At 47.1% G+C, this 115,343-nt stretch carries 114 protein-coding genes, 3 tRNA genes and 1 pseudogene (2 of these 118 only partly in view); 24 read left to right on the top strand and 94 right to left on the bottom strand.

The features are described from left to right. Positions 1–1,014: the 3' portion of a tyrosine recombinase XerS gene (xerS, locus tag ACIFQN_RS10475; protein ID WP_429832964.1), read on the top strand. The gene continues 99 nt to the left of window position 1, outside the view; only the last 1,014 of its 1,113 coding nucleotides appear in the window; its start codon lies off the left edge, out of view; its stop codon occupies positions 1,012–1,014. 132 nt (positions 1,015–1,146) lie between these two features. Here the strand turns inward: xerS and ACIFQN_RS10470 are convergent, their stop codons facing one another. The 7 genes from ACIFQN_RS10470 to ACIFQN_RS10440 form a co-directional block, all read right to left on the bottom strand. After that, positions 1,147–1,965, bottom strand: a complete 819-nt coding sequence (locus ACIFQN_RS10470; protein WP_429832963.1) for a transglycosylase domain-containing protein — start codon at positions 1,963–1,965, stop codon at positions 1,147–1,149. Between the two features lie 110 nt (positions 1,966–2,075). Then, entirely contained in the window at positions 2,076–3,656 is a 1,581-nt protein-coding gene (locus ACIFQN_RS10465) for an acyl-CoA synthetase (protein WP_429832962.1), read from the bottom strand. A 224-nt stretch (positions 3,657–3,880) separates the two neighbouring features. Beyond that, entirely contained in the window at positions 3,881–4,786 is a 906-nt protein-coding gene (locus ACIFQN_RS10460; protein WP_429832961.1) for an NlpC/P60 family protein, read from the bottom strand. Between the two features lie 286 nt (positions 4,787–5,072). Continuing rightward, positions 5,073–5,699: a fumarylacetoacetate hydrolase family protein gene (locus ACIFQN_RS10455; RefSeq protein ID WP_429832960.1), complete on the bottom strand. Its 627-nt coding sequence runs from the start codon at positions 5,697–5,699 to the stop codon at positions 5,073–5,075. A gap of 156 nt (positions 5,700–5,855) precedes the next feature. Next, positions 5,856–6,377, bottom strand: a complete 522-nt coding sequence (locus ACIFQN_RS10450; protein WP_429832959.1) for a hypothetical protein — start codon at positions 6,375–6,377, stop codon at positions 5,856–5,858. A 135-nt stretch (positions 6,378–6,512) separates the two neighbouring features. Then, a complete protein-coding gene (locus ACIFQN_RS10445; RefSeq protein WP_429832958.1) occupies positions 6,513–7,127 on the bottom strand; it encodes a VanW family protein in 615 nt (204 codons plus the stop codon). Positions 7,128–7,305: 178 nt separating this feature from the next. Further along, entirely contained in the window at positions 7,306–8,349 is a 1,044-nt protein-coding gene (locus tag ACIFQN_RS10440) for an NAD(P)/FAD-dependent oxidoreductase (protein ID WP_429832957.1), read from the bottom strand. A 509-nt stretch (positions 8,350–8,858) separates the two neighbouring features. On the opposite strand from ACIFQN_RS10440, the gene ACIFQN_RS10435 reads away from it, so the two are divergent. After that, the gene (locus ACIFQN_RS10435; protein WP_429832956.1) at positions 8,859–9,848 is read left to right on the top strand and encodes an aldo/keto reductase family protein; all 990 of its coding nucleotides are present in this window, start codon (positions 8,859–8,861) and stop codon (positions 9,846–9,848) included. Between the two features lie 8 nt (positions 9,849–9,856). On the opposite strand, the gene ACIFQN_RS10430 is transcribed toward ACIFQN_RS10435, so the two are convergent. After that, positions 9,857–10,759, bottom strand: a complete 903-nt coding sequence (locus ACIFQN_RS10430) for a LysR substrate-binding domain-containing protein (protein WP_429833207.1) — start codon at positions 10,757–10,759, stop codon at positions 9,857–9,859. Between the two features lie 264 nt (positions 10,760–11,023). Between ACIFQN_RS10430 and ACIFQN_RS10425 the strand changes: the two genes are divergently transcribed. Beyond that, positions 11,024–11,920 carry a GNAT family N-acetyltransferase gene (locus tag ACIFQN_RS10425; RefSeq protein WP_429832955.1) on the top strand — a complete coding sequence of 299 codons (897 nt, stop codon included), beginning with the start codon at positions 11,024–11,026 and terminating at the stop codon, positions 11,918–11,920. A 366-nt stretch (positions 11,921–12,286) separates the two neighbouring features. Here the strand turns inward: ACIFQN_RS10425 and ACIFQN_RS10420 are convergent, their stop codons facing one another. Further along, entirely contained in the window at positions 12,287–13,291 is a 1,005-nt protein-coding gene (locus ACIFQN_RS10420; protein ID WP_429832954.1) for an iron-siderophore ABC transporter substrate-binding protein, read from the bottom strand. Positions 13,292–13,379: 88 nt separating this feature from the next. On the opposite strand from ACIFQN_RS10420, the gene ACIFQN_RS10415 reads away from it, so the two are divergent. Beyond that, positions 13,380–13,574 carry a hypothetical protein gene (locus ACIFQN_RS10415; RefSeq protein ID WP_429832953.1) on the top strand — a complete coding sequence of 65 codons (195 nt, stop codon included), beginning with the start codon at positions 13,380–13,382 and terminating at the stop codon, positions 13,572–13,574. 102 nt (positions 13,575–13,676) lie between these two features. On the opposite strand, the gene ACIFQN_RS10410 is transcribed toward ACIFQN_RS10415, so the two are convergent. Together ACIFQN_RS10410 and ACIFQN_RS10405 are read right to left on the bottom strand one after the other, a co-directional pair. Then, the gene (locus ACIFQN_RS10410) at positions 13,677–13,808 is read right to left on the bottom strand and encodes a hypothetical protein (protein WP_429832952.1); all 132 of its coding nucleotides are present in this window, start codon (positions 13,806–13,808) and stop codon (positions 13,677–13,679) included. 281 nt (positions 13,809–14,089) lie between these two features. Continuing rightward, positions 14,090–14,272, bottom strand: a complete 183-nt coding sequence (locus ACIFQN_RS10405) for a hypothetical protein (RefSeq protein WP_429832951.1) — start codon at positions 14,270–14,272, stop codon at positions 14,090–14,092. Between the two features lie 536 nt (positions 14,273–14,808). Between ACIFQN_RS10405 and ACIFQN_RS10400 the strand changes: the two are divergent. From ACIFQN_RS10400 to rplD, 4 genes and pseudogenes are all read left to right on the top strand, one after another. Further along, positions 14,809–15,036 (top strand): annotated as a pseudogene (locus ACIFQN_RS10400) (ATP-binding cassette domain-containing protein); the annotation flags it as partial. 261 nt (positions 15,037–15,297) lie between these two features. Then, positions 15,298–16,329, top strand: coding sequence for a Cfr family 23S rRNA (adenine(2503)-C(8))-methyltransferase (locus tag ACIFQN_RS10395; protein ID WP_429832950.1), 1,032 nt, complete (start codon positions 15,298–15,300; stop codon positions 16,327–16,329). Positions 16,330–16,659: 330 nt separating this feature from the next. Next, on the top strand, positions 16,660–16,923 hold the full coding sequence (locus ACIFQN_RS10390) for a CD3324 family protein (protein ID WP_429832949.1): 264 nt from the start codon (positions 16,660–16,662) through the stop codon (positions 16,921–16,923). A gap of 336 nt (positions 16,924–17,259) precedes the next feature. Continuing rightward, complete coding sequence (gene rplD, locus ACIFQN_RS10385) at positions 17,260–17,883, top strand: 50S ribosomal protein L4 (RefSeq protein ID WP_429832948.1); 624 nt, start codon at positions 17,260–17,262, stop codon at positions 17,881–17,883. A gap of 346 nt (positions 17,884–18,229) precedes the next feature. Here the strand turns inward: rplD and ACIFQN_RS10380 are convergent. The 3 genes from ACIFQN_RS10380 to ACIFQN_RS10370 form a co-directional block, all read right to left on the bottom strand. Then, a tRNA-Leu gene (locus ACIFQN_RS10380) sits at positions 18,230–18,316 on the bottom strand. 13 nt (positions 18,317–18,329) lie between these two features. Next, positions 18,330–18,405, bottom strand: a tRNA-Thr gene (locus ACIFQN_RS10375). A 41-nt stretch (positions 18,406–18,446) separates the two neighbouring features. Continuing rightward, positions 18,447–18,523, bottom strand: a tRNA-Asp gene (locus ACIFQN_RS10370). 190 nt (positions 18,524–18,713) lie between these two features. Here ACIFQN_RS10370 and ACIFQN_RS10365 point away from each other — a divergent pair. Then, positions 18,714–19,613 (top strand): NlpC/P60 family protein, encoded by a 900-nt coding sequence (locus ACIFQN_RS10365; RefSeq protein WP_429832947.1) that lies wholly within the window; start codon positions 18,714–18,716, stop codon positions 19,611–19,613. Between the two features lie 58 nt (positions 19,614–19,671). On the opposite strand, the gene ACIFQN_RS10360 is transcribed toward ACIFQN_RS10365, so the two are convergent. The 17 genes from ACIFQN_RS10360 to ACIFQN_RS10280 all read right to left on the bottom strand — a co-directional run bounded on the left by ACIFQN_RS10360 (position 19,672) and on the right by ACIFQN_RS10280 (position 36,243). After that, positions 19,672–19,917: a hypothetical protein gene (locus ACIFQN_RS10360; protein WP_429832946.1), complete on the bottom strand. Its 246-nt coding sequence runs from the start codon at positions 19,915–19,917 to the stop codon at positions 19,672–19,674. 168 nt (positions 19,918–20,085) lie between these two features. Next, positions 20,086–21,867, bottom strand: a complete 1,782-nt coding sequence (locus ACIFQN_RS10355; RefSeq protein WP_429832945.1) for a M3 family oligoendopeptidase — start codon at positions 21,865–21,867, stop codon at positions 20,086–20,088. A gap of 120 nt (positions 21,868–21,987) precedes the next feature. Continuing rightward, positions 21,988–23,205, bottom strand: coding sequence for a M20 family metallopeptidase (locus ACIFQN_RS10350; protein WP_429832944.1), 1,218 nt, complete (start codon positions 23,203–23,205; stop codon positions 21,988–21,990). Positions 23,206–23,256: 51 nt separating this feature from the next. Next, complete coding sequence (locus tag ACIFQN_RS10345; RefSeq protein WP_429832943.1) at positions 23,257–24,222, bottom strand: P1 family peptidase; 966 nt, start codon at positions 24,220–24,222, stop codon at positions 23,257–23,259. Positions 24,223–24,224: 2 nt separating this feature from the next. Then, complete coding sequence (locus ACIFQN_RS10340) at positions 24,225–24,782, bottom strand: ECF transporter S component (RefSeq protein ID WP_429832942.1); 558 nt, start codon at positions 24,780–24,782, stop codon at positions 24,225–24,227. A gap of 60 nt (positions 24,783–24,842) precedes the next feature. Then, entirely contained in the window at positions 24,843–25,679 is an 837-nt protein-coding gene (locus ACIFQN_RS10335) for an energy-coupling factor transporter transmembrane component T family protein (RefSeq protein WP_429832941.1), read from the bottom strand. A 13-nt stretch (positions 25,680–25,692) separates the two neighbouring features. Continuing rightward, entirely contained in the window at positions 25,693–26,553 is an 861-nt protein-coding gene (locus ACIFQN_RS10330) for an energy-coupling factor transporter ATPase (RefSeq protein WP_429832940.1), read from the bottom strand. Then, complete coding sequence (locus tag ACIFQN_RS10325; RefSeq protein ID WP_429832939.1) at positions 26,550–27,419, bottom strand: energy-coupling factor transporter ATPase; 870 nt, start codon at positions 27,417–27,419, stop codon at positions 26,550–26,552. Before ACIFQN_RS10325 ends, ACIFQN_RS10330 begins: the two co-directional genes overlap by 4 nt. A 183-nt stretch (positions 27,420–27,602) precedes the next feature. Further along, the gene (locus ACIFQN_RS10320) at positions 27,603–28,901 is read right to left on the bottom strand and encodes a sigma-54 interaction domain-containing protein (RefSeq protein WP_429832938.1); all 1,299 of its coding nucleotides are present in this window, start codon (positions 28,899–28,901) and stop codon (positions 27,603–27,605) included. Then, on the bottom strand, positions 28,898–29,146 hold the full coding sequence (locus tag ACIFQN_RS10315; RefSeq protein WP_429832937.1) for a hypothetical protein: 249 nt from the start codon (positions 29,144–29,146) through the stop codon (positions 28,898–28,900). The genes ACIFQN_RS10320 and ACIFQN_RS10315 overlap by 4 nt, the downstream gene beginning before the upstream one ends. A gap of 95 nt (positions 29,147–29,241) precedes the next feature. Beyond that, positions 29,242–29,913, bottom strand: a complete 672-nt coding sequence (locus tag ACIFQN_RS10310; protein ID WP_429832936.1) for a GNAT family N-acetyltransferase — start codon at positions 29,911–29,913, stop codon at positions 29,242–29,244. A 44-nt stretch (positions 29,914–29,957) separates the two neighbouring features. Continuing rightward, the gene (locus ACIFQN_RS10305; protein WP_429832935.1) at positions 29,958–30,629 is read right to left on the bottom strand and encodes a GNAT family N-acetyltransferase; all 672 of its coding nucleotides are present in this window, start codon (positions 30,627–30,629) and stop codon (positions 29,958–29,960) included. Between the two features lie 33 nt (positions 30,630–30,662). Beyond that, positions 30,663–31,520, bottom strand: coding sequence for a carbon-nitrogen hydrolase family protein (locus ACIFQN_RS10300; protein WP_429832934.1), 858 nt, complete (start codon positions 31,518–31,520; stop codon positions 30,663–30,665). A 111-nt stretch (positions 31,521–31,631) separates the two neighbouring features. After that, complete coding sequence (locus ACIFQN_RS10295; RefSeq protein WP_429832933.1) at positions 31,632–32,897, bottom strand: M20 family metallo-hydrolase; 1,266 nt, start codon at positions 32,895–32,897, stop codon at positions 31,632–31,634. After that, entirely contained in the window at positions 32,894–34,516 is a 1,623-nt protein-coding gene (locus ACIFQN_RS10290) for an amidohydrolase (RefSeq protein WP_429832932.1), read from the bottom strand. The genes ACIFQN_RS10295 and ACIFQN_RS10290 overlap by 4 nt, the downstream gene beginning before the upstream one ends. A 39-nt stretch (positions 34,517–34,555) precedes the next feature. Continuing rightward, complete coding sequence (locus ACIFQN_RS10285; protein ID WP_429832931.1) at positions 34,556–36,046, bottom strand: sodium:solute symporter family protein; 1,491 nt, start codon at positions 36,044–36,046, stop codon at positions 34,556–34,558. Continuing rightward, positions 36,043–36,243, bottom strand: a complete 201-nt coding sequence (locus tag ACIFQN_RS10280; RefSeq protein ID WP_429832930.1) for a DUF3311 domain-containing protein — start codon at positions 36,241–36,243, stop codon at positions 36,043–36,045. Before ACIFQN_RS10280 ends, ACIFQN_RS10285 begins: the two co-directional genes overlap by 4 nt. Positions 36,244–36,407: 164 nt before the next feature. Here ACIFQN_RS10280 and ACIFQN_RS10275 point away from each other — a divergent pair, with 164 nt between their 5' ends. After that, positions 36,408–38,042, top strand: a complete 1,635-nt coding sequence (locus ACIFQN_RS10275; protein ID WP_429832929.1) for a PucR family transcriptional regulator — start codon at positions 36,408–36,410, stop codon at positions 38,040–38,042. A 42-nt stretch (positions 38,043–38,084) separates the two neighbouring features. After that, positions 38,085–38,270 (top strand): hypothetical protein, encoded by a 186-nt coding sequence (locus ACIFQN_RS10270; protein WP_429832928.1) that lies wholly within the window; start codon positions 38,085–38,087, stop codon positions 38,268–38,270. Positions 38,271–38,345: 75 nt separating this feature from the next. On the opposite strand, the gene ACIFQN_RS10265 is transcribed toward ACIFQN_RS10270, so the two are convergent. The 10 genes from ACIFQN_RS10265 to ACIFQN_RS10220 form a co-directional block, all read right to left on the bottom strand. Then, positions 38,346–39,959 (bottom strand): ABC-F family ATP-binding cassette domain-containing protein, encoded by a 1,614-nt coding sequence (locus ACIFQN_RS10265; RefSeq protein WP_429832927.1) that lies wholly within the window; start codon positions 39,957–39,959, stop codon positions 38,346–38,348. Between the two features lie 338 nt (positions 39,960–40,297). Beyond that, a complete protein-coding gene (locus tag ACIFQN_RS10260; protein ID WP_429832926.1) occupies positions 40,298–41,419 on the bottom strand; it encodes a sulfate/molybdate ABC transporter ATP-binding protein in 1,122 nt (373 codons plus the stop codon). Continuing rightward, complete coding sequence (gene cysW, locus ACIFQN_RS10255; protein WP_429832925.1) at positions 41,416–42,282, bottom strand: sulfate ABC transporter permease subunit CysW; 867 nt, start codon at positions 42,280–42,282, stop codon at positions 41,416–41,418. The genes ACIFQN_RS10260 and cysW overlap by 4 nt, the downstream gene beginning before the upstream one ends. Before the next feature lie 12 nt (positions 42,283–42,294). Then, the gene (cysT, locus tag ACIFQN_RS10250; protein ID WP_429832924.1) at positions 42,295–43,131 is read right to left on the bottom strand and encodes a sulfate ABC transporter permease subunit CysT; all 837 of its coding nucleotides are present in this window, start codon (positions 43,129–43,131) and stop codon (positions 42,295–42,297) included. Positions 43,132–43,163: 32 nt separating this feature from the next. After that, positions 43,164–44,213, bottom strand: a complete 1,050-nt coding sequence (locus ACIFQN_RS10245; RefSeq protein WP_429833206.1) for a sulfate ABC transporter substrate-binding protein — start codon at positions 44,211–44,213, stop codon at positions 43,164–43,166. Between the two features lie 248 nt (positions 44,214–44,461). After that, positions 44,462–46,177: a bifunctional metallophosphatase/5'-nucleotidase gene (locus ACIFQN_RS10240; RefSeq protein ID WP_429832923.1), complete on the bottom strand. Its 1,716-nt coding sequence runs from the start codon at positions 46,175–46,177 to the stop codon at positions 44,462–44,464. Between the two features lie 20 nt (positions 46,178–46,197). After that, entirely contained in the window at positions 46,198–47,889 is a 1,692-nt protein-coding gene (locus ACIFQN_RS10235) for a methyl-accepting chemotaxis protein (protein ID WP_429832922.1), read from the bottom strand. 287 nt (positions 47,890–48,176) lie between these two features. Continuing rightward, the gene (locus tag ACIFQN_RS10230) at positions 48,177–48,545 is read right to left on the bottom strand and encodes a cytochrome-c oxidase (RefSeq protein WP_429832921.1); all 369 of its coding nucleotides are present in this window, start codon (positions 48,543–48,545) and stop codon (positions 48,177–48,179) included. Between the two features lie 187 nt (positions 48,546–48,732). Then, complete coding sequence (locus ACIFQN_RS10225) at positions 48,733–49,002, bottom strand: hypothetical protein (RefSeq protein ID WP_429832920.1); 270 nt, start codon at positions 49,000–49,002, stop codon at positions 48,733–48,735. A 102-nt stretch (positions 49,003–49,104) separates the two neighbouring features. Next, the gene (locus ACIFQN_RS10220; RefSeq protein ID WP_429832919.1) at positions 49,105–49,644 is read right to left on the bottom strand and encodes a hypothetical protein; all 540 of its coding nucleotides are present in this window, start codon (positions 49,642–49,644) and stop codon (positions 49,105–49,107) included. A 199-nt stretch (positions 49,645–49,843) separates the two neighbouring features. Here ACIFQN_RS10220 and ACIFQN_RS10215 point away from each other — a divergent pair, with 199 nt between their 5' ends. After that, entirely contained in the window at positions 49,844–50,053 is a 210-nt protein-coding gene (locus ACIFQN_RS10215) for a hypothetical protein (RefSeq protein WP_429832918.1), read from the top strand. 251 nt (positions 50,054–50,304) lie between these two features. Next, the gene (locus ACIFQN_RS10210; protein ID WP_429832917.1) at positions 50,305–50,607 is read left to right on the top strand and encodes a DUF3846 domain-containing protein; all 303 of its coding nucleotides are present in this window, start codon (positions 50,305–50,307) and stop codon (positions 50,605–50,607) included. A gap of 97 nt (positions 50,608–50,704) precedes the next feature. Here the strand turns inward: ACIFQN_RS10210 and dut are convergent, their stop codons facing one another. Continuing rightward, positions 50,705–51,241 carry a dUTP diphosphatase gene (gene dut / locus ACIFQN_RS10205; RefSeq protein WP_429832916.1) on the bottom strand — a complete coding sequence of 179 codons (537 nt, stop codon included), beginning with the start codon at positions 51,239–51,241 and terminating at the stop codon, positions 50,705–50,707. Between the two features lie 218 nt (positions 51,242–51,459). Between dut and ACIFQN_RS10200 the strand changes: the two genes are divergently transcribed. Together ACIFQN_RS10200 and ACIFQN_RS10195 are read left to right on the top strand one after the other, a co-directional pair. Further along, entirely contained in the window at positions 51,460–52,404 is a 945-nt protein-coding gene (locus ACIFQN_RS10200; RefSeq protein WP_429832915.1) for a rhodanese-related sulfurtransferase, read from the top strand. A gap of 143 nt (positions 52,405–52,547) precedes the next feature. Next, positions 52,548–53,996, top strand: coding sequence for an amidase family protein (locus tag ACIFQN_RS10195; RefSeq protein WP_429832914.1), 1,449 nt, complete (start codon positions 52,548–52,550; stop codon positions 53,994–53,996). A 62-nt stretch (positions 53,997–54,058) separates the two neighbouring features. On the opposite strand, the gene ACIFQN_RS10190 is transcribed toward ACIFQN_RS10195, so the two are convergent. Next, complete coding sequence (locus ACIFQN_RS10190) at positions 54,059–54,514, bottom strand: hypothetical protein (protein WP_429832913.1); 456 nt, start codon at positions 54,512–54,514, stop codon at positions 54,059–54,061. A gap of 192 nt (positions 54,515–54,706) precedes the next feature. Between ACIFQN_RS10190 and ACIFQN_RS10185 the strand changes: the two genes are divergently transcribed. Both ACIFQN_RS10185 and ACIFQN_RS10180 read left to right on the top strand, forming a co-directional pair. After that, complete coding sequence (locus ACIFQN_RS10185; protein ID WP_429832912.1) at positions 54,707–55,198, top strand: NUDIX hydrolase; 492 nt, start codon at positions 54,707–54,709, stop codon at positions 55,196–55,198. A 71-nt stretch (positions 55,199–55,269) separates the two neighbouring features. Next, the gene (locus tag ACIFQN_RS10180; protein WP_429832911.1) at positions 55,270–55,722 is read left to right on the top strand and encodes a GNAT family N-acetyltransferase; all 453 of its coding nucleotides are present in this window, start codon (positions 55,270–55,272) and stop codon (positions 55,720–55,722) included. A gap of 58 nt (positions 55,723–55,780) precedes the next feature. Here ACIFQN_RS10180 and apgM read toward each other — a convergent pair whose 3' ends face one another. Both apgM and ACIFQN_RS10170 read right to left on the bottom strand, forming a co-directional pair. After that, complete coding sequence (gene apgM / locus ACIFQN_RS10175; protein ID WP_429832910.1) at positions 55,781–57,022, bottom strand: 2,3-bisphosphoglycerate-independent phosphoglycerate mutase; 1,242 nt, start codon at positions 57,020–57,022, stop codon at positions 55,781–55,783. 21 nt (positions 57,023–57,043) lie between these two features. Beyond that, positions 57,044–58,531, bottom strand: coding sequence for an SLC13 family permease (locus ACIFQN_RS10170; RefSeq protein ID WP_429832909.1), 1,488 nt, complete (start codon positions 58,529–58,531; stop codon positions 57,044–57,046). Between the two features lie 221 nt (positions 58,532–58,752). On the opposite strand from ACIFQN_RS10170, the gene ACIFQN_RS10165 reads away from it, so the two are divergent. Further along, positions 58,753–59,637, top strand: a complete 885-nt coding sequence (locus ACIFQN_RS10165; RefSeq protein WP_429832908.1) for a LysR family transcriptional regulator — start codon at positions 58,753–58,755, stop codon at positions 59,635–59,637. Between the two features lie 189 nt (positions 59,638–59,826). On the opposite strand, the gene ACIFQN_RS10160 is transcribed toward ACIFQN_RS10165, so the two are convergent. From ACIFQN_RS10160 to ACIFQN_RS10150, 3 genes are read right to left on the bottom strand one after another with little or no spacing between them, the layout of a single operon-like run. Continuing rightward, a complete protein-coding gene (locus ACIFQN_RS10160; protein WP_429832907.1) occupies positions 59,827–60,945 on the bottom strand; it encodes a YheC/YheD family protein in 1,119 nt (372 codons plus the stop codon). Positions 60,946–61,004: 59 nt separating this feature from the next. Further along, positions 61,005–61,913 carry an RluA family pseudouridine synthase gene (locus ACIFQN_RS10155; RefSeq protein ID WP_429832906.1) on the bottom strand — a complete coding sequence of 303 codons (909 nt, stop codon included), beginning with the start codon at positions 61,911–61,913 and terminating at the stop codon, positions 61,005–61,007. Between the two features lie 34 nt (positions 61,914–61,947). Next, positions 61,948–62,295 (bottom strand): thioredoxin family protein, encoded by a 348-nt coding sequence (locus ACIFQN_RS10150; RefSeq protein WP_429832905.1) that lies wholly within the window; start codon positions 62,293–62,295, stop codon positions 61,948–61,950. 171 nt (positions 62,296–62,466) lie between these two features. Here ACIFQN_RS10150 and ACIFQN_RS10145 point away from each other — a divergent pair, with 171 nt between their 5' ends. Beyond that, positions 62,467–62,685: a hypothetical protein gene (locus ACIFQN_RS10145; protein WP_429832904.1), complete on the top strand. Its 219-nt coding sequence runs from the start codon at positions 62,467–62,469 to the stop codon at positions 62,683–62,685. A 158-nt stretch (positions 62,686–62,843) separates the two neighbouring features. Then, a complete protein-coding gene (locus tag ACIFQN_RS10140; protein ID WP_429832903.1) occupies positions 62,844–63,452 on the top strand; it encodes a class F sortase in 609 nt (202 codons plus the stop codon). 27 nt (positions 63,453–63,479) lie between these two features. Here ACIFQN_RS10140 and ACIFQN_RS10135 read toward each other — a convergent pair whose 3' ends face one another. Next, on the bottom strand, positions 63,480–64,367 hold the full coding sequence (locus ACIFQN_RS10135; RefSeq protein WP_429832902.1) for a LysR family transcriptional regulator: 888 nt from the start codon (positions 64,365–64,367) through the stop codon (positions 63,480–63,482). A gap of 116 nt (positions 64,368–64,483) precedes the next feature. Between ACIFQN_RS10135 and leuC the strand changes: the two genes are divergently transcribed. Both leuC and leuD read left to right on the top strand, forming a co-directional pair. After that, complete coding sequence (gene leuC / locus ACIFQN_RS10130) at positions 64,484–65,914, top strand: 3-isopropylmalate dehydratase large subunit (protein ID WP_429832901.1); 1,431 nt, start codon at positions 64,484–64,486, stop codon at positions 65,912–65,914. Next, a complete protein-coding gene (gene leuD / locus ACIFQN_RS10125) occupies positions 65,911–66,495 on the top strand; it encodes a 3-isopropylmalate dehydratase small subunit (protein ID WP_429832900.1) in 585 nt (194 codons plus the stop codon). The genes leuC and leuD overlap by 4 nt, the downstream gene beginning before the upstream one ends. Positions 66,496–66,579: 84 nt before the next feature. Here the strand turns inward: leuD and ACIFQN_RS10120 are convergent, their stop codons facing one another. The 22 genes from ACIFQN_RS10120 to ACIFQN_RS10015 form a co-directional block, all read right to left on the bottom strand. Next, on the bottom strand, positions 66,580–67,098 hold the full coding sequence (locus ACIFQN_RS10120) for an N-acetyltransferase family protein (protein WP_429832899.1): 519 nt from the start codon (positions 67,096–67,098) through the stop codon (positions 66,580–66,582). Between the two features lie 65 nt (positions 67,099–67,163). Next, a complete protein-coding gene (locus ACIFQN_RS10115) occupies positions 67,164–68,822 on the bottom strand; it encodes an AMP-binding protein (protein WP_429832898.1) in 1,659 nt (552 codons plus the stop codon). A gap of 121 nt (positions 68,823–68,943) precedes the next feature. Continuing rightward, positions 68,944–69,420: a hypothetical protein gene (locus ACIFQN_RS10110; protein ID WP_429832897.1), complete on the bottom strand. Its 477-nt coding sequence runs from the start codon at positions 69,418–69,420 to the stop codon at positions 68,944–68,946. Positions 69,421–69,511: 91 nt separating this feature from the next. Then, complete coding sequence (locus tag ACIFQN_RS10105; protein WP_429832896.1) at positions 69,512–70,003, bottom strand: YajQ family cyclic di-GMP-binding protein; 492 nt, start codon at positions 70,001–70,003, stop codon at positions 69,512–69,514. Between the two features lie 47 nt (positions 70,004–70,050). Beyond that, a complete protein-coding gene (locus ACIFQN_RS10100; protein WP_429832895.1) occupies positions 70,051–70,839 on the bottom strand; it encodes an SDR family oxidoreductase in 789 nt (262 codons plus the stop codon). Positions 70,840–70,960: 121 nt separating this feature from the next. Next, a complete protein-coding gene (locus ACIFQN_RS10095) occupies positions 70,961–74,044 on the bottom strand; it encodes an efflux RND transporter permease subunit (RefSeq protein WP_429832894.1) in 3,084 nt (1,027 codons plus the stop codon). Between the two features lie 3 nt (positions 74,045–74,047). Further along, entirely contained in the window at positions 74,048–75,271 is a 1,224-nt protein-coding gene (locus tag ACIFQN_RS10090; protein ID WP_429832893.1) for an efflux RND transporter periplasmic adaptor subunit, read from the bottom strand. A 246-nt stretch (positions 75,272–75,517) separates the two neighbouring features. Next, positions 75,518–77,374 (bottom strand): oligoendopeptidase F, encoded by a 1,857-nt coding sequence (pepF, locus tag ACIFQN_RS10085; RefSeq protein WP_429832892.1) that lies wholly within the window; start codon positions 77,372–77,374, stop codon positions 75,518–75,520. A 74-nt stretch (positions 77,375–77,448) separates the two neighbouring features. Next, positions 77,449–78,735 carry a UDP-glucose dehydrogenase family protein gene (locus ACIFQN_RS10080; RefSeq protein WP_429832891.1) on the bottom strand — a complete coding sequence of 429 codons (1,287 nt, stop codon included), beginning with the start codon at positions 78,733–78,735 and terminating at the stop codon, positions 77,449–77,451. 12 nt (positions 78,736–78,747) lie between these two features. Then, positions 78,748–79,821, bottom strand: coding sequence for a glycosyltransferase (locus ACIFQN_RS10075; RefSeq protein WP_429832890.1), 1,074 nt, complete (start codon positions 79,819–79,821; stop codon positions 78,748–78,750). A 25-nt stretch (positions 79,822–79,846) separates the two neighbouring features. Then, positions 79,847–80,797 (bottom strand): NAD-dependent epimerase/dehydratase family protein, encoded by a 951-nt coding sequence (locus ACIFQN_RS10070; protein ID WP_429832889.1) that lies wholly within the window; start codon positions 80,795–80,797, stop codon positions 79,847–79,849. Then, entirely contained in the window at positions 80,794–81,597 is an 804-nt protein-coding gene (locus tag ACIFQN_RS10065; protein WP_429832888.1) for a glycosyltransferase family 2 protein, read from the bottom strand. Before ACIFQN_RS10065 ends, ACIFQN_RS10070 begins: the two co-directional genes overlap by 4 nt. After that, positions 81,594–82,640: a glucose-1-phosphate thymidylyltransferase gene (locus ACIFQN_RS10060; protein ID WP_429832887.1), complete on the bottom strand. Its 1,047-nt coding sequence runs from the start codon at positions 82,638–82,640 to the stop codon at positions 81,594–81,596. Before ACIFQN_RS10060 ends, ACIFQN_RS10065 begins: the two co-directional genes overlap by 4 nt. A gap of 122 nt (positions 82,641–82,762) precedes the next feature. Next, on the bottom strand, positions 82,763–83,941 hold the full coding sequence (locus tag ACIFQN_RS10055; protein ID WP_429832886.1) for a glycosyltransferase family 4 protein: 1,179 nt from the start codon (positions 83,939–83,941) through the stop codon (positions 82,763–82,765). Next, positions 83,922–84,350 carry a hypothetical protein gene (locus ACIFQN_RS10050; RefSeq protein ID WP_429832885.1) on the bottom strand — a complete coding sequence of 143 codons (429 nt, stop codon included), beginning with the start codon at positions 84,348–84,350 and terminating at the stop codon, positions 83,922–83,924. Before ACIFQN_RS10050 ends, ACIFQN_RS10055 begins: the two co-directional genes overlap by 20 nt. Before the next feature lie 156 nt (positions 84,351–84,506). Then, positions 84,507–85,202 carry a DnaD domain-containing protein gene (locus tag ACIFQN_RS10045; protein ID WP_429832884.1) on the bottom strand — a complete coding sequence of 232 codons (696 nt, stop codon included), beginning with the start codon at positions 85,200–85,202 and terminating at the stop codon, positions 84,507–84,509. A 129-nt stretch (positions 85,203–85,331) separates the two neighbouring features. Then, positions 85,332–86,621, bottom strand: coding sequence for an asparagine--tRNA ligase (asnS, locus tag ACIFQN_RS10040; protein ID WP_429832883.1), 1,290 nt, complete (start codon positions 86,619–86,621; stop codon positions 85,332–85,334). A 231-nt stretch (positions 86,622–86,852) separates the two neighbouring features. Next, positions 86,853–89,273 carry a WIAG-tail domain gene (locus ACIFQN_RS10035; protein WP_429832882.1) on the bottom strand — a complete coding sequence of 807 codons (2,421 nt, stop codon included), beginning with the start codon at positions 89,271–89,273 and terminating at the stop codon, positions 86,853–86,855. A 182-nt stretch (positions 89,274–89,455) separates the two neighbouring features. Continuing rightward, positions 89,456–90,970 carry an AAA family ATPase gene (locus ACIFQN_RS10030; protein WP_429832881.1) on the bottom strand — a complete coding sequence of 505 codons (1,515 nt, stop codon included), beginning with the start codon at positions 90,968–90,970 and terminating at the stop codon, positions 89,456–89,458. Beyond that, complete coding sequence (locus ACIFQN_RS10025; RefSeq protein ID WP_429832880.1) at positions 90,963–91,490, bottom strand: hypothetical protein; 528 nt, start codon at positions 91,488–91,490, stop codon at positions 90,963–90,965. The genes ACIFQN_RS10030 and ACIFQN_RS10025 overlap by 8 nt, the downstream gene beginning before the upstream one ends. A gap of 157 nt (positions 91,491–91,647) precedes the next feature. Then, entirely contained in the window at positions 91,648–92,127 is a 480-nt protein-coding gene (locus tag ACIFQN_RS10020) for a DUF5590 domain-containing protein (protein WP_429832879.1), read from the bottom strand. A 29-nt stretch (positions 92,128–92,156) separates the two neighbouring features. Next, positions 92,157–92,852 carry a hypothetical protein gene (locus tag ACIFQN_RS10015; protein WP_429832878.1) on the bottom strand — a complete coding sequence of 232 codons (696 nt, stop codon included), beginning with the start codon at positions 92,850–92,852 and terminating at the stop codon, positions 92,157–92,159. A gap of 134 nt (positions 92,853–92,986) precedes the next feature. Between ACIFQN_RS10015 and ACIFQN_RS10010 the strand changes: the two genes are divergently transcribed. Continuing rightward, positions 92,987–93,148, top strand: a complete 162-nt coding sequence (locus tag ACIFQN_RS10010; RefSeq protein WP_429832877.1) for a hypothetical protein — start codon at positions 92,987–92,989, stop codon at positions 93,146–93,148. An 81-nt stretch (positions 93,149–93,229) separates the two neighbouring features. Here ACIFQN_RS10010 and ACIFQN_RS10005 read toward each other — a convergent pair whose 3' ends face one another. From ACIFQN_RS10005 to ACIFQN_RS09935, 15 genes are all read right to left on the bottom strand, one after another. Beyond that, positions 93,230–94,534: an amidohydrolase gene (locus ACIFQN_RS10005; RefSeq protein WP_429832876.1), complete on the bottom strand. Its 1,305-nt coding sequence runs from the start codon at positions 94,532–94,534 to the stop codon at positions 93,230–93,232. 16 nt (positions 94,535–94,550) lie between these two features. Beyond that, positions 94,551–95,174 carry a redox-sensing transcriptional repressor Rex gene (locus ACIFQN_RS10000; RefSeq protein ID WP_429832875.1) on the bottom strand — a complete coding sequence of 208 codons (624 nt, stop codon included), beginning with the start codon at positions 95,172–95,174 and terminating at the stop codon, positions 94,551–94,553. A 16-nt stretch (positions 95,175–95,190) separates the two neighbouring features. Continuing rightward, positions 95,191–96,087, bottom strand: coding sequence for a ComEC/Rec2 family competence protein (locus tag ACIFQN_RS09995; protein WP_429832874.1), 897 nt, complete (start codon positions 96,085–96,087; stop codon positions 95,191–95,193). A 42-nt stretch (positions 96,088–96,129) separates the two neighbouring features. After that, positions 96,130–99,036 (bottom strand): ATP-dependent DNA helicase DinG, encoded by a 2,907-nt coding sequence (dinG, locus tag ACIFQN_RS09990; RefSeq protein ID WP_429832873.1) that lies wholly within the window; start codon positions 99,034–99,036, stop codon positions 96,130–96,132. Positions 99,037–99,126: 90 nt separating this feature from the next. Next, positions 99,127–100,596 carry a tetratricopeptide repeat protein gene (locus tag ACIFQN_RS09985; protein WP_429832872.1) on the bottom strand — a complete coding sequence of 490 codons (1,470 nt, stop codon included), beginning with the start codon at positions 100,594–100,596 and terminating at the stop codon, positions 99,127–99,129. Positions 100,597–100,669: 73 nt separating this feature from the next. Next, complete coding sequence (gene panD / locus ACIFQN_RS09980; RefSeq protein WP_429832871.1) at positions 100,670–101,053, bottom strand: aspartate 1-decarboxylase; 384 nt, start codon at positions 101,051–101,053, stop codon at positions 100,670–100,672. A gap of 42 nt (positions 101,054–101,095) precedes the next feature. Beyond that, positions 101,096–101,959 carry a pantoate--beta-alanine ligase gene (gene panC / locus ACIFQN_RS09975; protein WP_429832870.1) on the bottom strand — a complete coding sequence of 288 codons (864 nt, stop codon included), beginning with the start codon at positions 101,957–101,959 and terminating at the stop codon, positions 101,096–101,098. Next, positions 101,956–102,819 carry a 3-methyl-2-oxobutanoate hydroxymethyltransferase gene (panB, locus tag ACIFQN_RS09970; protein ID WP_429832869.1) on the bottom strand — a complete coding sequence of 288 codons (864 nt, stop codon included), beginning with the start codon at positions 102,817–102,819 and terminating at the stop codon, positions 101,956–101,958. Before panB ends, panC begins: the two co-directional genes overlap by 4 nt. Positions 102,820–103,082: 263 nt before the next feature. After that, positions 103,083–104,066: a biotin--[acetyl-CoA-carboxylase] ligase gene (locus tag ACIFQN_RS09965; protein WP_429832868.1), complete on the bottom strand. Its 984-nt coding sequence runs from the start codon at positions 104,064–104,066 to the stop codon at positions 103,083–103,085. Next, positions 104,056–105,279, bottom strand: coding sequence for a CCA tRNA nucleotidyltransferase (locus ACIFQN_RS09960; protein WP_429832867.1), 1,224 nt, complete (start codon positions 105,277–105,279; stop codon positions 104,056–104,058). Before ACIFQN_RS09960 ends, ACIFQN_RS09965 begins: the two co-directional genes overlap by 11 nt. 136 nt (positions 105,280–105,415) lie before the next feature. Continuing rightward, a complete protein-coding gene (gene bshA, locus ACIFQN_RS09955; RefSeq protein ID WP_429832866.1) occupies positions 105,416–106,543 on the bottom strand; it encodes an N-acetyl-alpha-D-glucosaminyl L-malate synthase BshA in 1,128 nt (375 codons plus the stop codon). Between the two features lie 19 nt (positions 106,544–106,562). Then, positions 106,563–107,258 (bottom strand): bacillithiol biosynthesis deacetylase BshB1, encoded by a 696-nt coding sequence (gene bshB1 / locus ACIFQN_RS09950; RefSeq protein ID WP_429832865.1) that lies wholly within the window; start codon positions 107,256–107,258, stop codon positions 106,563–106,565. Then, complete coding sequence (locus tag ACIFQN_RS09945) at positions 107,255–107,665, bottom strand: methylglyoxal synthase (RefSeq protein WP_429832864.1); 411 nt, start codon at positions 107,663–107,665, stop codon at positions 107,255–107,257. The genes bshB1 and ACIFQN_RS09945 overlap by 4 nt, the downstream gene beginning before the upstream one ends. Positions 107,666–107,758: 93 nt before the next feature. Next, positions 107,759–108,511, bottom strand: a complete 753-nt coding sequence (gene dapB, locus ACIFQN_RS09940; protein ID WP_429832863.1) for a 4-hydroxy-tetrahydrodipicolinate reductase — start codon at positions 108,509–108,511, stop codon at positions 107,759–107,761. After that, positions 108,511–108,852 carry a nucleotide pyrophosphohydrolase gene (locus ACIFQN_RS09935; protein WP_429832862.1) on the bottom strand — a complete coding sequence of 114 codons (342 nt, stop codon included), beginning with the start codon at positions 108,850–108,852 and terminating at the stop codon, positions 108,511–108,513. The genes dapB and ACIFQN_RS09935 overlap by 1 nt, the downstream gene beginning before the upstream one ends. A gap of 221 nt (positions 108,853–109,073) precedes the next feature. On the opposite strand from ACIFQN_RS09935, the gene ACIFQN_RS09930 reads away from it, so the two are divergent. After that, positions 109,074–109,931, top strand: coding sequence for a YitT family protein (locus tag ACIFQN_RS09930; protein WP_429832861.1), 858 nt, complete (start codon positions 109,074–109,076; stop codon positions 109,929–109,931). Positions 109,932–109,997: 66 nt separating this feature from the next. On the opposite strand, the gene ACIFQN_RS09925 is transcribed toward ACIFQN_RS09930, so the two are convergent. The 8 genes from ACIFQN_RS09925 to ACIFQN_RS09890 all read right to left on the bottom strand — a co-directional run. Further along, positions 109,998–110,813: a sporulation protein YpjB gene (locus ACIFQN_RS09925; protein ID WP_429832860.1), complete on the bottom strand. Its 816-nt coding sequence runs from the start codon at positions 110,811–110,813 to the stop codon at positions 109,998–110,000. 48 nt (positions 110,814–110,861) lie between these two features. Then, the gene (locus ACIFQN_RS09920; protein WP_429832859.1) at positions 110,862–111,461 is read right to left on the bottom strand and encodes a DUF1405 domain-containing protein; all 600 of its coding nucleotides are present in this window, start codon (positions 111,459–111,461) and stop codon (positions 110,862–110,864) included. 70 nt (positions 111,462–111,531) lie between these two features. Further along, positions 111,532–112,326 carry a c-type cytochrome gene (locus ACIFQN_RS09915; protein ID WP_429832858.1) on the bottom strand — a complete coding sequence of 265 codons (795 nt, stop codon included), beginning with the start codon at positions 112,324–112,326 and terminating at the stop codon, positions 111,532–111,534. A gap of 30 nt (positions 112,327–112,356) precedes the next feature. Next, on the bottom strand, positions 112,357–113,028 hold the full coding sequence (gene qcrB, locus ACIFQN_RS09910) for a menaquinol-cytochrome c reductase cytochrome b subunit (protein WP_429832857.1): 672 nt from the start codon (positions 113,026–113,028) through the stop codon (positions 112,357–112,359). A 1-nt stretch (position 113,029) separates the two neighbouring features. After that, positions 113,030–113,548 carry a ubiquinol-cytochrome c reductase iron-sulfur subunit gene (locus ACIFQN_RS09905; RefSeq protein ID WP_429832856.1) on the bottom strand — a complete coding sequence of 173 codons (519 nt, stop codon included), beginning with the start codon at positions 113,546–113,548 and terminating at the stop codon, positions 113,030–113,032. 221 nt (positions 113,549–113,769) lie between these two features. Further along, positions 113,770–114,195 carry a DUF2487 family protein gene (locus tag ACIFQN_RS09900; protein WP_429832855.1) on the bottom strand — a complete coding sequence of 142 codons (426 nt, stop codon included), beginning with the start codon at positions 114,193–114,195 and terminating at the stop codon, positions 113,770–113,772. Between the two features lie 88 nt (positions 114,196–114,283). Continuing rightward, positions 114,284–114,499, bottom strand: coding sequence for an IDEAL domain-containing protein (locus ACIFQN_RS09895; RefSeq protein ID WP_429832854.1), 216 nt, complete (start codon positions 114,497–114,499; stop codon positions 114,284–114,286). A gap of 9 nt (positions 114,500–114,508) precedes the next feature. Then, on the bottom strand, positions 114,509–115,343 hold the 3' portion of the coding sequence (locus ACIFQN_RS09890; protein WP_429832853.1) for a hypothetical protein. The gene runs 284 nt beyond the window's last position; only the last 835 of its 1,119 coding nucleotides appear in the window; the start codon falls outside the window, past its right edge — the gene reads right to left on this strand; its stop codon occupies positions 114,509–114,511.

Here is a 115,343-nt window from a genome sequence, read left to right as displayed (position 1 = left end):
AAAAACTCTCCTTCCACGTTGCTCGGCTATCTGCGCGATATTACATTTTTCTTTCGCTGGATGATGACAGAAGGCTTGACCCCTGTCTCGGAAATGAAGGATATTCCCCTGAATGATCTCAATGATTTAAAGAAGGAAACGGTGGAGAGCTATATTCTGTACTTGCAGGAATCCCATTTATACGAGCGGTCTGCCCTTTTGACCAATCCGACGAGAAGTGCAAAAAAAGAGTACAGCGATCGTACGATTAGCAGGAAAATATCTAGTTTGAAATCGCTTTTTCATTATTTATCTGCTCTGGCTGAGGATGAGAATGGCGAATCGTATTTGACCCGCAATGTCCTCGCAAAAATTGAACTGGAAATAACAGAGCTGACCCCACTCGCTAGAGCGAATGCCATCCGTGCGAAAATCTTGATCGATGAGGAAATCTACCAATTTGTCGATTTTGTTTACGATGGGTATCTCGCTCATTGTGACACGGTGAAGAAACAGCAATTTCACATGCAAAACCGTGACCGTGATACCGCCATTATTGCGATGATCCTCTCAGGCGGCTTTCGTGTATCTGAAATTGTAAGCCTGGATCTCTCAGATATTGTCATGGAAAAAAACCAGTTGAAGATGGTCCGAAAAGGAAAGAAAGAAGACGCTCCCTTTTTCAGCGATTGGGCAAAGGAATACTTGGGGCGCTATTTGCAACAACGTGACAAGTACGCTCCGACCGGGCAGGAGGATGCTGTCTTTCTGGCCGTTTCTCCTACTAACCAAAATGGGCATCGGATTGAGGTTCGCTCCGTTCAAAAGCTGGTGAAAAAGTACGCCAAAGCTTTTGGCATCCCTGACTTGTCGGTACATAAGCTTCGGCACAGCTTTGCTACCCAGTTTTTGCGATTGAATCCTGATCCGCATCAACTACAGGCACAACTCGGACACTCCAAGATTGAAACAACGATGCAGTATGCTCACGTCCTGGAGGATGCCCTGAGCAAGGCCGTAAACCGGACGACCTAATACAGATTAGATTGAAACATAAAAGTGTCCATCCGGTGACTCTTTTTCGCATGTGGATGGTCGCTTTTTGTTGCGCACAAAAAATGCCCCTGCCAAAAGACAGGGGTTGATCATCCATTCTCTTCGTATCCATTAAGAAGCCGTTTTTACGGTTTTGTGGACGCTAATCTTTTCTCGGAGTGCCTTTTGCTTTTGCCCTTCGTCAATCACGTTCAACTCTGCCATTCGGCTTAATACCACATGCTGCCGTTGTTTCGCCTTTTGCCAATGCTTGACGGGTGAATAGTTCTCTGGTGCTTTTGGCAGAGAAGCAAGAATCGCTGCTTCCCCCAATGAAATCGTCTCACTACCGTTTCCATTGGCGGTCTTGCCAAAATAAAAGGCGCTTGCTTCACCAATACCGTATTTTCCATGTCCAAAATAGATGACATTCAAATACATTTCCAGAAGTTCTTTTTTACTGTATCTCTGCTCCAATTGCAATGCGATCGCCATTTCCTTGGCTTTTCGTAACATCGTTTTATCATGAGTCAAAAAGAGATTGCGGGCAAGCTGCATGGTAATCGTACTGCCGCCCTGTACGTACGCCCCTTGACTGACATCAATCCAGATCGCCCGGGCCAATGCCACAGGATCCACCCCATCATGCATCATAAAACGGTGATCCTCAATGGCAACAAATGCTTTCCACACATAATCAGGCATTTCGTCGAGCTTTACATACATTCCAGACTTTGGCTCATGCACAGCAGCCAACTTCTTTTCATCAATCCATATATTTCCTGCCACGCTCATTATAATGGGAGCCAGGACTGATACTATGACCAATCCAATTAGCCATACTCCGATTCGTCTTTTCCACATCGAGCCTGGTTGCTTTGCCCGCGTGTTTTCATTTGTCGGAACAAACGGCTTGGCTTTTCCAACTACGGGTACAGAAAGGTGGTTCATACGACATCCCCCTGATCTTGCTTGTACCATCATTGTAGGGGATGTGCATGTTTACTCCCATCGAATCCACTTACAGTAACCTTACAATTCCGTAATACTGTTGCTACTGATCAGTTGCGATACTGTCCGGCTTCCTGCTGGCGCAGCTCGATCCGTCTGATTTTGCCAGAGGTCGTCTTCGGCAGCTCTTGTACAAACTCGATCTTTCGCGGATATTTATAGGGCGCTGTCAGGCGTTTAACGTGATCTTGCAATTCTGCCACCAATTCATCAGATGGTGTGTTGCCTTTTTTCAGAATAACAAATGCTTTTACCACGTTACCCCGCTCCGGATCAGGACTTGCCACTGCAGCGCACTCAGCCACAGAGGGATGTTTTACCAACGCATCCTCTACCTCGAACGGACCGATCGTGTACCCACCGGAAATGATGATGTCATCGGAGCGTCCTTCGAACCAGATGTATCCGTCTTCATCCATGCGACCCTGATCGCCTGTCACAAACCAATCGCCGCGGAATGCTCTAGCGGTACGCTCGGGGTCATCCAGATAACCTTTGAACAAAGCGACGAGATTGCGGTCAATCGCGATATCCCCTACCTTGTCTACAGGCAGCTGCGCACCGTCTTCGTCAATAATTGCAATCCGTACAACAGGCGACGGTTTCCCCATCGACCCTGGTTTAGGCTCCATTCCGACAAAGGTACCGACCAAAAGTGTACTTTCGGTTTGTCCGTACCCATCACGTACAGTCAGGTCAAACTCACGGCGGAATGTATCAATCACTTCCCGATTGAGTGGTTCGCCGGCTGAACAGGCAGAGCGCAATGCTTGCAGCTTGTATTGATCCAGATCCGATACTTTTGCCATCAATCTGTATTCAGTAGGGGTCGCGCACAATACGGAGACCGGATAATCTTGCAAAATAGTCAAGTAATTCTCCGCACTAAAGCGTCCTTTGTAAACAAATGCCGTCGCCCCCATACCAAGGGTAGAGACAAACGGACTCCATATCCATTTTGCCCAGCCTGGACCTGCTGTCGCCCAAACCACATCTCCCTCGCGAACATCAAGCCACTGGGTCGCAGCGACAGCCAGATGCGCGAAAGGCCAGCCGTGCACATGCATGACGCCTTTGGGTCCACCTGTCGTTCCAGATGTATAGGAAAGAAAGGCTAGCTCGTCTGAATTCGTATTGACTGCGTCAAATTCCTCATCCTGGTCATCCAGCAGACTTTCCAGGGAAATCCATCCCTCTTTGCTGTCCCCCGTTGTAATGTAGTGTAGCAAGGAAGCACATTGTCCGCGCGTTGGCTCTACCTCGTTCAAAATGCCTTCAAAGCCGATGACTGCTTTCGCTTTTGCATGATTGACGCGGTATTCGATATCCTTGTGTCGCAGCATCTCCGAACCCGGCATGATGACAGCGCCTATTTTTAATAGAGCTAAATATAAACCGTACGCAAGAGCCCCTCGGGATACCAGAACCAGTATCCGGTCCCCCCGCTCTATTCCAATTGATGTTAGACCGTTTGCAATCCGGTTGGAGTAACGACGCAACTCTTCATAAGTAAGGATATTTTCCTGTCCTTGCTCGTCCAACTCCCAAACGGCCCGTCTCTCTGGATTCTTTTTGGCCCATTCATCTACCTGTGCGGCGAAGTTATAAATTGCTGGCATGTTCAATTGCAAATGACACACCTCCACTTTTTTCAGATATACAGAAAAATAATATTCGACGTTTTTTTAATTTTTCCTCTTTCCAGTCTATTTCATTGTGATCTATCTTAGCAAGGAATTGATAAAAATTGGAAATCAATATAGCGTAACTATTGAAGAAAGGTTTCGTCATACATTTAAAGGCTCTCATGCACATGCACGAGAGCCGATATGATCACGTTTCTTATGGAAGCAGGTTAGATAACTCGCTTGATTTTTACGACGCGTTTCTCCCAGTTCGTGCCATCGAACTTGGAATAGGTTACGCCGGGACTGCCGTAGGTATGTAGAATCTTGCCATTTCCCGCGTAGATCGCAACGTGAGTAATCCGATCAGAAGAGCTGCCCACGGACGCCTTCATGAAAATCAGATCACCTTTTTGCAGGTCCTTTTTGGAAACGGATTTGCCCACTGTCGATTGCTGACGGGAATCGCGTGGCAAGGTGATCCCTGCTTCCTTAAAGACACGTTGGGTAAAGGATGAGCAGTCAAACGTTTTGGTTGTGCTGCTGCTCGAACCGTATTTGTATTTGGTCCCCATGTATTTTTCACCATTTTTGATAACCTTGCTGGCAATGTCACTCACTGGCTTGTCCGGGGTGCTGGAAGAATTGTCGGAGCTGCTAGACGAGTCGATGATACGTCGTGCAGTGACAAATTTTTGGCTATACGCTGAATAAGATTTCAGTACGACTGCGTCTTCACTTTGGGAAGAATACACGAATTGATCATTGCCTATGTAGATGCCCATGAAGGATATACTACTGCTGCCATTGGAAGAGAAGAAGACCAAATCCCCTGGCTGTACACTATTTTGGGAGACTTTATTCCCTGCCTTGGACAGACTTGCGATGGTGCTTCCGATGGAAATACCCACTTGCTTGTAAGTAAAAGTTGCCAGTTCGGCAGAACCAAATTGCTTAGGTCCTTTTGCTTTGTACTCATAATCTTTGCCAATCAATGAAGTGGCAACATCTGCAATTTTTGATTGTTGCGAATCTTGTGTCTTAGCGGCCGCTTGTCCAACCTGACCACCCATTAACAGGGACGTACTCAGTATGACTGCTACTGTTGACTTCATTACCCAATCTCGTTTCGTCACTTTCTTTTCCTCCTTGTCATGTTGTGGAACCCGTCGTCGGGTACATGGACAGATTACCTCAAGAGGAAACGGGAGGATAAGACCGTAAAATTTACCAATTGCTTATTTAGTAGCATCGGACTAGACAGAAAACATGGTCTAAACTATGCCGTTCATACCTTTTAGTACCATAGAACCAGATGGGCCAAGAAACGCTTTTTATCCAGCTTTCTACCTATAAAAGAACCATCTTCTGCAAGATCATGTCAGAAGATGGTTCTTTTGTTCCATTCGGATGATTCTCTTTCTATTTCATTCTAGCAGTAAAGTGTCCCCATTTTTCCTCGCCCCAAACAAGCGTCATCACATCACCGTCCGCAATCGGTCCTACCCCTGCCGGCGTGCCTGTATAAATGATGTCGCCACGATCCAAGCCAAAGTTTTCGGCAATATAGGAAATAATCGTCATCATGTCAAAAATAACATCTCCAATATTCCCACACTGTACCTGCTCTCCATTCTTCAACAATGAAAAGTCAGTGCTACTTAATACATCCACTCCCGGAAAAGCACGAAACGGCGTCAAAATAGCGGAATTTTTAAATCCTTTTGCAAGCAGCCACGGGTGGCCCGATTTCTTCAATTCACTCTGTACATCCCTCAGCGTAAAATCAATGCCGAGAGCGATTTTGTCTACCATTTGTCCAAGCGTTGCTCCAGCCTCATACGGTCTAGCAATATGTAAGACGAGCTCTGCTTCATAATGTACCTCTCCACGAGTACCTGGCAGCTCAATTTCGTTGCCAACTGCTTCTGCCAATGCATGTGTTGGCTTATCAAAGATCATCGGTCTGGTCGGTACATCGTTTCCCAGTTCTGCGGCGTGGAGGCGATAGTTGCGTCCTACACAGTAAATGTTCTGAATCTGTTCCATAGTGTCCTCTCCTTTGGCAGCTATTCACACTTTTTACTATAGCATGACCATGCTTGTAGTTCTGCAAAATGTGAGGACAAGAGTCAAAATCGCACGTCATCAGGATCAAAAAAAGCTGCTTTTTCAGGCAGCCATTTCCACATTTCCCTATGTAAATTATCCGTTGCCATAGCCAGGCCATAGACGAGCGTTCCCTCTCGCCTCAACTTCAAAAACCGTATCGCAAACTGCTTCGAGCGCTTTCTCTAAATCTAGCTCCTCCTCGGTGCTCCAGGAAAACTCATAGCGGATTTTCATCAAATGCTCACTTGTTTCGCACACGACAAATTGAAACTTCTCGTGCTGTTCAAGTGTTTTTTTGCGTGCCAAAACCGTTGCTTCTAACGGGAACAAGCCATCCCATTCAGAGACGACGTAACAGGAGGTCACATCAATCCATAGCGTCGAGGTTTCATTGATCCTCCGAAAAATCACCGTGTCTTCACGATAAAAGCCGTAACCGGAGGGAAGTGCTCCAGCAAGTTTAAAACGAATACCTACAGGCAAATCGTCCGGCTTCAACGCCCGTACAAGTCTGCCTGGCAAAAGATAATAGTCATCCTGCTCCTGACGAGCGAGAGGTTCTCCCATTACCAGTACCCTCTGATTCTCGCTGTCCCCTGTCACCTTTACATACATCACGGCACCTCCCTCTCCAACAGTATGGTCAGGAAAGCTTGACTCAAAACCAAGAAAGCAGACTATGACATCCATTTTTAGGAAAGACAAAAAAACAGGGAAAGACCTTTTCGGTATCCCCTGTTATCCCTTCAATTATGCACGAACAATGGCAACGACTACATGTTTTTCATTGTATGTCTTCGCCTTGATTTTGACCGGAAAATCATAGGGGTTGGAAAACTGGAAGTCCAAAGCCCCGTAAGCAACAGTCGCATCTTGGCCGGCAGGCACGTATCCTACCGACTTGCTATGGTGATGGCGCTCGACGATCGTCATTTTCGCCTCTTCTGTCGCGTTGTAAAGCGTGCTGGAGACTTGGCAAATCCCGCCGCCATAATCGTCAGTGAGCTGACCATTCAAGATCACGCCGGCCTTCTTCCAGCCATCTTCTTCTAAATTGGCATTCCCTACTTCTTTATTATACGAGAAAACCTCGTGTGGCATTATTTTCTCATTATTGATTTTCTCCATAGCTTGTTTGATGTTGTGTTTGCGGGCTTCTGAACTCGTTTGCATTGTCGTATGATAAAAGCCGATGACATCCTCTTCAGTGATTTCCATCTTGTTTACATACTTTTCCCGAAGCTCGAGCGGCGTAAGATCTTCACTACTTTTGGCAGAAGCTTTGACAGGTAGAACTGCTGTCCCCAAGGAAAACATCAATGCTGTAGCAACTGTACACGCGGTCAATGACCGGAATTTCTTCATTCTTCCTCTCCCTCACTTTTTCACAAGCTGTTTTGCACAAAGTCTATTAGAAATAGCATGAATCTGAACTGATTGCTCTGTTCTTTTACCTTACTTCAATAATGTAACGTATGATTAAAAAACCGTTCAACCTGCAAATGTTGGTCTTTGTGCTCGTTTTAGCAGGCCATCAGTTCACCTAGTCCTCTTTGTCCATGACACCAAGAGCCCTGTTTTTTTCCTTAAAACGTTCGTTATGAGAAGAAACGTAGGCCATCCGATCTGCTGATGGATCCATATAAAGCTTGGCACTATTTACAGCCAACGCAGCATCTGTGAATGCTCCAGCGATCAGTGTGATCTTGCTGTCGTACTGTGCGAAATCTCCTGCGGCAAAAATGCCAGGCAGATTCGAAACGAGGCGTGCATTGACAAATACATTCCACTCATCCATGTTGAGGCCCCACTCATTAATCCCACTGAAATCAGCTTTCAAGCCATGATTGACGATGACAGCATCCACGTCTAGCCGTTCCGTATCACCCGATTCCACATGGCGAATCGTCACTGTTTCGATCGTTTCTTTATTCGTACTATGTAATTGGGTAACGGCAAAAGGTGTACGCACGTCGACTGAGGACTCTTTCATCCGCTGAACATTTCGTTCATGTCCACCAAACGAATCGCGTCGATGCACAACCGTGACAGATGCCGCAATCGATTCCAGTTCATTGGCCCAGTCTACTGCAGAATTTCCTCCGCCGGAAACAAGAACGCGCTTCCCGCGAAATGGCTCTAGCTCTTGCACCGTATAATGCAGATTCGTTACCTCGTAACGCTCCGCTCCCTCAATCTCCAGCTTGGCCATTTTCAGGATCCCCCGTCCAAGCGCCAGAATAATCGTTCGGGTCCAGTGTCTTTTCCCAGAGGCAGCCTCGAGAATATAGGTTCCATCTTCTTGTTTTTCCAGCCCTACCATTTGCTCTCCCAAGACGATAGTCGGATCGAACGTTTTCGCTTGCTCCACTAATTGGGCAATCAGCTTTTCACAAAGAATCGGCGTTACCCCGCCCACATCCCAAATCATTTTCTCCGGGTAGATTAACATGCGCCCACCCAGCTCTTCTTTTGCCTCAATCAGCTTGGTCTTCAGATCACGCATCCCGCTATAAAAAGCAGCATACATCCCCGCCGGACCACCGCCAATAATCGTTACATCATATAAATCCAGTTGTTTACTCACAACGTCCCCTCCAAATTAGTGCCATCATCTACGGTTGACGACTGATAGTTATTCTCATTTTCTGCCGTACTCATTTTAGCTGTTCGATCCATACACGAACAATGGACAAAAAAGACTTTTCTTTTGTACAAATTTAACACGAGCATGATAAAAGCTCTTCTTCGATGAAAATGAGATTCATTATCATACGTATAATTGTAATGGAAAAAGGAAAATTCTTCAACCCACCCGATATGATTGCTCCATAGTACAATCCCCCACTAAAAAATCGGCATAGCTGAGGCCATACCGATAAGTTACCCTGCTCGACGTGCTGCAGTTGCAAAAATATATTCCGAAGCCCGATGGAATGAGTCATGAAAGGAAGCACGAAGGAAGCTCTGAACGACTATTCGTTCTACTCGTCTCAATCATATAAATTAAGTATCAATTCATCTATATTTATATATTACACATATTAAATAAATGTATTTATACTGTAGCTAACTTTGAGAGAGGACGTGACTGGAATGGAATATAGGAAGCTTGGCAATAGTGGGCTGACGGTCAGTCGAATCGCATATGGCAATTGGATCAATCACGGCGGCAAAGTGGATGAAGAGATGGCGAACAATTGTATTAAAGCCGCGCTGGATGTTGGCATCACTACATTCGATACAGCAGACGTTTATTCGGATACGAAGGCGGAACAAATACTTGGAAAAGCGCTGCAAGGGATTCGCCGGGAAAGTATCGAGCTGTGTACAAAGGTCTGTCATCCAACCGGTAATGGAAAAAATGACAGTGGTTTGTCGCGTAAACATATTTTTGAGAATTGTCATGCCTCGTTGCGCAGATTACAGACAGATTATATTGATGTCTACTATGCGCATAGATTTGATCCGCATACACCGCTGGAAGAAACGATGCTTGCTTTCGCTGATTTGGTGAGACAAGGGAAAGTGCTTTATGTGGGTATCAGTGAATGGACAGCAGAACAAATTACGCGAGGCGCAGCATTGGCCAGGGAATTGAAAGTACCGATGATCGCCAGCCAGCCGCAGTACTCTATGTTATGGAGAATCATTGAGCGTGATGTGATACCTACTTGTCAACGCGAAGGACTTGGGCAGATCGTCTGGTCCCTCCTTGCACAGGGGATTTTATCTGGAAAATATTTGCCGGGACAAGCGGTACCAACGGATTCACGCGCTAACTCATCTGCCGGGAAACCTTTCTTTCAGAGGCTGGCACAGCAATGGATGGAAGATCATATTCTGGAGACCGTTCAAAAACTGCGGCCGATTGCAGAAGCGGCAGAGCTTACAATGGCCCAGCTTGCTATAGCTTGGGTACTGCAAAATCCGCACGTAACTTCCGCCATAATCGGTGCCTCCCGACCGGAACAAGTAAGAGAAAACGCTTTGGCTGCCGGCGTTAAGCTTGACGCTGCAATTATGGAGGAAATTGATCGCATTCTGACTGGCTTGGTGGAGTATGATCCGGGGAAAACAGGCTGAAATTGAAATTAGTCCAATATAAATTCCGTTATCGAATTGGAAGTAACTTCTCTGACCGTCGCCAGAAATAGATCTAGGATGCAGGAAGCTTCATCTGCTTTCCACACTGTAAAAAGCATTATTCGTGGTGTTGTCTCCTGAAGCTTCTTAAAGACAACACCCGATCGTTTCATTCCTTCCATAGAAGACGGTACAACCGATATCCCCATTCCTGCAGCAACCAAATTTACAATGGTATGCATCTGTACCGCTTCTTGCACGATCTTCATGCTTACTCCATTTCCCCAAAAATAGCTGACAATCAAGTCATATAAGTTGGTACCTAAATAACGCGGAAACATAATGAAAGACTCGTCTGCCAGTAACTGAAGTGGGATGTTTGGCATCGCGGCTAGCGGGTGATCCTCCGGTAGGACAACTCGTAACGATTCTTCCATACATGTTTCCGAAGAAAAGAGGACGCTACTCGAGACGGAGCGGGTAAACCCAACCTGGATTTCCTGTTTATCGAGTGCTTGCAACTGTTGGGCGGTTGTCATCTCATGAAGAATAAGCTGAACATTTGGGAAACGTTCCCTGAATTTTTTGATTATCGTCATGACAATTTCAGTAGAATCGACAAAGCCGATCGCAAACTCTCCAATCTTGCCTTCATTGGCAAGCCGGGCCGATTGAATCGTTGCTTCTGCTTGAGAGAGCGTGCGTCGAGCCCCTTCCAAAAAGACCTTCCCTGCATTAGAAAGCTTTACCTGTCTTTTCGTCCGATGAAAAAGGGTAACGCCCAATTCGTCTTCCAGCTTGCGAATTTCCTGGCTTAGCGGAGGCTGTGCCATTTGCAGCCGATCGGCTGCACGGCTGAAACTCAGTTCTTCAGCGACAGCAATAAAATAACGCATGATCCTTAAATCCATAGTCCTCACCTCTATTTCATCAGTGTACGACAGCCAGCACCAGATTCGTCCATACTTTATGGTTTCCCCCGATCGTTGCAGCAGAGCGATTTGTTTATCTAATAATTGCTCCATAACGGTATTTGTAATCAATTTAACCAAATTCATGCTAGCATATCTACCAAAAACACCTCACTAATCAATGCTGCAAAAAATCCGAATTGACAAAAAGAATCATTCAAATAATAATAGTTGATAATATCAACAATTAGAGGTGTGGTAGACATGAATGATTCACCCGCAGAAGCGATTAGAAAAGAGTTGCGTTCACTGGTAAGGGAACTGGGACTGCTTAATCGAAATAGTTTTCATTCGAAATTTTCGTTAGCACAAGCCCATGTGCTGAATTATATTTTGAAGAACGGCTCAACACCGGTAACTGAACTTCAGCTTCAACTGTCTATGGACAAAGCTTCTCTTAGCAGAATCGTTAATGGTTTAGCCGAAAAAAGCTATGTCATTATTGAACAAAGTAGCACGGATAAAAGAGCGAACGTCATCCGGCTCCTGCCTTTAGGTCAGATTGCAATCGATGAAGCGAATAAGGATGCAAATGCTTATATCACTCAACTGTTTGAGGTGAGCGGAAACTGCGATCAGATGGCTGCTATCTCCCGATCCCTGCATTCGTTTCGAATGCTCGCCTTACGCAATAACCTGCTTCGCAATCCTTCCCGAATGACCTTTGAAACGGTCAAAGGTCATTATTTAGAAGCGGCTCTTGATCTCGCTGTTCGAATTTTCAATGAAGAGCAGGACATCCCTTCGGAGTTGGTTCCCGTTATGGAATCATATCAACCTATCTGGTGGGGAGCGAGAATTGGCGAAGATATTTGTGGCACTGCCGCAAGCTGGTTGGATAACGGTCAATGGCACTGGGGGAGATTTGCCGTTAACACGGAGTTGCGCGGGTCCGGGCTTGGGGGAAAACTGGCTCATTATTCGCTTGAAGCCACATTTCAATTGGGGGCGGAGCAAATTTTTCTCGAGGCTAGGGAAGCGACCGTGCGTATCGTCGGCAAACTTGGGGGACGCGTTGTGGGAGATCCGTTTGATTTTTATGGAGAACCAGTCTTTCCAATGATGATCTCGCGGGCGGAATTTGAAACATTCCGACATTAACCTTTTCTGTCTTGCTGCCCGTGCAAAAAGGTTGTTCGAGATGAATCGCACATGCTTCCCATTTCCCTCTTCTCCCCATTTTCATGTGAAAGTAAAAGAATTCAAGAAAAAAGAACCAGGAGTCTGCTCTTTACTTGCGCCACCTCTCAGGTCCTAAAGAGCGGATCGAGTGGCGATATTCTCGTCGCGCCACGCCGGGAGCAAGCTGCGGCCCTGTTGTAATACCCTTGTTGGCAACCAGGATCAGATTAGCGAACATCCAACGCCACGTGATCCATGTGATCGCAGTACCCGATGGTAGGTTAATCCTTTCCCGGTTTCTTTCAATTCTCCCTGCAAACAAGTTTTTTAGGGACTCGCCTCGGTTTATTGCCCCGCCAACTCCATAAAATGATCAGCAGCCAGACGAATCGCCAGAACGCTTCCCGTATTGAGAGAGTTATCGAAAAACAGGACATGGTTGTTTTTCACAGCCTTCATTGACTTCCACACAGTCGAATCTTCCTTTTCTTGAACGGCTGCTTTTGCGAGGTCAAGGGTATGCTGGATAATAATGTAATCAGGGTCCATTTCCACCAAAGCCTCCAGGGAAAGCGTGGAACCCTCCTCAGGATAACGTTCTGGCTTCTTCAGCCCAAAGCCGTCTGCTTCGTTATAATAAACGGTGTTTTTTGTCCCCTGAGCAGTAAAGCTGTTTTTACTGTCAACCCTCAGCAATGCGAAGCTTTTATTTTTCAGATCACCCATTTGCTCTTTCGTTTTCTCAATCTTTTCTTTGGTTTCCTTGATAAGCTGCTCCGCCAATTCCTCTTTTCCGATAATTTGGGAGCACATCAGCATTGCCCTTTCCCATTTGTCACTGTAGTCGATTTGGACGACGGGAGCGATCTTGCTAAGCTCATCATACTTCCCATCGATATGACCTTTGAAGGTGACGATGACATCAGGCTTTTCAGCGATAATCGCTTCTATATTCAAATCTCTTCCGCTGCCTAAATCGGTTATCTCTGCCGTTCCGACATAAGGCTGTAAGGTAGCGAATTCCTTCATCGCACTCGCTGCGTTGCCCGAAGCTGTCGGCGGTACGCCCAATGCGAAAAAATAATCCAGATACAAAGGATGGAGAACCGCTATACGTTCCGGCCGTTCTTTAATCACTACTTGGTTGCCAGTGGCGTCCGTAATGGTTCTTGTCCATTCACCCTTCCCGGAGTTGGCGGCTTCCGGCGTACTCGCTCCGTTTGGCTGCTTACTTTCTAGTTCATTGGCAGCAGTTGTGGAAGGCGCTGAGTCCTTGGACCCTCCGGCGCATCCAGCCAGCACTCCCATTAGTAAGACTAGCGAAACAATCACACAAAACCATTTATTCATGTCGCTTCCTCCAGCATTGTCTCATTTCCTGTTGGTTCCTAGCATTCACGGCATCTTGACACGTTCTCACTGTCAGGGGGGTCAAATTATGCCCCTTCAGCCAGATTGCCACTTCACAAAATCAATGCATAACTATCTATTTGCTGTTACATGCTGCAACCATCCTTTCCTGTACGATAAACGAGTCATCCTCTCTGGAAGCACAAATCAGGTGCACATTCATGAAGGACGACTGTTGTTTGTGGTGAATAAGGCATTAATGATAATCATTCTCGTTGACTAGTGTAGCAAGGACCCTTTGAAATGAAAATACACAGATCACAAATATGGCATGCACAATTATCAAATTCGCAAATACTCTTTTTCCATGTCATGATTGCCCTTATCAGAGCTTATGCTTGCCTTCTACCAGCATATCGGCAATTAGATCAATCTGGGCTTTTACGGCGATTGGATCGTACGGCCAGAAGTAGTCAGTATCCAATTGGAAGACATGGCCGTTTTTGACAACATCCAAGGTTTTCCACATAGGATTGCTCGGGTCGAGTCCTGTCTGCCGGACTCCAGCGCTGGTTAAAACTTTAACCGTTCGCTTGGCCCAAAAGACTTTTCGCGTTCGGGGCTTCTGCTGGCGCAGTCAGTATAATATCCAACCAACACCGGCTGGCTTTGCTACTTAAGCGAATCTAACCATTCTTCAGGCGGTCCTCCCCTAGCTCCCGTTCGATGGCAAACAACTGGTTACAATTCGCCAGACCTTTTGCCGCCATGCGGATTGCTTTGCCTCTGGTGCCGCCTTCAGCGCTTCATTATACTTGCACCTGGATGCTCCCCACCACGCGTACACTGGTAAACTAGATTACCACGAGCCAGACATCCCTGCCCGTCCGATACAGCCACATGTACGAATCCGACTGTACGGCTTCGCCTGTCTCCTTTAGCATTTTGAACGTCATCTAGCATTTCGAACGTCATCAGCATGCAGCGCCTCCTGCTTCAGCAGATAACATTTCTCTTGCCACTACCGGCAGCAACCATTGCTCTGCACCGTTGATCATCCAATCCACCATCGTTTGCCGGGACAACGGGTAACTATTGCTCCTTGGTGGTCTATCTGGGCATCTTTACCGAGTGGATTTCTTGATTGATACAAAGTGATTGATACAAAGTTGAAATGTGAAATTGGTTGTGCTACAATGCGAATAATTAATCTAGGGGAGATGATGAGAATAATGTAATATTTCTTGCTTATTTTACGAATGATAAAACAAAAACTGTTTTATTTTTTGTTAAGCAAGAAAGTTACTTATTCTCTTCACTCAAATGAAAATAACAATATCTAATCCATTAATTGGGTTAGATTTTAGTATTTGTTTATTTGAGCTACAAGAAAGGTAACTTTCTTGTAGCTCATTATTTTTTATGGAGGATTTTGTCAATGTCTTTAATCAATGTGACCAACCTAACTTTTGCTTATGACGGTAGCTACGACAACATCTTCGAAAACGTTAGCTTTCAAATTAATGTCTTCATTCAGCAGCGGACAGAAGAAGAAGGTACTGATCGCAAAAAGCTTATGCGAGAAGGCACATCTCCATATTTGGGACGAACCGTTAAACTTTATTGACGTCATTTCTCGTATGCAGATTGAAGAACTATTGCTGGAACATTCACCGACAATACTTTTTGTAGAGCACGATAGTGAATTTTGTAAAAATATCGCCACCAAAATCGTCGAACTGTAATGGAACTGTATGCATACTTAATTTTAGGAGGTTGAAATAAATGTTTGAAGTTGTAAATGTTCATGTGAACCGTTCATTGTCCGTTGGTACGGTTCAGGATCAAACTAAACGGATGCCGGAGCATTATCCATCTATCGATAGATGCACGTAGCGACTGGAGCTGCAAGCATCGTTGGGTTTTCATTTAGTTGGTTAATGTAGATGTTAAGCACCCTTTATTGGTGCTTAAGGCATTTTCTCCGGCTCAAGAGGAGAAAAAACATGAAATCAACTTCGAAATACGAAATGATTCAACACATATTGGCAGAATTGAAACAACCCGCATATCGGTTCCAACAAATTGCGGATGCGATCTTCAAGCAAAGAATTGGTGAATATGACAGAATGACCATACTACCCAAGGGTTTAAGAAACGAATTAATTAAGAACCTTGGCGAACACGTTTTGAACGTAACCCCTGTCATGCAAAAGACATCCAGACAAGTGAATAAAGTGCTTTTTTCCATTGAGGGCGGTGAACGCATAGAGGCAGTTCAACTAAGCTATGAGCGCGGCTGGAAATCATACTGCATTTCCAGCCAGTGCGGATGCGGATATGGTTGCCGCTTCTGTGCTACAGGTACAATCGGACTGAAACGGAATCTAACCCCTGATGAAATTACCGATCAACTGTTATACTTTCATTTAAATGGTCAAGCCTTGGATAGTGTTTCGTTTATGGGCATGGGAGAGGCGCTAGCCAATCCTAATATCTTCGACACGCTTAAGATTCTAACAGATCCACGAACCTTTGGCTTGGGGCATCGAAGAATTACAGTTTCCACCATCGGAATTTTGCCGGGTATCGATCGTCTGGCAAAGGAATTTCCACAGGTTAACCTGACCTTTTCACTGCACTCTCCTTTCGATGAACAGCGGAGCGAGCTAATGCCCATTAACAATCGGTTTCCGCTTCAAGATGTGTTGGACAAGTTGGATCAGCATATTCGTGAAACAGGTAGAAAAGTATATATTGCGTATATATTACTTCGAGGAGAAAACGATTCAAATGAGCATGCGGAAGCCATTGCTGTTTTGTTAAAGCACAGAGGTCCTTGGGAACATTTATATCACGTCAATTTGATCCCCTACAATTCAACCGACGTGACGCCTGAAAGCTTTCATCAATCAGACAAAGTTCGGGTTCAAAAGTTTGTCAGTATCTTAAAGTCAAAGGGAATCAAAGTCACTGTGCGAACTCAATTCGGAACGGACATTGATGCAGCATGCGGTCAGCTATACGGACACAACTAGTAACATATAAATTTTAGACCAAAATAGGGGAATGTGTAACTTTAGAAAGCATTCCCCTATTAATATTAATTAAAGTATTATTGGGTATTGCTACCGTGTAAGTCGATGTTGATTTGTAAAATGGAGTTACTAATTCCTTTGGATTTGTATGGTAAAATGAAACATATCTATAAAGGAGAATGAATTATGTCTCATAATAACTTTACAATAACCCATGTTCAAATCCATGCAAAGACAGTTAATTGGTGATATTTGCATGGAATAACATCATCACTAATCATGCTGGCTTTGCTACTTGAGATATTACATTTATTCAAGGAGTGAGTCTACATGAGATATATCAACGCTAATGAAATTCTCCCAAAAGAATTGGTTGAAAAATTGCAAGATTTTGTACAAGGTGAATACATCTACATTCCCGCAATAAAAGATCAACATAAAAATTGGGGAGAATTATCCGGTTTTCGGGAAGAGATTGATAGGCGAAATAATGAAATAATACAAGCATATACTTCTGGTAATTCGATTCAAGAACTTGCAGAATCTTATTGCCTTTCTGTTTATGCTATCAGAAAAATAATTTATAACAAATAGAAATCGCTGAACCGAGATCCTAATTTTGGACCAATTAAAAACACTACGCTGTCAGAAGATGATCCCTGTACTCACACGGGATCATCTTTTTTATGTCCACTGATGTTATATCAAACATTACAGAAGCGTTTTGTATATAGTTTATGTGTTTTCTATCTGTTACCTTTATAACTACGGGTTCTTCTAAAATGTAGCAGGACAAACGGGGGTTAAAATAATGGATGCTATTGTAAATATAACAAGAACGTTAATCAACAAGTTTTCTAATACAATGAAGCTTTTACTGTGGATGTGGGTACCCATATCTTGAGAGTTTAGAATCTGGAGGAAAGAATAATGTTGAATATTACTATTTTTAATATGGAAGGTATTCATGTTGGTGAAATGGAACTTGAAGAATCCATTTTCGGGATTATTCCCAATGAATTGGTTATGCATGACGCAGTTATAAATTATCTGGCAAATAAACGCAGTGGAACACAATCTGCATTAACACGTGGTGAAGTTAGAGGCGGTGGCAGAAAACCGTATAAGCAGAATAAAATTGATAAATCTAGAGCAGGTTCGATTCGAATGCCTCATTGGCGTGGCGGAGGAGTTGTGTTTGCTCCCAAACCTCGCGACTACAGCTACAAACTCAATAAAAAAGTTAAGCAGCTTGCTATAAAATCTGCATTATCTAGTAAAGTACAGAACAAAGAATTCATTGTCGTCGACGAGATCAAGTTAGAAAATTACAGGACAAAGTCTATAGTAGCTATGCTTAATGCTCTAGGGGCAGATAGAAAGGCACTAATTGTTACACCTTTGATAAATAACTTTGTTTTTAAAAGCGCCAATAACATACCTGGTGTAGAAACCGCCGTAGCTGATTCACTTAATGTATATAATGTTCTGAATTGTGATAAATTAATAATCGCTAAAGAAGCTGTCACTATGATTACGGAAATTTACTCTTAACAAAAGGCATCAAATGGTGTAAACATCAAAAAATACCTACTTCCACACAAGTTGCACATCGAGCTATATGGATCCCGACTTCGAAAAAATCTTCATATCGAAATTGAGCTTGTTGCCAACAAAGAATTGAAAAAGTCAAATTTGAAAACAGGGTCCCCAAACGGGAATCCTGTTTTTTATCGAGCACAATGACATCCAAAAATACTTCTTCTACATAGTTCTATATTACGTTACAGTTCCAAGATTTCTTCTGCCCAGGTAATGAGCACCAGCTTAAAGATATTGAATAATAAAAAGGCTTCTGTTCTGCCAGAAAAAGCAGATCAGAAACCTGTCATTGATGATGTGGTGCGGTCGAGAGGACTTGAACCTCCACGGTGTTGCCACCACTAGAACCTGAATCTAGCGCGTCTGCCAATTCCGCCACGACCGCATGTCCATAAAAATGGTGCCGGCGATAGGACTTGAACCCACAACCCCCTGATTACAAGTCAGGTGCTCTACCAATTGAGCTACACCGGCACGGAAAATAATATCGTTTATACGCTCATTCTGGAAAAGAATGGCGGAGCTGACGGGACTCGAACCCGCGACCTCCGGTGTGACAGACCGGCGTGAACTCCAACTTCACCACAGCTCCATGCTTGTTATGTCAGCCCTTTTCGCTGCTTGCTAGCGACGACTCTTGTAATATAGCACGACCGCATTTGAAAATGCAAGAGTTTATAAAAAGTTTTCCCAAAGATTATTTTTTCATAGATTTACCAACGAAAATCCGCTAGAATTTTATCTAGATATGCAGAAAATAGTAGATTGGTGGAGACGATTGAATGAAACATACTTCGAAGCTATTCACCCTCCTCGCCCTCTTCACTCTGCTGCCTACAGCTGCCCACGCAGCCACCCCTATGCATGTGGTGTCAGCAGGTGATACGCTCAGCAAAATCGCCCGCGAGAATCAAACAACCGTCGGCCTACTTATGCAAGTGAACCATCTCGAAACGGATCAACTATCGATTGGTCAAACCTTGTCGTTGCCTGAGGCTGGCTTGTCGGACTCCGCGGTTGATGCTGCACCTCCTGATTTGGTTGAGAACTCTGATGGCAGCAGTCATGTAGAAGCTGAAGAAATTACAGCCGGAGAAAAAGCTCGTGTTGCTGTCGATGTACTCAATGTACGCAAGAAGCCTTCTATTGATGCTAAAGTTTTAGGTAAATTAAGATTTGGCTCACTTGTGGAAGTACTCGAAACCGGCAGTGAATGGACGAAAATTGAATATGAAGATGACGAAGCATATGTAGCTACCTCCTATTTGAGCGCGAAGCTGTCCGCTGTTCCAGAAACGTCAGGTAAAGTAGATGAAGCGAGTCTAGAACGTCTGGAAGCCATCTTCCAGCCACTGCTCAAGACTCCTTACATTCTGGGTGGAACAACGCCAAATGGTTTTGATTGCAGCGGCTTTACTGCATACGTTTTTAACCAGCTAGGCGTTACACTCCCCCGCACTTCCGAGGAACAATTTAAAGGTGGACAAGCCATTCCGCTCGATGAAGCACAACCGGGTGACCTTTTGTTTTATGATGCCCTCGGAAAAGGACACGTCTCACACGTAGCGATTTATCTTGGCAACGGCACAATTGTCCATGCCTCTGGTGAAGATGTTCGTTATGGAAAAGTGGAGTATATGCACAAGCTCTATCCGTTTTATGGCGTAAAGCGCTATCAATAGCGCAAAACAGCCCCTGTTCTCCTGTTTCATGCAGAGAGAAAAGGGGCTGTTTTTTTCCTTAGTGCGTTTCTGTTCCTTGGGAGGTCTGCTGAGCCTGCTGCTGATTTGCCCCAATCTCAATTTTCCCCAAAGCCTGCTTCATTTTATCGAGCTGAAGTTGATAATCCCTTACCACTACGGTCAAGACGCTCACTGACTCTTTAAAATCTGGTTCACTGCTTACCCTGTCAATGGCTCTATGTAAATGCAGCATTTTGTTTTCCGTTTCCCGTAGTAGGTCGAGCAACTGCAATCCGTTTACCACGTTATCACCTCACTCGTTTTTACTTACTTTCTCCACGGACGCAGCTCGCTATGCGCAAAAAAACGCCCGATAGCATCATCGGACGTTTTTGACTTTGTTACCGTGCGGGAAAGTGGAACCAACCCACGATTGCTGGGCGTAAGCTATACCTTATTTACGCTCGTCTGGTTAGCGAGAAGAAGCGAGCTGGACAAATGTTTCAATGTCTTTTCCGATCAATGCCAAGGAGTTGCGCCAGAAGTCTGCAGAACGCACATCCACATCCATAATCGCAGCAACATCGGCAATGCTGAGCTTGCCTGTTACGGACAAGAGCTGATCGTACTGTTCTATAAATGCAGCTCCACGCTTCAGATACTCCGCATACAGTCCTTTTGCAAACAAAAGACCAAACGCGTAAGGGAAATTGTAGAAGTTGAAATCAGCGCTGTAATAATGCGGCTTACAAACCCACATGTACGGATGCAGAACCGACTGATCCAATCCCTCGCCATACGCATCTTTTTGCGCCTGAAGCATGAGCTCCTTTAGTTCGTTAACAGACAAAGATCCGTTTTCCCGGCGGGCAAAGAGTGCGGTTTCAAACAAGTAGCGGCTGTAAATATCCACAATGACTTGGCTAGAGCCGGAAATATCGTTTTCGAGAATCGCAAATGCCTCATCTGGAGTAGCCTTTGCCAATGCAGCATTGGCAATAATCGTTTCACACAAAATGGAGGCGGTTTCGGCTATCGGCATCGGGTAATCACTGTTTAAAAATGCCTCTTCCACCAAGCATTCTCCGTGGTAGCCATGGCCGAGTTCGTGTGCCAGTGTGCTCACGTCGTTGTAGCTGCCCGTATAGTTCGCCATAATGCGGCTTTCTCCAACCATATGCAGGTTGTAGCAGAATGCCCCTCCCCGCTTTCCTTCACGCGTCTGGGCGTCAATCCACTTGTTATCGAAGGCGCGCGCTGCATAATTCGCCAGCTTTTCACTAAAGCTACCAAAGTGCTTCACAATAAAGTCGCGCGCTTCCTGATAACTGAAGCGCATGTCTGCTTCACCCACTGGGGCAAATATGTCGTAAAACGGCAGTTGACCATTCTCATGCCCCAAAAGCTCAGCTTTTTTACGGAAATACTTGTGGAACGATGGCAGACTTTCGCGCATAGCCGTCAGCATAGCGTCCAACGTCTCTTTGTCCATCCGCGAATCTTTGAGTGTTTTGTCCAATGGCGATTCGTAACCGCGCAGCTTTGCTACTGTAATGACCTCACCTTTGATCCCGTTGAGGCTAGCAGCAGAGGATTCCTCAATCTTCTTATACGCCGCCAGCTCCGCCTCATAGGCGTTCTTGCGCACATTTGCATCCTTTTCGTACGCCATATTGCGTACGACAGGCAGTGGAAGCTGCTTTGCTTCTCCCTCAACCGTGATATCGACCAAAAGGGTGGAGGTCAGCATCTCTTGCAGCTTCGTCCAAGCGTTCGATCCGGTATTCTTCATTTTGGCGAGGATAATTTCCTCTTTTTCTCCGAGCATATACTTGCTTTTCTCCGACAATTCGGTCAAAAAGTAACGGTGGGTTTCCAGCTGCTTTGACTGCTTGATCAGCTCATCCAAATTGTCCAGTGAGCCCAGCCATTTCTGGAAAAGAACTTCTGGCTCCACCATTTCTACAGCCTGGTTTTGAATTTTCTCGACCAGTTGCAAAGCTTGACTGTTTTTGGCGTCGACGCTTGCTGTCAGCTCCGCAAAGGCATACAACCGTCCTTGTGTTTGTAAAACAGAAGTTATTTTCGTGAGATATGTTTCAATCTTGGCGACTGCATCTTCGTGACTATGCAGATTTTGCCCGGCCCAGCTCTTTACCTCGTCCATCTCGCTGCATAATTTTCCCCAATCTTCTTTGCACTCAGGCGAGTCAAACGACGTGTACAATACGTCCAAATTCCAGCGCATATCCATGGGCCCGTGCCTCCTTCAACTTATGTAACCATTCCCATTGTAAAAAAAATTGGATAGATTGAGCAAGTTTTTAGCAAAAAAATCCCCTGCCATTCAACCTGGCAGGGGATCCATCTGTTGTTATGCACGCACCGGCTGGGTGAGAAAAGTCAAGGCTGACAAGGCAAATAGCTGGGTTGACTCCACCAACTGATCGATATCTACATACTCGTCAGCATGATGCGGGATGTGTCTATCCCCTGCCCCTGTCGTTAATATCGGGATGCCAGCTTTATGTAAAAAGGTTCCGTCAGTTGCTCCTGGCACACCGTTGTATACAGGCTCTCTCTTGGTGATCTCCCGATAAGAGCTGGCTACAGCCTGTACGACTTCTTCTTCCATTCCGGTCAACGTCCAAGGGCGTTCTTCGATGATGTCGAGTGTTGCTTTGAACTTCTCATCTTCTCTTCCCAGCACATCCAAGATCGATTGCATTTCCAGGCGCAGCACGTCATGATTTTGACCAGGAACCGTGCGTATATCTAGCGTAGTCATGCATTGGTCGGGAACAACATTGATCTGGGCATCTCCTTTTACGGGTGCTTGAAGAATCGTTGGGGTAATGCTCGGCCAGCCCAGCATCGGATGCTGCCCCAGACGTGCCATTTCTCTCTTCTCCAGCTCTTCCAGCGCCACAACCGCTCGTGCCATGCGTGTATTTGGATTGATTCCAGTCAATGGCATAGCCCCATGCGCCATTTTTCCGTACGTGCGCAAAATCGCCCGCATTGCCCCTTTCTGCGTGATGCAGAGCTGATTTTCCTCTGGCTCGCAAATAATGGCAGCATCGACTTTGTCCGCCCAACCGCGCCGAATAAAATCTTTAATGCCAATCATCATTCCTTCTTCGTCGCAAGGGATACATAAGAGGATCTTGCCGGTAAAGGTTTGTTTGGACCGCTGAATCGCTTTTACAGCGCAGATGGCTGCCGCCAGGTTACCCTTGGTATCGCAGGAACCGCGACCGTATATACGACCTCCTGAAATCGTCCCGCCGAACGGGTCGTAGCTCCAGGCATCCCGATCCCCTTCGGTTACAACATCTGTGTGTGCCTCGAACAAGAGTGTTTTTCCCGGCCGACCTGAATCGTAAAAGGCAATGATGTTTGGCCTGCCAGGCACCACTTCCTCATAGAATACTTGCATCCCCATATTGCGAAGGTAATCGGCCACAAACAGGGCTACCCGTTCTTCATTGGCGCCGGGCTGATCAGGGCGGTAAACACTTGGGATCCGTACGAGATCCTGCGTCAAGCGGACAACTTCCTGTTCGTCAACAAAGGATATAACCTGGTTCATTGGACAATCCTCTCCTTACGCATCCATTTGTGTGAAGGGAAAAACAACCTGCTAGCAGCGAATACTGCGATAGGCGGGAAGGCCCCCTGCCTCTTCAGCAGATTTGATCGCCGAAATCACGGCTTCTGCCAGCACATCTGCAGAAAGCGTCCCGATCAGATCGACTGTAGCCTCTATGCCACCAGTCGCAGTCGCCACAGCGAAGATGGTATCCCCGTCAAACATCGTGTGGATTGGTCTGATCGTACGCGCAAGTCCGTCATGGGCCATTTGCGCCACTTTTTTCGCTTCCGCTTTCGTCAACACGGCATTGCTGGCGACAACTGCAATTGTCGTATTGGTCCCAGGCGGGATCGGTGAAAACGTATGTGCTTTCATTATCTCTACGCTATCCTGGACACGACCTTGTTCATCTCGCGGTCCTGCAAGGATGCTTCCCGTCTGTGGGTCTACGACATGCCCCACCGCATTTACCGCGACGATCGCACCGACTACCAATCCATTTTGCAAGCGAATGGACGCCGAGCCCAATCCACTTTTCATGGCATTGGCAAAACCATTCAGCTTCCCGACAGAGGCTCCTGTCCCAGCCCCAACATTTCCTTGGACACAAGCCTCGGCGCTTGCCGCTGTCGCCGCCTGGTACCCCATAGCGCGGTCTGGGCGAATCCGATGATCACCTAGTGCTAGATCGAACAGCACCGCAGCGGGGACAATGGGGACGACTCCAAAGCCCACCTCAAGCCCTATGCCTTGTTCCTCCAAAAACTGCATGACACCGGAAGCAGCATCTAGTCCGTAAGCACTCCCTCCTGATAAACAGATCGCATGAACCGCATTCACCAGATTCACTGGGTCGAGCAAATCCGTCTCACGGGTGCCCGGGGCCGAACCCCGGACATCCACGCCGCATACAGAAGGCTTCTCAAGCATAATCACACTGCAGCCCGTCAACGCTTCTTTGTTTTGTGCATGCCCAATTTTTACTCCAGGCACATCTACAATGGTTCCGGTCATGCTTAAAAATCTCCTGAAATTTTCGACTTTTGCTTGCCAGATGTGCCAATTTTTTTCCACGCAGCAACTACGGCGAGTGTCACGATAACCGAAACGATCGCCTCTGGCAAACCACTGGTAACGGCAACTGTCGTCGCGACGCCGAACGGCATGTATCCCCGAATAACGGCCATACCCAAAACCAAAATCGTGTTTGTCATCGCACCGATAAACCCTGCAGCGCCGATAGCCAAGTACTGATTGACATTTTTTAGACCCACATACGTCAGATAGGCAGTGACCCCGATAAACAAGCGCGGTAAAATGGCTACCAACGGGTCTTTAAACAGTGGGACGGTGGCGTTTAAAAAAGAAGAGACTCCAAAAATGAGACCAATGATCATGCCGACGCCCCAGCCCTCCATGATACCGCCGATTACCGCTGGAATGTGCATAATCGTGGCATTGCCTGCTGCCGTTGGAACCGGGATGTATCCAAGGCGCGTAACACCCAGCAAAATCGCTATCGCCCCCAGAACACCTGCTATTACGATCCTTCGTACGGTCAAGCCCTTTTCCATGCGTACTCCTCCTTTATCTCGATTTATCTGGAATCCCCAAATAGGGAGAACTCCCGCTTACTACCACGGTATTCCGAGCATGATCACAGAAATGACAACACTAAAGAGGAGGGCGAGATAATCTTTGCTGGTTGCTGTGTAATGCGCAAAACGGGTTCGCGCAGCTCCTGGCGTGTAGCATCTGGCTTCCATCGCAAGAATCAGATCCTCAGCTCTGGCTAGCGCTACGTTGAAAAGCGGAATGATGATCGGAAACATGTCTTTGGTCCGCCGGATAATTCGCCACCATTCCCCCGTTCCAAAATCAGCACCACGCGATGCCTGTGCCTTCATCATCTTTTCCATCTCCATCGCAAAGGTAGGCACAAACCGGATGGCAATCGTGATGATCAGAGCAAATGCGTGAACGGGAAACTTGATTTTCTCCAAAGGCCCAAGCAGCCGCTCCATCCCGTGGGTGAGCTCTGTCGTGGACGTACTCAGTGTCAGCACGCTGGAAAGAAAAATTACTTCTACAAATCTCATCGCGGAGACCACAACTAGCCGGATACTTTCACTCGAGATCGTGACAAAGCCGTATTTCAGATAAACGGTACCGCCATTCGCAATCTCACCGTAAAAGAGAAGCTGCATGATAGCGAGGATAATAATAAACGGAATGGCTGGCTTGATCCCGGAAATTCCATAGTGCAGCGGGATTTTGGAGACGGAGAACATCCAGATGCAAACCACCAATGCAAACAGGTTACCTACATAGGTGTTGCAAATCGCGATAGCCAGAATCATAATCACAAAAGCAGCCAGCTTGAACCGGGGATCCAGACGATGAACGACTGAGCCGGTAGGCAAATATTGGCCGATCGTAATATTGCGTGTCAATTCGAATTCCGCTGACATACGGATCCCCTCCCTATCGCTTGATCAATTTCAAGATTTCGAAAGCAGTCTCTTCTGGCAAATAGGCACCCGGATCAATGTCATAGCCTTCTTTTCGCAGCCTGTACAAAATATCTACGGATTCTGGCGTCCCGATATGATGCTCGCTAAGTAGCTCTTGGTTGCCAAATATTTGGCGGGGAGTCCCATCCAGGACTGCCTTTCCGTTTGCCATCACGTAGACGCGATCAGCCAGCTGGGCGACCTCCTCCATATTGTGAGAGACAAAAATAACCGTCAGTTTTTCGTCACGGTTGAGTCCGCGAATTCGCTCCAACAACTCCTTGCGCGATCTCGGGTCCAAGCCGGCTGTTGGCTCATCCAGAACTAGAACCTTGGGCTGCAGAGAGAGGACACCTGCCAAAGCGACCTTGCGCTTTTGTCCTCCGCTCAGGGCAAAGGTAGGGCGGTCCTTCATTTCCTGAAACGACAGGCCAACCAGCTCCATCGCCCAATGCACACGCCGCCTTACTTCTTCCAGCGGCAAGCCCATTTTGAAAGGGCCATAAGCCACGTCATCACCAACCAGCTTTTCAAATAATTGATCTTCCGGGTTTTGAAAGACCAATCCGACTTGTCGCCGAAGTGTGCGAATATCGAGCTTTGGCTGCGACACGTCCAATCCATTGATCACGACCGAGCCGGATTGCGGGCGTATCAAGCCGTTAAAGTGCTGGATCAACGTAGATTTCCCCGAGCCTGTATGACCGATGATCGCGAGGCACTCCCCTTCGGCTACCTCGAGGTTGACCTGATCCAACGCGCGATGCTGCAGCGGCGTTCCCTGCATGTAGACATGGGAGAGATTTTTGACAGAAACGATGGGCCTGGTCATGATCCACTCGCCTCCGCTGGTCTGACATACACTCGATTGACCTCTGCCACAACCTCTTCGTTATGAATCAAAGCGGGCGAAAACGCAGCATACTCCGCGTGCACAAGTGCGGCTACTCTGCTCGCATCCGGTACGTCCAAATGAAGCTCTTGCAGTCTTTCCTGATGCGAAAACACTTCTCGTGGTGTTCCTTGCAAGACGATTTTGCCTCCCTCCATGACAACGACCCGATCCGCTTCGGCCACTTCTGACATGTGGTGGGTTACCGTCACGATGGTCATTCCCTCGCTGTGGAGCTTGCGGACAACAGCCAAAATATCGTGCCTTCCGTAGCTGTCCAGCATGCTCGTTGCTTCGTCCAGCACCAGGCATTGCGGCTTCATCGCCAAAATCCCAGCTATGGCAATCCGCTGCTTTTGCCCTCCAGACAAGTGATGCGGTGGCCGATGCCGAAATGCACTCATCCCGACCGCTTCAAGAGCAAAATCAATCCGTTCTTTCATCTCTTCCTCGGCCGTGCCGATATTCTCCAGACCAAAAGCCACATCATCCTCGACGATGGTCGCTACAATCTGATTGTCAGGATGTTGAAACACCATGCCTACACGACTTCTCACTTCATGAATTCGTTCTTTTTCACGTGTATTGATCCCGTTTACTATGACATCTCCTTCTTTTGGAGTCAGAATGCCATTGAGATGCTTGGATAAGGTCGATTTACCAGAGCCATTATGACCAATAATCGCTAAATACTCTCCGGGAAACACTTCGAGGGAGACGTTTTGCAGCACCGGCACCTGCTGATCTTGGTTTAACTGATACGCAAAGGAGACGTTTTCGACGCGAATGATTGGTTGAGTAGACATGTGCTCCCCTCACTTTATACAGGATTTACGACTGGCGTATAAATTTCTGAGCTCGACTCACATTTATTAGGAATAGCAAAAATCATGCCAAATCAGTATGTTTAAAATTTTCTGTTAATTATAAGCTTCATTCGTTTTCCCCGTGTTGCAAAGTGCGCAATCGGCGTTGCATATGCAACATTTTTATTCCGCTCCATATCTTTTGATCTTTCTCCACAAGGTTGACCGATCCATACCCAAAATCTTCGCCGCTTCTCCTTTGTTTCCTTTTGTTTCTTCCAAAACTTTCCTGATCAAATCTACTTCGCGATTTTCTTGCTGCCGGTATTGCCTACGCTGATTCACTTTTTTTGCGAAAAAAGCAATGTCTTCTATACGCAAAGCATCTGTTTTGCACAAAAGGATCATTCGTTCTACCACATTGTGCAATTCACGGACATTTCCGGGCCAGTCATGTTGTCTCAGCAAATGAACGACGCCTTCCTCCGCAATTCGCAGCCTTCGATTCCCCCGCTCTGCCATCTCTTCCATGATAGAGGCGACCAAGAGCGGAATATCTTCCGTACGCTCGCGCAGAGGCGGCAACTCCAAGGTCAAAACATTCAGCCGATAGTACAGATCAGAACGAAATAATTTTTCCTCCATTAACTGCTCCAAATCGCGATTCGTTGCTGCAATGATTCGTACATCGACAGGCACGATTCGTTCACCGCTGATTCGCCGCACCTTTTTCTCCTGCAGAATTCGGAGGAGGAGTGCTTGAATGGGAATGGACATCTCGCCAATTTCATCTAGAAAAAGAGTGCCCCCATGCGCCAGCTCAAACAAGCCAGGCTTTCCCCCTTTTCGTGCTCCCGTAAATGCGCCTTCCTCATACCCAAACAGCTCGCTCTCCAATAGATTTCCTGGCAGTGCTGCACAGTTGACGGCGATAAAAGGCCCGGTCGCCCGCTGGCTGCTCAAATGGATCCCCTGTGCAAACAACTCTTTGCCTGTCCCCGTCTCTCCCTGGATCAATACAGTCGCATCAGTTCTGGCAAACGTTTCCGCCCATTCCTTCGCCTCCCGCATCGCAGGAGATTGGCCAATGATATCTTCTAATCGGTACTTTGCTTCCAATCCGCTCTCCATGCTTTGCTTGCGGATACGCATCTCCATTTTTTGAATATCAGTGATTTCCTTAAAGGTTGATACCGCACCGACAATTTCTCCTTCGACTATCATGGGGAGCCGGTTGATAATGATTTGGCGATTTAGAATCGTGGCGATATCGCCGATCTCACGTTTGCCTGTCGCTAAAATGCGCAGCATGTCTGAGTTTGGAATATAGCGTGTAATTTTCTGCCCGACGATATTGGCTGGCAGACCAAGGATTTCTGTCGCAATTTTATTGACCCAAATGATATTGGAATCACGATCAACCGCAATAATCCCGTCATGCGAGGCATCCAAAATGGCTTGAATGTGAATGTCGTTGATCATTTGCCCGATTCTCCTTCCTGCGCCCGATCCAGCATCACTTCCACTTCTACGGGCTGCTTACGCGGTCTGCGCTTCGTTTTCCGCTTCTTTTTCCGCAAAACAATCAGCGCTGTCAACATAAGTCCCAGAGTGGCGAGCTCAATCGGTTGAGACAACTTGGGGACGACCCAGCCACTCATGCCGAGCAAGTGGAAAATGACAGCCATATATAGGAGAATGGTGGCCAGGTTTTGCGCATTCATCATGATCACTCCTGCCTGTACAAGTGGAAATGGAGAAGAAAAACTCCTGTGAAACTAATAGAGTTAGCCCCACAGGAGATCGGTTCTTGCTGTCGTTATTAGATTGGGAGAAGCTCTACGCTTTGTTTGCCTTCCAGCTCTGCCACCATGTCGAGCCATGCCTGCGGCTTTTGTGGAAGAACGGCATAATAACGCTTGAGGAAGGTCACAATCAGATCGGCTTCCAGCGTCGTTTGCTCTTCGTTGGTCGGCATGAAGCCAAGGTCGAGACCGGAAACAGCTTCCCCGTCATTTTGCCAGGAAGGGTGGACATACACAAAATTCGTACGCTTATAGCCCAAATGAGACAAGACTTCGCGTCGAACAAAGGGATCCATCGGCTTGATGCCGCCAAAGCCATGCTCTTCCACGCGGTAAGGGTCGTAGATTTCAGCAAACATGCCGTACAGCTCTTTGCCATTTTCGGCAGCAAGTGCGAGTAGATCCTTTTGACGTTCTCTAGCCAGAAAACGCCCTACGCCCAACCCTTCTCTTCCGATGATCGTAAAGTCCGTCATCGCTACATTCATGTCCATATAATAACGATATTCGGTAGCTCCGACTACTTCTCCTTCATGGACAGCGACAAAAACGCGGATACCCGGATCCTCCAGCGGTTCCTTCCAAAGATCGTAATCGAGTACTTCTTCTGGCGGAAATACTTCTTGCATCAGGCGGTGCATCTTGGCAAAAAGCGGATTGTCAATATGTTGAATGCGTACGAATTCCATAAATAACGTCCTCCTACTGTATAAAAAAATGATTGTAAATCTGACTATTCATGCCCGTGAAACGGATTTATCCACTCCATCAGCGTCGCGTAGTTGCGTGACTCCTCGTCCTCCAAATAATCGGCTACGACTTGGACAGGTGTGCGTCCACAGCGCATCAGAAAGGTAATCACCGGGTCTTTGACCGCACCTGCAATAACCTGCTCCAAGTATTTCTGGGGCGTCCATGAGTCAGCATAGCGGCCATAGCCGGGCATCCGCCCACCACCAAGCAATCGCTTCAAGCCTTTTTGCACCACCAGCTCGTACATGGCTTGCATCATCAATTGGCCCAATCCGAGCTTGCGATGACTGGGGCGAATGCAAATGTCCACGATATACAGCGTATCTCCGTTTGGATCATGGTTCTGGATGTAGCCATTGTCTGTTACATCTTCCCATTTATGCTCTGGATGGGCGGGGTCGAAGGAGACGAGCAGTCCAGTCATCGAACCAGCCAGCACACCGTCCACTTCTACGCAAATCGCCCCTTCTGGAAAAAGTGTGACGTGATTGGTCAACTGCTCCTGGTTCCACCAAAGCTCGGAAGGAAACGGGGGTGGAAAGCTCTGCGCCTGTATCTGGATCAGCTCGAAAAAGTCAGAACGCGAATAGTTGCGAATGACCGCCTTGCGGGGCTTGTCTCCTTCAAACACATACAACTCTTTGCGGTACATGGCCATCCTCCTGTCTACCGAAAATCACGGCTCCTACTTCCAATCGGTATACAGATCGGTTCGGCGGTCGCGCCAGGTAGTAACGGAGCCTTTTTCACGTACATCGTAGAGCAATTGGATGTCCAAATCTGCCGTCACCAGCATGTCGTTGTTGATTTCTCCCTCTGCCAAAATACCGCCTGGCGGGAAGGGAATATCATTTGGAGTCAGAATAGCTGCTTGTCCAAAATTCGCACGCATGAAATCAACCGTCGGTAAGGAGCCCACCGTACCTGTCAAGACGACGTATACCTGGTTTTCAATTGTCCGCGCATGACTTGTATAGCGGACACGATGGAAAGCATGGCGGTCGTCTGTGCAGGATGGGCAGAAAATGACATCAGCCCCACGCGCTTTGGCAATCCGCACCCACTCTGGGAATTCTATATCGTAGCAAATAATCATCGCTACTTTTCCCTTGTCTGTTTCAAAAATTTGCAGCGAATCACCAGCGCCCATATTCCAGCCCTTTACTTCCCATGGCGTGATATGGATCTTTTTTTGCTGACCTACTCGACCATCCGGGTAAAACAGAAAAGCGGTGTTATACAGCTTTCCATTTTCTTCGATAATGTGGGTCCCGCCAATTAGATGCATCTCATATTTGGCAGCAAGAGAAGTGAACAGATTCACGTATTGTTCGGTGAAGGAAGGCAAGGCCGTGATTGGCAAGGCATTGCCATGCTCGTCTCCAATGGACATTAACTGTGTGGTGAACAGCTCCGGAAACAAGAGAAATTCCGTGTCGTACTCCTGAGCGTTTTTCACATAATGCTCTACCTGCTGGGCAAAATCTTCAAAGCTATGTATGGTGTGCAGATGATACTGCACAGCGGAAACACGCATTTTCATGATAAATCTTCCCTTCCTCTTTACTATTACTAAAATATATCAAAAATGATCAACAAAGTCTTCCATCTAATACGAAAAAGTCACCCACCGCGGTAGATGGGCGACTTGGTTTCACTGAACAGCTTTACTCGCTATTTGCACAGCTGTCTTGTACAAAAGCTCTGTGCCAAGGGCGATGTCCTCAAATGTAGAATATTCCTGTGGATTGTGGCTGATCCCGTCCTTGCAGCGCACAAAGATCATCCCGTAATCACATACGTAGGATAATGCCAGGGCATCGTGAAAAGGACCGCTCATCAGCTCTCGTGGGTTAATCCCCAGCTCCTTACTTTGCTCATGTAATATAGCTTTGATCCAATCTGCACAATACCGCGGATCGCTGTTGGTATCCTCTGTGATCGTATAGCCGAGACCGCCCTCCATCGCTACTTGCTCGATCACTTCGCGCAGAGCCTGTTCCCGTGCGTCCCGGCGAGCCAGGTCAATATCGCGCACATCTACTGAAAACCGCACTCGTTCTGGAATAATGTTCCTCGAATCAGGAAACACCTCCAAATGCCCTACCGTACCGACAGTCGGGGCTGACGGATCAAGCTTTGCCAGTTCATTCACCGCTGTAATTACTTTGGCTGCACCTAACAAGGCATCTTTTCGCATGTTCATCGGGACTGATCCTGCGTGACCCGCAAAGCCTGTCAACTCCACTGTCCACCACAACGGTCCGGAAATGGCGGAGACGATCCCGATCGACTCTTCGGCATTGTCTAGAATTGGCCCCTGCTCGATATGCAGCTCCAGATAAGCTCCGATGCTACCTTCCACATATCGGGACTCCTCCAAACGATCGGGATCACATCCAAACTCGATGAGTGCTTGCCTTCGAGAGACGCCATTCTTGTCTGTCCGTTCCAGATCTTCTGGTTGGATGCGTCCCAGAATTCCCCATGAGCCAAACAACCCTTTTTGGAAGCGACACCCCTCCTCGTCGCAAAACGCAACGACCTCGATCGGCTGATGTGGCACCACACCCTGCTCTTTCATCGTCTGGACCGCTTCCAACCCACCGAGCACACCGATCACTCCATCGAAGCGTCCGCCGTACGGCTGGGAATCAATATGGGAGCCAATCATCAGAACTGGTGCATCATCGTCTGCCCCTGCCAATCTGCCAATCAGGTTGCCAAAGTTATCCATCTTCGTTTGCAGCCCTGCCTCTTCCATCCAGCTACGAACCAGCTCCACGCCAGCGCGATCCTCCTGTGACAACGCCAGACGGCAAACACCGGTTTCCCCTATTTCTCCGATTTGGGACAATTGTTCGATTCGTTTTTGCAGCCGCTGTTCGTTTATCGTCAGAGTCCTGGCCTTTAAATTCATACCTGCAAGACCTCCTCGTCTTGGATTTGATAGACTAGCTCTCCATCAATCATGGTCATCTCTACTTTGCGTTCTTTGATTTGCTCAATCGGTGTATCCAAGATGTTGCCATCGAGTACCACTAGATCAGCCAATTTCCCCGGCTCGATACTTCCTTTTATCCCCTCCTCAAAACTGGCGTACGCTCCGTTCCAGGTAAACATCCGAACCGCTTCCATCACACTCACCCTCTGGTTGTCACCTACCGCCTTACCTGACTTGCTCCTGCGATTGACTGCCGCATGAATCCCGATCAACGGGTTAAAATCGGTGACAGGACTATCCGATGCCCCTGCAGAAATGATGTGATGGTCGAACTGATCCCGCGCTGGAAACATATGTCCCACGCGCTCCCCGATATTTTTCACGTACGAATCTCCGTGATCGTAAATAAAAGCAGGATTAGGGATCGGGACAACACCGAGGCGAGCCATTCTTCCCAGCAAATCAGGTGCCGACACGCCAGCGTGCTCGATTCGGTGACGGTGGTTTTCACGCGGATGTGCTTCCAGAGCCGCTTCAAAGCAATTCAATAGCATTTCGATGGCACGATCTCCCTGGGCATGAGCAGTAATTTGAAATCCTTTTGCATGTGCATCTCCCAAAATGGTATTCAACTCGTCCTGCTCGTAGTAAAGAATTCCGTAATCATCCGGCTTGCTTGTGAACGGCTCGCGCATCGCCATCGTCGGTGCGATACTTGCCCCGTCCGTAAAAACTTTGGCCGGACCGATGCGAAAACGGTTATCCCCTGTGCCTGTCACCAGCCCGGCATCAATCATCTTGCGCACAAAATCCTCGGATTGGTTCAATGCGCAGATCATCGCGTAGATTCGTACCTTTACGCCACCTTCTTGCACAACTTTTTGCATCGCCCGATAGTTTTCCGGTCCATACCCACCCGCATCGTGGACACTCGTGATTCCCGCTGCTACAAAATCTTCGGATGCCATGCACAGTCCCTTTTTGTATTCCGCTTCAGTGAAAGCAGCCAATTCAAACATTTTCATGTGGGCCGTTTCCACGAGAAAGCCGGTCAAAGCCCCGCTCTCATCTCGATCTATTCGCCCTCCCTGCGGATCAGGCGTATCGCGGTCATACTGGGCGATCTCCATAGCGCGGCTGTTGACCACTGAATGATGAGAGCATGTCCTCATGACAAAAATCGGATGGTCCGTTGAGATGTCATCCAATTCTGCGAGCGTCGGATAACGCTTTTCCATCATGAGATTCTCATCAAAGCCGCACGCCCGCACCCATTCTCCTGGAGGCGTTTTGCTCGCTTGCTCTTTTAGCGCATCAAGAAGCTCGCTGACCGACTGAATTCCCCTCGCTTTGCAATCGACCCCCAGCTTGTTCGTGCCATAAATGGTGATGTGCAAATGAGCGTCAATAAAACCAGGCAAAAGACTTTTTCCCTGCAGGTCGATGACTTTCGTACCTGTCTGTATGTGGCGTTTGATCTCCTCGGTCGTTCCTACTGCAAGAATCTGATTCCCTTTTACGGCTACTGCCTCCATGATCCGATTGTCTGCATCCACCGTCACCACTTGTCCATTGAGAAACACTGTATCTGCCATGTCATTTCCTCCTCTTTGGTTTTAGGATCGGTTTATGTGTTAAAGCGTTGGTGTTCCTTCTGTCTTGGCCCCGTGCGGATTTAATACGGGAATACTTCTTGTGACAAACGTAACTCCGAACATCACTACCATATTGACGATCAAAGCAACAACTCCGATATTGAGATCCTTGATGATGGGTGGCCAATTCGGAAGCATCGTCGCAATGGTTATTTTGGAAATGGTTACATAAGCAACCACCGTTACCCCGCTCAAAATTCCCGCAAACGCTCCGTACTTATTTACCCAAGGTTGCTTTTTCAAACTGAACAAGAGAGCGGGAAACAATTGCGTGACCAAGCTGTATCCCATCAACAGCAGGGTGACCAGCGTATCTCCGCCGCTGAGCGTAAAATACAAGGAAATGAGCGATATAGCCGGAACAAGCCATTTGGCTATTCGTGCGATTTGCGCTTCGTTTGCATGAGGAGCCATTACTTTGTAGACATTTTTGGCCAAGAGAGTAGCACCCGTCATCAACAGCATGGAGCCTGGCACCAGAGCTGTCAGCAAGCCTGCTGCGCCGATAATACCGACAATCCATGGATCAAACGTTTGGAGCGACAACCTGAGCAGCGAGAGATCCCCCTCCGCTCCTTTTAGTCCCGGCACCTGCAAGATGGCCGTGAAGCCCACAAAAAATACAAACAAGAGCATCAATGTGTACAAGGGCAACATTACTGTATTTTTGCGGAAAACGTTTGCATTTTTCGCGGAAAAGACAGACCCGAACGTGTGCGGCCACATGTAGAACCCAAATACGGTAATCAATACCGTCGAAATATACCAGGAGATGCTAAGCCCCTCTTTAGGGAAAGTCAAAAATCCCGGATTCGCTGCTTGCACAGCTTCAAACATCGGCTGAATCCCCCCGTAGTAATGAAAAGGAAGGTAGAGTCCGAGGAAGACGACGACAAAAAAGATCATGATGTCTTTTATCGCCGCAGTCCATGCAGAGCCGTGAATTCCCGAGATCATGACGTAGATCGTCACAGCGATAACCCCGATCCAGACCGCTGCAGCAGGCGATATAGAACCATATGAAGCTTCGGACACAATGATGCCCAAGCCTTTGAATTGCAACACGAGGTACGGAATAATGGCAATGACTCCGACCGCTGCGACCAAAATACCTAATACCGGACTTTTGTATTTACTGACAAAGAAATCAGATTGGGAGACGAGCTTGTTTTCTTTTGCATAACGCCAGATGGGAGGGAGCAGCCAATAGGAGATTACATACGCAAGTGAAATGTACGAGAGAACGTAATAGGCGGGAGCGCCTTTGGAGTACGCCCATCCGCTTCCCCCAAGAAAAGTAAACGTCGTGTAGATTTCACCAGCCACCAACAGAAAGATAAAGATGGAGCCAAAACCTCTGCCACCGACAGTCCACTGCTCCATGTTCATGTCCTTCCCTCTTTGGGCGCGAATCCCCGAGTAAAAAGACAACAAAAGGAAGGCAAAAATGATCAATAAGGCGATATTCATGAGTTCTCCTCCTCCCTAGCAGCCGGATCCAGTTTGTTCAGGACCGCCATAATTACAGAGGTCAGTACCACCCACAACACGATCCAAAACAAGACAAAAGGCATCCCGAGTACGTACGGCTCCACTCGGTTTACAAAAGGTATTCCTCCCAGCATTCCAATGAACGGCACTGCCCCAAGCCAATCTCTAGCTTTCATGCAAATCCCCCTGTATGCGCGATTTGTCCCATTGCCCCAATACGCACTGGACATGTAAGCTAAGATTATCTAAAAATTCAATTTTCTCCTTTGTCCGGTTTGCCAGAAAATAGGACGCCGTTTTGTACAAGTAGATAAAATCATCGAACAACGGGGGGATTCGATTGATAACGGTACGTGAATTGATTGAGGTCGGAGGCTTTGATGAGGCGGCGGTTCTTGCAGGGGAAGCGTTCCTAGAAAAAGAACTGCTAGGCGTGACTTCCTTTGACTCCCCAGATGGCCATAAGTGGCTGCGACCGGGCGAATTTGTTCTCACAACAGGCTTTCCTTTTATCACGCACAAAGAATCGAGCGAATCCGGGCTGATCAAACTGATTGATGATCTGGCAGAAGTCGGAACACCCGGACTTGCGATCAAGCTTGGGCGATACATCGAATCGCTTCCTCCCAAAGTCATCACTCATGCGCTGAAGAGGCAAATGCCGATTCTTTCCTTTCCAATGGAAAAGGCCTGGTCGGATGTCATCGTTCCAGTCGTTCGTTACATTAATAACAAGCAACGGATGGAGCTCGATCAAACCCATGCGATTTACGAACGTTTTCATCGACACTTAACTGCTGGTGATCCTGTTTCGAATCTCGTCCATGTGCTTCATGATGTCCTCCAATCCCCTATCTCCATTTATGTACCGACCTTGAAGTGGAATTGGAATTCCTCCCCTGTAGTACGCGAGGATGAAGCTTTTCTATTCGTGGACAAGCAGGTAGGTCAACACGCCCCCAAATGGATGTTGAATCAACCACTCGCTCGAACCACGAACGGTGTTTTCGTGCGCTGGCTTCTTCACGATCAGAGAGTACAAGGGGCCATTATTTTGAGACAAGTACATCGAGACTTATACGCTTGGGAGAAAGTCGCTATTGAGCAAAGTGCAGCTTTGTTGTCACTTGAAATGGAACGCCAACGCACTGTGAGCGAGACGTATCAGCGCTTTCGCAATGATTTTTTGCAACTACTCGTCTGCGGGGAGTATGAATCCCGCCACATGTTGATTCGGAAAGCAGAAGAGGTAGGCTGGGAGCTTGCTGAACATTACATTGCTGTAGTCATGAGTGCAGGGCCGCATGCGAGTCCAGATGTGGAGACTTGGAACGAAAACCTTCGTCTGCTCGAAACGATTCGCCGCATACTCTCTACAGAGGATCAGCCCATCCTATTTGGGTTGGACCAACATAACCGGATCCTCTTGCTTATTCCTGCCACCGAAAATGACGAATCGGCAGCAAAAGAATTTCTTACCGATCTAATGACAACTGTCGCCTCGCAAAGGCCACATCCCGTGTATCTCGGGGTAGGTCGCCTCCACCATAGCTTGGAAGGCATTGGACAAAGCTACCATGAGGCGCAAATTAGTTTTCGTTCTGCGACTTACGCCATCGGCTTACCGAATGCCCCTCTACTCCATATGAAAGGTTTCAACGAGCTGGGGCTGGAGCGAATCCTTTTCGCAGATCAACCCGGCGCTGAAGCTCATGCCCTAGCAAAAGAATGCCTCGGCAAAATTACGCAGTACGACAAAGAGAAAAACGGACAATTGCTCCATACCCTCCAAATCTTTTTGCAAGTAAATGGAAATCATGTAGAGGCAGCTAATCTGCTGTTTGTACACAAAAATACGATCAAGTATCGACTGCAATTGATCCGCGATTTGACTGGGCTTCATCCGGAGAATGGGCAAGACCAATTGATGCTGCGCATAGCAATGACTGTACATTCCTTTGGGTATCAGGCATGATATTGGTATAATGACTGGGAACGTCATGTAGGAGGAACGAGCATGGATGAGTGGTTGAACAAGCGGGTAAAAACAATAGACAGACCAAAAAAACGCGGCATCGTCGAATATATGGATGACCAGTACATCGTGGTTTACTTCACGATCCCGAGAAAAGAGCGTGTCATCTTTTCGAGCAAAGAGTCGTTCCTCGCCAAAGTGGAACTGATTGAAGAAACAAAAGCATAGTCACCCCACAAGGAAAAGCCCTTGGCGCTCGCTGTTTTCAGCGTTGCCAAGGGCTTTTGCCTAACGAAAAGTTTCTTACGCGTAGTGTTCTTCACGCAGCTTTTTGATTTCATCGCTATCCAAGTACTCGTCATAAGTCATCATTTTATCAATGATTCCTTTTGGCGTGAACTCGATGATGCGGTTAGCGATCGTTTGCACGAACTGATGGTCATGGGAGACGAATAACAAAGTCCCGTCAAAATCAATCAAGCCGTTGTTCAGGGCAGTGATGGATTCCAAATCCAAGTGGTTCGTTGGTTCGTCCATGATCAGCACGTTTGCGCTAGCCAGCATCATTTTGGACAGCATGCAGCGTACTTTTTCTCCCCCGGACAATACGTTCGCCTTTTTCAGGGCCTCATCGCCGGAGAACAGCATACGACCGAGGAATCCACGGATGAACGTCTCGTCTTGATCTTTGGAGTATTGACGCAGCCAGTCTACCAAGCTGAGCTCCGAATCGAAATACTCAGCGTTGTCTTTCGGGAAATAAGCCTGGGAAGTCGTAACTCCCCATTCAAACGAACCATTGTCAGGCTGTACTTCGCCCGTTACAACTTGGAAGAACGTAGTTTTTGCCAGCTCATTCGGTCCGACAAATGCCACTTTATCTCCTTTGTTGATGGTGATGTGAAGGTTTTCAAACAGCTTTTCGCCCTCGATCGTTTTGCTCAAAGCTTCGGTTGCCAACAGATTTTTGCCAGCTTCCCGCTCTGGTTTGAAATTAATAAACGGATACTTGCGGCTGGAAGGACGAATGTCATCCAGTGTAATTTTATCCAGCAATTTTTTCCGAGAAGTAGCCTGCTTCGATTTGGAAGCATTAGCAGAGAAACGAGCAATAAACTCTTGCAGTTCCTTCATTTTCTCTTCTTTTTTCTTATTCTGATCACGAACCATTTTCAGTGCCAATTGGCTGGACTCGTACCAGAAGTCGTAGTTACCCACATACATTTGGATCTTACCGAAGTCGATATCGGCGATGTGCGTGCACACTTTGTTGAGGAAGTGACGGTCATGGGAAACGACGATAACGGTGTTCTCATAATCTGCCAGGAAGTTTTCCAACCAACGAATCGACTCGATGTCCAAGTGGTTGGTCGGCTCATCCAGAAGCAAGATGTGCGGATTGCCAAATAGCGCTTGAGCCAAGAGAACGCGAACCTTTTCCGTACCAGAGAGGTCCTTCATGAGCTTGTCATGCAGATCTGTAGGAATTCCCAGTCCGATCAACAGGCTCGCTGCATCTGCCTCAGCCATCCAACCATTCAGTTCCTCGAACTCTCCTTCGAGCTCAGAAGCACGATTCCCATCCGCTTCGGAGAAATCCTCTTTCATGTAAAGAGCGGTTTTCTCTTCCATGATCTCATACAGACGCTTATGACCCATAATGACTGTTTTCAACACTTCGAAATCATCGAATTCAAAGTGGTTTTGCTTTAATACAGCGATACGCTCGCCTGGTGTCACAGAAACGTGACCACTCGTCGGATCGATCTCTCCGGAGAGGATCTTCACGAATGTAGACTTCCCTGCACCATTCGCACCGATGAGGCCGTAACAGTTACCAGGGGTAAACTTAATGGATACATCTTCAAACAGTGCGCGTTTGCCGTAGCGCAGCGTCACGTTCTGAGTACTTATCATCGTCGCAATACCTGCCTTTTTTGAATCGTTCAAACACTTATCTTACCAGAGAAATCCCCATTTTGCAAAAGTATACGAAGAAATATAGAAAGCACTCCATTCGGGAAAGCTACCATATGAACTTCCATCCGCATAGAAAGAGGTAGAGACGATGTCCAAGAAAAATGGTGTAAAAAACGAAATGGGCAACAAGGAAAACCCTTCGCAAACAAGGTCTTCCACAACAGTGGGGAAAGAAGAGACTCGATCCAAACAGCGCGGAGAGTAATGCTTGAAAGGTCAAACAGCGAAGAACCGGTCTATACTGGAGACAGACCGGTTCTTTTTCATTTGCTCTTTTACACACTGACTTGCAGCGGAATAAACGTAGGGGCTGGCGTTACGGGCGGCTGCGACTCCACGAAAAAAGACAGGTTGTTCAAGGTCACATAAACAATTGCCCCCTCGATCAAGGCCAGTTCTGCAAAGCGCTGCCGACTCATCTCGGCTTCAAAAACCTCATCCGTATCCAACCGTTTTAAATCAAGCCGAACAATTGGGCCGAGTAAAGAAATACGACTGATTTGAGCCTGAACAGCATGGGTGGAGTGGTCCTTAGGCAGCTCCGGTGAAATTTCCACATCGTGTGGTCTCATGTAACCGACAGCGGGAAGCTCGACAGCTTTGTTTTCCCACTCTGTTTCAAACTCCGCTGCCCCCAGCTTGATCTTGCCATCATGAATTCGACCACGAAACAGATTGACACGCCCCAAGAAGCTGTAGACGAAAGGATTCGCCGGATGGTGATAAATCTCTTCGGGCGAGCCCACCTGCTCCACTTTCCCCTCATTCATCACAACGACTTGGTCAGCGAGCTCCATCGACTCTTCTTGGTCATGTGTGACAAACAAAATGGTCAATCCGAGCTTTCCGTGCAAATGGCGCAGCCACCGGCGAAGCTCCTGCCTTACCTTGGTATCCAGCGCTCCGAATGGTTCGTCAAGCAGCAAAAATTTAGGCTCCACAGCCAGAGCGCGCGCCAAGGCGACACGCTGACGTTGCCCACCGGAGAGCTGTGACGGGTACCGGTGCGCTAGTCCCTCGAGCTGAACGAGCTTCAGTAAAGAGTGCACCTTTTCCCGAATCTCTTCTTTGCCTGGTCTTGTTTTTCGAGAGCGTACCGTCAGACCGAAGGCGATATTATCAAAAATGTTCATGTGCCGAAAAAGGGCATAGTGCTGAAAGACAAATCCTACACGTCGCTCTCTTACATCCCGGTTGGTATTGTCCTCCCCATTGAACAAGATTCTCCCTTCTTCCGGCTGCTCTAACCCTGCAATTAGACGGAGCAATGTCGTCTTGCCGGAGCCAGACGGTCCCAAGAGAGCTACCAGCTCCCCTTCAGGGATATGCAGGCTGACATTTTTCAAAGCAGTAAAGCTCTTATACGATTTGCTAATGTTCTCAACCTCGATACTCATCCGGCTCTCTCTCCTGACACGTCAAAGTGATTTTCTTCTTCCACGACTGACTGCCGCTCAGTTTTCCATTCGATGAGGCTTTTCACGATCAATGTTACCAATGCGAGTGCAGCAAGTAAGGTTGCTACCGCAAAAGCAGCGGCAAATTGATACTCGTTGTACAAGATCTCTACGTGCAGCGGCAGCGTATTGGTCATGCCCCGAATGTGCCCGGAGACGACTGACACAGCTCCGAACTCTCCCATGGCTCTGGCGTTGCATAAAATCACTCCGTACAAAAGTCCCCACTTTACGTTGGGCAGAGTCACGCGTAAAAATGTTTTCCACCCACTAGCTCCAAGTGAAACAGCCGCTTCCTCCTCGTCCTTTCCTTGGGCCTCCATCACGGGGATTAATTCGCGTGCAACGAACGGGAATGTGACAAACGTAGTCGCCAGCACGATACCAGGTACTGCGAAAATGATCTTGATATCATGCAAGTCAAGCCACGGCCCTGCAATCCCCTGACTGCCGAACAAAAGGACAAAGATTAGGCCGGCGATGACTGGAGAAACCGCAAAAGGCAAATCGATTAATGTGAGCAGCACATTTTTCCCGCGGAACGAGAATTTTGCGATCGCCCAGGCCGCTGCAATGCCAAACGTCACATTGAGTGGAACACTGATCGCCGCGACGAGCAGAGTCAGCTTGACGGCCGAGAGTGTCTCAGCATCTGCAATCGAGTCAAGAAATACTGCGGCTCCTTGCTTGAATGCTTCCGTGAAGACGGCAATCAGGGGCAGAATGAGAAACAGAGCGAGGAACAGCATAGCCACACCAATCAGTATCCAGCGCACATAGGCCGGTTCCGTCAAATGCTTCACTAGTGGCACCTCCTATCTGGCGGCATCGAATTTATTGATTCTCCACTGCAAGTAATTGATGATCAGCAGCATGATAAAGGAGGCAACTAGCATGACGGTGGCGATCGCTGTCGCTCCTGCATAGTCAAATTGCTCCAGCTTTGTCATGATCAATAGCGGTACAATCTCCGTCTTGAGCGGCATGTTCCCGGAAATGAAGACGACAGAGCCGTACTCCCCCAATGCTCTGGCAAAAGCGAGTGCAAAACCGGTAATGACTGCGGGCAGCAAATGGGGCAAAATGACGCGGGTAAACGTATTCCAACGGGTAGCGCCGAGTGTAGCTGCGGCTTCCTCCATTTGCAAATCCCAATCCTGCAAAACGGGCTGTACAGTCCGAACGACGAACGGTAATCCAATAAACGTCAGTGCTACCCAGATTCCCAGCGGCGTGTAGGCAACTTTTATCCCCCATTCTGCCAAATATTGTCCGATCCAGCCGTTTTCTGCATAGATGGACGTTAAAGCGATACCTCCTACGGCAGTCGGCAAGGCAAACGGCAGATCAACAATCCCATCGATAATTCGTTTTCCAAAAAACTGATACCGCGCCAGGACCCATGCCACCAAAACACCAAACACTGCATTCACACAAGCCGCGAAAAAGGATGACACGATGCTGACACGAATGGAGGCGAGTACGCGGGAATCCAGGATGGTTCCAATGAACTGTTCCCAGCTCATGGTTGTTGCCTTTAAAAAGAGTACGGACAGAGGGATTAAAACCAGAAGACTCAGATAAATGATCGTATAGCCCATGGTCATGCCAAAGCCCGGCAAGAACCCTCTGTTTCGCAATGTTTTTCTCATGGAGATAACTCCTCTGATGGGGGAATGGTTGATTAAGGTTTATAAAGCTGGTCAAAGACACCTTGATCGGAAAAGTGAACCTTTTGAGCTGTTGCCCAGCCACCGAACAACTCGTCAATCGTAAACAGCTTGATTTCGGGAAAAGCTGGCGTATGGGCTTTTAACACTTCTTCTGAACGTGGCCGATAGTAATGATTCGCGGCAATTTCTTGCCCCTTTTTCGTGTACAGGAATTGTAGGTATGCCTCGGCTACTTCCCTCGTTTTATGCTTATCTGCATATTTGTCGACGAGTGTTACAGGAGGTTCCGCTAAAATGCTGACGGATGGATTCACGATCTCAAATTTGTCTTTGCCCAGCTCGTTGACTGCCAGATAAGCTTCATTTTCCCACGCGATTAAGACATCCCCGATGCCGCGCTCCACAAAGGTTGTCGTCGATCCACGTGCACCAGAGTCCAGAACAGGGACGTTTTTAAACAGGCTGGTGACAAATTCCTTTGCTTTTGTTTCATCCCCCTTGTTTTTTTGCAACGCATAGCCCCATGCGGCTAGGTAATTCCAACGTGCTCCACCAGATGTTTTTGGGTTTGGCGTAATGACTGAAACGCCAGGCTTAATCAGATCATCCCAGTCTTTGATTTGCTTTGGATTCCCTTTTCGAACAAGGAATACAATCGTGGAGGTATACGGCGAGCTGTTGTCTGGAAGCTTCTTTTGCCAATCTGTCGATATCAATCCTCGCTCTGCGATAGCGTCAATATCGTACGCCAAGGCGAGTGTAACTACATCGGCTTCTAATCCGTCGATAACCGATCGAGACTGTTTACCCGATCCCCCATGCGACTGCTTGATGTTCAAATTTTGATCCGTTTTTTGTTTCCACTCGAGGGCAAATTCCTTGTTCACATCTTGATAAAATTCCCGAGTCGGGTCGTAGGACACATTCAGCAGATCCAATGTAGGACTTGATTCCGAAGATTTACTGTCCCCTTCTGTTGCTGCCGAGCACCCCCCAATAGATGCAGCCAACACAATCATTCCCAGTCGTTTCAGAATCGTTTGGACCATACTGGATGTCATGTTCATACGGATTTCTTCACTCCTTTTAATCTATAGTAATTTAATCGGATTAGTTTGATATCTTGAATTATACATTCCTTTTCATCCCTGTCAACGACATTTCCATCTACCGTATGCCCAAAAGGTAGGCTAGGTTCTGCTGACAACCGCCTATTCGAAAAAAATTGGGCAGTTTCGCTAGGTGTCAAAAAAGAAAAAAAGTGGTCAGTTAAATGACCACTTTCCTTGGGACGCAAAGTAAAACCTATTTATCTGAACTCATATCCGCTATCGGCAGGTAACGAACGCGAAAGCACAACAGCTGGCAGATCTGTTGCCACCATACGGCCTTCGATAGCGTAGCTGACAGGAGAATTTTTTGCCAAATAGTCCCTGATCGCCTGATGTTGAGTAGTAGTGAGAACCTTCGTATCCTTTACATTTTTAATCTTATAAACCATATCCGGTGTTTCACCTTCACGTTGGAAAGAAACCACCTTGTACTCGCGATCCATCTCGATCGGTTTGCCATCAATCGTAATTTTAGTAACACGTTTGCCTTTTGGATTTTCGGCTACCCCTTCTACTTTTATACCTGAGAAACGGACGACCCAGACGAGAGCCTTTGGTCTAAAGGAAAGCTCCAATTCATCTTCCATCCAATCCCAGATTTGCTTTCCTGTCACAATACCCTCTTTTAGCTTTGAATCAATAGGCAGCATGTTCGTCAAATGTTCTTCGGTAATCGGTCCGGGTAAAATGGGAGGGCTAAACCGATACCCTTGAGAAATTGCCAAATCAGCTTGAACGGCTTCGCGCATTGCGTCTGTAATCATGTTATCCATCGGTGTTTCCAAAACGGAATAACGATATAGTGGCGTAGCTGTCGCACCAATTTTTTTCTCCAGATACGATATGTACGGTTTGCGTACTTTATCAACGATCCTCGTCATGCTCGGATCTGCCGGGTAAATGTCAGGGCTCACTTCAATCATTTGGTAGTTGTAATCTTTTACTTTTCCATCCTCAATCACCAGATCAACCTTGCCTACAAAAGATCCAAAGGACCCCGGCTCTACGACTGGAGCGTACTTTCCTACAAGCGGCTCGCGTACCCGTTCATGGGTATCTGCACCCAAAATGAAATCTATTCCTTCGCAAGCGGCATTGTTGGATAAATCAACTTGAGCTGGGAGTCCGAGGTGAGAAAGCAGCAAGACAACGTCGCATTTCTCTTGATTACGCAAAATGTCTACATATTTCGCTACTGTTTCTTCTGGCATGCTAAACTTCAAGCCTTCTGTAAAAGACAATGGTTGTCTAACTTTTACAAATGGATCTGTATAACCGACGTAACCGATCTTCAAGCCGTTAACCATCTGTGTGAAATACGGTGCGATGACATGTTCATTCGTCGATTCCGTAATCATATTTGCACAGATTGGCATCGAGGTCAGCTTGTCCATCAACACGCGAAATTGATCAGGGCCACTTTGCTCTTCCCAGTTGCCAGGCATAAACACATCGTAACGAAGATGGTTCAGAATGGGGATCAACGCTTCTCCTTTACTTAAGGTAGTTACAGCGCTTCCGTGGAAACAGTCTCCGCAATCTACGGCAATCGTACGTCCGGGATTTTCCGCGCGTACTCTTTCAAAGAGGGTATAGATGCGGTCATATCCGCCAGCCATGCGGAAAACAGGCTGATTATTTTCCCAGAAAAACTCCGGATGCGTTAAGTACTGGGAGTGGATATCGCACGTTTCTAGGATCGTGAGTGTCCGGACTTTATCCCTTTTGACGACGTCGGCGTTCATCATTTTTTTGAACTCATTCTCCGTATTATTGCTGTTTGCCAACACGGGGATAATCGGCATTCCCATTCCCATCATTAAGCTGCCAACACCGATCTTTTTCATTAACTCCCGACGAGACAATTTTTTCTCGTTACTTTGGTGATTTTGATCTCCGCATAGATTACACATCGCAGATTCTCTCCTCCTCTTTATATTTTAAATTTATGCATTATTTCTTGCAGTTCTTCCGCCAGTTTGGACAAGGAAGAAGCGGATGCTGCAATCTCTTCCATCGACGCTAATTGCTCCTCTGCTATTGATGCAATATTTTCTGACCCCGCTGCCGTATCCTTTGCCATTTTGGACAACTCTTCGACAGAGGCTGACACTTGCTCTGTACCAGCAGAGATTTCCTCGGAAGAAGCCGACACTTCTTCTGTTTGCACCGTAACCTTTTCGATGGATTTAACAATTCGCTCGAACGATTCTCCCGCATCGTGAATCACTTTCATGCCCTCTGTTACTTCCTTCGTTTCTTTTGCCATACCATCCATGATTTGAGCGGTATTGAGCTGAATCTCTTGGACCAGGCCGATAATCTGATCAGCTGACTTTCGTGATTCTTCCGCCAATTTTCTCACTTCGTCCGCAACGACAGCGAAGCCTTTGCCATGCTCTCCAGCACGAGCTGCTTCAATGGCTGCATTTAATGCCAACAAATTCGTTTGATCGCTGATCTGAGTGATCACTTCAATTATGGCTTCGATTTCTTTAGAACGTTGGTTTAATTGATGGGCAAGTAACGTGGAAGCCGCGACTGATTGATTGATCACATTCATTTGTTGGATCGCGCTCTGAATGGCTTCATTTCCTTGTTTTGCTTCACTAGCTGATTCCAAAGAGGTTTCCGAAACGATCGCGGTGGATTTTGCAATATGCTGGAATCCAGAGGCCACTTCCTCCATCCCTTTGGCGCTTTCTTCTCCTACTTGAGCGGCGTTTGTAGCCCCATTCGCCATTTCCTGAATTGTCAGTGCTACCTGATTGGTTGCAGTCGTTACCTGTTCGGTACTCGCCATTAGCTCTTCCGCTGAAGAAGCTACCTGTTCGGAACTGGCGTTGACCTGTGTAAGCAGTACACGCAAACTATCTTTCATTTGATTAAATGAAGCAGCCAAATCGCCGGTTTCGTCCTGATTTTTCACATGAATATCCGCAATCGTCAGATCTCCAGCAGCAATCTGCTTCGCTTTATCATTTAATATAACGATTGGTTTGGAGATGGTTCTGGCGATGAAGAGTCCCACCAGAATAGAGAGGATGACCATCCCAACACTTAACCAGAGCACAAAATTGGTAATCAATGATACTTGACTGTCTACGTCCGCTTTTGCCACTTCCATCATCTTCTGCTGCTCATCAGCAATCGTATTGGCTAGCATACGGATATTCCGACCTAATGCATTCGCTTCATTCTTGTTCGTTTCAAGGGCTTCCGCTAATTTATTTTCTTGAACCAAAGTAACCACTTTATTAATCTTGGTAGCAAAATCCTGATTCGACTTTGCAAGTACGCTAAGTCGTTCTTTTTGCTCGGGAACTACCATCAGCTGTTCCAATTGATTGATCCGGTCGAGGATCTCTTTCGATGAGGACGCCAACGTTTCCAAGTTCACTTTTTCTTGGTTGAGCAGATATCCCCGAATTGCTGCGTTTTGCAGAGCTACGAGTCCTTCCATATCCTGAGCGTAAAGTAAGATTGTTGTTTGACGGTCAAGCAAATCCGTATAGGCATCCCTCATTTTGAAGATTTGTGAGTATGAAACGCCGCTGACCAGGCCAAACAAGATAGATAAAAGCAAAAATATACTTATTAATTTTTTGCTGATTGAAAACCGCATGAGATCACCTTTTATACAGTTTGTTTTTACGACCAAAAATTCCGAAAACAAAAAAAGCACTGCTCGATTTGGAAATAGACAAAATGTATAAACAGACACTCCCCTCTTTTTTTCTCTCCTATTCTCCAGTTATCCCTCCCGCTCGTCTTTTCAGGTTATTTTTTTCCAGTCATTCAACCATTTCCCTTATGTCATGAAAAGTAAACCAGCTTAATTCACAAAAATGAAAAAAGGAAACCAGTCTACTCCGGCAAATACCGAAACAGACTGGCTGAATGGACCTTCTACTACTCACGCACATGCTGCCACAGGTTCCACGCAAACAGCAAGATACCCACACCGAGTCCCAACGACCCGATGATGGTCCCTACTACAAAAGACTCTGTCTGGGTCAAAATCATCAAGAACAAGCTGCCTTGCATGACCGGCAAACTGATATTGTGCAGCCAAAAATGCCAGGTGGCCATCGGAGTCTTTGCCGTTTGCGGATATGCTCGATAAATAAGTCCAATAATCGCAAGCGAGACCCATCCTGCCAAATTGAGGTGTGCGTGCACAGAAGCATAGGCAAACGCTTTTGTAATCCCCATCACAATTCCCAAAATGATCGCAATCACGAAGTAAACGGCTGCAATTTTTAAGAAACGAGCGGCCATAACATTCACCTCCTTTCTGTTCCCTATTTTATGACTATTTGCCTACAGCTCTCGTAAGTACAAAAAAAACGGACTGTCTGATCGACAATCCGTTATGATATTCATTTTTCAGTCCCCGAATTATCGCATATACCGTTCTGTTTCCTCCACAGCCCAGGCTAAACAGACAGTTCGAATAATTATTTACCTATTCAAGGACGTATTCATCCAGTACGTGATTTCGGTAAATATGCGGAAGAATCTGCTCGATTCCAAAGATAAGCTCCTGTTTATCTTCTTCTTTTAATCGTTTCATTGGTAACATATGGGTTAGTTGATGAATGAGCCTACATAGAGCAGTTGCATCAGGAATTTCCAAAGTAACAGCCACATCATTATTTCCTACAAAAACAAGATCCCAATTATCTTTCTCATTATCGAGGTAAACGTCATTGACGACCATTTTCTCTGTAATCATGATAAACCTCCGGCTCGTCTATTTTACTGCTGATCTTATTCTTTTCAATAACATGGAGTAGCTATCCTCTGGTCGATTAGCTCGCCACTGAGGGCATATGCGTTAGCTTGTTGTAAGACCCGGTCCAGGATCATTCGTGAAATCAACAGGTTTTCCATAGGTCGGCGCAGGAATTTCCGAGCTGTATGTCAGTTTTTCCACTTGATGACTTAAATCCATCAGATGTCCATTAAGTTGGTGAAATAGGTCAAGGATCTGTTCCTCTTGCTGGTAAGTTTTCAGGGATTGATAGGCCGTCATGTTCATCTCTTGCTGCTCTGAGGTCGAGGCTTTCTCAAACTGTTCTTTGGATGTCCCTACTGAAGATCGGTATGTGTTTACAAGAGGGCCTTGTGCTTGTTCCATATCAGAAGTTAACGTATGCAAGTCTTGTCGAACTTTTGCCAGTTGCTTTCGGACTAATTGGAACTGATCCGTGTCTCCATTTCCAGAAAGGTCGATAACTTTGGATGCAATTCCTTGAATCGATTGCGTCACATTCTGTATTTGATTGGAAAACACGTGATTTTCCGTGGACATTTGCAGCCTTTGAACGGACTGTTTCAAATAACCAAGTACTTCATTTATTTGCTGATTTTGCATGATGTTCACCCCTTGTCAAAAATATGTAAACTACAAAATCCTGGCTCATACCGTCCCCATAAGAGGAGTTGTATTAAATTAACCATCTTATTATTGCCTGAGAACGTATTCCGTATGATGCAAAAATCAAGCGAGGGGAGAATATCCCGGTATAAATGTACCTGGATTTTAAAACATTACTCATAAAGGAGGGATTGAGATGACTCAATTCGATGTTGGTTTGATTCACAGGCTTGCTGACCAAATGGAAGGTCTTGCCTTTACTATCAAAAAACATGTAAACTCCCCAGATGAGCTGAGCGAAGACATAAAACAGATGACCAGTATCCTTAACAGTTTTCAAACGCTAACCAAAGCTAGTGAAAATAGTGGAACCCATCCAATTGCAAAGGAGAACGACGTTAGATAGGAAATTTTTTTGAAGGACAATTATGCTGGCGATTGCCCACGCAGATTCTCTACCCGCCGGAGAAGGAGTCATCAGTGCTTGTGTGAACGATTGCAGGACAGGCTGTAGATCAAGAACTGGCAATTTGGTCGTTCGCCCTCTGCCTTGCTCAAATATTCTGCCTTCATGTCAACGCCAGTTCCCTTCCATCCGTAATCTATCCGCTGTTCTTCCATTTGAGTTATGATGGAGGATAAGAGGAGTGATAAATCTTGATTACTGTATATGTGAAGCGACCACACGAAGAACCATTCTCCACGGAAATTGCAGATACGGACGGTTTGACCGATTTGGTGGATGGTGATTTTGAAATCGTTGCAGATGACCACCTCGATGGAATCTCTCTGGTAGTGAACGAGGATGCACGAGGCGTGCAAGCAAACAATTTCCCGATCACATCAGAAGGGTATCTGGACTGGGTCTACGGACCGTGTGTGTTCGTCAAAGCAGACGGCCATTCGTTGTCAGAGGAAAATATTCATCGGATCAACCAGTTTTTAGCAGCAAAAGTATAGTCTATACGAAAAAAAGACCCCTACGATCATCTCGGTGCATTTCACAGCGCACGTAAAATGATTGTGGGGTCTTCTTTACATATGCTCGAAATAAATCCTATCCTTTGATTCCGCTGCTGCCAAAACCGCCAGCGCCACGCTCTGTTTCATCGAGCTCTTCAACAACCTCGAACTGGGCAATAGGCACCATTCCAATAACCCCTTGCGCAATCCGGTCTCCTTTTTTGATCAGGTAGCTGTGGGCATCCACTTCTTGATCGACGGTGATTTCTTTTTCGCTCGCATCCAGGCAAACATTGCCCTTTTTATGTGCGGGGAAGCGAATATTGTCAATCAAAACGCATACTTCTCCACGATATCCGGCATCAACAGTTCCAGGAGCATTGGAGAGGCGGAGCTTGGTTTTCGCACCAATGCCTGAGCGTGGTCGAACCTGCAATTCGAATCCTTCTGGCAACGCAAAAGCCAAGCCTGTCGGGATTTTAGCAGACTCTCCGGGTGCAATCAGGGTGTCCTCAACCGCTACGAGATCAAAACCGGCATCCATGGCGCGCGCGTACTTCGGGATGACGGCATCGTCATGCAGTTTTTTAATTTTCACCTGTGCTAACAGGCGTTCATTCGTCATGTTCATGTGAAGTCTCTCCTCTATCTGGCCTTACATTCTCACTTAGTGTACAAGAACGCCTCTTTTCCAGCAAGGCTCCCGTCTCTGCACCGCTTTTGCCCAGGCTTGTTTTTCATAGAAAGCTCACAATTCCCTCTCATTTCCTACACTTTTCACGAGCATTTATGATATAATCACCGTTGCATCTAAATTTCATATAGGTTAAAGAAAGGGTGAATTGTACATTGCAAGTACAAAAGCCATATCGCATCTTGTTATTTTATAAGTATACCCCTTTGGACGATTACGAGGAGTATGCAGAGAAGCATCTGCAGTATTGCAAGGACAACGGACTTTTAGGACGGATTGTCGTTGCTCCGGAAGGCATCAATGGAACGGTATCCGGTACAATTGAACAAACGGATGCTTACATGGAATATGTAAGACAAGACCCGCGTTTTGCTGACATGTGGTTTAAAATAGATGAGTCACAAGAGCATGCTTTTAAAAAAATGTTCGTCCGTGCTAAAAAAGAATTGGTTACCTGGCGTTTGGAAAATGACGTGGATCCAAATGAGAAAACCGGTAAATACCTGAATCCAAAAGAGTTTTACGAAATGATGCAGCAAGATGTTGTTGTCATTCTCGACGGACGCAACTACTACGAATACGACTTGGGTCATTTCCGTGGTGCAATCCGTCCAGAAGTAGATTCGTCCCGCGAATTCCCTGAATGGATTCGTGAAAACATGAGCCAGTTTAAAGATAAGAAAGTTCTCACCTACTGCACAGGCGGCATTCGCTGCGAAAAGCTGACAGGTGTTCTGATGGATCAAGGTTTCGAAAACGTCTACCAGCTTCATGGTGGAATCGTAACGTACGGAAAAGATCCTGAGGTGCAAGGACGTCTCTGGGATGGCAAATGCTATGTGTTTGATGAACGTATTTCGGTTCCAATCAACCATACCGAGGAAGACGTGGTAATCGGACGCTGCCACTACTGCGGCAAGGCAGAAGACCGCTACGTAAACTGCGCCAACCCATTCTGCAACAAACAGCATTTCTGTTGTCCTGAGTGTGAACAGACATACAAGCGCTCTTGTTCCGATGAATGCCGCGAGCACCCACGCAACCGCTTTGTTGAAGCAGAAGAAAAAGCGAAGCTGCAGGCTACTGGAGAAAAAGCGTAACATCCGTGAAACTGACAAGCTGATTCCGATTGTGGAGTCAGCTTGTTTTTTTGTTGCTCGCGAACCTGTCTATATTTGGCAAAAGAACTTTCCTGCATGGTAAAATGAAAATAATCACAACCATATGAAAAAGGTGGAGTCCGATGGCCCCGAATCATGAAGCAAGTATTCTTGAATGGCAATCTGCAATGGACAAAGGAACCATAACTGCGCGTGAGCTCACCCTCTTTTTTATAAAACGGATTGCGGCTTTTGATAAACAAGGTCTTGTCATTAATGCAATCAGTGAAATCAACCCTGATGCCTTGCACATCGCGGAATCTCTGGACCGTGAACGGGCGGTGTCAGGCAGCCGTGGACCGCTTCATGGAATTCCTGTTCTCATCAAAGACAACATTGCGACGCGTGACAAAATGCATACCAGCGCAGGCTCACTCGCTCTTGCCGACTCCTACGCATCGGCAGATTCTAGCGTCGCGGCTCGTTTACGCGAAGCAGGTGCTGTCATTTTAGGCAAGACCAATTTGTCAGAATGGGCCAACTTCATGTCTAATCACATGCCCAGCGGGTATAGCTCACGTGGCGGACAGGTACGAAGCCCCTACGCCCCAGGTGAATTTGATGTAGGTGGCTCCAGCTCTGGCTCTGGAGCTGCTGTGGCAGCAGGCTTTGCTGTTGTTGCTGTCGGGACCGAAACATCTGGCTCTATACTGGATCCATCTGTGTGCAACTCGCTAGTCGGCATCAAGCCAACGGTCGGTCTGATCAGCCGCAGTGGGATCATTCCGATCTCCAACAGTCAGGATACAGCTGGTCCTATGGCACGAACCGTTGAGGATGCAGCCATTTTACTAGGAGTACTCGCAGGTGTTGATGCACGCGATCCCGCTACCGCGAAAAGTGAAGGGCTTGCTCACGACAATTATTTGCCCTTCCTCGATGCGAATGGGCTTCGCGGTGTCCGTATCGGGGTCGTCCGTTCCCTTTTTCAGGATGAATGCTCACAGGAAGAGCTGCACTTGTATGAAGCTGCCATCGAGGCATTCAAAAATGCAGGCGCTACGGTTATCGATTCAGTCACAATTCCATCAGAGAACGCCCAATGGGACAGTTATGTTTTACTGCATGAATTTAAAGCCGGAGTTAATGCCTATCTCCAAACTTTGCCCGCTTCCTATCCCATCCGTACCTTAAAAGACGTCATTGCTTTTAACCGCAAGCATGAAGGCCTGGCACTACGCTACGGACAAAGTCTACTGGAAGAGGCGGAGAAAACAAGTGGCACGCTGACAGAGCCGGAGTATCTCATGAATCGCTTGTACGATATTGAAATGTCACAGAACAATGGTATTGACGCAGTCATAAACGGTCATGAACTGGATGCGCTGTTGTTTCCCGGTTGTACCGGCGATAATATTGCTGCGAGAGCCGGATATCCATCCATTACCGTTCCCGCAGGCTATACCGCTGTTGGCAAACCATTTGGGATCATGCTGACCGGACTAGCATTCCAGGAGCATGTACTGATTCGCCTTGCATACGCCTACGAGCAAGCCAGTCGTTTGCGTGTGGCACCAGAGATGTCCTTATAAAATTTCGGTCACTGCAAAAAACGCATGGCCCGATTGGGAACCATGCGTTTTTCGTTTTGACCTTACATCGTTTTCTCTTCCAGCTCTGCTTTTCCTAATCGGTCTTGGAACATCTGGCCTAATTGACCAATATCGACTTCCCATTTGTCATCCTTGTAATAAACGGTAGCTTTTGTTTCGCCCTTTTTACCCACAATGCGAATGCTTGCTGTCTTCACTTCGTAACTGCCATCAGGTTGAAACGTGACATCCGCATCTTTCAGTTCTCCGTTCAACACAGGGGTAATTGTTTTATCAACCACTTCTTGCGTAGCCACAGCCGCTTGGCGGCCCATTTGGATGACTTCTTCAGGACTGAATTGAAAAAACAGCACGAGAACGACACCAATTACAACGGCCAGTGAAATGATTCGAATCAAGCTCCGCACCACCCATTGGGCTAGCAAGATCACGATAATGATACATATCACGACCGGCCAATAATCTTTCACCAGTTGAAGCACTTGCTCCACGGTCATCACTCCTTCGCTACCAGTCTCGCCAAAAAATAAGGAGACCTAATCATGCTATAATTAGGAATAGCCTTTTTTACATAAAAAAACCTAGTTTTGCCAAGCTTTTTTCGTAGGCCAGAGCCTCAGTTGCGCTTGCCCTATTGGTCTAGCACAACTACACCCCCTAATAAACACCCAAATAGAGGATGTGTCAATATGTTTCGCTATACCGTTTGCTTTCTGAAACAAAATAACCGGTTTCTCCTATTAAATCGAAGCAAGCCCCCCGTCATGGGTCTGTGGAATGGCGTGGGTGGCAAGCTGGCTCCAGGAGAAGCACCTCTCGATTGTGTCCTGCGGGAAATTCGCGAAGAGACAGGCATTACTTTGCGAACAGTAGACTACAAAGGGATTGTCTCATGGAGTACCGACGCAGACAAACCGGGTGGTATGTACGCTTTTGTGGCGGAACTGCCCGAGGAACTTGATTATCCGACCCCCTGCCTAGTCGACGAAGGAATTCTCGCATGGAAAGACCTGGATTGGATTCTTCATCCCGACAATGAGGGAGTTCCGCAAAACGTTCCGCTGTTTTTACCGACCATGCTGGGGAATAGTGATCTTTTTCATCATCACTTTCACTATGAGAACGGCTTGGTTACAAGCTATGACGTCTCCCCTTGCGCTGAACAGCTCATGCTGCTCTGAATGATGGCATCGTCCTATCAGCATCTGGGAATGATCAGGAAAATGGGTGTAATACGTAAAAGGAGAACAAAATGAACATTCGACAATTACAAGCGCATGAACAGCCTCCCATGGATTTGCTGTTACTCGCGGATCCTTCCCAAAAGCTCGTAGAGGAATATGTGCAACGAGGTTTATGTTTTGTCTATACACGCGAGGAGACTGTGGTGGGCGTCTACGTCCTGATCCAAACCCGCCCCGAAACAATTGAGCTTGTCAATGTTGCCGTAGCTGAAAGTCATCAAGGTCAAGGAATCGGTAAACAACTCGTGCTGCATGCGATCGAGGAGGCTAAATCACGCGGCTATAAAACCATAGAAGTCGGTACAGGCAATTCTAGTCTTGATCAGCTGGCGCTCTATCAAAAATGCGGGTTTCGAATGGCGTGGATTGACAAAGATTTCTTCGTCAGACATTACAGTGAACCCATTTATGAGAATGGTATCCAGCTTGTAGATATGGTCCGTCTTTCACAGGATATATAAATAAGAAAAACAACAACCCTGATTCTCCTACCTCCGCGTAGAAAAATCAGGGTTTCTATTAATTTCCTTGTTTTTTTACGTAGCCCATTAATCCGTGCAATGTTCTAACAAATTCATTCCCAGTCAAATGCCCCAATCCTCCATGCGCACAATCCAGCTCATTGTATTGCAAGATACGATCTCTCCGAATGCTTGGTCCGTAAATAAGCACTGGCACGGGATCACCCGTATGCTCCCCCACTTCACACGGTGTGGAATGATCGGCTGCCAAAGCCAAATACACATTATCGGGCAGCTGTTGTTCAATCAGTCCTACCATTTCATCGAACAACTCGATGGCTTTTGCTTTTTCTACTGGTTTATTATCGTGCCCCATGAGATCTGGCGCTTTGAGATGAACGTATACCATGTCCTTTTCATAGATTTCCTGGATCGCCAATCTCGCTTTTAAGGCAATATCCGTATCTAGGTTACCCGTCATCGCTGGATCGGTAAGCGTTTTGAAGCCTGCGAGCTGTGCCACTCCCAATACTGTGCTCTCGCCTGCGATGCAGCTCCCCGTAATATTCAGGTCTTCAACGATAGGTTTTAGGTGTGCCATCTGTCCTGCTCCCCTCGTCAAAATAAAATTGGCGGGCAGCTTTCCATTTGCGATGCGCTGCTCATTGACGGGATGAGAGGACAGCAGGATATGGGCTTTTTGCAGGAAGCGATTGAGCAGAGATGCTGTGTGTCCTGCTTCTGCGGAACCATCCAACGGTTCAATCTGATGATACGGTTTGCCGTCATTCGGAGCTTTCGGATCCGAATCACTGACTTTATCGCTCAAACCGTTCCCGCGTAAAATGAGCACAGCCCGATGCTCCGTAGCCGGTTTAAAATGAACCTCTACACCATCCTCAAGCTCCATCCCATGAATCGCCCCGGCAATTTCATCTGTCTTCTCCCGAATTCGTTGTGCGCGTCGGTCGAGAACGATTCCATTCTCATCCACCGTGGCAAAATTACAGCGAAGCACGATATCGCCTGGCTGAACGTCCATCCCGATTCCCAGCGCTTCAATGGGGCCGCGCCCCGGATATTGATCAGGCTGATACCCGAACAGAATTAAATGTCCCATATCTGTTCCTACAGGAATGCCCGGACTAATCAGATTCATCATCCCTGTCATTCCTTTTGAAGCCAATCGATCCAGATTCGGTGTTCGCGCATATTCCAATGGGGTTTTGTTGTCTAATAGCGGATGCGGACGGTCCCCTACTCCATCAGCAATAGCCATGATTACTTTTCTATGCAACATGCAACATTTATCCTCCTACTGTTATAATCCCAGCACCTTAAACCAGGTAAAATAAGCCAAGCTGATGACTGAGGCTCCGATGAAGCAAGTAACGATCGCGTACTTGACTTGATCCAAAACCGAAAAATATCCGGTTCCAAAATAAATCGTGTTTACTTTCGAATGAGGCGGTAGTGTAATCGTGTAGGTCATGGTCATCGCAGCTGCTAAGGCCAGCGGAACCGGATCCATACCTAATGTTTTCGCGAGTGCAATGAATGCTGGAATCAAAATCGTTACTCTAACGGTTTTGCTTGTAAAGATGAGATGGCTGTACATACTGAGGAAAATAACCACTACAGCGACCATTGCATGGCTCATTTGTTCCAGTCCTAATGCACTGACCACTTTTTGAATAATCCATTCTGCGCCTTTTGATTTATCTAGAGCATTCCCTACAGCATAAGCACCTGCAGCAAATATCATCAGCTCCCATTTGATGTTTGTGTCTTTCCACGTAAGCAACCCCACTCTCGGGAGCAAGCAAAGAAGGGCAGCTAATACAGCAGTCTGCTCTGTACTGATCTCGAAACCAAACCAATCTTTATGATAGTCTCCAGTAGCCCACAGGATTACTGTAAGAATGAAAATGATGGTTGCCTTTTTTTCATCCTGGGAAAGTGATCCCAATTTTTTCAATTCATCCTTGAGTGTTCCTATGATGTTGTCGACATTGGACTCGCCCTTAAGCGAGAATAGCTTGAACCCGATGAAAAAAGTAAGTAACATCGTAATAATCGCCGTAGGCATAGAGGCCAGGAGCCAGTCCATGTAACCGATTTGACCGCCGGCTAGCTCGTTAATAAATCCGACAGCAATGATGTTGCCCGAGGTTGCCGTCATGACACCCGACGTAGCGAGAGCATCCGCTTGAACTCCCTGGAGCATCATCACTCTACCTAAATTACTTCTTCCCGGGATGGCTTTATAGACCTCCAATAATATCAAGCAGATCGGTACCATTAGGGTAGCCCTTGCTGTGGTGGATGGAACGAAGAACGCTAATATAAAGTTGATAGCGATCAGGACGAGCAGCGTCATTTTCGGTGTTTTACCGAACTTCGTGACCATCCACAGTGCGAATCTTCTGCCTAAGTTTGACTTAATCATAGCCGAAGTAAGAATAAATGCAGAAACCATCAACCAGATCACGTCAAACCCTAAGGTACCGAAAACGACTTCCTGATCTTCAACAGCACCAACTAAAGGAAGTAACAAAATCGCGATAATCGAAGTCAGGTAAATAGGAATCGGGGTTGTGATCCAAAGTACCAAAGCACCGGTAAAAATGGCGATTGATTTTTGTGCTGCCGGTTCCATCCCTTCCGGTGTCGGCATGAAGATTAAAAGAAAAACAAGAACGATTGCGATGGGAATTCCCCATTTTTTCATGCCGTCTTCGAATCGACCCTTTTTCTTTACAGGTGGTCCATTGTCTTCCTTTTCTATTGTTGTATTCTTCTCTGTCATCTTGACTCCCCCTCGCACTGGTAATGTATACGATTACATCATATTGAACCAAAAACCATAAAACAATTTGATTTATTTTCAATAACCATAAGATAATCTTATTGTTTGTGTTCTTTTTTCCCAATCAGGCTCTCGCTTCAATTGGCCAAAAAATGAAGAGTTCATTTGGTATAATGATGAAAATAAGAAAATGTTATCGCCCGAGGAAGGAGTGTATTCATTTGAACTTAACAAAGCTGCAAACCTTTCTCACACTATCTGACTGTTTAAACTTTACGGAAGCGGCGGAGCAACTGTACTGTTCTCAACCGGCTGTCAGTATGCAAATTCAAAGCTTGGAGCGGGATTTAGGCTTTCCGCTTTTTGATCGGATTGGTAAGAAGCTGTATCTAACCAAGCATGGGGAGCATTTTAAACCATATGCGGAGCAAATGATTAATTTATTTCACACATCCAAAGAGCATATCAAGCAGCTGGACAATCTCGCCTACGGAACGTTATCCTTTGGTGCAAGCAATTTTGTTGGCGTATACCTTCTACCAGCTATTTTGAGTGTGTTCAACCGAAGCTTTCCTGGCATCAAAATTAACATGAATATTTCGTCATCCAGTCAACTGATCTCGTTGCTGGAGTCCAACAAAGTGGAGTTTTTAGTTCTTTCCGATCGCATTCCCATTGACAATGCGCGCTTTCATTCCAAGACATTTTATCAAGATGAACTAGTTCTTATCGTCAATCCTCAACATCCACTTGCCCAGAGGGAAGAATGCACATTAGCCAATCTCGTTGATGAAACATTGATTTTCAAACCGAATAAATCTGCCACACGTGTATTTCTGGAAGGGAAATTCAATGAGTACGAAATTAGCTTTCCAAAGTATATGGAGATAAGCAACCTCGAGGCAATCAAACAAGGCGTCATTCACGGACTCGGTATATCCATCGTTTCCAGATTTGCTATTAGTCAGGAAGTCAAAAGTGGTTTGCTAGTGGAGGTCCCTATCAACGGGGTACAATTTCTAAGAGGGATTCGATATGTGTATCATCGGGGCATACATCTTTCACCGGCGGCCAAGCAATTTATTACTTTGCTGGATGAGCACTAGACGACGAACGAAAACAAGCTGCCGGCGAATCCTCATTAGCAGCTTGGAGGTGATAACTTTTGATTACCTTTTGTGCTTTCATAACATGTCACTTGTTTGAAAAACAAAAAATGGATAGAGCTTCAGACGGCTTCTGAAGACCCTATCCATTCTTTTTCACTAATAAAAGGCAGTACCCACATGCTTACTTTATCGATTCGCCGCTCTCTGCGATAACCTGGATTCTCGACTGTCCTGCCCTCTTGTTTTCGCCAGGTACATCGCATATTCCAGCGGTCTTGTAATTGCTTGCTTATACTGTTGGACGGCACCCATCTCCCGGAATATCTCACGGGCAGGCTTCGGATTTACCTCGATCAGCCACGAGCGTCCGTTCACATCAATTCCGATGTCCAGACCGAATTCCACCATTCTACCAAAATGGTCCTCCAGTGTCTTAGCTGTTTGAAAAGCGAGCTGTTCACAATCGTCCACAATCTGTGAAGAGCGCTCCTCTCCAAAACGAGGGCGCAGGAAGGCAGGCACAGGGATTGCTTTGCCTCCACCGTGCAGGTTAGAGGTTGCGCTGCGCTCGCCACCTACGCGAATGCCATGGCCTGTAATGCTCCAATCTCCCTGGCCATCCTTTTGAATCAACAGGCGCATATCAACGGCTCGAGCAGGAACGAGCTGCAGTCTCAAGCCTTGCTGAACGATGTACTTTTCTCGCTTAGTCCAACGATCTACCCACCGCTGGACAGAGGATACCTGCCTCAAAACCGTGGAGACCTTGGCCCGCTGTTTGTCACGGCCCAAGAGACGATAGCCATCCCCCGTCTTTTCGATACAAAGGATATTTCGTCCGCCTGTGCCATTCAGTGGTTTCACGTACAGGAGCGTATGACGTCCCAGCATTTTGACCAGATTCGGTCGGTTAAACAGCAAGGTTTCGGGAAGCCACCGATGCATACGGGGATCACGATGGAGCACTTCATGGACACGCCATTTGTTCGCCAGCCGATTGTTGGCATACAAGAAATTGCTGGTCCTGCGAAAGGCTACATAATCTTTGAAAGCCTGCGTTGGCGTGTACCGGTAGCGATCAAAAACCGCATCCGGTCGATCAAAGATGCGTGCTTGAAATCTGCCGCTCCCATCGACAACATAGCCTCTCACCTGCTTGCCAGAAGCTAGCACATCCTTTGGGGAAAACAGGAAAACTGTACTGCCCAGCTCTTGCCCTGCCCGGAGGAGACGCCTGAAGTAGGCCGGTTCAGCAAACTTTTTGCCCTCTCGCCAGGTCAGAATACCGATTGTGGGTCGTCTCATGATTCCACCCTCTCTCGTTTCCTCCCTGGCAGTTTATTCACCTATGAGCCCGTTGGCACTTACCGCAAGCTCTTTTCCAATGCTTGTAGCTCAGCGGGCATTGGAGATCGTACTTCTACCATTTGTCCTCCAAAAGGGTGTTCAAAACGCAAAATGGCACCGTGAAGTGCTTGTCTTGCAATGAGATCCTTTTTGCCACCATAGAGCTCGTCCCCTAACAATGGATGGCCAATATGACCCAAATGGACGCGAATTTGATGTGTACGCCCAGTCTCTAACCGACATTCGACCTGCGTCGCCATGCGATACCGCTCTCTAACGTGATAATGCGTGACAGCTGAATCTCCATTTGGTGTAACTCGTCTGCGGGTCGGATGATTGCGGTCTTTACCAATCGGCTCGTTGATTTTCCCGCTCTCTTTGGTCATCTTCCCATGGACAAAAGCAAAATAGGTGCGCTTGATTTTCCTCTCCCGCAGTAGTTCATCCAGCAGCGCAGACGCCCACGCATGTTTGGCATACAGAACCACCCCCGATGTATCCTGATCAAGGCGGTGCACATGGCGCACTTTTGCTTGCAGACCAGTCCGAAAAAAATGACCGGCTACCAAATGATCCAGTGTCAGATGATGGTGGGGCTCGGTCGGATGCAAAAGCAGACCTGCAGGCTTGTTCACGATAAGTAGATGGTCGTCCTCGTACAGAACGTCGAGTGGCCTACTGGCGGGGTCTAATCCAAATGGCTCCGGCTGACACATGCGCAGGCGGATCTCTTGCCCTTCTCTGCCTTTTGCATGTTGAGGAACAGGTTCTCCACCCAACATCACGTCTTTGTACTGAAATAAAAGATGGACCTGCTTGCGAGGCAGTTTCCACTCATCTCGCAGCAGGTTCCCAACTGGAATAGCCTCGTCAGCAGCACGCAAGTGAGTGACGAGCCATTCCCCTTCTTTTTTCATAGCATGCATGTACATGATTCTCCTCGGTCTGATGGTCTCGCCCTTATGCTTTCTCCAAGCCTTTGCTCACTTGAACGACGCGGCCTACAAAATGCTCGATCTCCTCGCGGCTTTTCCCCAGTTTACTTACAAACCGAATTAGCTCCTTGCCTTCATGAAATGCAATGAAGCTAGGAATTCCGAATACATCGAGCTTTTGGGACAAATCAGGGAGCGTATCGCGATTTACTTCTATCATGTCCAGCTCGTCTTTATACTTTTCCTCTACTTCTGGCATGAATGGATCGATCCGGTGGCAATCTGGGCACCAATCGGTGAAAAATTTGACGATGACGGGTTTGGTGGCGGAAATCGCTTGTTCAAAGTCTGCTTCTGTTTTGATTTCTTTCATGATATCTCTTCCTCCCAGAATGATTTGGAAATAGTGTACCATAGCTTTAACCCTTTTGTGTAATGCGGAAGTGTAATTCCTTCCTGTTGAGAAACAATTGCCATTACTAACGTAGCCTCTTTCGGAAATGCTATGTCTTGTAAGACCATGACAAATAGGATGGTGAAAAAAATGAAAAAAGTTGCTGCTTTGGTAATGGCAATCTGCTTGGTGTGCTCTGCTCTTCCTGCTTCTGCTGCCACTCACGATGATCACAAGAAAAAGCACCATAAGGTTCAAACAAAAGCTCATCACATGAAAACAAAAGCACACAAAATGCATACAAAAGCTCATCACAAAGCTCATATCAAGGCAATGCCTAAAACTGGTATGGGCGGCGCGAGCGAATAATACGTGTGCAAAGATAAGGGGGATATTCCCCCTTTTTACGTCTTTTAGGGAGACATGTTATGTACAATTACCTATGTAAGCTATTCCTCATTTGTTTAGTTTTGACCGGGTGTAGCAGTGTTTCAGAACCGCCAATCCCCGAGCATGTAACCGTGCAAATGGAAGAAAAGAAAAAGGCAAACAGCAAACAAGATCGGATCATTTATGGTCCTGTCCGGCCCCTAAAGTATGGTCCGTTCTTACCTTTAAAAAAAATGATAGTTCAGGCTAAACCTCTCGCTGAGGGAATCATGCCCAAACGGATCGAAATCCCAACGATTGGTCTCTTTGCCGTAGTTGAACCCGTTGGTGTATTGGCAAACGGTCAGATGGATGTACCCAAAGCATTTGATCATGTAGGTGTTTTGTCGCCCTGGACGAAGCCAGGAATGAAAGGAAACGCAGTCATGGCAGGACATTTTGATCACTATACAGGACCAGCCATATTTTATAACCTACGAAAGCTACAGCCCGGCGATCAAATAAATCTATTTGAAGAAAACGGAAAGAAGCTCACCTTTCAAGTAAAAAAAGTCGAAAGTTATTTGACCAATGAAGCTCCTATTGATGAAATATTTGGTTCATCCGATGATTCCCATCTCAATTTGATTACTTGTGCCGGCAAGTTCAACAAGAAAAAGCAGGAACATGCTCGCAGACTGGTGGTTTTCTCCGATCTGGTACAAGAAATAAGTGTTAAAGATGAAAAACCCAGTGATCGCAGCTAACCTGCGAAGACTGGGTTTTACTGTTTGTTATATTTTCCCGCCTTGTTCGATCAAACATTGAACAAACGTCTCTGCCGGGCGAGAAAGCGGTCTGTCCTTCCGATAGGCAACTACAAGTGTTCGTGATGGCTGTGAGCGTACTCTTACATAGACAGGTGGATCTACCGTACCGGGTGCCATCGTTATCATTTTTGGAGCAAAGGACAACCCCATCCCAGCAGCTACCAAAGACTGTGCCGTTTGGATATTGCTACTTTCAAAAACGATGCGCGGACGAAAACCCGCCTGCTCACAAAGCCTCAGGGATATGGTGCGGAAGCCCTGTCCTTCTTTTAATAAAATAAACGGCTGATCGGAAACCTCTTCCAGATCTACCTCTTTTCGGCTTGCCAAAGGATGTTGCGGGGGAACCGCCAGAAAAATTTCTTCTTTAATGGCTGGGATGATTTCAAGCGAGGGATCACTTATCGGCATCGTCAACAAACTTACATCAATTTTTCCTCGTACCAAGAGCTGCTCCAAATGGCTGGAAGTATCCTCAATCAGTTGCAGTTCGACACCAGGAAACTGCTTCGTAAACGTGGTCAAAACCCGCGGCAGAACGTACGCTCCCGTTATCGGCAAACTGCCGACCAGCAGCTTACCACTTTCGCCAACAGCGTAGGCACGCATTTCCCGCTCCAATCCCTCGGACATATCGACGAGTGTTTGGGCGACTTGAACAAATCGTTGGCCAGCATCTGTCAGCTCCACATGTTGAGGCAAACGGTGAAACAAGCTCACACCGAGAATTTTTTCTAGTTTGGCAATCTGTTGGGACAGCGAAGGCTGAGCCAGATGTAGACGGTTGGCTGCACGTGAAAAACTGCGTTCTTCAGCAACTGCCAGCACATAGCGAACTTGTCGTAACTCCATAAAAACCTCCCGATAGGCAAAAACTATCCTTCTCATAATTATTATATCTTTGAACTATTTTCTTTGCCATGTTACAACCGTTGTAAGAGTTTTCGCACGAAGGAGGAGGAATCACTATGAAAGCCCGTACAATGTTTGAAAAGATTTGGGACAATCATGCGATCCACGAAGAAGCAGGTAAACCGAGCCTCTTGTACATTGACCTGCACCTGGTACACGAGGTGACTTCCCCACAAGCATTTGAAGGACTCCGTTTGGCTGGACGCCAAGTACGTCGTCCTGAGCTGACATTCGCAACGATGGACCACAACGTCCCGACTGCTGACCGTTTCAATGTAAAAGACCCAATCTCCCGTCAGCAGATGGAAACATTGACGGAAAACTGCAAGGAGTTTGGCATTACCTTGGCTGATTTGAACAGCCCTGACCAAGGTATCGTACACGTTATTGGACCTGAGCTCGGTCTGACACATCCCGGAAAAACAATCGTTTGTGGTGACAGCCACACTTCTACACACGGAGCTTTTGGCGCACTCGCATTTGGTATTGGTACGAGCGAAGTAGAACATGTGCTTGCTACACAATGTCTCCAACAATTGAAGCCAAAAACCATGGAAGTGCGTGTAAATGGCGACCTGCCATTCGGCGTAAGTGCCAAGGACTTAATTTTGGCGATTATCGCAAAATACGGAACTGATTTTGCAACTGGTTATGTAGTTGAATATACAGGCGCTGCCATCCGCAACCTGACCATGGAAGAGCGGATGACGGTTTGCAACATGACAATCGAGGGTGGAGCTCGCGCAGGCTTGATCGCTCCGGACCAAACTACCTTTGATTATTTGCAAGGCAAGCGTTATGTGCCACAAGGAGAAGACTTCCTTGCCGCTGTAGAAGCATGGAGACAGCTGTGCACAGACGAAGGTGCCGAGTATGATACCTGTGTAGAAATTGATGCAACTCAGATTGCTCCACAAGTTACATGGGGAACCAGCCCTGGCATGGGTACGAATATTACAAGCACAGTTCCAAACCCAGAGTCCTTTGAAACGTCAGCCCAACGCAAAGCGGCCGAGGACGCTCTCGCTTATATGGACCTTACACCAGGAACTCCAATGAGTGAAATTAAAATCGACCGCGTCTTTATCGGTTCCTGTACCAATGGCCGGATTGAGGACCTGCGAAAAGCGGCAGAAGTTGCAAAAGGTCGCAAGGTGTCCCCTTCTGTTCATGCGATGGTCGTACCAGGCTCTCAAGCGGTTAAGCAAATTGCCGAACAAGAAGGCTTGCACCTCATTTTCCAAGAAGCTGGCTTCGACTGGCGCGAATCCGGTTGCTCCATGTGTCTCGCCATGAACCCAGATATCTTGTCTGAAGGCGAGCGTTGCGCCTCTACTTCCAACCGCAACTTTGAAGGACGTCAAGGACGCGGTGGCCGCACTCATCTGGTGAGTCCTGAAATGGCAGCAGCAGCGGCAATTGCCGGTCACTTTGTAGACGTACGTGAATGGAAAAGCGAGAACGTAAGCAAGGAGGTATTCCAATGAATCCATTTGTCACCCACACCGGACTGGTAGCACCACTGGACCGTGTAAATGTAGATACCGACGCAATCATTCCAAAGCAGTTTTTAAAACGTATTGAGCGCAGCGGCTTTGGCCAGTTCCTGTTCTACGAATGGCGTTTTGCAGTCGACGGCTCCACCATTGACTCGTTCATCCTGAACACACCAGAATACAAGGATTCCACCGTCCTCCTCGCCCGTAACAACTTTGGCTGTGGTTCCTCCCGTGAGCATGCGCCTTGGGCATTGATGGATTACGGCTTCCGAGCAGTAATTGCTCCATCGTTCGCAGATATTTTCTACAACAACTGCTTTAAGAACGGTATTTTGCCAATCACGCTCAGCGAAGACCAAGTAGACGAATTGTTCAAGCGTGCCCAAGGACAAAAGAACTATCATTTGACTGTCGATCTGCAAGAACAGGTCGTACGCGACAGCGAAGGTCTCTCCTATCCGTTTGAGGTGGATTCCTACCGTCGTTACTGCCTGTTGAATGGTCTCGACGACATCGGAATTACCTTGCAGTACGAAGACAAGATTGCAGCCTTCGAGGCTCACCGCTAGTCTGCCCCATTTGAAGCCATAGAGAAGCGAAGGCATGAAGCTCATACATGCCTTCGCTTTATTTGTTACAGCTCGTTATTCCTTTTACAAATGTTCATTAAAGAGAAGATACATATGGGTTTCGTCGACATAGCGGTCCCCTACCTTCAAAGCCCGCTTCTCAAAGCCGAACGGGAGAAAGCCCATTTTTTCATAAAAGCGCACTGCTCCCGGATTGGAGGTGACCACAGCTAGCTGAACCTGATCCACATCTCCCAACTTCCTGAGGTAAGCCAGTTCTTCCTGCATCAGCTCTGCTGCGATCCCTGTTCCTCGATGAGAATCGCGTACATACATGGAGACAACCGAAACTTTGTGACGGGCTTTTGTTCCCCTATGCCTAAAGAAGCCGATGATTCCCACTATTTCACCTTCAACAAAAGCTCCGAAAAATCCACTGTCACCTTTTTCAGCTTGAGAGAGTCTTTCTTTCCACTCATTGTCAGTCCGTTTCAGCTCTTCTTCATAGATTGCTCCAAAAGCATCTGGATCTTTTTGCAATCCTTCCAATCTAATCTTGGAAAAGATTCCTACATCCTCTGGCCCCAGTATTCGAATCTCCATTCCATGCTGCTCCTCTCCTTACATATCCACTCATCATAGTAGAGACGAAGCGGATTGTAAAGAACCTAGGCCGTCTCTGTCGTGTCCCCTACTGACAATCCAAATGACTTCATCGCATTCTCACGCAATTTATATTTTTGGATTTTTCCAGAAGCAGTCATCGGATATTCGGTCACAAATTGTATGTAGCGCGGGATTTTAAAGCGAGCCATTTTCCCTTCGCAGTATGACCGTACTTCTTCCTCTGTCAAAGTTGTCTTTGGCTTTACACGGATGCACGCCAATGCTTGCTCTCCGTATTTAGGATCTGGCACCCCGACGACTTGTACATCAAGAATTTTTGGGTGCGTATAAAGAAATTCCTCGATCTCACGCGGATAGATGTTTTCCCCTCCGCGAATGATCATATCTTTGAGTCGGCCGGTAATACGATAGTAACCGTCTTCATCAACCGTAGCCAGGTCACCCGTATGCAGCCACCCCTCAGAATCGATTGCTTTTTCAGTCTGGTCTGGCATATTGTAATAACCCTTCATCACCAAATATCCACGTGTGCACAGCTCTCCCTGTACGCCAGGAGGCAGGCTCTGACCAGTAGCTGGATCAACAATCTTGGCCTCTACCCCTACGTGCAGTCGCCCTACAGTGGCTACTTTACGCTCGATGGAATCCTCTGGTACGGTTTGTGTAATCACCGGTGATGACTCGGTTTGCCCATACGCAATGGTTATATCTCGAATACCCATTTTATCAACCACGTTTTTCATGACTTCAATCGGACACAATGATCCTGCCATAATGCCCGTTCGCAGTGAGCTTAGATCACGATCGGCAAAGGTCGGATGGTTCAGCTCTGCGATAAACATCGTAGGTACGCCATAGAGGGCTGTGCATCGCTCTGCTTCTACAATAGAAAGGACCAATCCCGGATCAAAGGCAGTAACAGGCACCATCGTGGCTCCTGTCGCCACACAAGCGAGCGTGCCCATCACGCAGCCAAAGCAGTGGAAAAAAGGAACGGGAATACATACCCTGTCCTCCACTCCGAGACGTTGACACTCAGCCACCTTTATCGCATTGTTGACGATATTTACATGAGATAGCATGACGCCCTTCGGGAATCCGGTTGTTCCTGATGTGTATTGCATATTAATCACATCATCAGGTCGAAGCGACTGCTGGCGTATACTTCGCTCCTCTTCGCTGACGTGAGCTGCCCGCTCCAATAGGTCTCGCCACAAGAACATGCCTGGCTGTCGCTCTTCCCCTAAATAGACGATGTTCTTTAAATGAGGCAAGCGTTTGGATTGCAGCTCTCCTGGATTACATTCGGCCAACTCAGGACATATTTCCCGAATCATATCTAGATAGCTGGCATCGCGATAGGAATCAATCAAAAGCAAGGTCGTAGACTCTGATTGTCTAAGCAAATACTCCAGCTCATGTGACCGATAGCTGGTATTGACCGTAACTAATACGCCGCCCATTTTAGCTGTAGCGAATTGAGAAATGACCCATTCCGGGATATTGGTCGCCCAGATAGCCACATTCTCTCCTTTTTCAATCCCTAAGGACATGAATCCTCTAGCGACCTGATTGCATATCTCCTGAAATTGGCCAAATGAATAGCGAAGTGAACGTTCCTGATAGACGACTGCTTCTTTTTCCTGGTAACGTTCTGCTGTCTCATCCAGTAAATCGCCAATTGTGATTGATCGTATCATGAAAAGCACCCCCAAAAATATTCAGACTATTCAGCTATATATGAAAATGATTCTTCCTCTTTTCAACTTATTCCTGCTACCAGAAAAAAGAAAAGCGTCCCCGATTCGGAACGCTTGCTTCTTATTTCACTACAAATTTCTGGGTTGCTTCTACCTTGTATGGCAGGTGATTACTGTAGTTCAGCTCCACGCGTATCTCATGTTCTCCTTTAGGCAGCTTTTTGAGCAAGAACTCTGGATGGTAAATCATCCCTTTTGCTTCCCCATCAATATACAGATGCGCATGCCCCTGGCCAAAGATCGGCTTTTGATCCAGCTCACCGTTATCCTGAACAAACTGGAAGTTCTGTGTGAGCAGGGATACCTCTGCTGTCGTACCGTCTACCTTGATATCCATGTTCAATAATGGCTTTTCCGTAGTGGTAGGCTGGCTCTCTGGCGAAGTAGCTGATACGGGAACACTCGCTTCTCCTGGTCGATAAGAGTCAGAGACGTGTAACGGGTCTTTGACCAATAGCACGATACCCGCCACCAACACCACTACGAAGACGATTCCACCCAAAATGAGATTGCGCATACTGATTATAAAGACCTTCATGTCTCTACTCTCCCTTTCGCAAGTGCTTGTCACTTATTTGTACATGCTTACGCGAGAAGGGAGAGAGTTAGAAGCAAAACTTTTCTAGCAATTACCGATAGTTGATAAATTGTACATCCAATGGTAGATCAGATTTGCGAATTGCATGAATGATTTGCTGGAGTTCATCCTTGCTTTTTCCGGTCACTCGGATCTGATCGTCCTGAATTTGCGTTTTTACCTTGAGTCCCGCATCTTTAATGATGTTGTTGATTTTCTTCGCATTCTCTTTATCAATGCCTTGTACGAGCTTGACACGCTGCCTGACGGTTCCGCCCGCTGCTGGTTCTACTTTTCCGTAGTCCAAATTTTTGATCGGCACTTCTCGTTTCACTAGTTTCCCCAGCAAAATGTCTTTCACTTGGCTCAGCTTAAATTCGTCATCGGAAACAAGCACAAGCTCTTCTTTTTCCAGAGAGATGTTGCTTTTGCTTCCTTTGAAGTCAAACCGATTTTCGATTTCTTTGAGTGCTGTCTGGATCGCATTGTTAACCTCAGACATCTCCACTTTGGATACGATATCGAACGAGCTTTCTTTACTCATATACTCATCCCCCTTCTCGTTTTTGTAATGCTTTATACGACCTTTTTTTAGATCGCTCTAACCAATCCGCCATCTACGAGGAATGCTTGACCAGTCACATAGCTGTTCGCTGGAGAAGCAAGAAATGTCACCATTCGCGCGAACTCATCTGGCTGTCCATACCGACCAACTGGGATTTGTTTTTCCCAATTTGTGCGAACTTCATCAGCAGTTGTGTTTTGGGCCTCGGCACTCATGCCGTCCAATTGGGTCACACGATCGGTAGCGATGCGACCTGGTCCAATCGTATTAATCAAAATTCCATCTGGTCCAAGCTCTGCGGACAATGTCTTGGCGAGCCCCAGGACTCCTGTGCGGAATGTATTCGACAAGATTAAATTATCAAGCGGCTGCTTGAACGAGGAGGATGCAAAGTTAATGATACGACCGAATTGGTTGGCACGCATATGTGGCAGAACGGCACGGATTGCTCGTACATAGCTGAGCAGGTTCAACTGGAAAGCCTGAATCCACTGTTCATCTGTCAATTGATCAAATTTACCAGTCGCAGGTCCGCCGGAATTGTTAATCAAAATATCGACGCCGCTAAAATGACTGACCGTTTCTGCTACCACTCGCTTGATGTCCTCTTCCTTTGTCACATCTACCGTAACGGCGAGAGGTGCCTTGCCTGTGGCTTGTTCAATCTCTGCTCGAACGGATGCTAATGCCGCCTCATCTCGTCCGCAAATGGTGACATGTGCTCCCTCTTTGGCGAGGCACAGAGCGGTAGCCTTTCCCAGGCCTTTGGAGGAAGCCAGTACGATAGCAGTCTTTCCTTGCAGGTGCAAATCCATATCCATTCTCCCTTCAATAGATCTCGTTATGTATGCTTATTCCTATATTCTACAGAACTTTCAAACGAACGAAAAGAAAAAGAGAAGGGCATCGCACACTCCCCTTCTCCTTGTTATTTCCTTATAGATCTGTTCCAGGCATATTCTCTTTCATAGCCCGCTTGGCTTCCCGTTTCTCTCTGCGAGCTGCTTTGCGAGCCATCCGTCTTTCCTTTGCTCCTTCAAATAACGAATACAAAACCGGAACAAGAACCAATGTCACCATCGTATGGAAAATCAAGCCGGAAATGACAGCGGTAGCGAGCGGTGCCTCCAAATCGGAGCCTTCCGCCATGGCGAGCCCCATCGGAAGCATCCCGAGGATAGCTGTCAGCTTCGTCATGATGACAGGACGTACCCTTTCCTTGGTTCCTTGAATAATGGCATCTGCTGTTTTCATACCGCGGTTGCGCAGCAGATTGATACGGTCGATCAACAGAATCGCGTTGGAAACGACGATTCCCACCAGCATAATGATCCCGATCATCGCCATTTCTCCGAATACCCTCTGGGTCAAAACAAACCCCATTACGACGCCTACCAATGCCATTGGAATGGTCAGCAAAATGATAAACGGTTGGGAAAGGCGCCCAAACTGCGCTACCATCACCACATAAATCAAAGCGAGAACACCGACAAATACAAAGATACCCTGAGCCATGTTTGCACTCTGCTCTTTCAGTTTCCCTGCAATCTCTACCGAGTATCCTGCTGGTACGGCCAGCGTTGGCAATTTCTCAGTAATTTGTCGTCCCACAGTTCCTAAATCAGTACCTTGTAATTCAGCGGAGACGGTGACGATTCTCTCCCCTTTTTCGTGAGTAATGGTTACAGGTGATTTGCTGTAAGTCCATTCAACTAAGTCTACAAGGGGAACTTGAGAGCCGTTTTTAGAACTGATGGTGATATTTTTCAGTTGATCTGGGTGCTTTAACCAATTGTCTGGCATTTTGGCGATCACTTCTACCTCGATTCCATCCTTTGTAATGGAAGTGATAGGTTGGCTGCCGATCATCACACTGAGTTGTTGAAGCAGGGAACGATGATCTACGTCCAGACGGGCTAGTGCGTCTTGTTTCGGGATCAGGGTTACTTTTTCCTTACCTTCTTTAAAGTCGTTACGGATATTGTCAGCACCTGGAATAGTTGCCAGCATCGCTTCTACGTCTGTGGCGATCTTGCGCATTTGATCCATGTCATCGCCGACAATGTCTAGCTGAATCGGTGCATCCGTTCCTTGCCCACCAAACGTGGTAGAAATCGAATCGATCTCAGGAATTGCCTTCAGCCGTTCATTAATCGCGAGTGTTAAGGCTTCTTTGTCCCGTTCACGCTCACTTTTAGGTCGCAAGGAGATGAAAATTTCTGAGCGCTCTTTGGAAGAGAAGAAAAAGATGTCTTTTACTTCAGGTATTTCCCTGAGTGCTTCTTCTCCTGCGAGTGCCGCTTTTTGTGTACGTTCCAAGGTAGAGCCTGTAGGCATTTCTATTGTTGCAAAGACGAGATTCTCATTGGCATCAATTCCTTGCCCCATTTTCATCATCGGCATGAGGAACCCGACGCCTACAAGCATGACAAGGGCAACCAGCAACGTTTTGATCCGATGTCGCAAGGCCAGTCTCAGCAAACTGTTGAACGCACGATTAATGACATTTTCTTTTCCTTCTCCCTCGAGCGAAACATGCTTATCCTTTTGGAGGAAACGCTCGGAGAAGACTGGCACGAAAAAGAAGGCAGCAATCGTCGAAGAGATAATCGCTGATGAAACGGTAAAGGCGATAGTCGCTAGAATCGGTTTGAGCCAATCTTCAAAATCCGCGAAAATGAGCGGTAAAAACACGATGATGATCGTCAATTGCGATGTGAAAACGGGTGTCATTACTTCCCGTGTTCCCTTTACAATCGCTTGCGAGAGAGGCTCCCCTTTTTCTCGGAAATGATAGATGGACTCAAGTACTACAATGGCAGCATCTACAATTAATCCGACAGAGAGACTGAGCGACAGCAGCGTTACCATGTCGATGTTGTACCCGCCGATTTTCATCGCTAAAAATGTCATGAACGCAGACAACGGGAGAGTCGTCGCGATGACCAGTGTAACTCGCCAGTTGCGCAAAAAGATAAACAAGATAATGATCGCCAATGCTCCACCAATCATGACATCGCGACTCAGGTTGCTAACGGCGTGCTGAATATAAGACACCGCTTCAAACATGACCTTCAGCTCATATTGACCGTTTGCTTCGGCATTGATTTCACGGACGACTTCTTCCACCTTGCCTTGCGTGGTGATCAGATCGCTTCCCTCTGACCGCGACACACTCAGGTGAACGAACACGCTGCCATTGGTCAACGCCACCGAATCTTTTACTTTTCCACGTAAATCTTCGATCGTTGCCAGTTGATCCAGCGTAACTGTCCCATTGGGTGTATCAATCGGCAACACTTTCATTTCCTGAACGGTGTGATACGTATTATCGACCATGATAACCGTATCGAAGCCTGTGTTTTCCAGCGTCCCGATTGCCTGCTTCCAGTTAGTCTCCTGCAATTGATTGATGACTTTATCTGGGGTAATCCGGTATGCACTCAGGCGTTCGGGACGCAAACTGATTGCAATCTGATTCTCAAAGCTGCGGTCTGAAACCTTGACTTCTTTCACACCTGGTACGGCTTCGATTCTGTCTTTGATCGTCGTTTTGGCGAGACTCAGCATTGATTGTGGGTCCGCACCAACGAGCGCATAGTCAATCAACTGGTCGTCACCGAAGTTCATTTGATTTACATTGATATTATCGACTGCTTTCGGAAAGTCATTGCGCAGTCGATTGATTGCATTTTGCACATCTTGCTTGGCCCTGTCTCCCTTGCCTTCTTTCGCTGAAATCGAGATATTGACGTAACCGGAGCCGGTCGTGGAGGAATACTCCTTGATATCCGGCAGCGACTTCAATTCCTGCTCAATTTTTTTTGTAATTTTCTCTTCCATTTCTTCTGGAGGGAGCGAGCCGCCTGAAATATTGACCGAGAGTTTGGGGAAGTTCGTTTTTGGCACCAGCTCGATATTGAAGCTAAACAGGGAGCCAAGGCCGGCAATCACGATCAAGAATGTAAAGAGGTAGACAATGAGTCGTCTTTTCAGCAAAAAGAGAATCATCTTGTTCATACTTTATTCTCCCTTCGCCTCTACTTTTTGCCCCTCGACGTAGAATGTGATTCCACTGCGCAAAAGTTGGTCCCCTTCTTTGATTCCCGAAATAATTTCGATCTGGTCATCAACCATTTGGCCCGTCTTTACTTCTTTTCTCACAGTCAATCCATTTTCTACTGCCATGACATAGTGCTGCGCCCCACTAACCCCTACACTTTCAAGAGGAACGAGGAAGCCGCTTACTTTGCGTGGAGCTTCCACGGTTGCTGCCATGCCACCGCGCCAAAAGCCATCGGGGTTGGGAATGGTTACCTCAATCCGGTATTTGCCTGTTTGCTTGTCGACAACAGGAGCAACAAATGTGACTGTTCCTTCGCTTTTCCTGCCGTCATCCGAGGTTGCCTGGACCTTGGCTTTGTCTTGGAACTGGCTGATCAAATCATTGGTTACATCCAAAGTAACTTTCACCTCTGACAAATCAACGAGATGAATGATCCGCTCACCTGGGGAAGCCTGCTCACCTACTTGCTTGTAAACATCCACAATCGTTCCTGCGAACGGTGCCTGAATCTTGGCGTCATCCAAGCTCTTTTTCGCCCGCTCTACTTGACCAGACGCCTGCTTGATCGAAGCGTTCGCTACCGCAATATCTTCTGGCTGTGCCCCGCGCAAAAGCTCATCTAACGCCAGCTGTGCATCCCTTGCTGATATTTCCGCTTGTGTCAGCGCACGTTTTCGATCATTTATTTCACTTTGCGAAATAGCTCCGCCAGCTAACAGCTTTTCTCCTGTTGCCACATCTTGTTTTGCTTTGTCTAGGTTATTCTGGGCGGTTTTTACTTGCAAACGCTGCTGCTCGACCGCTTCTGTAGTTGCTCCTTTGAGTGTTTTCGTTTTGCGTGCAGCCGCCTCTTCTACTTGGCCTGCAGCCGCTTCTACTTCTTTTTGGTAATACCTTGCGTCAAGTGTAGCCAGCAGTTGTCCTTGACCGATTTTTGTACCTTTGTTCACCGAAATGGCTGAAATCGTACCGCCTGTTCCGAATGGTAACACAGCCTCCCGCTTGGCTTCTACCATTCCGGTCACACGCAACAAGACAGGTTTCTCTGCCTTTCGAACCGTAACAACTTCCACTACCTTTGCTTTTGCCTCTGCCTGCTGTGGTGATTCTGCAGCAGGTCCACCGCAGCCAGCAGTGACAAGCAAAAGGGATGCCAGAACAATCGACACACGTTTTTTCACAATGATTCCTCCAAGTATTTACAATCATTCCCTTGCGTTATTGTGCCAGTTTTTCCCTTCCCCGCAAAACAGTCAACGGGTGGAACTTTTCTCCGTCTTGGGACCGAGAATCTGACAAGACAAAAGTATATACGATAGAAATAGGTAATCGTTACCTCTTTTTCGTTATTTTTCTATAAAGTTAAAAAAAACAGGCAAGGAATCCCTTGCCTGCTTCTCCTTTTTTATTCAAACCAACCTCTACGCTTATTGTCCTACGAGTTGTTCCATCTCTTCGAGCAGTTCTTTGAAGACAGCAAGCGCTTCTGCGATGGGTGCTGGTGACGTCATGTCTACGCCCGCGCCTTTCAACAAATTCAACGGATAGTCGGAGCTGCCTCCTTTGAGAAATTGGAGATAGCGATCCACAGCAGGCTGTCCTTCCTCCAAAATTTGTTTGGAAAGCGAAGTTGCCGCGGAGAAACCTGTTGCGTATTTGTAGACGTAGAAATTGCGGTAGAAATGGGGAATACGCGCCCACTCCAAGTCAACCTCATTGTCCACGATCATATCTGGACCGTGATAAGCTACGTTCAATTCACGATAGATTTCGCCAAGTGAGTCAGCAGTAAGCGGCTCCTCTTTCTCTTCCTTCGCGTGGACGATCTTTTCGAACTCGGCAAACATTGTTTGGCGGAATACAGTCCCGCGAAACTGCTCCAAATAGTAGTTAATTAAATACATTCGTTGCTTTTTGTCTGTCGTGGTTTCGAGCAGATGATTCATCAGCAACGCCTCATTCAGCGTAGAAGCCACTTCGGCGACGAAAATTTTGTAATCGGCATACGTGTAAGGCTGCGCATGATTGGAATGGTAGCTGTGCAGCGCATGTCCCATTTCGTGGGCGAGAGTAAACATGTTGTTCACGTTGTCCTGATAGTTCATCAACACAAACGGATGAGTTGTATATGCTCCCCACGAGTAGGCACCGCTCGTTTTTCCTTCGTTTTCATGAACGTCAATCCAGCCATTGGAAAAGCCTTCTTCCAGGATGCGTCCGTATTCCTCACCCAGCGGATGCAGTGCTTCCTTGATCGTCGTTACCGCCTGATCATAAGGGATTTTCATGTCCACTTCCGGAACGATTGGTACGTATAGATCGTACATGTGCAGTTCATCTACTCCCAGCAATTTTTTGCGCAGAGCGATGTAGCGGTGCATCAGTGGCAAATGCTCACGAACAGTGGAAATCAGATTGTCATACACAGACAAATCCACATTGTCTGCGAACAGGGCTGCATACAAGGCAGACGGATATTTGCGCGTACGAGCGTAGAATACGTCTCCTTTGATGGCAGACGTCAGAGAAGCGGCAATGGTATTACGGAATTTACCGTATGTCTCGTACAATGCCCCAAACGCCTCTTTGCGCACGCGTCGATCCTTGCTTTCCATGAACTGTGTATAGCGACCTTTTGTCAGTTCCACTTCTTCCCCATTCTCGTCTGTGATCATAGGGAACTTCATATCGGCATTGTTCAGCATGCCATAAATTTTCGATGGAGCAGAGGCAAGCTCGCTCATATTGGCTAATAAGGCTTCTTCCTCCGAAGAAAGCGTATGCGGCTTAAAGCGCATGATCTCTTCTAAGAGAATGCGATAATGAGCAAGAGCGCTGTCCTCTTTCAGCCAAGACTCCAGCTCTTCATTGGAAATGGTGAGAATCTCCGGCTGTATGTACGAAATAGCACCGTACACCTGTGTACTAAGACCTGTTGCACGGTCTGTAAGACCCTGGTACGTACTGTTAGCGTTATCCTCATCACGGCGCATCCGGGCATATACATATACCTGGTCAAGTGTTTTGAGTAGTTCATCTTGCAAGGTCAGCGCCTGCAGCAATTGCTTGCTGGACTGACCGAGTAGGCCCTTCAATGCCGCAATCTGGTCTGCTAGCTGCTTGCTTTTTTGCACGTCTTTTTCCCAATCGGCATCACTTTGGTAAATATCCTCCAGACGCCATTTGTATTCTGCGGGGACGTCACTGCGTTTAGGCAGTGTTTTGCTTTTATTCACTGTGATCACTCCCTCGTAATGTTGTCTCGAGATGGTCAAATCATCCATATGCTTATCCTACCGTATTATGCTATCCGGTTCAAATAAAGGAGAAAAAAGCTGAGCTTTCCCTTTTGGAAAAGTCAGCTTCTGCCCACACCGGTATAATGAAATCCTGCTTCCCTGACTTCCTTCATTGGCCAAGCGTTGCGACCATCAAAAAGATTCGGGAGAGCCATGGATGCATATATTTCGCTCCAATCCAGCGACACGCATTGTTTCCATTCTGTCAGCAGCAAAGCCGCGTGTGCCCCTTTGCAAGCTTCAGTAGGAGTTTGGACATACAAAACGTCGGGAAACAGCTTACTGACAGCAGGTGACGCGATCGGATCATAAGCGGTAATCAAAGAGCCTTTTTGTTGTAATGCTTTGATGATTTTGAGGGAAGGCGCTTCGCGGATGTCATCCGTATCAGGCTTGAAAGCAAGGCCAAGCAAGGCAATTTGTTTTCCATTCAAATCGCTTAATTGTCTTTGCACGTGCTCCAGAAACCACTCAGGCTGGGTCGTATTCACTTCCCGAGCTTTATCCACAATGCTCAACGATACTCCTTTTTCTTGAGCAAGCTGAAGCAAGGCAATCGTATCCTTTGGAAAACAGGAACCGCCATAGCCCACACCCGCACGTAAAAATTCAGGTCCGATTCGGTTATCCAGCCCCATCCCTTGCGCTACTGTCAAAATATCGGTTCCGATCACACTACTCAGCCTCGCCAGCTCATTCATAAAGGAAATACGTGTTGCCAAAAAGGCATTTGAAGCGTATTTGATCAGTTCCGCGTTGGGTCTTGTCGTCTTGACCCGAGGCGCTTTTATTCCTTTGTATAAACCCTCCATTACGGCAAAAGGCTCTTGATCATTTGCACCAATAACGATTCGAGGCGGTTCCAATGCATCTAAAAGAGCATTGCCCTCTCGTAAAAACTCTGGGTTGGAAACCACGTGAAGCGCGCTGCACTCATGCAAAAGATTGGCTACCCAATCTCCAGTTCCGACCGGTACTGTGCTTTTGATGACAATGGTACGGTTATGAGGAAATTTTTTATGCATCGCCTGTATTTCGGTTACAGACGCGTGCAAATACGACAAATCAGCGGTACCATCTGCTGATTCCGGTGTTCCCACACAAACAAAGAGAACTTCGGCCTCCCTGGCATCCATCAAGTTCGTCGTAAATGTCAATACCCCTTTTTGCAGGACGTGAGCCAGTGCCTCCTCCAGTCCCGGTTCGTAGATGGGAGACAGCCCTTGCCTTAGCTTTATTATTTTTGCCTCGACAAGATCAATCCCCATTACCTCATGTCCGTTCATGGCAAGGGAGACAGCCGTTGTCAAACCCACATAACCGGTACCGATAACGGCAACTTTCATTCCTTCACCTCATCATTTTTTCATCACTCGCAAATACAACTCTTCCAATTTGGCTCGTTGCTTATTGATATCGTGATTTTTTTCTACTTTTTCTCTTGCACGTAAAGTAATCTCTTCCCACTCATCCTGTTCAGACAATACGTGGTTAATCATGCGTGCTAATTTTGTAGGTGAACGCTCCGGTACTAAGTACCCCGTCTGCTTGTCTTCAACCAATTCCGGAATACCTGAATGAAACGTCGAAATTACCGGGCGACCAGAAGCCATCGCTTCCATCAACACATTAGGGATGCCTTCCTGATCCCCATTTCGTGCAGTCTTGCAGGCGATGACAAACAAGTGGCATTTCGAAAGCTCTTGCTGAACCTCAAGGTGCGGCAGCGCTCCCTTGAGAACTACCTTTTTACCCAATTTATATTTTTTTATGAGTCGCCGTAGCCGTTTTTTTTGATCCCCATCCCCGACAATGATGAGTTTGGCCCCCGGATGCGTCTTATGAACGTGTGAAAAAGCCTTAATCAACGTATCCATGCCCTTTTTTTCAGTCAATCTGCCAACGGAAAGCAAACGGTATTCTCCGTTCGTTACCGGCCTCGCTGGTAGCATCGGAAATTTTCGCAAATCAATCCCTGACCGTATCAACGTTATTTTTTTTGAGGAGCACCCTAATCGGATAAGGCGTTTTTTCATATGATTGCTTACAACTGTAAATGCTTTCCCTTTTCGGAATAGCCGCTTCAGTAAGCGTCGATACCCAGGATTTCCCCTGACTCGTTTCGTCGCATCAAAGCCATGAAATGACGTTATCAATGGAAGCTTGGCAGACCTCGCGTGAGGCAGCATTTCCAATCCGGCGGGACCGAAACGAGCATGTACGCATTTTATTTTCTTGCGCTTCATCCATGTGGAGAGGCCGGTCATACGCTTGCGCACATAGACCGGCGAGTAAGGAAATTGTTTACGGTTAAATGGTCGTTGTCTCGTCAGGACTACTGGTTTGACCTGACGATGCCCTAACAATTGCTCGTAAATAAACGTTTCGCTTCTAGGGAGAAACTTTCTCCGATAAACGAGGACCCGATGCATGGAGCTGCCCTCCTGTATTCGTAAATTATCCCTTCGCTTGCGAACGCATGTCGGCTAATTGCTCACGCAGCCCATCTTCAAGAGAAACTTTGGGATGATATCCCAATCGATTTTGTGCCAAGCGGATATCCGCACATGTGCGCTTCGAGTCACCTACCGGCCCAAGCTGGAATCCGATTTTGGGAGTAATGTTCAGCAAAGATCCCATGATGGACAGTACATCTATCAGTTTGATTTCTCGATCTCCACCGACATTGAATATTTCACCTGGTGCCGCATGTTTGGCCGCTAACAGATTTGCCTCCACTGCATCAGTGACATAGGTGAAGTCCCTTGATTGCTGCCCGTCTCCAAACACAGGGACAGACTCTCCTTTCATCATTTGACGGAAAAAGCGATGAAAAGCCATATCTGGACGCTGCCTTGGGCCATATACCGTGAAATAGCGCAGCATTGTTATTGGGAGGCCAAATGCTTTTACATAGACCAAACATATTTGCTCCATCGCTTCCTTGGTCATGCCATATGGTGAAACAGGACGTAGCGGAGCGTTTTCGTCGGTCAATGTCCCCTGCATCGTACCGTACACGGAAGAGGATGAGGAGACGACAACTACAGGGGGTTTGGGCATTTGCAGACACGCTTCCAACAAAAATTGTGTCGCTAAAATATTATGGCTGACATAATCAGCGAAGGCTTTGCCCCAGCTATTACGAACACCTGGAAGGGCGGCCAAATGGTAGACGACATCCACCCCATCCAACCAATCCTTCCAACGCTGTGTTTGTAGCATAGTTGAATGAAAGGTAAAAGCGGGGCGATTTCCGATCTCTGCTAAATTCCGAAGTTTCGCAGCGACATCGTAATTGTCCACAAATCCATCAATTCCGATGACCGTTACCCCGTCATTCAACAAGCGCTGAGTCAAATGAGACCCAATAAAACCGGCACAACCGGTAACGAGCGCTTTCGTCATCGACGTCGCCGCCTCACTTTCTTCAACCGTTTAATCACCAGATAACCATTTCTGTACCCGTAAACAGCTTTATACTTTTTCCCCCAACGCTTTAAATAATACTCGAAGGTTTTTCTGCGAAGGTGGTTCCGTCTACGCTTCATTTTGCTGTCGGTCAACTGGCCTCGGTGTTTTGTTCTGTGGTACAGTTTGCGATTGATATACCTCACTCTGTATTTTTCAATCAACCGCAAAATCATGCGTCGGTCCTCCATAATTCTGCCTTCGTATTTATCGGAGGTATCCCAGCCTCCCACTTCTTGCAAGGCAGCTACCCGGTAGCAGCGAGGAGCGACCATCCAGCGGTTGTATTTTAAAAATTGATATTTGTTTCGAAAATGCTTGTGCTTTACGAGAAACGGTCTGTAGTATCTCCCCCGTCTCACTCTCCAAATCTTAATGTTCCCATAGAACAGAGCCGTGCTGATTTTGCTTTTCTTGATGTATTTCTTAAAAACAGCCAATGTCTTTTTGGGTAACCAATCATCGGAATCCAGCTGTACCATATACGGCGTATCCACCATCGACAATGCTTGGTTCATCACTTTGGAAATCCCGGAATTTTTCTCCATTCGGTAATAAATGACGTTTGGGTGATAGAGGTATTTTTCCACTTTTCGCCTCGTCTTGTCCGTAGAAGCATCATCCATAATCAGTAGCTTCCAATCCTTCGTGGTTTGCTTTAGAACACTACGGATTGCTTTGCGGATGAACGAAGCACGGTTATACGTCGGAATGACAACAGTAAAGGTCGGAATCATGGATCCTCCCTCTTCACAGCCGGAATGCGAATCGATGATTTGTCACTCAAAATGAACACACCACTGCTGTCTGTAGTGTGACCCTCTAAATGAGAGGAACGTCCGAACACACTTCCTGCCACTTTCCATGAAACGTCTTGTAAGGAGCTGTTTTCGAGAAGAATACTATTCTCAATATGGGTACAATTTTTTAGGTGAACCCCATCTTGTATGGAAACATAGGGGCCTATTCGGCAGTTCTCAATTTTACATCCTTTTCCTATTAACACCGGACCGACGATCTCACAATTGAGTACACTGGTCTCATCGCCAACCTGGTGGGCCGCGCCCAAATCACGTGTCAGCACCCACCGGTTAGCCTCCAGCCAACGGTCTATGGTTCCCACATCCGAATACTTGCCACTGGTTACGGCATGAGCAATATGAAAACCGCGATCAATCAGTGACTGAATCGCATCCGTGATCTCATATTCACCACGGTGGGATGGCTGGAGTGTAGCAATCGACTCAAAAATGGGTTTGGTAAACAGGTAGGCGCCAATTACCGCCAGATTACTCTTCGGATGGCGGGGTTTTTCCTCTACTGAGACCATACGCCCTTCCTGTACTTCGGCGATCCCATAATCCTGTGGTCTCTCCACTTCACTTAGCATCACAACACCGTCGGAATTTTCTTTGGAGAACGCACGCTTCAGCCCGTGCAGCGAATCCATCAACAAGTTATCACCAAGTAACAAGATAAACGGTTCGTCTTGCAAGAACGGTTGCGCTAAATGGACGGCATGGGCGATTCCCAATGGCTGCTCCTGCTCAATAAACGTAATGGTAGCCCCGAATTGACTACCATCGCCTACCAACGGAGGAATTTGCACTTGGGAAGGGTGAATGACGATCCCGATGTCATGGACACCCACTTCACGCAGTTTGCGGATGCAATAGTGTAAAACCGGATGATTGGCCACAGGGAGGAGGGTTTTCGGTTGCGAATAGGAGAAGGGGTGCAGTCGCGTACCACGTCCAGCACACAAGATTAACCCTTTCACAAGTATCACTCCCCAGTTGTGCTCTGCGATACTTATAACGTATGCGTCTCTTGGTTTCTGGACAGGGCAGACGTCCACATCGAGAAAAGAAAAGGCAGCCACCTATAGGCCAAAAACCCCCATTATCCGATTTTTCGTAGAGATTGTTTCCCCTGATCACGTTTTGCGACTACACTTTCAAATACGTTGAGATACCCTTGGGCAGTCGCGTACCAGGAAAATTGTCTAGCTCTCATCAGTGCCTGTTTTCCCATTTCAGTGCGAATATGTGGTTGATTCCACAATAGATCCCATACCACAGGAAGTTCCTTTTTCCACTCTTTTGGCGAAATTAAAAAACCGCTTCCCAGGTGTGTCACGACCTCCTTGATCCCGCCTCGTGGTGTAGAAATGACTGGCTTACCTGAGGCCATCGCCTCCAAATTTACCCGACAAAACGCTTCTTTCCATACAGAGGGGGTCGCCACGACATCCCCTATCTGATAATAGAGCGGCATTTGCGCACTCGGGACAAAGTTGACGAATTTTACTTTGTCGCCTAGCGGTTTGGCCAGTTTCCTCAGCTCGCGCACATACGGATTTTGACGATTGCTCCCATAACCTGTACCGCCTACAATGACCAGGCGAGCCAAAGGATCCTGCTCACTTACTTGTTGAAAAGCCTTCAACAGTACATGAACACCTTTTGCACGAATGAGTCTCCCTGCATAGAAGAGAACACGATCTTCCGATTTCAATCCGATTTGCTTGCGCAGCTTTTTAATTGTATAGTTCAGCTTTGCCACCTGATAAGGAGACACGTCAACACCGAGATGGACGGCATGTATTTTGTGAGCAGGAATTCTGCTTGTTTTCATAAAATGTTGTCGCAAAAACTCACTGTTCGTGAAAAAACCCGAGGCCAACCTTACTACCTTTTTCATCTTCTCCTTGCTAATAATTGCCTGAGAACCATATACATGCGAATGCATATTAACGAAAACAGGGATTTTCGGGAAGTGACGCTTGAGTGCCAATACATATATCGGCCTGTTTTCTACCAGAATGACATCGGGCTGGCGCTTTCGGATATGTTTAATGATCCGTTGTAAATACGGCGTAGGACCGTTATAGGGATAGCGGATAAACTCACGGTTATCCTCAATCGATGATTTTGGATAGGTAGCACATTTGCGGGTGTAGATCGTCACCTGGTGCTCGGGGTCAATCATCTTTGTCACTTCGTCAATATCGTGCTCCACCGAGCTCCCATTGACTGGTGGTACAGAGAACGGCCCCGGACTAATTATGGCGATGTTCATTCCGCTCGATCTCCCACTCTTTTTTCAGGGAAAGGACTACCTGATACAGGTACTGCATTTCTTTTTTTTGATTTCCCTCCAGTTCCTTCCAGCGGTTTTCCCAGGCAGCGATAGTTTCTTTTAGGGCTGCGACTTCCTGCTCCAGTTTCTGCAGCTCTTCGCTTGTGGCTACATCCGTCTCCCGCATAATAATTTCAAATGTTGGCTCTAGAACCAGCTCTGGCTTTTGTTTTGAGCCATCTTCTACTTCCCCTTTAGCCTCTTGCCCTTTTTCTCCGATTGGTTCCTCTGTTTTCTCTACCGGCTTTACAATCGAAATGCGTTCTACCGCTTCATCCACAACATAATTGCCTGAAAAGACACCTGGTGTTACCCAGTGAGGCAAATCCCATTTTTTTCTTTTTTCCACAAGACATTCCCCTCCTGCATCTTAAATCTACGTAATATGGTATGACAAACGCGGAAAATAGGTACGTGTACGGCTAGATAAGAAAACCGCTATTGAGGTGGAGCGTGGCGCTTATAAACTCCTATACATAGAAAAAACCGCCTTGATTGATTCCAATCAAAGCGGTTGCCGATAATCCTTGGCACTAGATTGTCTGCGGAAGTTCAGACTGTACAAGCGGGCTTGCTCCACACTGGTGATCTGCTGTTTTTGCCACTCAAGCAAAATCCGATCTATGTAACGGATGTGCAGCTTGCCTACGGTAGCAGCCTCACGAAGAGCAGTCAAAATCAACTCTTCCTGGTAGCCGTCCTGCTCTGTCCACATGTGAATACTCTCTAGCTCAAAAGGTGACAGTGGACGACCAAAGGCCTGTTCAAAACGTAAATAGATGGCAACGGGCTCTGCATCCAGGGCAGCGGCACTCTCCAAATACGGATCCATCAGCGGCTCTACGGCGCGGGTATCGGTTTGTTGTTCTCTCCACGTCTGGTAGACCTTTCGATAAAGTGGCGTCAGATTGTACTGTTCATGCCGCATCCCTGTCTGTGGATCAATGAATTCATCGATGCTTAGCCAGTCTTCTTTTAACAGCTTTTGCAGCGATTGAATCAGTCTCATACTGGACATGGACATGCGCTCCTCCAGCTCTGTCAGGGTAGGAAAACGATTCCCTTCCTGTTGAAAGGAGAGAAGCTGGATGAGCAGCATCATCTCGTCATCAGCCAAAGACATTCGTTTATACATTTTTAGTAGGAGATTAGAGACGGATGTTGCACCTTCTTGCAATAATCGTAAAATATGGGAATCCATAACGCATGTTCACCTCTGGGTTGGAATGGCAAGGAAGTGCGAAAAACACGCTGTTCACACCAATAGGAACACCCTGCTGCCCTCTCGCAACAGGGTGTATCGGATAGAAAAAGTCAAGCTACGACAAAACTACGGATAGAGACGATTCAACATACGCGGGAACGGAATTGTTTCACGAACGTGATCCAATCCGCAAATCCAGGCAATCGTACGCTCCAGGCCCAAACCAAAGCCGGAATGTGGAACCGTTCCGTATTTACGAAGATCCAGGTACCAGCGATAAGCATCTTCCGAGAGCTCATGCTCGGCAAAACGCTTTTCCAAAAGCTCCGGATCGTCAATCCGCTGGCTGCCCCCGATGATCTCGCCATACCCTTCAGGTGCGATCATATCTGCACATAATACCACTTCCGGACGCTCTGGATGTGGCTTCATGTAGAAAGCTTTGATTTCGGTCGGATAATGCGTGATGAAAACGGGCTTGTCATAATGCTCAGCGATCATCGTTTCATCAGGCGCACCGAAGTCATCGCCCCACTTGATTTCACTGCCTTTCTCCTGAAGCAGCTTGATTGCATCATCATAGGAGATACGCGGGAATGTACCTGTTACGTTTTGCAGTTTGGTTGTATCGCGCTCCAATGTTGTCAGTTCACGTGCACAGTTTTTCAATACAGACTGAACAACGTGAGAGACGAAAGCTTCCTGAATGCGCAGGTTTTCTTCGTGATCAACGAAAGCCATCTCCGGCTCGATCATCCAGAACTCGATCAAGTGGCGACGCGTTTTGGATTTCTCAGCACGGAAGGTTGGTCCAAAAGAGTACACCCGACCTAGCGCCATCGCTGCTGCTTCCATGTAAAGCTGACCTGATTGGGACAGGTACGCATCTTCATCAAAATATTTCGTGTGGAACAAGTTCGTCGTTCCTTCAGCCGAGGTTGGCGTCAAAATAGGTGGATCCACTTTAAAAAATCCGTTCTCATGGAAAAATTCGTACATGGCACGAATCACTTCGGAGCGTACGGCCATAACTGCACGTTGACGAGGAGACCGCAGCCACAGATGACGATGGTCCATCAGAAAATCTACTCCGTGCTCTTTCAAAGAAATCGGGTACTCCTGGGCAATTTGAATAATCTCGACACCAGTTACAGTCAGTTCAAATCCGCTTGGAGCACGGTCATCGGCACGAACCACACCGCTTATGTATAAAGAGCTTTCTTGTGTCAATTGAGACGCTTTCTCCCAGACTTCTTCTGCTACCTCTGCTTTTACTACTACTCCTTGAATGAAGCCGGAACCATCGCGGAGCTGCAGAAATTGGATCTTTCCACTACTGCGCTTGTTGTATAACCAGCATCCCATTCGTACTTCTTGTCCAACATGCTGCCCAACCTGGGCAATCGTCGTCAACATCGGATATTCCCTCCATTTACCATGCCACACAAATACAGACTATGTATACAGAGCAATTATACTATTGGGGTGTGGCAAATTCAATGGAAGTCTCTGATGAATTAGTTTACCATAATATTTTTATGGTTCCGTTTGAAAAGAAAATAAAGGGAGCATTTCACATTTTGTGGAATCCCCCCTTATTCACGATCCGTCTTTTGATTCGTCTATTTCTTCCCTGTTATCAAACATTTATGGCTGACGGAAATCCTCTGGATCTAGCGCCTCATCATCCTGATCCGAACCTGACTCATCCAGATCCAAGGTATCGCCCTCCGCTCCATCATCCCAGTCTTCCTCTAGTGTATCCTCCTCCCATTCTTCATTAATGAGAGCGTCCAATAACTCTCCTTCCACATCGGATCCTTTTTCCCCAACTGCAATCCATTGAAGTACCCCGGTTCTTTCCTGATCGTCCTCGGAACAAGATACCGTGATGACAGCAGAAGTTCGCTTTGTATATTTGAGCGACGCGTAAAAACCTGCTTGGTTCGTCATGGCTACAATGCAATAATGGCTGTCGGCATACGGCAGGGGCAATCGGACTGTGACATCTACCGACTTTGAATTGGCAGGCATCCGAAATGGTACAAATCCGAATTGCTGCAGTGTTGCTCCCAAATGGCTCTGCGTTTCTATCGGTTGAAAGGATAGCTTTTGTGGGGTGATGGAACGATCAGCTATATGACTTTCAGCGATGGCTCCAGGCGCTACCTTGGCTGCTGTCACTGCACCAGTCCCCAATTTATCCTCCGTAATGGCACCGGGGATAATATGGTGGGCTTCCACAGTATTATCGGCCAGATGCTCGGCGGTAATCGTACCTTCCCTTATATGAACACCAGTCAGTGTTCTCTTGACCACATGTTCGCCTCGTACGGATTGCATATCCAGCTTGGAAGCATCCACACTTTGATCAGCGAGCTTATCCCGCGTAACGCTTCCTTCTTGCAACTTCTCCTTGGAGATGGATTTAGGATGGAGATGTTCATTCTGTACGGACTGGCTGGCCAGATGAATAGAAGTGACAACTTTGTCTGCTATCTTGTCACCTGTTACCGCACCTTTTCCCAAATGCCTTGTTTTCACTGCTTCTGTTGCCATTTTTGGTGCTGTGATAGCGGAATCCGCCAATTTATTTGTCGTGACACTCAGCTCTGTAATTTTGTCCGTAGATACTGATTCAGGTGCCAGCTTGGAGGTGGTTACGACATGGTCTTGGAGATGCTGGGTTTGTACGGCATATTCGAGGAGATGACTGCTGTTGATCAGACGCTCTGTCAGATGCTGATCCTCAATGGTGCGTTTGGCTATTTTTTCAGCCCGAATGGCACCATTTGCTATATGCTTCGTTCCTACACTCTCTTCAACCAGTTGATGCTCGCCCACACTCCGATTCGACAGCTTATCAATCGTGACAGCCTTGTCTGCTATTTTGTCCGTCGTTACCTGTTGGTTGCCGATTTTCTTGGTCGTTATCGCCCCGTCCTGAAAGTGCGTAGACAATATACTCGATGCCTGGAGGTGAACACTGCCAATTGATTCTTTTGCTACTTTTTCCGAGGTGACACTGGAGTGGTCCAGATGCTCAGTCAATATCGCATAAGGGCTTATTTTATCGCTGGTGACAGCTTCTGGGTGCAGATGCTGGCTATAGATGGTCTGAAAGGCGATATGCTGGTCCGTCACGCTGCCAGGGCTCAGATTGTTGCTGTCAATTGATTGTTCAGCCAAATGATGATGGAAAATCGCACCTTCGCGAATATGCCGGGATTCAATCGCGTCTTCATCAATCTTTGGCGCCGTAACAGCCCCATCGCGCAGCTTGTCGTTGGTGACTGCTCCGTCCTCTAATTTGACGGAGTTAATCAAATAATTAGCCAGATTCCGAGTTTGGATGCTTCCCATCTTAATTTTATCTGATGTAATAGATTGATCCTGTATCAACTCACTGGTGATGGCTTGTTCCTGAATGTGTTTGCTCTGGATTGCTCCTTCCGCGAATTTCATGGAATCAATCATTTTATCCGCAAGTTTTTCCGAAGTAATGCTGTTATTCACCAATTTTTGGCCGGAGATGGAATGATCCTGCACCATGTCGCTCGTGATGATATTTCTGCCTAAATGCTCACCCTGAATGGCGTGAGGAGCAAGCTTATTAGAGGTCACGCTCCGATCAGCAAGCTTACTGCTGTCTACTGCATAATCCTTTAAAAGGACACCATCAATCGTTCCCGGTTTTATCTTGGACGAGTCAATAGCGCGATTTGCGATCTTCTCCGTGGTCACCGATTGGTCAGTCAAATCATCCGTATAAACAAATGATTGAACACGTTCATCATTACGTTCTTTGATCACTTTGGAATACGTCGTCTGATTGGAAGATATACTTTGTTTGGGTATTTTTGGGTGTGGCGGATATTGCTGAGCGGTTTTACCCGCAAGAGAGCTGGATTGCTGGGTACCACTTTGATCAATATCCAGTAGCTCTGTTTCCAAATCATGCATCCATTCCCTATCAGTCGTTGATTGCATCAGCGGAATTTCTGTCGTGGTTTGCCTGATGGTTTTCCCTAAATTTTTGTTCAATTTACGTCGGTTCACATTCGCCATAGAGTCTCCTTGCCTCCTGATGTCTTCACCTTATCATTCTGTAGGATATTCATCTGTTTAGGCGTTTGGCACCGAGACTGGAAAAATGTTTAGAAAACACCGCTCACAGCCATTTCTCGTAAAGCAAAAAAAACTGCATGCCAACGCTTCCACATTGGCTTGCAGTTTCGTGAGTAGTGCGGTTAAACAGCTGCCTCTTCTTTTTTTACGTGGGACAAAAGTGCACGGAACTCATCACCTTGCAGCACTTCCGCCTCCATCAACGTGTGCAGACCTGTCTGAAAAACGGAATCGAACTGGCCCAAAAGAGTGCGCGTCTTTTCCAGCAGATTTCCTAAGAGACGCTCTACCTCATCGTGGATGCGGGTTTTGTCCACATATTGCAGATGGACAATCCCCAAGCGAGACATACCGCTTTGCACGATCTCCTGTGCCATTCCCAACGCTTGCTCAAAATCGTTCTTGGAGCCGGTGCTGCGACCCCCGTAGTAAATTTCTTCGGCTACAGCCCCGCCTAAACAAACCATAATCTGCTTCTCCATTGCTTCCTTCGTGTAAAGGTAGCGATCTTCCAATGGATTTTGGCGGACGTATCCTAGCGCTTTTCCACGAGGACTCAGTGTCACCTGGGAGACAGAGCCAGGACGTACCATTTCACTTGCAATGGCATGGCCCAATTCATGCAATGCTACCCGTTTCTTCTCTTCCTCAGATGCTTCGCGGTCTACTTTTTCACCAAGCATGACTTTGTCTACCGCATAAGCAAAATGCTTCGCTTCAATCTTTTCACACGTATCGCGCATTGCGTAAATCGCAGCTTCATTGGCTACGCTCTCCAGCTGCGCACCAGAGAAACCGAATGTTTCTTGTGCCACTTTTTCCAGAACGACATCAGAGCCAAGGGGCTTATTGGCAGTATGAATCGTCAAGATTTGCTCGCGTGCAGGCTTGTCAGGCAAGTCAACAATAATATGGCGATCAAAACGACCCGGACGTAAAAGCGCTGCATCCAGCATATCTTTGCGGTTAGTAGCTGCCATGACAAGAACGCGGGGTTTGTCACTGGTTGCTACTCCGTCCATTTCCGTCAACAGTTGATTCAAGGTCTGATCGTACTCTCGTTGCTGCTGACCATCCCGCTTACCACCAATAACGTCAATCTCATCGATGAAAATAATCGCACTGTCCTGATTGTTTTTCTCAGCCATCGTTTTGGCTTCTTTAAACAACTCGCGAACTCGTTGCGCCCCAACCCCTACGTACATCTCAACAAATTGGGAACCAGACGCGGCTACGAATGCGGAGTTGGTATAGTTGGCTGCCGCCTTTGCCATCAAGGTTTTTCCCGTACCCGGAGGCCCGGTCAACAGAACCCCTTTTAACGGACGGATTCCGTATTGCGCGATTTTTTCTTTGTAGACAAGAAAATCCAGCGCTTCTTTTAATTCCTTCTTTGCGCGTTCCTGACCTCCGATATCAGCGAACTGCACATTTGACTTTGGAATCTCATGTTTGTTTTGTTTTCGTTTCCCACCAAGCGTGACGTTTCCACCCCGACCACCTTGCTGCCGTATCACCATAAAGTAAATCGCTCCAAGCACGACGGCAAACAGCAGAAAAGGAGTAATATTTACTCCTAAAAATAGCAAGAAAATCAGGACTCCGGGAACGACGCCGATCAGTAGTTCCTTACCCACGAGCCGTCACCTCTTTTTCCGTCGAACGGGGCACGATTGTGTAAAAGTCCTCCGTTCCTTTTTTCAAATAGACATAAATGTTTTCATCATCCATTAAGGCTGATGCTGCATCCAACTTATTGCTTGCTTTCCACTCGGCAACCATTTGGGGAATCCGACTGTACTGATGGAGATCGATTGCTTCAGTAAAGACGAACTGCCCGTTTTTCCAGATGTCACTCATCGCTTGTGATTGATTGTTCACGCCAATCACCACTTCTTTATCACCCGCGAACTTCGAAGTCTTTTCGACCAGGTCTCGATATTCCTGTGGAAACGTTTCTGGTTTCGTTACCTTTAAATCTATCTGAATTTTATCTTTGGATATATTCAAATGATCCAACGTGGCTGACTGTAGCTGTCCTACCTCTGTACGGATCGGCTCTTCAATTTCCATCTTTTGGTACAAGAACCAACCGCCGAACAGGAGAGCCAGTGTCGCCAGCAAAGACAAGCCTATTGTACTTTTTTTCAACTGCACAGCTACTCCCCCCCACCTAAGATTTCTCGTTCTTGTTTTCTCTTTTCAACAAAACTTAGTATATCACATGAGTATATCAATTTATTATACAGTTATTGGGTAGGATGCCAAACAGACCTTTCCCCAGAAGGAAAAGGTCTGTTCTTTTCGTAGCTGTTTACGTTGGATTTAATACGTAAGAAGTGAGCAAAGCCCCACTGAACAAATCGTAATGAAGGTAGTGATATCGTCCATCCTTGTCCTTCAGGGTTACTTCCCAAAAACGCTGCTCTTTATCCAGTCCTGGAACGATATGTCTCACTTCTGCCTCCGGAAAGCTTTTCAAAACAGCCGCTTCTACATTTTTTCTAGGAACAGCTCTCTCCATGCTGTCAAACGCTGCCGATTTTTCGGTCAACCATGCAACTACAGAGGTACCTGCTTGGTTTTTGCCTAGAACGACTGCATAGCTCTCTTTGCCCCGGTACTCGTCAATGGATTCAATCTGCGTAATCGTTGTTCGATCGTGGACCCATTGCTGTACAATGTGATCAAAAGCTTGTCTTTCTCCGACTACGGAGGATGTCAAATGGTAAGCGAATCCCGCTCCCGTAAGCAGGACGACAGCGACGACTCCTACAATTATTCTTACAAACACTGGCTAATAACTCCTTTATTCACTTGACCTTACAACCGGAACCGGAGCTGATCTTGCTTGACTCCAGCAGCCGTCTGCATTCGCAGCTGAAGCTCTAGCTGACGAATTTGCTTGGATTCACTATCATACCAGAGCTGATAGTCCACGCCAATCCCTTTTGCCACGTCTAGCGGCATATCATGAATCGGAAAAGAAGGACCAAGCCACATGGACAGTAGCGCAGTTACCTCTTCTGCAGGCACAGCCAAACGGTACCCATACAGGCCTTGAGCACCAGGGTCCTGAATGCTCTGGGGCTTAACAGACTGGAGCACTTTTTTTATCAGTGCCGCGTGCTCATATGGAGTGTAGAGGGCGTAGGGGAGTGATGCTTCATTCTGAATCTGTCCATCAATGCGAATAGCTACCGGCTGCTCTAGATTTCGTGACATCTCCAGATTGTGTCCACCCACTTCTCCTTTCAGCTCAAAGCGCTCGTGCTGATATCGCCCATTCAGTGCACTTTCCTGTAGATAGACAATAAACGAACGTTCCTTATCCTCTGTCAGTTGATCCAGCAGTTCTGACAGAGCCACCCGGTGATGCTCTCCATCCTTTTGCTGGTCCATGAAAGCTGTCTCTGACATCCCGTACTTGTTTCCTGCTGACCCCAAGGCAATCCCAAGCAAAAAAAGTCCGAGAAAGGTCGGGATGAGCCACCACAGCAGTTTGGGCCGGATATACACCTTCCGTCCCCCCTGTCCCATTTTTGCTTTAGCCTATGCTATACGGGAAGGTTTTAGAACGACACGGAAAAGTTGCTAATCATAGCATGGGGATGGTCGGTCATACTACCTATACACCCCGAGGAGGTGAGCGCGTGAAATGGTCGCAACAAACCACCTCTCCTGACATACTAGGGTTTCTGTTACAGGAATACCGCGTCTCCTGGGCAGGATTGTCTTCACCACTGCGTCACTTGTCGCACACACCCACACTGCATTTTCGCCATCATTCCCTGACGGAATTGTGGCGAAAATGAGCGCAAGAACGAGTATTACCCAATTTCCCCTACCTACACCTTCATTTCTTTACTCCTGTCCCACACCTGACAGGAGCCTTTTTACCGTTTCAGTGATTGGAAAACGCGATTTGCCTCATAAATAGCCCGCTCTTCATCAATCGTCAGCAACTTATGATTACGCATCAGGAATTTTCCGGCAACGATTGTATCTTTCACGTCACGACCATTAGCTGCGTACACCACATGGGAAACAGGTTCATGTGCTGGGTGGAAATGCGCTTGATGGCTGTCGAGCACGATCAGGTCTGCTTGTTTGCCAACCTCGATGCTGCCCAATGTGTCAGCCTGGAACACCCCATCCGCTCCATAACGAGTAGCCATGCGCAGTGCTTCTTCTGCAGGTACAGCTACTGGATCGTTATTGACCCCTTTATGCAGGATGGCTGCCAATTTCAATTCCTCAAACAAATTGAGGTTGTTGTTACTTGCGGAGCTGTCCGTCCCAAGCGAAACACTTACGCCTTTTGCCAGCATCTTTGGAACTGGGGCCACTCCGCTTGCCAGCTTCAAGTTGCTGACCACGTTATGGGAAACCTTCACGTTATATTTTGCCAAGATGTCAATCTCTTCATCCGTTAAATGCACAGCATGCGCAACCAGAGTCGGGCGTGAAAACATTCCCAGCTTCTCCAGATGGGCAACCGGGCGCAAGCCGTAATCTTTTTCGTTTTGTCCTACTTCCCACGCCGTTTCCGACATATGGATGTGAAGAGGCAAGGACAACTCGTCTGCCTTTTCGATGATCTGTGTAATAAATTCTGGAGAGCATGTGTAAGGCGCATGTGGAGCCATCATTACAGTAATGCGGCCATCTGCTTGGTTATGCCATTCATTCGCAAACAAGGTGGCATCATGCAGCTTAGCCTGGCGCTCTTCCTCTGAGCACAGCCCGATCATTCCACGGCACAGGCGTGCACGCATGCCGGAGGCTTCAACCGCTTTTGCCACTTCATCCATGTGGTCGTACATATCGACAAACGTAGTCGTACCCGTACGAATCATCTCAATCAGGGAAAGATGTGTGCCCCATTTTACGGAGTTGCCTGTAAATTGAGCTTCCAGCGGCCACATTTTATCTTCCAGCCACTGCTGCAAAGGAAGATCATCCGCATACCCGCGAAGCAGCGACATGCCTGCGTGTCCGTGTGTATTGATCAGTCCTGGAAGAATGAAGTCACCTTTTTGATCGATGACTTCATCGTATCCCGCATCAGACAGGTCTTCTGGCGTAGGCCCTACATACGTAATCTTGTTGCCTTCGAAAGCGACGGCGCCATCGTGGATGACCTCGTTGCTGTCATTTACAGTGATAACCGTTGCATGAATGAGGATTGTCTTTTTCATGGGTACACTCCGTTCTCTACGTTAGGTAATAGGCCAAGCTTTGCAAATTGGAAGTCACATCTGCATAATGAATCCGCACATCCTTAGGTGCTCGAATCGTAGTCGGAGCAAAATTCAAGATGCCTTTGATTCCCGCTTGAGTCAATAGATCACATACGGATTGCGCAGCTGGCGCTGGAACAGTTATGATTGCCAGCTTGATTTGTTTCACAGTAATTGTCTCTGCCAGCTCATCCAATGGTTGGATGGATAGTCCCGCTACCTCATTGCCTACCTTGTTTGGATTGCTGTCAAAGATAGCCGCAATCCGCATGTTATCTTTCAAATAAGCGTTATAGTTGCTGATGGCGTGACCAAGATTCCCCGCCCCAACCAAAGCAACCCGAATTTCATCTGTCAATTTTAATATTTGGCGAATTTTCTCCACCAAATAGTTCACATCATAGCCAATACCTTTTTTCCCGAAATCGCCAAATGCAGCCAAGTCTTTTCGGATTTGGGCGGGATTTACATCAAGATTCCTGCCCATTTGCTGGGAGGAAACAGTTGTCACCTCAACTTGCTGTAAATAACTGAGGTAACGAAGATAAATCGGCAGGCGGCGGACGACCGCTTCCGAAATCTTTTCGTGTTTGGCCACGTTCGGTCTTCCCCCCTTATTTCTTTTGCTTCAAAACACGATAATCTTTTCCATTTGATAATATCGTGATTGACCCATCCCGACTTGTCATGTAGGTTTCCGCCCACGACTCGCCCAAGCGCTCGAGCACTTCCGTTTGGCCGTCTTTCATCTTATCGCGGGGTTTCCCTGTCTGGATAATCGCTACCTGCGGATCAACAGCCGTGAGAAATGGCTGAGAAGATCCTTGGTTGCTGCCTTCATCTCCGACTTTCAGTACCTCAGCCTTAAGCTGGTCTGCATGTCGTCCGAGCAGTCGCTCTTCTGCTTTTTCGTTTACTCCACTGGTAAACAAAAACCGCAAATCGCCGTGTTGCAAGCGAAAAACGAGTGAATTGTTCTGGGGTGATAAAAACAAAGGCTCATCTGGAAGCAAGACGTGCATGGAAACCTCTTCATCCAATGCAAGCACTTGATTCGTTTCAACAGCTAATTGTTTCTGGGCATTGCGAAGCTTTGTCTCTCGACGAATCGTCTCTTGCGTTAATTTGGGCAAAATCACGGTATCCACCAAAATCTGCTCGGTCAAAAAAGAGAATCCCCCTACATGTTCAGGCAAATCGTTCGTCAGTACCAGATAATCCAAGCGCGTCAGCTTTTGCTCGGCTAAGCGCTCGGACAAAACCGACCAGTCTTCAGCGGTGCCCGTGTCTATCAACATGGTTTTTCCGTGCGGCAATCGGACCAGCGTGCTTTCCCCATGAGGCAATGCCCAATAAGAGATCACGAGCCCGGAAAAGTCCTGTTCGGTTTCACTTTCGTAAGGATCCTCCACTTTTACCGCTTCCTGCATATGGCTGTCAATCGAACAGCTGGAGAGCAGAATCACACAAAAAACCAGCAGCAACCAGCGCCACGCTTTTTTCCATAACATTTATTTTATCACCTAAATCTCTGCTAGACTATTGCTTTCATTTTATGAATCTGGCAGGGATTGCATACTAAGGAATGGTTCAATACGCTCTCGAAGGGTCGGCCATGGGCCACTTTCGATCTGATACGGCGGGAGTGATTGCAAAAATGCTCGACCATATCTTGACTCAACGACGCGCGTGTCAAAAACGACGACTACGCCGCGATCCAAGTGATGACGAATCAGCCTACCAACTCCTTGTTTGAACAAAATCACCGCTTGCGGCAGCGCCATGGACATAAAGGGATTTTTCCCCTCTGCCTTCAAAAGGTCTGCCCGCCCTTGATACACCGGATGGTTCGGTGGTGTAAATGGCAAGCGCACGATCACAAGACTGCTGAGTGAATCTCCGGGGATGTCCACACCTTCCCAAAAACTGCTCGTTCCAAGCAGCACACTTCTCTCCATGCTCTGGAACAAGCGAACCAGCTTGCTCCGGTTGTTGCTATCAATCCCATGCCCAAACAATGTGTAGGAATCAGGAGCATCGGCTAATTTCTCTTTCAGGGCATGATAAACCATCCGTAGCATAGAGTGTGATGTGAACAGGATGAGCGTCCTTCCCTTCGTCGCCAGTACTACATCCAAGCACCCTTGAATAATCGCTTCGAGATAGGCATGGTCATTTTCTTTCGCGGGAGCAGGGAAGTCTGCTGGAATAAGCAGCAAGCCCTGTTCATCGTACGCAAAAGAAGATGGGAGGGACAATGTGCGCACTCGTTCCTCTGGCAACTGATCCAGACCGAATCGACTCTTAATATACGAAAAGCTGTTTTTCACCGTCAAAGTCGCGGATGTTAGAATCATACTGCGCTTTTGAGCAAATAATGGTTGTGCGAGAGAATCTGCTACCTTTAAAAGCGCCGCAGACAGATGTACCTGTTTCCGTGCTGCGCGCGACTCCACCTCCATCCAGTAGACGTACTGCGGATCTTGTTCCACCAAAAAGAAATGAACGAGCTCTGTTACTTTCTGCCATTCATTCACAAGCCCTTGCAGATCGGTCCGGAGGCTGCGCACGGCAAAAGGAGGCTTCTCATCAGATGGTACCGTCACTATGAGACGATCCAAACAAGCTGCAAAAGAGGTCATGGTATCAATGAGCTTTTTTGTGTTCTTCCGGATCTTTTCATGCTTGCCTGAAAAAGACTCTACGCGATAACGGACCGTTTCTCGTCCGGCATCCGTTGTTTCTTCTGCTCGATCTGAAGCCCACGTATACAGGAGCTGTGTCCATTGCTGGGCCTTGTCACGAAGGGCAGGTAAAAGCTTTTGCAGCTCATCCACCTGTTCTGTCACGGCCTCGTGCACGGATGGCAACCAGCTTTGCAATTCTTCTGCATATCGCGGTACCACGCCACCCTCTTCGACAGAAGCCCGGTCCAACAGAAAGAGAAGCTGTGTCGTCGTAAATTGCTTGCCTAGATGTTGGGTTGCGGCGTCTTCTAGATGATGTGCCTCATCAATGATAGCCACTTCATACGGAGGCAGAATCCGATTCTCGGCTTGCAGGTCACTGATCAGTAGGGCATGGTTGACGATGAGTACGTCCGCATCTTTTGCTCGCTCTTTGGCCTGGAAATAATAGCAGCGGCTAAACCAAGGACATGCTCTATTCAAACAAGAGCCCGTATCACTTTTTACCTGCTGCCAAAATAACTGGCCGGTAGGCGGCATGCTTAACTCCTCAACATCGCCCGTACTGGTTTGGGTCAGCCAGGTCAGCATTTGGCCTTTTACCAGGCGCATCTCCTGACTGCTCCCCTCAACCGGCTCCTCTAGTGTCTGCTCCAACTTGCGAAGACACAGATAGTTCCCTCTTCCTTTTAGCGTAGAAGCGGTAAAAGAGAACGGCAGAGATTGTTGTAGCGTAGCAATTTCCTTGTGCAACAGCTGCTCCTGCAGTTGGATCGTATTTGTACTGATCACCAATTGCTCTCGGTTCTCCCTCGACCAAATAATCCCTGGCAATAGATAAGCCAACGATTTCCCAGTACCTGTACCCGCTTCTACCAGGAGATGGGAGCCTTCCTGCATAGCCTCAAATACAGCATGCATCATTGCTTCCTGTGCATCCCGGCGCTGATACCCAGAAATATTTGCCTGCATGCTTCCCTGTTCACCCATTACGTCCTCCAACCTGTCCACAAAAGCTTTATCGACCGTTGCCTCGTACACAGGTCGCTGAAAGGAAGGTATGAGCTTGTCTTCACGCTTTTTGAGTGCTAACTGCCGATAGATGTCCCACAACCCCGAAGGTTCGCCAGTATCTGCTGACTCATCGCCTAGCTCAGGAAGTGCTGTGAGCTTTTCCATTTCCATCTGCCGCAAAAGAACATCAATGTCCGAGCGGAAGGAAGAAACCAGCATCTGCAGTCTCTGAATCGTAACCAACGGCAATTGCTGCAAAATATCCAGCAGGTGCAAATATAGCTGAGCTGTCGCCAGTGCATCGCTATCCGCTTGATGAGGGTTATCATGTTCAATTTCCAGCTCAGAAGCCAATTCTCCCAGCCGATAGCTGTTTTGCATCGGCAATAGAACACGCGAGAGCTCCACCGTGTCGAGTACATAGCCATCAAATGCATAATAGCCCTGGCTCAGCAGGGCTTCTTGCAAAAATTGGAGATCAAAGCTGGCATTATGCGCAACAAAAGTTCGTCCATCTAACATGCGCAAGAAACGGGGAAACACTTCTTCCAGAGAAGGAGCGTCGGCCACCATTTCGTTCGTAATCCCTGTTAATTGCGTAATAAATGATGAGATTTCCTGTCCGGGGTTGATCAAGGTAGAGAAGCTATCTGTTATCTGCCCATCATCAATCGCTACGGCTCCGATCTGAATGATACTGTCTCCCTGACGCGGATGGCTCCCTGTTGTCTCGAAGTCTACTACAAGTAATCGTTTCAAACGTATGTCACCTCGTAACCTGGGCGGATACTGTTATCCGCACCCTTTCACATTCGGCAATGAAAGGGATTCTCCTGCTCCCACATACATTTATGGCTGCAAAAGCTCACTGGGTGATTCATGTTCGCCCAATTTGGTGGCACACAATTGCAGATAAATCGGGATCTCTCGAAACTGGTTAGCATGCGGAAGAGTCCGCTGGAAATATTGCTCTGCCAAGCGCCAGTTCTCTTCCACCAACGCAAGTCTGCCCAGATGAAAAAAGCCAAGGGAACGGATGTACGGCTGTTCATCTGCGGTAAACTGTCTTGCGATACGCTTCGCTTCCTGGATGTCACCCATCTTTTCATAAGCGGATATCATTCCAGACTGGCCCAGACGATTTTCCCTGTTTTTCTCCAGCATGCTGCGAAAAGCAGCTACAGCTTGCTCCACTTTCCCGTCAAACAGAAGCATCCACCCGTAACTAAAAGTAAAATCGTCATTGCTCGGGGATAAACTGATCGCTTTTTTTAAAAGCGTCAAAGCCCGCTTCGTCCCCGCGATGAGCCATGTGTTCCAAGCCAGTCCGTGCCACGTCCAGCCTTCTTTTGGAGACCGCTCTGTCAAAAAGTGATAGCAAATTTGTGCACGGTGATAATTTCCAACGGATTCATACAGGGATGCCATTTCTTGCAGTGTCTCACTATCCAAATCACGTGAAGGAAGGCGCAACGATTCTGGTGCTACCAGTTCAATCGTGTCATCCATCGCTTGCAGCAGTTGTGCAGCTCGCAGCCACAGCATTTGGGCTTCCCAATCATGTTCATTTTTCTCTAGGTAAGCCTCAATTTCATCCAATGCTTCCCTGGCATCGCCATCTATGAGATAACAGAGCGCCAGGTTGTATTTTGCTTCGATTTGGTCGGATTTTATTTCCAATGACGCCCTAAAGGCTTGGGCAGCCTCAAGCCATTGTTCTTCTTCTGCCAGGATGCAGCCAATGGCGTTGTAGCTGATGGCTACCACTGCTGGAGAACTAGCTGATCGACTCAGCAGCCGAAACTCCCGCAATGCCGTCTCAGGTTCCTCGCAAAACAAAAGACTATACGCATAATACAAGCGACCGCTTTCCCAGTCAGGCGATTCGTTCACCAATGCAGCAAAGCATTTTTTGGCGTCCTGATACATCCGCAGGTGATAAAATCCTTCGCCTTTACGGAACATCGGTTCATACGTATTTCCATCACCATGTTTACTCTCGTCCTTGGTACTTGCTGACGCCTCTTTTTTGAAAGTCGCCTTAGCTGAGACAGTACCAGGAGAAGGTTTCGCCTGTGTTGTCTGTTCTTCTTTTTGCTCTTCAGGGAGCTGACCCTCCAACTGCTTAATATGACGAATCGTATTGGACAGCCGTTCTTCAAATTGTAACCAAAGATCTACAACCGTATCGCTTACTTGACGCAGATGAAACAGTTGATCAGCCATTTGCAGCCTTTCTTGTTCTGTGGCATCTGACCATTTTTCTTCAATGGATTCAGCTTTTCGGCGCAACGTTTGGAACCAGTCTTCTATTTTCACGCAAAAGCCACCCCCTATGAGGCGTGAGTACTCTCATTGTCTCACAAGGTAGGTGGCTCTATGCAAAAGTAGATTACAAAATCGTTGCGTGTACTTCTTCCGCAATCAACTGTATGATTTGATTTTTCTCGTCCATAATGGCAACTCGCGGCTTGTATGTTCGTGCTTCTTCATCTGACATCATCGCATAGGCAATAATGATGACAATATCGCCTTCTTGCACTAACCTGGCTGCTGCGCCGTTAAGACAAATCACACCGCTGCCAGGCGCTCCTTCGATTACGTATGTTTCAAGTCTGGCACCGTTGTTGTTGTTGACGATTTGAACTTTTTCATTTGGCAAAATATCCAAAGCATCTAACAGATTTTTATCAATCGTGATGCTGCCGACGTAGTTAAGATTGGCTTCAGTCACGGTAGCACGATGGATTTTTGCTTTCATCATTGTGCGCAGCACGAGTAATTCCTCCCCTTGTTTCTCGTAGTTGCATTCGATTTTTCAGCGGATTTCGGTAATCAGATTGTCGATCAACCGCGTTTTGCCGAATTTCACAGCAAGAGCAATAATAATAGCTTGTCCTGCCACTTCTTGTTCTACAGGTTCGAGATTCGGAAAGCGAAGAATCTCTACGTAGTCAATGGAAGCAAGCGGCATTTCCGTAATCTTTTGGATCAAGCGATCTTTGATCTCAACCAAGGCTATACCTTCATCGAGCCAGGTCTCTGCAAGCTTTAAACTTTGAGACAAAACGAGAGCCTGCGTACGCTCTTCCTGCGACAAGTAAACATTGCGTGAACTCATGGCAAGACCGTCAGCCTCACGAATAATCGGACAAGGCACAATTTGCACCGGCATAGACAAATCATGTACCATTTGGGTTATCACAGCGACTTGTTGCGCGTCTTTTTGACCGAAGAAAGCATAGTCTGGCTGAACAATTTGAAATAACTTTGTAACCACAGTAGCTACTCCGTCGAAATGTCCAGGACGGGAGGCACCGCACAAAGGAGCTGTGACATTTGCAACCGAAATGTTGGTCAAAATCGGTTTCGGATACATCTCACTTACTTCCGGTGTAAACAGCAGATCTACACCCGCTGAGGCTGCCATTTCACGGTCTCGCTCGATATTCCTTGGATAACGCTCGAAATCTTCATTCGGACCAAACTGCAAAGGATTCACGAAAATACTCATTACGATCAAATCACACTTCTCACGTGCGGCCTTGACCAGACTGAGATGACCTTCATGCAAAAATCCCATCGTGGGTACGATACCGATTCGCTTTCCTTGACGTCTTGCTTCATTTATGTGAGTGCGCATTTTGGCAATTGTGGCTATCTGCTGCATTGTTTGAATCATTTTTGACCCACCCCTTCCCCGTACAGGTGTTTAATGGTCTCATCCGACGCGTGAAAGACGTGCTCAGCAGCAGGGAAGCTCCTTGCTTCTACCTCCTTGACGTAGGAAGCGACTGCCTCGCGAATCGACTCCCCTGCTTCTGCATAGCGTTTAACAAACTTGGGGGTCAGTTGGGATGCATAACCGACTACATCGTGAAACACGAGAACTTGTCCGTCACACAAAGCTCCAGCTCCAATGCCAATCACGGGAATCTCTAATTTGGATGCAATCATCGCGGTCACTTCTTCTGGCACACACTCCAGTACAATGGCAAATGCGCCTGCTTCCTGGATGGCAAGTGCTTCTTCCAGCATTTGTTTCGCTGCTTCCAAGCTGCGTCCTTGTACTTTATAGCCACCTAACTGATGTACCGCTTGAGGGGTCAAGCCGATATGTCCGACTACAGGGATGCCAGCCTGAACACAACGTGTAATGATTGGGGCGAGTTCACGGCCACCCTCCATCTTAACGGCTTTGGCCAGACCTTCTTGCATCAGTCGTCCTGCATTTTTTACGGCTTCTGCAAGAGTCCCGTGATAGCTCAAAAACGGCATGTCCGCTACGACAAAGGCTCGCTTCGCCGCTCTTGTAACTGCTTTTGTATGGTGGATCATGTCTTCCATCGTGACCGGAAGTGTCGAGTCGTATCCTAGCACAACCATGCCAAGTGAATCTCCAACGAGAATCATGTCCACTCCTGCTTCCTCCACGAGTTTGGCGGATGGAAAATCATACGCAGTCATCATTGTAATCGGTGTGCCTGCTTCTTTTTTCTTACGAATGTCTGCGGTTGTCACTTGCTTACCTGCATTTGCCATTTTCATTTCTCCCCGTACGCACCTAGCCTGTGGATCGTATGGAAAAATAAAACCTTCTCGCCAGAATCGGGAGAAGGTTGTCCATGCCAAAGAGACATCTTGCGTCTTTACGGAATCCTTCTGTCTCGGTCCACACAGGCTCTGAGCAGATTTTTGTCCATACACTTATTCAATTAGCTATACACCATAAGTCCAAAAAATACTCCAGAAGTACCGTTCACAGTTGTGATACGGTCTCCATCAATTGGAGTATAGCAAAAGATTCACTCATTTGCACGATAATTGACATCAGCCGAGTACACTTTGTGAATGTTGCCCGAGCGGTCCTCTACCATGAGAACACCTTCCTCGTCCAAACCAACAGCTCGTCCTTCAAACGATTGTGAGATAGTCTGTACGCTCACCCATCGTCCTATCGAATAGGAGTGCTTCTCCCACTCTGCTTTTACCCGCTGGAAGCCATGCCGTAAAAAGTGGTCATACTCTTCTTCAAAGTTACGGCAGAACTGCTGGATGAACGCGACTCGCTTGACTACTACACCTGAACCGATCCGCAGAGAAGTCGCTACGTGAGACAGTTCCGCCGGGAAATCCGCCTCCACGGTGTTTGCATTTAATCCAATGCCGATAATCAAATAATTGACGCGGTCAGCCTCTGCGTTAAGCTCCGTCAAAATTCCACATACCTTTTTGTCTCCAATAAAGAGGTCATTGGGCCATTTGATTTTAACCGGGATGCCTGTCTCTGCCCGAATAGTTCTTGCCATCGTTACTGCTGTCAACAAGGTCATCTGAGGTGTTTTAGGCAGTGGTATCGCAGGACGAACGATCAGACTCATCCAGATCCCTGTTCCCTTGGGTGAGTGCCACGGCCTACCGAGCCTCCCCTTTCCACCTGTCTGCTGTTCGGCCAGGACAAGCGTACCTTCAGGTGCTCCTTTGGCAGCAGCCTCGTGAGCCAAAGGCTGTGTAGAGACGACCTCATCGTGAGCAAATACATGCTGTCCGATCCTCTCTGTTTCCAATCCAGCCATGATCTCCGCTGCAGATAGTCGATCAGGGGCCACCAGCAGACGATATCCTGACTTACGGACTGCCTCCACCTCGTAGCCATCACGGCGAAGCTCTTCTATGTGTTTCCACACGGCAGTTCTGGAACATCCGCATGTCTGGCTCAATTCTTCTCCGGAAATGAAGCGCCCCGGATGATCACGAAACGCTTGCAGTATCACCTGTTTAATGTTCATTATCTGCAACCTCTTTCTTTGCTACCTCGATCAAGGCTTCAGGCGTATTTGGCAATCCACGCAATGCCGTTTCAAACAGAAGCGCCTTTAAAACCTGAACGATCCACTCGCCAGGTTTTTTTTTCAGAACGATCTGCAGATCCAGTCCTGTTACAGCTAGTTCCTTGATGTTTTTCACAGGCATTCTCTCATACACTTTGACCAGTTCTTGTATAAGCTGATTAGTAGGTGAGTTCGACCAAGAGGCTTGCAACAAGAGAGCAAGTCCCTGACAGGTTTCCCAGCCCTCCTCCAGTAGAAGAGGCCCCCACTCAATAGTTTTGGGTGCATCCCAATCGAGATGAAGCTGCTGCAGAAGCCTTACAAAACCAATAATCGTTTCGGTATCACGTTTCGACATTCGCAGAAAGCTACACACTTCTTTAGCATCGACGGGCGTAAATCCAGCTGCGAACATCAGCAACGACCATTTTTGCGAAACGGTTAAAAGCTTGGTCAGCCTCCATGACTCCGTAAGCGATTGGCGAAACAATCGTTTCAATCCGGGTGAAAAATCAAGAAGGCCGGTCTCGTAAAGCAATTGACAACCGATTTGAACACCTTGGCTGTCAAGCGTCTTGTTCAGTTCTTCGCGTACACGTTCGACCGCAATATACGACAGCAAGGGAGCCGTCTCTTTCATCGCTGTCAATGTGTCTTTTTCAATAGAAAAGCCAAGCTGTGCCGCGAATCGTACACCGCGCAGCAAACGCAAGGCATCCTCCTGGAAACGTTCGCGTGCATTGCCTACGGCCCGAACAAGCTGTGCAGCCAAGTCCTCCTGACCACAAAAAGGGTCCTGTAGGCTTTTATTGCGATCCATTGCCATTGCATTCATCGTAAAGTCTCGCCGTTCCAAATCAAGGCGCAGTTCCGATACAAACTGGACTTCAACCGGCCTGCGGTAATCTTCGTATTTTCCTTCCGTCCGATACGTCGTTACCTCAAATAAATGTTTCCCCATTTTCACAGAAACCGTCCCATGCTTCAATCCGGTCGGTACATGGTCGGGAAATAGGAGGATAACGTCGCCAGGATGGGCATTCGTACATATATCTATATCGTGCACCGGTCTTTTCAGCAGCCAGTCGCGGACGCAGCCCCCAACAAAATAAGCTTCGAAGCCATTCTCCTCTAATGTTGCCAGCACACGATTCGCCAGTTCGATAACCATTCCTGCTCCCTCCCCTCCTCGCCGTCCGCTTATGAAAATAAGGAGGCGACACCGTTGAAATTTCTATATGGACTGTTCATTTTTGTATCCAAAGCTCTTCAGTTGGTAAAAGGGAACTTTCATCGTCCCTAATGTTTTAGCTTCTCGCGCCACTCAGGAGTTGTTCGTAGAGTGCCTCGTACTGTGAAGCAATCGTATCGTGGCAAAAAGTCGTGCAAGAACGCTCGATGCTGTTTTTGGAAAACGCTTGATACAACTCGTCATTTTGCAGGAGTCGAATGGCTTCCTTTGCCATCCCTTCTACGTCCCCAATTGGGCGCAAAAAACCGCAGACACCGTCCAAGACAACCTCAGGCAAACCACCGGCGACAGTCGCCACCACAGGTACACCGCATGCCATCGCTTCCAAAGCAACGAGGCCGAAGCTTTCCTTCTCAGACGGCAGCAGCATGATATCTGCCATGGAGAGCACTTCGGCCACGTCCTCCTGTTTACCAAGGAAACAGACTTCATCGGTCAAGCCCTGCTCGGCAATCATTTTTCGAACGACTCCCATTTCTGGTCCTTCTCCGATCAGAATCAATCTGGCAGGAACTTCTTCCCGGACCTTTGCAAAAATGTCGATGACATCAGGGACACGTTTTACAGGACGGAAATTGGAGATATGCATGAGAATTTTCTCGCCGTTTGGTGCAAATACTTTTTTTAGCTTGCTTACTTCTTTTGGAAAATAGCGGCGTTTGTCCACAAAGTTGTAGATAGGGACAATCTCTTTTTCTACATGAAGTAGCTCGTTTGTCTGGCGAATCAAATCTTTCGAAACGGCCGTAACAACATCACTTCGCTCAATTCCAAATCGAATCATGTCGCTTAAATTGGAATCGTAGCCCAAAACGGTAATGTCGGTTCCATGCAGTGTCGTTACAATCTTTAAATGATCCCCTACCATTTGCTTGGCCAAAAAGGCGCACAGGGCATGCGGTACTGCATAATGAACATGTAATAAATCCAGCTTTTCATTCTTTGCCACTTGTGCCATACGATTCGCCAAGGTCAAATCATAAGGAGGATATTTAAATACATCATAATTATTTACTTCTACTTCATGATAAAAAATGTTAGGGTGAAACGCACCCAACCGAAACGGCATCCCGCCTGTAATAAAATGTACCTGATGGCCCCGTTCCGCCAATAATTTACCCAATTCTGTCGCAACAACGCCGGACCCACCTAATGAGGGGTAGCACGTAATCCCGATGTTCATTCCTGGGTGTCACTCCTTCTTACAGGTTGGCCAATACATATGGGGAGGCACTCACAAAGCCTTCTGCAAAGGCTACGCCTGCTTGACTTCCAAACAAACGCTCGCGATACTCCACCATCTCTAAATACCCGTTGGTAAGCGGCGTATGCACGCTGCCTTCTTCCAGTTCAAACTGACTTCGGTAGCAGCGAAGCACATCCATTTTTTCCGGGTAAATGGCAGTAACATCCACTACTACTTGAGGAGTTACCGTTGAATTAATAAAATAGTAAAGCAATTGCTCGGGCCGGTAAGCAGCCATGGAAGACTCCGTCTCATATTTTCGGATCCCTGAGTTAAAGACAGCTTCCCGAACGATTCGGCTGACACTCTCATGATCAGGATGCCGATCTGAAAAGTAAGGCGCCAGCACTATACGCGGACGCATCTGACGAATCAGGTCAACAACACGATTGATCGCCACTTCTCTGATCGCTTCCAGCCCACGATCCGGCAATCCAAAATTGAAGCGTTCCACCACTCCGATGAGTTTGTCGGCAGCGGCCGCTTCCTGCTGACGCCTCTCTACATTTCCGTTGGAGGAGAGCTCTGCGTATGTCAAATCCAATATTGCCACACGCTCACCACGCTTCGCGGCCAGTAGGAGACTGCCAGCCGCACCGATTTCTACATCATCAGGGTGAGCACCAATTGCTAATATATCGAGTGAACTCATGCCTCATTCTCCTTATGTACTACATCACGCCATCCGAATTCGCCACGCTCAAGGGCCTTTAGCATAATTTCTGCCGAGCCAAGATTGGTAGCAACAGGGATCTTGTGAACATCGCAGAGGCGAATCAACGCAATGATATCAGGTTCGTGCGGCTGGGAAGTAAGCGGGTCGCGTAAAAAGATGATCAAATCCATCTCATTACGAGCAATCATCGCACCGATCTGCTGGTCCCCTCCGAGAGGACCAGACAAGAAGCGTGTAAGCTGCAGTGAAGTGGCGGTCATAATTCGTGTCCCAGTCGTACCAGTAGCAAACAGCTCATGTTCCGCCAAAATCGTTTCATAGGCCGTTGCCAGCTGGACAATCTCTTCCTTCATTCGATCGTGGGCTATTAAAGCAATTTTCACGCAAACCTCTCCCCTATTCTCCATTAGAGTTTGCTAAGTGCCGATTTTTGGAGCATCTTCATCTGCTTTCGTCTGCTTTCGTTAATCAAACGTTTAATCAATCAAATGTTCTAGACCGTAAATCAATCCGTTGATATTCATGACCGCTTTGATTGCCATGTTCACTCCAGGCATAAACGATTCCCGGTTGATCGAGTCATGACGAATAGACAATGTTTGACCTGTCGCACCAAAGAGCACTTCCTGGTGAGCAACCATTCCTGGAAGACGCACACTATGGATTCGGAACCCTGCGTAATCTGCACCTCGTGCACCCTGGATCGTTTCTACTTCTTCTGGATGGCCCTGCTTGATTTCCTCACGGACAGCAGCGATCATCTCGGCTGTTTTTAATGCTGTTCCACTTGGTGCATCCAGCTTGCGATCATGGTGCAGCTCGATGATTTCCACATGAGGCATGTACTTGGCAGTCATCGCAGAAAATTTCATACAGAGAATCGCACCTATTGCAAAGTTCGGTGCGATAATGCCTCCCAAGCCCGCTTCTTTGTAACGAATTGTCATTTCTTGAAGTTGTTCCGGTGTCAGTCCTGTTGTTCCAACCACAGGTCTTACGCCATGCTTCAAGCAAAGCTCCATGTGACGATACACACTGTGCGGCGTGGTAAAATCAACGAGCACATCAGGCTTCATCTCTTCTAGCTGAGCGATGATCGCAGTATCATCGACACGCGTATCCAAATTTCCAGTAAAAAGAAGCTGTGCATCTGCGCCCAGCATTTTTACAACCTCTTGGCCCATTCGGCCATGCGCACCGGCAACCGCTACACGAATTTGCTTATCCATTATGATTGATTCTCCTCTATTCTCGTCCAGCGATCTTTATCGCGAGTGTTAAATTTGTGCATAATACGATCAAACGCTTCTTGCAATTCTATCCCGAGGGAATTGGCAAAACAAATGACGATGAAAAGCACGTCTCCGAGCTCTTCCTCGACTGTTTTTTCACCCTCGTCCTTTTTCTTTGGTTTTTCACCGTAAAAATGGTTGATCTCTCTAGCCAGCTCTCCTACTTCTTCCGTCATTCTGGCCAACATTGACAGCGGTGAAAAATAACCTTCCTTGAATTGCGATATGTACTGGTCTACTTCTTGCTGCATTTCCTGGATGGTTTTTTGCCGTTCCATCGGGTCACTCCTTTTCCTTCTCTTACTTTTCTCTATCACCTATCGTACCCGAAAAGGCTGCGTTTGCCAAATTTCAAAGCTTCGCTTTCCAACATATGGACAATGTAAGAAACGTTCATTTATAATGGCTTTCGTATGACTTTATTTCTACCTAACTGCTTTACCTGCATCTCAGGTCGATCGGCTATGTATGTATTCCGGTTGGCGAACAGGAGGACATTATGAATCTACGTATGAAAAGCATCATCGCCATCATTATCGGTTCAGCCATTATGGGATTTGGCATCAATGCGTTCAACATTCCCAACCATCTCGCCGAGGGTGGAATCACAGGTATTAGTATTTTGCTCAAACTGCTGTTTCCCGTTGTGGATCAGGGTATTGTCTTTTTCGCTCTGAACATACCGTTATTTTTTCTAGGCTGGAAAATTCTTGGCCGCACCTCCTTTTTTTATACCATGTTAGGCACGGTTTCGCTCTCTATCTTTTTGTCGGTCTTTGACGGTGTTCTCCTTCTCCCTATGCAAGACCGCTTGCTCGCTTCTTTATATGCAGGTGTGGCTGTCGGTGTAGGATTGGGAATCATCTTTCGCTATGGCGGTACCACTGGCGGCGTCGATATCATCGCTCGCCTGCTGCAAAAGTATATGGGTGTAAGCATGGGAAGAACGTTGTTTTTAGGAGATATTCTGGTCATTGGCGCTTCCTTGATCTACCTCAATTTGGAAAGTGCGATGTATACCCTGGTTGTCGTCTTTATCGCAGCCCGCGTCATCGATTTCTTCCAGGACGGTGCGTATGCCGGAAAAGCATTAACCATCATTTCCAATCACGCTGAGGACATCTCCAGTCAAATTCTTGATCTCGGTCGGGGCGTCACCCTATTGGCAGGAAAGGGCGCCTATTCGGGGGAAGAAAAGAAAGTAATTTACGTGGTCGTCAGTCGAAACGAAGTAATGCGCTTTAAAAATATCGTCCAAGAAATAGACCCCCATGCCTTCGTCATCGTGAACGACGTCCATGAGGTCCTCGGAGAAGGCTTCACCTTTGACGAAAACAAGAAGCCTCTTCACGATTAGTTTCGAAACCAAATAAAAACCTTGCCGTTTTAACGAATGGCAAGGTTTTTTCGTTTTCATTGTTTTTTAAGCAGAGCGAATCTCTCCATCGTATTTTCTCCAAGCCACATACGACAAGGCAATAAGCAAGGAGATAGCAATGGACAGAATCATGAGCATCGGCGAATCCGGACGCATCATCAGCCGGGCAAATGTACTCTTCTCTTCCCCCACAAAAGCCAATTGCATAGAGCCATTCAGATCGCGCAATGCTTCTCGCACGAGTTGCCAATCCATTTTGGTATTTCTCATCTCTTTGTAAATCACATCATAAGCAGTCGCAATCGAAGTCATTTGCTCTTCGGGAAGCTGAATGCTCATGGCTGGCTTAATCGCTAAAAACAAACGATAGTTTTCATCAAACTGTTCACGGAACTGAAAGAAATTTCTTTCAACAGCCGATTGCTGCAAATTTTGCACTTGTGTCGCCAGGGAAGGATAATAGCTACGCCACATCGGCTGGTTCATGTGCGTGAGAGCATCGATGGCCACACGAACTTGCGTTGCATGCCAGAGCAATTGTTGTTCACTCACATTTGTCGAAGCAAAGCTTTTTTTAGCCGCTAAAATGGACTGTGTGACCGCATTGAGACTTTCAATCCGAATCGGAACAGGCAAATGCTGATTAGGGAATCTCTCTGCAAGTTCAACAATTCGCTGCTGCGCCCCCTCCAGGTCACCTTTTTTCGCGTACGTTAATAGCTCGTGTGCAATTTGATCCAGTGCGGCTAATTGCTTTTTCTCTATTGGTTGATCCAGCTTGGAATAAAGATTGTGAATCGGCCACGATAAAAACAAACCAATCAACAGGAAAAACAGCAAAAATCGGATGTTTTTCTTCAACGCAAAAAACCTCCTTCCCTTTTACATCGTATGGAAAGGAGGACAAGATTAGACCTTGTTTATCGTATGCTTCATGTTAACGAGCCAAATGACGGAGATGGAAATCAAGCTGAGCAGCACCGTAAACAGACCTACAAATCCTTCGTATGGATCAAGCACGCTTGGCAACCATGGATGGCTTTTCATGACATAATCCAAAAAGTCATTATTCAGAGTCCACAGCGCAGCGATTCCTACTGGCAGGATACTCAGTTTGTAAAAGCGTGCATACAGGACTGATTCTGCTGCCATGCCTGTATGAGAGATGATCAACATCACGTCCGTCCAACGTACTTCATTACCCATCATCCAGCCAGCCAAAATAATACAGACTGCCCAGACACCATACTTAAAATTGGTGATGCCAGCCAGGGCTTCCAGTACAGGAATGTGGCGACCCAACAAATAGGTGAGGAGTACCAACGTAAAAAGTCCGCTACCTGTCGGGCTGTCCGGGACGAAAGGACGCAAGAACGCTGGAGATTGTGCCAGTTGGTCGCCATACCAGATAAATCCGTATATAGTTCCCAGCAGGTTTACAACAAACAGCGTCCAAAGAAACCATCTTTTCCCCAATGATTGCCTAAACCACTCCCATATCCAGATCATGTATATCGTCTCCCGCTGTGTACGCCGCTAAAGAAAAAGCTGACCACTCGTCAGCTTTTTCTCTACTAGCTTATTTCAAGCTCGCCATGTATTCAGCCAGCTTTGCGATTTCTGCATCATCTTTGATCATACCGCCAGGCATAGCAGGGGGCTTACCATTCTTGATGATATCAGCAATCTGCGTTGCATCGTATTTTTCACCGATTTTTTGGAGGTTAGGACCCATCCCGCCCTCCATGTCTTTTCCGTGGCAACCCATGCAGCTTGTCTGAGCTTTCCATAGAGCATCTGCTGTAAAGCTGGAATCCGCAGGTGCAGGTGCAGCCGCACTGGACCCTCCACCACCAGCACTTCCGCCTTTGTTGGCAGAATGATTAAGTGAATGCTCATGGTCTGCTGCCCAAGTCAGATAGAAAACGCCTACAAGAGCAGTCAACATCAATCCAGTTGCTACCGGGCGCTTGCTAGGACGACGGTCTTTGCTAGTATCCAACCAAGGAGCCAGCATCAAGGCGCCGAATGCAATACCAGGGATGATGATTGTACCAAGGACTACCCAATCTCCAGCAGCCCAAGGATATTTCAGCATTTGATACAGGAACAGGAAGTACCAGTCTGGCAACGGAACGAATGACGTATCATTCGGGTTTGCTTTGTCAGTCAAAGGTGACGGATGAGAAACCGTCAAAATGAGGAACCCGACCAAGCAAACAGCTGCCACCATCCACTCTTTCAACAGGAAGTTAGGCCAGAACGGCTCATTTTTCCCTGGGTAGTCAGAGTAGGCTGGAGAAATGTTAGGGATACGCTTCGCCGATACTCGGGAATCTCCGACGAAGGTAGCATCTTTATCTTGTTTTGCCATGCTAATTCCTCCTTATTTATCGAAGACCGATTATAGTGGACCCGAGATACCTTGGGAACGGATCATTACAAAGTGAGCTCCCAACAGACCCAAGAGAGCGCCTGGGAGGAAGAATACGTGAATCGCGAAGAAACGAGATAGGGTTTGTGCCCCTACGATATCTCCACCCGTGAGCAACATTTTTACATAAGGACCAATGAATGGAACGGAGTTTGCGATCTCCAGACCTACTTTTGTGGCAAAGTAAGCGGTGTTATCCCATGGGAGCAGATAACCTGTGAAACCAAGACCCAGCATAACGAAGAAAATCAGCATGCCGACTACCCAGTTCAACTCACGAGGTTTTTTGTATGCACCTGTAAAGAAAACACGTAACGTATGTAGGAACATCATAACGATGACCAAGCTCGCGCCCCAGTGATGCATACCGCGAACGATTACCCCGAAGGCTACTTCGTTTTGCAGATATTTAACGGATTCATAGGCGTTGATGATGTCTGGAACGTAATACATCGTCAAAAACATACCAGACAAGATTTGAATAACGGTAATAAAGAACGTTAGTCCACCAAAGCAGTAAACGAAAGCAGAAAAATGATGTGCCGGGTTCACGTGCTCAGGTACTTCGTGGTCGGCCAAGTCACGCCACATCGGAGTGATGTTCAGGCGTTCATCGACCCAATCATACATTTTTTGTAACATTTTAGCCGTTCACCCCCGGGCGAGGATTTGCTTTAACTTTACCCAAATACAATTTTCCGTCTTTTACTTCTGTTTCATACTCATCAAGAGATGCCGTCGGCGGTGTTCCCAATATGTGTTCACCGTTGATCGAGTAACGACCCAAGTGGCATGGACAGAAATACTGATTTGGGTGATCAGGACTTTCGTTCCAGTTTACTGTACAGCCCAGGTGTTTACAGATCGGGGACAGAGCGAGAATCTCACCCTTTTCATTCTTGGTAACCCATGCAGACATAGTCGATTCTGATTCATACCAACCGTCCTTGGTATGGACCTTAAATTCAACGCGCTTTGGTTCAGCGCCGAACTCGTCCGGACTGCCAACAGCGACTGAATCTCCACCTGCATGTCCTTGCAGTAGTGGGTCAACCGCAAATCGAATCATTGGGGTAATCATTCCCGCAGCAAGGAACCCGCCAGTTCCCATCAGTGCGTAGTTTAAAAATGTACGTCTGGAAATTTCGCGTTTGTCTCCCATCTCTTTTTCCCTCCTTATCCTGAAAAATAGCGCAACGATGGCGTTTTCACACATATACACTAGGTCAATCCCAATCATAGCTAACGCCCAATTAGTTGTCAAGAATGTCCAATAGACATGTCGAAGCCCAATCCATGATAGTGAAGTGATTGTTGCCATTTTGTCAAAAATAGCAACTTGTATCTGTCGTTTTTCTGTAGTATTACCAGAAACCGCTTACTCTATTGATTCCTCTTTTTCTGCCAAAGACGAATCACTTCCTTATACAAAACATCTATGGTGACCTCGAAGCGGAGTGAAAAATCGAGATCCTCCTCTCCAACGGGCAACGTGATGACTCCTCCCCCTCCCTCTTCAGCCGGTCGAATGCGATCTCCGCGAAAGTGTAGAAGTACTTTATAAGCAAAATCTTCAGGTGTTCTTTGGGCAGGTTGTTCCTCGGCAAATTGATAGCTTAAGGGAAACAGGAGGATTCTGCCTTTTAAGCGCTGCTCAATCGCTGCAGCCACATTCAACAAATAATTGGTGCGAAGTACATGCTCTTCTACCGAAAAACCGGAACGGTACAAATAAAGAGGGAGCAGTGCGGTATCCACAAAGGACCGCAGCTCCTCCCAGTTTTCAAATTCGTTCATATTCCACTGCATAGGGTCGTCTCCTCTTTACCGTGTAGATTCTGGAAACTAGCGTACCATGAATCTGAGGAAACACGCAATATTACGCTTGATTGGACGATTACGCTTGTTCGTAAGCCATAATCTCTTTCAATTCATCTGTCAGCCGTAAAAACAATTCCTTGTTTTTCTCAGCCAAGGCTCCATCGATTTCTTGATATAGCGTCCGTTTGCGATATTGCCTCATCTGTTCGTCAATTACCATCTCTGACAGTAAACCGGATACCATTTGATTGTTCGTTCCGTACGCGTTGGAATAGAAATTTGGCCACTCCATACCCATCCCTCACTTCAATAAAATAGTCGTTTCAGTAAAACCATTATATTTTCGAAGCCAAGTCTGGCTTGCATAGGTGGCTGTGTACAACCACTGCTCTTGATCGTCTTGGCCTACTCTGAGAAGTCCCAGATGCACCATCATCTTGCACACGCGATTCACCAGGATGTCTGAGGGAGAATCGTAGTAAAACTCCTTGATCCAGAACTGCAGTGTTTCCAATAGAGCCCCTTGATGCACCCATCCACCAGACGCTATCAGCGGGAGGAGTTGGACCAACATCGGTAGATTAGGGATCGCCCGCTTGTACAGCCGCATCCAAAAACGGATCAGATCATGATAGAGCTGGTCGCCGTAGGAGGATACCAGACGTTCACTACCCGACTCGGTAAGGGAAACCCTACTGTCCCTTTCTTCAATCCATTTATGGAAATAGCAGAAATCATACAACAGGGAAAATCGATCTGGGTACAAATCAAAGTGCAGCCCGTACCCAAAGCGCCATTTTTGTGGTAATAACGGCTCTTCTTTGACATGCAGAAATTGAAAGAGCTGCTGTTGATGACGCTTATACATCCCTCCCTCTGCAGTAAGTGGCACTGGCTCCTGTGAAAGGAATCGTAAAAATTGCATGATATCGTCGCAGAGAGCTGTTCCTTCATCGCGGTATGCCTCTGGACCTTGTATAACCAATTCGTTTTTATTCCGCCACTTTTCCAGCCATGCTTGTAAATAAGGCTCGCGAATATCTAATGGAATCTGATACTGCCCCACCGTCTTGCTTTTCGCCGGAAAAATCCAGCCTCGCCTCATCGCTTGTGCTATGTACCGCCTTGCTTCTTCT

The sequence above is a fragment of the Brevibacillus sp. NRS-1366 genome (assembly GCF_050467985.1).
This window is presented reverse-complemented; position numbering and strand designations above follow the sequence as displayed.

What these genes read in the sequence shown, in the direction of transcription:
- ACIFQN_RS10470 (WP_429832963.1), bottom strand. Translation starts at nt 1,965, where the DNA reads ATGAACCACCTTTCTGTACCCGTAGTTGGAAAAGCCAAGCCGTTTGTT.
- ACIFQN_RS10455 (WP_429832960.1), bottom strand. Translation starts at nt 5,699, where the DNA reads ATGGAACAGATTCAGAACATTTACTGTGTAGGACGCAACTATCGCCTC.
- ACIFQN_RS10450 (WP_429832959.1), bottom strand. Translation starts at nt 6,377, where the DNA reads ATGTATGTAAAGGTGACAGGGGACAGCGAGAATCAGAGGGTACTGGTA.
- ACIFQN_RS10445 (WP_429832958.1), bottom strand. Translation starts at nt 7,127, where the DNA reads ATGAAGAAATTCCGGTCATTGACCGCGTGTACAGTTGCTACAGCATTG.
- ACIFQN_RS10435 (WP_429832956.1), top strand. Translation starts at nt 8,859, where the DNA reads ATGGAATATAGGAAGCTTGGCAATAGTGGGCTGACGGTCAGTCGAATC.
- ACIFQN_RS10430 (WP_429833207.1), bottom strand. Translation starts at nt 10,759, where the DNA reads ATGGATTTAAGGATCATGCGTTATTTTATTGCTGTCGCTGAAGAACTG.
- ACIFQN_RS10425 (WP_429832955.1), top strand. Translation starts at nt 11,024, where the DNA reads ATGAATGATTCACCCGCAGAAGCGATTAGAAAAGAGTTGCGTTCACTG.
- ACIFQN_RS10420 (WP_429832954.1), bottom strand. Translation starts at nt 13,291, where the DNA reads ATGAATAAATGGTTTTGTGTGATTGTTTCGCTAGTCTTACTAATGGGA.
- ACIFQN_RS10415 (WP_429832953.1), top strand. Translation starts at nt 13,380, where the DNA reads ATGCCCCTTCAGCCAGATTGCCACTTCACAAAATCAATGCATAACTAT.
- ACIFQN_RS10405 (WP_429832951.1), bottom strand. Translation starts at nt 14,272, where the DNA reads ATGCTGATGACGTTCGAAATGCTAGATGACGTTCAAAATGCTAAAGGA.
- ACIFQN_RS10395 (WP_429832950.1), top strand. Translation starts at nt 15,298, where the DNA reads ATGAAATCAACTTCGAAATACGAAATGATTCAACACATATTGGCAGAA.
- ACIFQN_RS10390 (WP_429832949.1), top strand. Translation starts at nt 16,660, where the DNA reads ATGAGATATATCAACGCTAATGAAATTCTCCCAAAAGAATTGGTTGAA.
- rplD (WP_429832948.1), top strand. Translation starts at nt 17,260, where the DNA reads ATGTTGAATATTACTATTTTTAATATGGAAGGTATTCATGTTGGTGAA.
- ACIFQN_RS10365 (WP_429832947.1), top strand. Translation starts at nt 18,714, where the DNA reads ATGAAACATACTTCGAAGCTATTCACCCTCCTCGCCCTCTTCACTCTG.
- ACIFQN_RS10355 (WP_429832945.1), bottom strand. Translation starts at nt 21,867, where the DNA reads ATGGATATGCGCTGGAATTTGGACGTATTGTACACGTCGTTTGACTCG.
- ACIFQN_RS10350 (WP_429832944.1), bottom strand. Translation starts at nt 23,205, where the DNA reads ATGAACCAGGTTATATCCTTTGTTGACGAACAGGAAGTTGTCCGCTTG.
- ACIFQN_RS10345 (WP_429832943.1), bottom strand. Translation starts at nt 24,222, where the DNA reads ATGACCGGAACCATTGTAGATGTGCCTGGAGTAAAAATTGGGCATGCA.
- ACIFQN_RS10340 (WP_429832942.1), bottom strand. Translation starts at nt 24,782, where the DNA reads ATGGAAAAGGGCTTGACCGTACGAAGGATCGTAATAGCAGGTGTTCTG.
- ACIFQN_RS10335 (WP_429832941.1), bottom strand. Translation starts at nt 25,679, where the DNA reads ATGTCAGCGGAATTCGAATTGACACGCAATATTACGATCGGCCAATAT.
- ACIFQN_RS10330 (WP_429832940.1), bottom strand. Translation starts at nt 26,553, where the DNA reads ATGACCAGGCCCATCGTTTCTGTCAAAAATCTCTCCCATGTCTACATG.
- ACIFQN_RS10325 (WP_429832939.1), bottom strand. Translation starts at nt 27,419, where the DNA reads ATGTCTACTCAACCAATCATTCGCGTCGAAAACGTCTCCTTTGCGTAT.
- ACIFQN_RS10320 (WP_429832938.1), bottom strand. Translation starts at nt 28,901, where the DNA reads ATGATCAACGACATTCACATTCAAGCCATTTTGGATGCCTCGCATGAC.
- ACIFQN_RS10315 (WP_429832937.1), bottom strand. Translation starts at nt 29,146, where the DNA reads ATGATGAATGCGCAAAACCTGGCCACCATTCTCCTATATATGGCTGTC.
- ACIFQN_RS10310 (WP_429832936.1), bottom strand. Translation starts at nt 29,913, where the DNA reads ATGGAATTCGTACGCATTCAACATATTGACAATCCGCTTTTTGCCAAG.
- ACIFQN_RS10305 (WP_429832935.1), bottom strand. Translation starts at nt 30,629, where the DNA reads ATGTACCGCAAAGAGTTGTATGTGTTTGAAGGAGACAAGCCCCGCAAG.
- ACIFQN_RS10300 (WP_429832934.1), bottom strand. Translation starts at nt 31,520, where the DNA reads ATGAAAATGCGTGTTTCCGCTGTGCAGTATCATCTGCACACCATACAT.
- ACIFQN_RS10295 (WP_429832933.1), bottom strand. Translation starts at nt 32,897, where the DNA reads ATGAATTTAAAGGCCAGGACTCTGACGATAAACGAACAGCGGCTGCAA.
- ACIFQN_RS10290 (WP_429832932.1), bottom strand. Translation starts at nt 34,516, where the DNA reads ATGGCAGATACAGTGTTTCTCAATGGACAAGTGGTGACGGTGGATGCA.
- ACIFQN_RS10285 (WP_429832931.1), bottom strand. Translation starts at nt 36,046, where the DNA reads ATGAATATCGCCTTATTGATCATTTTTGCCTTCCTTTTGTTGTCTTTT.
- ACIFQN_RS10280 (WP_429832930.1), bottom strand. Translation starts at nt 36,243, where the DNA reads ATGAAAGCTAGAGATTGGCTTGGGGCAGTGCCGTTCATTGGAATGCTG.
- ACIFQN_RS10270 (WP_429832928.1), top strand. Translation starts at nt 38,085, where the DNA reads ATGGATGAGTGGTTGAACAAGCGGGTAAAAACAATAGACAGACCAAAA.
- ACIFQN_RS10265 (WP_429832927.1), bottom strand. Translation starts at nt 39,959, where the DNA reads ATGATAAGTACTCAGAACGTGACGCTGCGCTACGGCAAACGCGCACTG.
- ACIFQN_RS10260 (WP_429832926.1), bottom strand. Translation starts at nt 41,419, where the DNA reads ATGAGTATCGAGGTTGAGAACATTAGCAAATCGTATAAGAGCTTTACT.
- cysT (WP_429832924.1), bottom strand. Translation starts at nt 43,131, where the DNA reads ATGAGAAAAACATTGCGAAACAGAGGGTTCTTGCCGGGCTTTGGCATG.
- ACIFQN_RS10245 (WP_429833206.1), bottom strand. Translation starts at nt 44,213, where the DNA reads ATGACATCCAGTATGGTCCAAACGATTCTGAAACGACTGGGAATGATT.
- ACIFQN_RS10240 (WP_429832923.1), bottom strand. Translation starts at nt 46,177, where the DNA reads ATGTGTAATCTATGCGGAGATCAAAATCACCAAAGTAACGAGAAAAAA.
- ACIFQN_RS10235 (WP_429832922.1), bottom strand. Translation starts at nt 47,889, where the DNA reads ATGCGGTTTTCAATCAGCAAAAAATTAATAAGTATATTTTTGCTTTTA.
- ACIFQN_RS10230 (WP_429832921.1), bottom strand. Translation starts at nt 48,545, where the DNA reads ATGGCCGCTCGTTTCTTAAAAATTGCAGCCGTTTACTTCGTGATTGCG.
- ACIFQN_RS10225 (WP_429832920.1), bottom strand. Translation starts at nt 49,002, where the DNA reads ATGATTACAGAGAAAATGGTCGTCAATGACGTTTACCTCGATAATGAG.
- ACIFQN_RS10220 (WP_429832919.1), bottom strand. Translation starts at nt 49,644, where the DNA reads ATGCAAAATCAGCAAATAAATGAAGTACTTGGTTATTTGAAACAGTCC.
- ACIFQN_RS10215 (WP_429832918.1), top strand. Translation starts at nt 49,844, where the DNA reads ATGACTCAATTCGATGTTGGTTTGATTCACAGGCTTGCTGACCAAATG.
- dut (WP_429832916.1), bottom strand. Translation starts at nt 51,241, where the DNA reads ATGAACATGACGAATGAACGCCTGTTAGCACAGGTGAAAATTAAAAAA.
- ACIFQN_RS10195 (WP_429832914.1), top strand. Translation starts at nt 52,548, where the DNA reads ATGGCCCCGAATCATGAAGCAAGTATTCTTGAATGGCAATCTGCAATG.
- ACIFQN_RS10190 (WP_429832913.1), bottom strand. Translation starts at nt 54,514, where the DNA reads ATGACCGTGGAGCAAGTGCTTCAACTGGTGAAAGATTATTGGCCGGTC.
- ACIFQN_RS10185 (WP_429832912.1), top strand. Translation starts at nt 54,707, where the DNA reads ATGTTTCGCTATACCGTTTGCTTTCTGAAACAAAATAACCGGTTTCTC.
- ACIFQN_RS10180 (WP_429832911.1), top strand. Translation starts at nt 55,270, where the DNA reads ATGAACATTCGACAATTACAAGCGCATGAACAGCCTCCCATGGATTTG.
- apgM (WP_429832910.1), bottom strand. Translation starts at nt 57,022, where the DNA reads ATGTTGCATAGAAAAGTAATCATGGCTATTGCTGATGGAGTAGGGGAC.
- ACIFQN_RS10170 (WP_429832909.1), bottom strand. Translation starts at nt 58,531, where the DNA reads ATGACAGAGAAGAATACAACAATAGAAAAGGAAGACAATGGACCACCT.
- ACIFQN_RS10160 (WP_429832907.1), bottom strand. Translation starts at nt 60,945, where the DNA reads ATGAGACGACCCACAATCGGTATTCTGACCTGGCGAGAGGGCAAAAAG.
- ACIFQN_RS10155 (WP_429832906.1), bottom strand. Translation starts at nt 61,913, where the DNA reads ATGCATGCTATGAAAAAAGAAGGGGAATGGCTCGTCACTCACTTGCGT.
- ACIFQN_RS10150 (WP_429832905.1), bottom strand. Translation starts at nt 62,295, where the DNA reads ATGAAAGAAATCAAAACAGAAGCAGACTTTGAACAAGCGATTTCCGCC.
- ACIFQN_RS10145 (WP_429832904.1), top strand. Translation starts at nt 62,467, where the DNA reads ATGAAAAAAGTTGCTGCTTTGGTAATGGCAATCTGCTTGGTGTGCTCT.
- ACIFQN_RS10140 (WP_429832903.1), top strand. Translation starts at nt 62,844, where the DNA reads ATGGAAGAAAAGAAAAAGGCAAACAGCAAACAAGATCGGATCATTTAT.
- ACIFQN_RS10135 (WP_429832902.1), bottom strand. Translation starts at nt 64,367, where the DNA reads ATGGAGTTACGACAAGTTCGCTATGTGCTGGCAGTTGCTGAAGAACGC.
- leuC (WP_429832901.1), top strand. Translation starts at nt 64,484, where the DNA reads ATGAAAGCCCGTACAATGTTTGAAAAGATTTGGGACAATCATGCGATC.
- leuD (WP_429832900.1), top strand. Translation starts at nt 65,911, where the DNA reads ATGAATCCATTTGTCACCCACACCGGACTGGTAGCACCACTGGACCGT.
- ACIFQN_RS10120 (WP_429832899.1), bottom strand. Translation starts at nt 67,098, where the DNA reads ATGGAGATTCGAATACTGGGGCCAGAGGATGTAGGAATCTTTTCCAAG.
- ACIFQN_RS10115 (WP_429832898.1), bottom strand. Translation starts at nt 68,822, where the DNA reads ATGATACGATCAATCACAATTGGCGATTTACTGGATGAGACAGCAGAA.
- ACIFQN_RS10110 (WP_429832897.1), bottom strand. Translation starts at nt 69,420, where the DNA reads ATGAAGGTCTTTATAATCAGTATGCGCAATCTCATTTTGGGTGGAATC.
- ACIFQN_RS10105 (WP_429832896.1), bottom strand. Translation starts at nt 70,003, where the DNA reads ATGAGTAAAGAAAGCTCGTTCGATATCGTATCCAAAGTGGAGATGTCT.
- ACIFQN_RS10100 (WP_429832895.1), bottom strand. Translation starts at nt 70,839, where the DNA reads ATGGATTTGCACCTGCAAGGAAAGACTGCTATCGTACTGGCTTCCTCC.
- ACIFQN_RS10095 (WP_429832894.1), bottom strand. Translation starts at nt 74,044, where the DNA reads ATGAACAAGATGATTCTCTTTTTGCTGAAAAGACGACTCATTGTCTAC.
- pepF (WP_429832892.1), bottom strand. Translation starts at nt 77,374, where the DNA reads ATGGATGATTTGACCATCTCGAGACAACATTACGAGGGAGTGATCACA.
- ACIFQN_RS10080 (WP_429832891.1), bottom strand. Translation starts at nt 78,735, where the DNA reads ATGAAAGTTGCCGTTATCGGTACCGGTTATGTGGGTTTGACAACGGCT.
- ACIFQN_RS10075 (WP_429832890.1), bottom strand. Translation starts at nt 79,821, where the DNA reads ATGCATCGGGTCCTCGTTTATCGGAGAAAGTTTCTCCCTAGAAGCGAA.
- ACIFQN_RS10070 (WP_429832889.1), bottom strand. Translation starts at nt 80,797, where the DNA reads ATGACGAAAGCGCTCGTTACCGGTTGTGCCGGTTTTATTGGGTCTCAT.
- ACIFQN_RS10065 (WP_429832888.1), bottom strand. Translation starts at nt 81,597, where the DNA reads ATGATTCCGACCTTTACTGTTGTCATTCCGACGTATAACCGTGCTTCG.
- ACIFQN_RS10055 (WP_429832886.1), bottom strand. Translation starts at nt 83,941, where the DNA reads ATGAACATCGCCATAATTAGTCCGGGGCCGTTCTCTGTACCACCAGTC.
- ACIFQN_RS10045 (WP_429832884.1), bottom strand. Translation starts at nt 85,202, where the DNA reads ATGGATTCCCATATTTTACGATTATTGCAAGAAGGTGCAACATCCGTC.
- asnS (WP_429832883.1), bottom strand. Translation starts at nt 86,621, where the DNA reads ATGTTGACGACGATTGCCCAGGTTGGGCAGCATGTTGGACAAGAAGTA.
- ACIFQN_RS10035 (WP_429832882.1), bottom strand. Translation starts at nt 89,273, where the DNA reads ATGGCGAATGTGAACCGACGTAAATTGAACAAAAATTTAGGGAAAACC.
- ACIFQN_RS10005 (WP_429832876.1), bottom strand. Translation starts at nt 94,534, where the DNA reads ATGAAAAAGACAATCCTCATTCATGCAACGGTTATCACTGTAAATGAC.
- ACIFQN_RS09995 (WP_429832874.1), bottom strand. Translation starts at nt 96,087, where the DNA reads ATGTTATGGAAAAAAGCGTGGCGCTGGTTGCTGCTGGTTTTTTGTGTG.
- panC (WP_429832870.1), bottom strand. Translation starts at nt 101,959, where the DNA reads ATGATTCAAACAATGCAGCAGATAGCCACAATTGCCAAAATGCGCACT.
- panB (WP_429832869.1), bottom strand. Translation starts at nt 102,819, where the DNA reads ATGGCAAATGCAGGTAAGCAAGTGACAACCGCAGACATTCGTAAGAAA.
- ACIFQN_RS09965 (WP_429832868.1), bottom strand. Translation starts at nt 104,066, where the DNA reads ATGAACATTAAACAGGTGATACTGCAAGCGTTTCGTGATCATCCGGGG.
- ACIFQN_RS09960 (WP_429832867.1), bottom strand. Translation starts at nt 105,279, where the DNA reads ATGGTTATCGAACTGGCGAATCGTGTGCTGGCAACATTAGAGGAGAAT.
- bshA (WP_429832866.1), bottom strand. Translation starts at nt 106,543, where the DNA reads ATGAACATCGGGATTACGTGCTACCCCTCATTAGGTGGGTCCGGCGTT.
- bshB1 (WP_429832865.1), bottom strand. Translation starts at nt 107,258, where the DNA reads ATGAGTTCACTCGATATATTAGCAATTGGTGCTCACCCTGATGATGTA.
- dapB (WP_429832863.1), bottom strand. Translation starts at nt 108,511, where the DNA reads ATGGATAAGCAAATTCGTGTAGCGGTTGCCGGTGCGCATGGCCGAATG.
- ACIFQN_RS09935 (WP_429832862.1), bottom strand. Translation starts at nt 108,852, where the DNA reads ATGGAACGGCAAAAAACCATCCAGGAAATGCAGCAAGAAGTAGACCAG.
- ACIFQN_RS09930 (WP_429832861.1), top strand. Translation starts at nt 109,074, where the DNA reads ATGAATCTACGTATGAAAAGCATCATCGCCATCATTATCGGTTCAGCC.
- ACIFQN_RS09920 (WP_429832859.1), bottom strand. Translation starts at nt 111,461, where the DNA reads ATGATCTGGATATGGGAGTGGTTTAGGCAATCATTGGGGAAAAGATGG.
- ACIFQN_RS09915 (WP_429832858.1), bottom strand. Translation starts at nt 112,326, where the DNA reads ATGGCAAAACAAGATAAAGATGCTACCTTCGTCGGAGATTCCCGAGTA.
- qcrB (WP_429832857.1), bottom strand. Translation starts at nt 113,028, where the DNA reads ATGTTACAAAAAATGTATGATTGGGTCGATGAACGCCTGAACATCACT.
- ACIFQN_RS09905 (WP_429832856.1), bottom strand. Translation starts at nt 113,548, where the DNA reads ATGGGAGACAAACGCGAAATTTCCAGACGTACATTTTTAAACTACGCA.
- ACIFQN_RS09900 (WP_429832855.1), bottom strand. Translation starts at nt 114,195, where the DNA reads ATGCAGTGGAATATGAACGAATTTGAAAACTGGGAGGAGCTGCGGTCC.
- ACIFQN_RS09895 (WP_429832854.1), bottom strand. Translation starts at nt 114,499, where the DNA reads ATGGAGTGGCCAAATTTCTATTCCAACGCGTACGGAACGAACAATCAA.